Below are 91,600 nucleotides of genomic sequence, written 5' to 3' on the forward strand. Positions count from 1 at the left end.
GGATGGCGCCGCTGGCGGCCGCCGACCGGGTGCGCAGCGCGCTGCTGGCCGCCGTCGGGCACGACCTCCGCCGTCCGCTGGCGGCCGCGACCGCCGCGGTGACCGGGCTGCGCCAGCCGGGGGCGGCAGACCTCTCCGCCGCCGACCGGGACGAGTTGCTCGACACCGCCGAGACGGGGCTGCGGTCGCTCGCCGACCTGCTGACCGACCTGCTCGACGTCAGCCGCGTGCAGGCGGGCGCCCTCGCCGTGACCCTCGAGGCGGTCGAGGTCGACGACCTGGTCGCCGGTGCCGTGGACGAGCTCGAACTCGGCCCCGACGACGTGGTGCTCGAGATCCCGGTCGCGATCCCGCCGCTGCAGGCCGACCGGGTGCTGTTGCAGAGGGTGCTGGTGAACCTGCTGTCGAACGCACTGCGCTACGCGCCGGTCGGTGAACCCGTGGTGATCGCCGCATCCGATTTCGCCGGGTCGGTGCAGCTGCGGGTGATCGACCGCGGGACCGGTGTGCCCGAGGAGCGGCGGGACGACATCTTCGTGCCGTTCCAGCGGCTGGGCGACACCGACAACTCCACCGGTCTCGGCCTCGGGCTCGCACTCGCCAAGGGCTTCGCGGAGGGCATGGGCGGCACGCTCGAGTTCGAGGACACCCCGGGTGGCGGGTCGACCATGGTCGTGACGCTCAGGGCGTCCGCCGGATGAGAGACTCGGCACGATGAAGATCCTGATCGCCGACGACGACCCGCAGATCCTGCGGGCGCTCCGGGTGACCCTCGGCGCCCAGGGGCACGAGGTGCGCACCGCCGCCGACGGACGCGAGACGATCGTGGCCGCGGCCGAGCATCCGCCCGACCTGCTCATCCTCGACCTCGGGATGCCGGCGCTCGACGGCCTCGAGGTCATCCGGGCGGTGCGCGGCTGGTCGCAGCTGCCCATCCTCGTGGTGTCGGGCCGCACCGATTCCTACGACAAGGTCGACGCCTTGGACGCCGGCGCCGACGACTACGTCACCAAGCCCTTCGCCATCGACGAACTGCTGGCGCGGGTGCGCGCGCTCACCCGGCGATCGGTGTCGGTATCCGGCGGAGGCTCCGGCTCCGCCTCCGACGACAAGCCCGTGGTGCGTTTCGGCGACGTGACCGTCGACCTGGCCGCGCACCTGGTGACGCGCGACGGCGAGCGCGGCGCCATCCGGCTCACGCCGACGGAGTGGAAGATCCTCGAGCTGCTGGTGCGGCATCCGCACCGCCTGATCACGCACGCGGAGCTGTTCACCGAGATCTGGGGTACCCCGGCGGTGAAGGAGACGGGCTACCTGCGCCTGTATCTGCGCCAGCTGCGCAAGAAGCTCGAGCCCGAGCCGGCCGAGCCGCGCTACCTGCTCACCGAGGCGGGAATGGGCTACCGCTTCGAGCCCGATGCCGCGGGTCAGGCCTCGGGGGAGTAGAAGGCCGTGATCGCCGCGGCGAGAGCCGTGAGGTCGTCGACGTGCGCGAGTTCGCGGGCCGAGTGCATCGAGAGCAGGGGCGCGCCGACGTCGACGGTGCGGATGCCCAGCCGGGTCGCCGTGAGAGGGCCGATGGTCGAGCCGCAGGGCACCGTGTTGTTCGACACGAACTCCTGGTAGGGCACGCCCGCCTGCGCGCACGCCCGGGCCCAGAGCGCGGCGCCGTGCGCATCCGTCGCATAGCGCTGGTTGGCGTTGATCTTCAGCAGCGGCCCGCCGCCGGCGACCGGGTGGTTGGCCGGATCGTGCTTCTCGGGGTAGTTCGGATGCACGGCGTGGCCGGCGTCGGACGACAGGCACCACGAGGCGGCGAGCGACCGCGCGCGCTCGTCGGCGGTCGCGCCGAGCGCGGAGGCGATGCGGCCGAGCACCTCGGCCAGAAACGGTCCGCTCGCACCCGACCGCGACTCGGAGCCGAGCTCTTCGTGGTCGAAGGCGGCGAGCACGCTGATGTGCCCCTCGGCCGGCGGGGCGGCGAGGAACGCGGTGAGACCGGCGTGCACCGAGCTGAGGTTGTCCATCCGGCCGGCGGCGAAGAGCGTGTCGTCCAGGCCGAAGCGCGCGGGCGGCTGCGTGTCGGCGGTGAGCAGGTCGTATCCGGCGACCTCGCCGCCGTCGGCGAGCCCGGCCAGACCGGCGAGGAGGCCGACCAGATCGGCGTCACCGGCCGAGCCGACCCCGAACACCGGTGTCGTGTGGCGCTGCCGGTCGAGCGTCAAGCCGTTGTTGGCGTCGCGATCGAGGTGGATGGCCAGTTGCGGGATGCGCAGGAACGGCCCGGTGCGCACCAGGTGTTCGGTGCCGTCGTGCGCGACCAGCCGGCCGGCGAGCTCGAGCTCGCGGTCGAGCCAGGAGTTCAGCAGGGGGCCGCCGTACACCTCCACGCCGGCCTGCAGCCAGCCCTGCGAGGCGAGGGTGGGCTTCGGCTTGAGCTTGAACCCGGGGGAGTCGGTGTGCGCGCCGAGGATGCGGAACGGGGTCGTCGGGCCGGCCGTCCCCGGCATGCTCCAGGCGATGATCGCGCCGTCGCGCAACACGTGGAAGCGGCCGCGGCCCGCCGCCGTATCCGTCCACTCCTCGGTCTCGTGCAGGCGCGTCGACCCCGCCGCCTCCAGTCGCCGGGCCGTCTCGGCGGCCGCGTGATACGACGAGGGCGAGGCGCGGATGAAGTCGGCGAAGTCGTCGAGATGCGTCGAGGTGTCGGCCATCCCCCCATCCAACCACTCCGGATGCCCCGGGCCGATCCGGGTTCCACCGTCCCTTCGGGCACGCACGCGGCTCCGAGCGGACGGTCGGTTTCGTGCCCTATCGTCGGATCCGGGATCGCCGTCCGACAGGCGGTCCGTGCGAAAGGGGAGCCGGATGTCTGCGCGCAAGACTCCCTCATCCTCCGGCGGGCGATCGATCGTCACGACCGCCGGAGTCAGAACCGCTGGAGCTGTGGCCCTGGTCGGTGCCGCGCTGCTCGTGCTGGCCGGCTGCTCGGCCAACCCCACGGCCGCGCTGTCCAAGCTCGCGCACCTCGACTCCGGAACGCTGCTCGCCTCGGGCGAGCTCCCGCCCACGATCGATGGCGTCGACTCCGACATCGTGCCCTCCTCGTACCGCCTGCTCACCGAGCACGACGGCACCGAGTTCTGGGTCGGGGTCACCGGTGAGAACGACGTCTGCTTCGTCGCCGAGGCGGCCGAGACCCAGGCGCGCTGCGTCTCGGCGCAGCAGTTCGGGCTGCACGGTGCGACGCTCCGGCTGGAGTCCGACGACGAGCTGTACTGGCTGCACACCGAGTACATGACCGTGGATCCGGTCTGGACGCCGATCTCGCCGAACGTCGCCATCCGCGACTGAGGTCGCTCGCGGCCGCAAGGCCGCGCATCCGGGACTGGCTTCTTGAACGGGCCGGGATGTCATCGCAGAATCGGACGATGAGCACAGAGACACCCCTGCCCACCGAGATCCCGGTCGACGTCGTCAACGTCTTCACGAACGAGGAGGGCGGCTTCGGCAACCCGCTCGGCCTGATCCGCAGCACGCCTGCGACGCGAGGCCGCGAGCAGGAACTCGCCACGGAACTCGGCTTCAGCGAGACCGTTTTCGTCGACGAGTTGATCGAGTCGGATGCCGTGGGCCGGGTCGCGACGATCCGCATCTTCACGCCGGTGCACGAGCTGCCCTTCGCCGGGCATCCGTGCGTCGGAACAGCGTGGTGGCTGGCGCAGCAGGGCCTGCCGGTGGTCTCCCTGCGCGTGCCGGCTGGCGATGTGGCGGTGCGCTATGACGGCGGCCTCAGCTGGATCACCGGACGAGCGGAGTGGGCGCCGGAGTTTGAGTGGCACGAGCTGGCGACTGCCGGTGAGGTGGAGGCACTGGACCCTGTGGCCTTCGCCACCGGGAAGCACTACGTCTGGGCTTGGGTCGACGAGACCGCCGGGCATCTGCGGTCGCGCATGTTCGCGCCCGAGTTCGGCATCGCGGAGGACGAGGCCACCGGGGCCGCTGCGGTGCGGATCACTGCGATGTTGGGGCGGGATCTGGTGATCGACCAGGGGGCTGGGTCGCGGTTGGTGACACGGGTGGAGGGGGAAGGTCGGGTTTCGGTGGGCGGGGGGAGTGTGTCTGCGGAGGCTGTCGTGCTGTGTTAGTTGCCGGGGGCGCCGGGCTTCGCTCGTCGCTCCCGGGCGGCGCCGGTCCCTGCCCGGCGTCGCGCGACATGTGAGTGCGCGGTCGAAGTACCCGGCCTTCGGTCGGGCACTTCGGCCACACGCTCACCTTGGGTCGTCGAGTACGGCCTGAGACTTTGCACCCAGGCCTGAGGGTCAGTGGGCTATTACGGGGGCCTCGTCTACTGCTGCGGTGGGGGCGGGGGTGGTGTGGGTGAGGGAGGCGCCGTGGCCGCGGCGGCGGAAGAGGAGGGCCGCCAGGAGGGCGCCGAAGGCGAAGAAGCCGGCACCCCACCAGTAGACGACCGCGTAGCTGGCCACCGCGGCGTCACCCAGCACCTCGGGGGAGGCGGGCAGGTGCGAGGCGACGTAGTCGGCGGCCGCGGTCGCCGCGAGCGTGTTGAGCAGCGCCGTACCGATCGATCCGCCCACCTGCTGGCTGGTGTTCACCATGGCCGAGGCCACGCCGGCGAACTGCCGGTCGACTCCGAGCGTGGCGGTCTGGATCGACGCCGGCATGATCGAGCCCATGCCGAAGCCGAGCACCATCAGCGCCGGCAGCAGGTCGGCCGCGTAGGTGCTGTCGAGGTTCAGGCGGGTGAGCAGGATCATGCCGGTCGCCGCCAGCGCCATGCCCACCGGAACCATGATCTTCGGCCCGAACCGCGGCACGAAGATGTTGGTCGAGAGCTGGGCGGCCAGCACGAGCATGCCGATCATCGGCAGGAACGAGACCCCAGTCTGGATCGGCGAGTAGCCGAGCGACACCTGCAGGTAGTAGGTCACGAACAGGAAGATGCCGAACATCCCGGCCCCCGCGATCAGCACCGAGCTGTACGCGGCGCCGCGGTTGCGGTCGAGCACGATGGCGAGCGGCAGCAGCGGATGCGCCGCCTTGCGCTGCCAGAGCACGAAGGCGACCAGCAGGATGCCGGCGGCGGTCAGCATGCCCCAGCTGAGCGGCGAGTCCCAGCCATCCGTCTCCGCGTTCGAGAAGCCGTAGACGAGGGCGAACAGGGCGCCGGAGACGAGGATGGTGCCGGGTACGTCGAGCTTCGGCCGCGGCCCGCTGCGCGCCACGGTGGTGACGAACAGGACGGCGCCGATCACCGCGATGATCGCGATGAAGACGTTGATGTAGAGGTTCCAGCGCCAGTTGAAGTTCTCGGTGAGCACGCCGCCGAGCAGCAGGCCCACGGCTCCACCGGCTCCGGCGATGGCACCGAACACGCCGAACGCGCGGGCGCGCTCCTTGGGGATCGTGAAGGTGGTCGTCAGCACGGCCAGGGCGGTGGGCGCGAGCAGGGCGCCGAACGCACCCTGCAGGGCGCGGGCGGCCACCAGCAGGCCGAAGCTGTCGGCGGCGCCGCCCAGGGCGGAGGCGGCGGCGAAGCCGATCAGGCCGATGATGAAGGTGCGCTTGCGGCCGATGAGGTCGGAGAGGCGGCCACCGAGCAGCAGCAGGCTGCCGAAGGCGAGGGAATAGGCGGTGATGATCCACTGGCGGTCGCCGTCGGAGAACCCGAGGTCGGCCTGGGCGGCGGGAAGGGCGATGTTCACGACGGTGGAGTCGAGCACCACCATGAGTTGCGCGAGCGCGACGGTGGTGAGGGTCCACCAGCGGCGTGAGGAGGCCGCGATCGGGATGGCTGAGGTCGAAGACATGACGGCCACTATATACGGAACTTTACGGTTTCGGATAGCGACAGTTTCGGATATGATGAGTTCAGGTGATGTCCACGCATACACTCGAAGGAGCGATCCGGTCGCCCCCTGTTCCACCGCTCCACGATCCGAAAGGGATGCCCGCCGCGATGACGCAGCTCGATGTCTCCGAAGCCCCCGCGCCCAAGCTCGGCCGCAAGCGCGACCACTCGCGCGATCCCGAGATCCTCGACGCCGCCCTCGAGGTGCTCGCCGAGGAGGGCTACGACGGCATGACGATCGACATGGTCGCCGCGCGGGCCAAGGCGGGCAAGGCGACGCTCTACCGGCGCTGGGCCTCGAAGGGCGAGCTGGTGGTAGATGCCGTGGCCTGCATGAAGAAGAATGACCTCGACCCCGCGCGCCTGCCCGACACCGGTACCCTCCGTGGTGACCTCATCGCGATGATCAAGCCGCGCTCGATCGAGGACGCCGAGAAGAAGATGCAGGTGATGGCCGGTCTGATGTCGGTGCTGACGCGTTCGCCCGAACTGGCCGAGGCGATCAGCCAGGCCATCGTGCAACCTCGCGCCGAGGTGAACCGCATCCTGTTCCGCCGGGCGATCGAGCGCGGCGAGATCCCCTCCGACTGCGACATCGATGCGCTCTCGATGGTCTCGCCCTCGATGGCCGCCTACCGCACGATGGTGCTGCAGAAGCCGGTCGACCGCGAGTTCCTGCTCGATCTGATCGACGGCGTCATCCTGCCGGCCGTCGGCATCCGCCCGCCCTACTGAGCTGCCCCGGCCTCAGCGGGGTCCCGGTGTCGGCGGCGGCGGATAGCCTGGCAGCACCAGGAGGTGAGGCCGGATGATCGTCATCGGCGCTGATGGCCGCGAGGCCGGTACCGTGCTCTACAGCGCCACCGATCTCACCGCCGCCGCGAGTTGCGAGTTCGCGCTCGTGCGGCGGCTGGATGCCAAGCTCGGGCGGATCGATCCGGTCGTCGACCCGGTCGACGAGATGCTCGAGCGCACGGCCCGCCTCGGCGATGCCCACGAGCTGCGGGCGCTGGAGCGGTTCCGGGCCGAATTCGGCGCGTTCGACGGGGTCTCCGCCCGGGGAGTGGCCGAGATCGACCGGCCCGAGCGCACGGATCCCGCGGGCCTGCTGGCCCAGCAAGAGGTCACCCTGCAGGCCCTGCGAGCCGGGGCCGACGTCGTCTTCCAGGGCACCTTCTTCGACGGCCGGTTCCTCGGTTTCGCCGACTTCCTGGTCAAAGTTCCGGCGGCGTCGGTTCTGCCGGTGCCGGTTCCGGATGGCGCCTCCGCGGCCGTGGCGAGGTACGAGGTCTACGACACCAAGCTCGCCCGGCACGCCAAGATCACCGCCCTGCTGCAGCTCGCCGCGTACGCCGAGCAGCTGGAGCGACTCGGCGTGCCGCTCGGCGACGAGGTGCACCTGCTGCTCGGCGACGGTTCCCGGTCGACCCATCGGCTCGCCGACATCCTGCCGGTCTACCGGGACCGCCGCGAGCGCCTGGAGTCGCTGCTCGACGAGCGGCTGCACGCGCCGGCCGTGGAATGGGGCGACCCGAGGTACACCATCTGCGGCCGCTGCGCGGTCTGCACGCCCGAGGTGAAGCGGCACGACGACGTGCTGCAGGTCGCCGGAATCCGGGTCACGCAGCGCGCTCGCCTGCAGGCCGCCGGCATTGCCACGATGCACGAGCTGGCCTCCTCGACGGGGCTGGTCGACGGCCTCGCTCCCGCCACGCTGGACACGCTGCGCGACCAGGCCAGGATGCAGAGCGAAGGCCGCGACGGCCTGGCCTTCCGCGTGTACGACCCGCTGCCGCTCGCGGCCCTGCCCGAGCCCGATCCGGGCGACGTCTTCTTCGACTTCGAGGGCGACCCGCTCTACACGGAGCCAGGCGATTCCGGCGGCGCCGGTGCCGACTGGGGTCTCGACTACCTCTTCGGCCTGGTCGAGCACGATCCCGACAGGCCGGGCGAGACCGTCTTCCGGCCGTTCTGGGCGCACGACCACGCCCAGGAACGCGAGGCGCTCCGGGCGTTCCTCGACCACGTCACCGAGCGGCTTCGGGCGCACCCCGGCATGCACATCTACCACTACGCCAACTACGAACGTGCGCACCTGCAGTCCCTCTGCGCGCGCCACGGCGTGGGCGAGGCGCAGCTCGACGAACTGCTGCGCCGCAACGTGCTGGTCGATCTCTATCCGGTGGTCAAGAAGAGCATCCGTGTCAGCTCCTCGTCGTACAGCCTCAAGAAGCTCGAGCCGCTCTACATGGGCGATCTCTACCGCGACAGCGAGGTCACCAACGCGGCCGACTCCATCACGGCCTACGTGCGCTACACCGAGCTGCGCGACGCGGGCCGGGCGGATGCGGGGCCGGCGGGTGCGGCGGCGGCACGCGCCGCCGAGCGCCAGTTGCGTGAGATCGCCGACTACAACGAGTACGACTGCGTGTCGACCATGCGTCTGCGCGACTGGTTGCGCAAGCGTGCCGTCGAGAACGGAGTCGTCCCTGCCGACGACGGCGCCGAGCAACCGTCCCTGGCGGGCGACACCGATGCCGCCGACGGGCTCGTCTTCGAGGAGAGCGCCTTGCACCGCGCCCTCGGCGAGCGCCTGGCCCGAGAGCCCGGCACCGAGGGAGCGGTCGATGACCCGGCCGACCGCACGGCGGTAGCCCTGGCCGCAGCGGCCATCGACTACCACCGGCGCGAAGACAAGTCGTTCTGGTGGGAGCACTTCAACCGCCTCGAGCAGCCGATCGAGGAGTGGGCCGACACGCGAGACGTGCTGGTGGTCACCGCCGGCGTCGTCGAAGCCGACTGGTACCGCAATCCGGGTCAGCGGGCCGACCGGCGGATGCTGCGCCTGCGCGGTGAGCTGGCCCCCGGCAGCAGGCTCGACGAGGGCATGCGCGGGCGGTTCCTCGTGTACGACCCGCCGCATCCGTGGCCCGCTCCCCGGTCGCGCGGCACCGATCGGGTCGCGCACGAGCGCAGCACGGTGCGCGGCGCCGGCGTTCTGCCGGGCGGCGCTACCGGGTACCTGATCGAGGAGGCGCTGCCGATGAACGGCGAGCCCTACTCGGCGATGCCCGTGGCCATCACGCCGGCCGCGCCGCCGAAGACGGCCTCGCTGCAGTCCGCGATCGCCGAATGGGGTCAGCAGCTGGCCGACGCCCTCCCGGAGTTCCCCGCCGACGCGGCGCTCGACATCCTGCGCCGGGGCACGCCCCGCCGGCACGACGGCGGCACCCTCGAGCCCGTCCGCGAGGGTGCGCGGGGCACGATCGACGCCATCCGTGACTCCCTCGTGGCGCTCGATCACTCCTACCTGGCCGTGCAGGGCCCGCCCGGAACCGGCAAGACCTACACGGGCGCTCGTGTCGTCGCCGACCTCGTGCGCCGGCACGGCTGGAGCGTGGGCGTGGTGGCGCAGTCGCACGCGGTGGTCGAGAACATGCTCGACGCGATCGTGGCCGCCGGCGTCGACTCCGAGCGGGTGGGCAAGGCCAGCGAGTCCGAGACCGCACGCTTCACGGCGCTGCGCGGAAAAGACGCTCTCGGGCGGTTCCTCGCGTCGGCCCGCGCCCGCGGCCACGGCGTGGTGGTGGGCGGCACCGCCTGGGACTTCTCGAACGTCACAAGGGTCGGCCGCCGCGAACTCGATCTGCTCGTGGTCGACGAAGCCGGCCAGTACTCGCTGGCGAACACGATCGCCGTGAGCGTGGCCGCCCGCAACCTGCTGCTGCTCGGCGACCCTCAGCAGCTTCCCCAGGTGACGCAGGGCACGCATCCGGAGCCCGTCGACGACTCCGCGCTGGGCTGGCTGACGGCCGGCCACGACGTGCTCCCGCCGGCCCTGGGCTACTTCCTCGACGTGAGCTGGCGGATGCACCCCGAGGTCTGCGAGCCGGTCAGCGTGCTCTCCTACGAGGGCGAGCTGCACGCGCAGCGGCCGGCCACCACCGATCGCTCGCTCGACGGCGTCGAACCCGGTCTGCACCTGCACCCGGTGCGGCACAGCGGCAACGCCACCGAGTCGGCCGAAGAAGCCGAGCGGGTGGTCGAACTGGTGCGGCACAGCGTCGGCCGGCGATGGAGCGACCCCGGCGAGCACGGCGACGGCGGCGGCGACGGCGGGGGAGACGGCGGCGCCGCATCCGGTCGCGCGCTCGAGCCCTCCGACATCATCGTCGTCGCCCCCTACAACGCCCAGGTGGAGCTGCTGCGCGCCCGATTGGCCGAAGCGGGCTTCGACGGCGTCTCGGTCGGCACGGTCGACAAGTTCCAGGGCCGGGAGGCCCCGGTGGCGATCGTGTCGCTGGCGGCCTCGTCAGCGCTGGAGGTGCCCCGCGGCATCGGGTTCCTGCTGATGAAGAACCGCCTGAACGTGGCGATCTCCCGCGCGAAGTGGGTGGCGCACCTGGTCTACTCGCCCGCGCTCACCGATCACCTTCCGGTGAACGAGTCCGACCTGTCGACGCTGTCGGCGTTCCTGCGGCTCACGCGAGCTGCTCCCACCGTCCGTGCACCTGGCGGGTGACCTGCCAGGCGATCGGCTCGGCCGACACCCGGGCGCCGTCGATTCCCTGCTCGGCGATCAGGAAGGCCGCCTCGTCGGTGTCGGCCGTGTAGCGCACCGTCACGCGCGGAGCGCCGTTGACGATCGCGATGTCGGAGGCTTCCACGGTGGTGAAGTCGGCGATCGCCTGGGTGAGCGTCGGCAGCACGGTCTCGGGCTTGACGCCGAGCTCGAGGGTTCCGACGATCATGGTCACGCGGTAAGAGGGCATGGTCATCGCTCCGATTCGGTCTGCATGCTCCCAGCGTAGGGGAGCGCACCGCCCGGCAGCCCGCTACGGTGTGCAGATGGAGCTCGTCGAATTCGAAGCCACCGCCGACGCCGCGGCCTCGGCGGCCCAGGCCTTCGAACGCGTCGTTCCGCGGGACGACGCCACGCTCTTCACCGGGTATCTCGTGCTGCCCGCCGTGGTGAACGTCTCCGAGCAGACCGGGCCGTGGGACAGGCCGGGGGAGGCCCGCACCGTGCACCTGTCCGACGGCAGCCGCTTCCGCGAGCACCTTCAGCGCTTCGAGCCGCCGGCGGATTCCGCCGCGACGGGCGTCTTCGACTACACCGTGACCGACTACACCAAGATCCTCGGCCGGCTCGTCTCCGATGCCCAGGCGCGCTGGCGGTTCGAACCCGTTCCGGGCGGCGGATCGCGCATCCGCTGGTCGTACGGCTTCCGCCCGCGCCCGCGCTGCCGATTCGTCGTCAGGCGCCTCATCGGCCCGATCTGGTCGGTCTACATGCGGCGCAGTCTCGCGGTGTGCGTGCGGGTGGCCGAGGGGCGTGAGTGACCGCGGAACCCCTCGGATGACGGCCGTTCTGCTCACCGGTTCGCGAGCGCCGGCCACCCTCGAGCTCGCCCGGCGCTTCGCCGACGAGGGTGCGTTCGTGGTGGTGGCCGACTCGCAGCCCGCTCTCACCTCGCGCTCCTCGGCGGTCGGTGCCGCCTACCGGGTGCCCTCGGCGCGGTTCCGGCCGCGGGAGTTCGCCGTCGCGATCGAGGGGATCGCCCGCCGTCACGACGTCGATCTGGTGGTGCCCTGCTGCGAAGAGATCTTCTGGCTCGCCGGGTCGTCCGAGCGCCTCGGTGGGCGTCTGTTCGCGCCCCCGCTGCCCGTCTTGCGCCGGCTGCACGACAAGGCCGAGTTCGCCGCGCTGCTCACAGAGCTGGACATCGCGCATCCGGAGACCGAGGTGGTCGCGTCGCCGTTCGCCTGGCGCCGTCGGAGCGCGGTGCGGCGACGCAGCCCGGATGGGCCGCTGATCGCGAAACCCGCGTTCTCGCGCTTCGGCGGCGAGACCATCACGATCCCCGCCGGCTCCGGTCTGCCCTCCCTGCCGAGGGTCGACGCCGAGCAGCGCTGGCTGCTGCAGGAGTTCGTGACCGGTGAGGAGTTCTGCACCTACGCCGTGGCGGTGGCCGGGAGCCTCACGGCGTTCGTCACCTATCGGCCGGTCGCCCGGGCGGGGCGAGGAGCCGGCGTCGCGTTCGCCCGGCTCGACGACGCCGATCCGCTCTCGGTGCAGGCACGGGGGATCGCCGCAACGCTCGCCTCGGCGCTGTCCCTGACCGGACACTTCGGGCTCGATCTGATGCACTCCGCCGCAGGCCTCCAGGTGCTGGAGTGCAATCCCCGGGCCACCAGCGGGGTGCACCTGTTCGCCCCGGGCGACGGGCTCGCAGGGGCGTTCTCGGGCCGACCGGCCGGCAGCCCGAGCCGCGCCGGCGCTCGGCTCGGCCTGCCGCACCTGATGTATGCCCCGAGGAGCATCCGTTCTTTCGGCCAGCTCGGTGAGGCCGCCCGCCAGATGCGCTCGCCCGACGTGTTGAGCCAGCCCGGCGATCGCATCCCGTTCCCCGTGCTGCTGCGCTCGCTCGCCGTGCAGAGCTCGGTGGCCGCGAGGAACGGCGTGTCCCTGCTCGCCGCCTCCACGCTCGACATCGAGTGGAACGGCGAGCCGATGCCCCCGGTCGCAGCGACCGGTGTGCTGCACCCGCCGCCCGAGGCTGCGGAGGGGCGGCTTCTCGAGGAGCAAGACCGCTCGGACTGGCCCCGCCGGCTGGCAGCCGAGATCGACGACGCCGGTGGCCTGTCCGCGCTGGTCGAGAACCTCGGATGCGACTTCGGCACGGTCCGCATCGGTGGTCTCGACCTGCCGATGACCCGGCCGGCCTCCGCGCCCGGCCCGCAGCCGACGGTCGGGCAGGTCCGGGGCGGCACCCCGGAATTCTCCCCGATGCGCGACCTGAAGCAGGCGAGCGCGCACGCTTCGGAGCCTGACAGCTACGTCTCCTCGCCCATCTCGCACTACGTGCACTACGCCCGTGAAGAGCTGGCCGTACTCGAATCGCCCGTGTGGCGGGCCGTCGGCGCCGCGGTGGTCGGCCTGCTCGGCCGGGTGTTGCGTGCCGGCCGGGCCGACGACATCCTCCTGCTCGGCAACGCCCCTGTCTCGACCAATCTGCTGCCCGACCTGCCGGAGCGGGCGATCGCTGCGGCGACGGCGCGGATGAACCGCGATCATCCCGCGCTGGCCGTCGGCTGGCGCAGCGTCCACGCGCGAGGAGGCATCCGTCCCGAGGTGCTGAGGCGGTGCGGGTACCGCCTCATCCCCTCCCGCAGCGTGCTCTTCACCGAGACGCGCGGCTCCGAGTGGGAACGCCCCCGGGACACGGCCCGAGATGCCGCGATCCTGCGCTCCTCGGGCTACCGGGTGCGGGAGGCGCCCGTCGACCCCGCCACCGGAGTCTCGCCGTATGCCGTGCGGGTGCGTCTCGCCGAGCTGTACTCGATGCTCTACGTGCAGAAGTACTCGCGGCTGAACCCCCGCTACACCGAGCGGTTCGTCGAGGCGGCCCAGCGCAGTGGCCTTCTCCGGTTCACCGTGCTCGAACGGGACGGCCGGATCGACGGGGTCGTCGGCACGATCGTCGCGCACAGCTTTCTGGCCGCTCCGTTCGTCGGCTACGACACCGCGCTGCCGCAGGAGACGGGCCTCTACCGCATGCTCAGCTACCTGGTCGCCCGTCAGGCGCACGAGGCCGGGGTGCGCCTGCACGGCTCCAGCGGTGTCGCCGACTTCAAGCGCAACCGCGGGGCCGAGCCCGAGACCGAGTTCCTCGCCGTCTACGCGAAGCATCTAACGCCCGGGCGGCGGTTCACCTGGTGGCTGCTCGAGCAGATCGTCCGCCGTATCGCCTTGCCCCTGGTGCGCCGTCAAGGCCTCTGAATCACCCGCAGATCTGTGCCTGCTGAGAAGGGTACAAACGCATGAGTGTCAAGCGCTCTGGTACTCAGAACATACGGCAGGTAGGCATGAGGTGTGAGTTCGATCAATTCCGAAGCGGCCCGAGTGCTCGGCGCCCGCATCCGGGATGAACGTCAGCGATTCGCCATCAACCAGATGGAACTGGCCGATCTGGCCGGCCTGCATTTCACGAACCTCGGCAAGATCGAGCGCGGCCAGGCCAATCCCTCGCTGCACACGATTCTGCGGATCGCCGGTGCGCTGAACCTCAACCCGGCCGTGCTGGTCGACGGGATCACGGCCGACATGCTTCCCGACCGCCCGCACAAGATCACGGTGGCCGATCTCATCCGTGCCCGCGAACAGGGCGAGAGCCGCTAGAACTGAGCCTCCTCAGAAGCTCACCCGCCAGAGGTACTCGTCGTCGTTGGGCCGGAACCACCGGATGATCAGCACCGCCGACAAGGGCAGGGTGGAACCCCGGATGCGCAGCCGCACAGCCTGCCCGGGCGCGAGCAGCAACGGCGGGCTCGCCCGCATCATGCCGGTACCGATGAGGCTGAAGGAGAGCCCGCGCAGGGGCTCGTCGCCGACGTTCTGCAGCAGGTAGCTGCGCGGTGCGTCACGCCGGTCGAGCCGGAGCGGCACCGGATAGGCGAGAGGTTCGGGACGGTGAAGGAGATCGGTTCTGCGTGCCATACCCCCATGCAAACCCCGACCACCGACGATCAGGCCGATCTCGGGCCCTCACCCGCCCCCTGTGGATAACTCCGCTGAATTCACAACCCCGTTGCGGAGGCATATCGGTCCAGAGCCTCGTCGATCGGACCGTCGAAGACCAGGCGGCCCTTCTCGAGGTAGAGCCCTCGCGTGCAGAACCGGCGCAGGTCGCGCTCGTTGTGCGACACGAAGAACAGCGTGCGCCCGCCCGCCAGGAGCTCCTCGATCCGTCGGTAGCACTTCTCCCGGAATCCCTTGTCGCCCACGGCCAATACCTCGTCGACGAGGATGATCGGCTCCTCCAACTGGGCGATCACCGAGAAGGCGATCCGCACCCGCATCCCGCTGGAGAGGTGCTTGTACGGGGTGTCGAGGAAGTCGCCGATCTCGGCGAACTCGATGATCGAGTCGAACCGCTCGTCCACCTCGTGCCGGCTCATGCCGTGCAGTCCGGCCGTGAGATAGACGTTGTCGCGCACCGAGAGGTCGTCGACGAACCCGCCGGTGATCTCGATCAGCGGCGCGACGCCCTCGAGCACGCGCACCTGCCCCTCATCCGGAAGCACCACCTCGGCCACCAGCTTCAAGAGGGTCGACTTGCCCTGGCCGTTGCGGCCGATGACGCCGATCGCCTCGCCGGCGGTCACCGTGAAGTCGACCTCGCGCAGCGCCCAGAACTCGTCGGGGCGAGCGCGCCGGCCGCGCCCGGCGAACAGGTCTTTGAAGCTGCGCCGAGCGCGCCGATTGCGCTTGAACCGGATGCCCAGACCCTTCGCCTCGATCACGATCCGCTTCGGCTTCTCCACGGTCCCCGGCATCTCAGATCTCCTTCAGCACGGCGCGCTCGGAGCGCCGGAAGACCAGAACGCCGACGGCGAGCAGCAGCACCGACATCCCGGCGCCGATCCCCACCTGGAACCAGTCGAGCTGATCGGCGAAAAAGCCGGTGCGGTACAGCGCGAAGATGCCGCTCAGCGGGTTGAACGCCGCCCAGGGCTGCAGGTTCTCGGGCAGATCGTGCGTACCGTAGATGATGGGGGAGGCGTAGAACAGGAAGCGCAGTGCGAGCTTCACGGCCCGCTCGAGATCGCGGAAGAACACCACCAGCGGTGCCACGATCAGCGCCACGCCCATGGTCAGCACCGCCTGCAGCAGGATGGCCAGCGGAAAGAGCAGCAGCCCGGGATTGACGGCCGCGCCCGCGAGGATCGCGAACACGGCGAGCACGGGGAGGCTCGCGATGAACTCGATGCCCTTCGACAGCACCAGGCGGTTCACCCAGATGGTGCGCGGGATCTTGGTGGAGCGGATGAGCTTCGCCTCGCGCAGAAAGGCCCGCGTGGCATCCGACACCGTGCCGTTGAACCACATCCAGGGCAGCAGAGCCGTGAGCAGGAACACGATGTAGGGCTGCGTGCCGACCTCGCGGTCGAACACCTGGGTGAACACGAACCAGTAGATCCCGGCCATCACCAGCGGATCGAGGATCGACCACAGGTAGCCGAGCGCCGACGTCGAGTAGCGCACCCGCAGATCGCGCCGCGTCAGCAGCCACAACGACCGTCGGTACCGCGCCCAGCCGCCGTACGCCCGCCCGCCCGGAGCGCGAGGCACCGTCACTGGTGTCGCTGCGCTCACGTGGTCAGGCCCCTTCGGAATGGATCGAGGCCGATTCTAGCCCGACCGACCAGGTCGGGCCGGTTCAGACGAACAGGTTGGCGCGCTCGAGGTCTTCGGCGAAGTCGACCTCGACCGCGTACAGGTCGGAGATGTCGATCGGCTCGACGAGCACGCCGTCCTTCTCGATGGCCAGCTCGAGGCCGCGCTCGAAGTAGTCCTGGTCGTTCACACGCTGCAGGTGACGGATGAACGCCGCCTTGTCGCGCGCCGAGATGTAGTTGATGCCCACGGCCTCGCCGAGGCCGCCGACGACCGTCTTGGAGAGTTCGTCGATGTATCCCTCGGCGGTGGTGGTGTACTTCACCTCTTCGTCGGAGACCTTCGCGGTGTTCACCGTGACGAACGACTGGTCGCGCGCGATCATGGCGATCGTGCGGTCGAGCACGGCCGGGTCGAACACGACGTCGCCGTTCATCCAGAGCACTCCGCCCGAGGCCGACGCCTGGAGGGCGCGCAGCAGGCTCTTCGAGGTGTTGGTCTGGTCGTACTCCTCGTTGTACACGAAGGACGCCTCGGGGAACGCCTCGATGATGTGCTCGAGCTTGTACCCCACGACGACGGTGACCTTGGCGGCGGAGCCGAAGGTGTGCCGGATGTTCTCGAACTGCTGCCCCATGATGGTGCGGCCGTCGCTGAGTTCGGTGAGCGGCTTCGGGAGGGAGCGGCCGAGCCGGCTCCCCATTCCTGCGGCAAGTATGACTACCTGGGTGGTCACGATCGTCTCCTTCGGTCTGCGCTGAGAGGGGGAGGAATGTGCGCGACACGGGCCGAGGGGCCCGGAGAATTCGAGGGGGACCGGCGCTACCGTCTGGACGGCGTTCGGGCCCGGTTAACCTCACGGACACATTCCAGACACCTCGTCATGCCTTCTTGCAGTGTACTGTGAACCCTTTCAGGGGCAACGGATACGACGTGTATCGTTTCTGTTTCGTGATGCGGCTCAGGGTGAGGCCGCGCGGGGTGCGACGTGTCAGACTGAGTGCTTCGTGCACGAGCGACGTCGGCCTGTGCGGGGCCGAAGAGGGATTGATAGGTTAGTGCGGTGAGCTCAGAGTCGGACACTCCCAACATCTCAGGAGCGCCCTCTGGGAGCGCGCGCGCCCCCCGTCGGGCGCCGGCGAAGACGGCTTCGGCCACCACCGCGGCCCGGCAGCCCGCGAAGCGAACCACCTCTGCCGCGGCGAAACCCGCCGCCCGCAAACCCACCGACGCGGTCACCGCGACCGAACCCGCCGAGGTCGCCGCCAAGACTCCTGCCAAGCGCCCCGCCACCCCGCGGAAGCCGGTGCAGCGCAAGCCCGCCGCAGCGGCGCCCGAGGCTGCGGCCCCGCGCACCCCGGCCAAGCCGCGCACCCCGCGAACCCCGGCCCGACCGCGCACGGCGGCCAGCATCCCGCCCTCCGTGGTGCGTGACCTCGACCCCACGAACATCGTGCTGTCGATCGCCGGCCTGGTGAAGAAGTTCGGCAGCACCACCGCCGTCGCCGGCATCGACATCGACGTGCCGCTCGGCTCGTTCTACGGCATCGTCGGCCCGAACGGCGCCGGCAAGACGACGACCCTCTCGATGGTCACCGGGCTGCTGCGCCCCGACGGCGGATCGATCACCGTGCTCGACCAAGACGTCTGGCGCGACCCGGCAGCCGCCAAGCGCCTGATCGGCGTTCTGCCCGATCGCCTGCGCCTGTTCGACCGTCTCACCGGTCGCCAGCTGCTCTACTACTCCGGCACGCTCCGCGGCCTCGATGCGGCCACGGTCGCCCAGCGCAGCGACGACCTCGCCGCCGCGTTCGGCCTCGAAGACGCCCTGGGCCGCCTGGTGGCCGACTACTCCGCCGGTATGACCAAAAAGATCGCCCTGGCCTGCTCGATGATCCATTCGCCGCGCCTGCTGGTGCTCGACGAGCCGTTCGAGTCGGTCGACCCGGTGTCGGCGGCGAACGTGGTCGAGATCCTCGAGAAGTACGTCGCCGGCGGCGGCACCGTCGTGCTCTCCAGCCACAGCATGGACATGATCCAGCGGGTCTGCGACCGCGTGGCGATCATCGTCGAGGGCGAGGTGCTCGCCAAGGGAACGGTCGACGAGGTGCGCCTGGGCGGCACGCTCGAGCAGCGGTTCGTCGAACTCGCGGGCGGCCGCAAGAGCGCGGAAGGCATGGAATGGTTGCTGAGTTCCTCCGACTGAAGCTCCGGCTTCTCGGCAACACCTTCAAGCGGAGCACTCCTCAGCTGGTCGGCATCATCATCGCGGTGGCCTACGGCGTCATCATGACCGCCGTCTTGGTGGCGCTGCTGTTCTCGCTCCGCGACGCCACCCCCGCGACCGCGCGCAACGCCGTCGTGATCGGTGGTTCCCTGGTTGTGGCCGGGTTCTTGCTCGTCCCCTTGGTGTTCTCGGTGCGCGACCGGATGGATCCGCGGTCCTTCGCCCTGCTCGGTGTCCCCGAGGGGCGGATCGCCTTCGGCCTTCTTGCCGCCGCCTTCCTCAGCGTTCCCGCCGTGTTCGTGACCGTGCTGAGCCTCGCCACCATCGCCACCTGGTCGGTGTCGCCTGGCCCGGCGCTGCTGGCCGTGCTGTCGGCCGTGCTCGGCGCCGTCACCTGCGTGCTCGGCGCGCGCCTCACGGTCTCGCTGGCCGCCTTCGCCTTCTCCACCAAGCGCGCCCGCGAGGTGGGTGCCGTCGTCGGCGTGCTCGCGATCGTGGTGATCGTCCCCGGCGTGCTGCTGCTGATGATCACGAGCTGGGGCGCCGACGGTGGCACCTTCTTCGGCTCGCTCGAGCAGATCCTCGGCTGGACGCCGCTCGGCGCCGTCTGGGCGGTCCCCGCGGATGCGGCGAACGGCCAGTGGGTGTTCGCGGTGCTGAAGCTGCTCATCGCCCTCGCCACGGCCGCCCTGCTCTGGCTCGCCTGGAAGGGCCTGGTGGCGCTCATGGTCGTCACGCCCGGCCGCGAGGTGCCCGAGCGCGAGCACGCTGGCCTCGGCTGGTTCGGTGGCACCCCGGCCACACCCACCGGTGCCGTCGCCGCCCGCTCCCTCACCTACTGGGCGCGCGACTCGCGCTACTACGCCCAGCTCGTGATCGTGCCGGTCGTGCCGCTGGTGGCCGTGATCGTCTTCGTGTTCGTCGGCGTGCCGATCGAGTACACCGCACTGCTGCCCGTGCCGCTGATGTGCGTGTTCCTCGGCTGGGTCGTGCACAACGACGTCGCCTTCGACAACACGGCCATCTGGTCGCACATCGCCGCCGGCCGGCTCGGCGTGGCCGATCGTCTCGGCCGGATGCTGCCGGCCGTGTTGATCGCGATCCCGCTGATCGGCGTGGGCTCGTTCCTCAGTGTGATCTTCGCCAATGAACTGGATGCCCTGCCCGCGGTGCTCGGCACGAGCACCTGCCTGGTGCTGGTGGGCCTGGGGCTCGGCAGCATCTTCTCGGCACGTTTCCCGTACGCGGCCACACGGCCGGGAGACGGGGCCTTCACCCAGCCGCAGTCGACCGGCGCCGTCTCGGTGCTCGCGCCGATGTTCTCGTTCGTGGGCACCGTGCTGTTGTCCCTTCCCACCATCGTCTACGGCGTGCTGGGGGTGTTCGTCGATCCCGCGTACTACTGGCTCTCGCTCTGGACCGGTCTCGGTGTGGGCGTCGTCGTCCTCATCGTCGGAGTCGCCTGGGGCGCCTTCCTGTTCGACCGCCGAGGCCCCGAGATCCTCGCGGCCGCCCAGCGCAACTGACTGTGGGTCGCGCAGACGATCTAGAATCGTCTGCATGGACCATCCTGCACGCGCTCGCGTCTCCGAACCGGGCGGCCTGCCCGACGGCGGCGGCGGAACCACGACCCTCGACCGCGAGCTCGAAGAGCTGCTCAACACCGAGAACATCGATCCCGGCGACCACGAGCGGTTCTCGCACTACGTCGAGAAAGACAAGATCCTCGAGTCGGCGATGACCGGCAAGCCCGTCAAGGCACTCTGCGGCAAGAAGTGGACCCCGGGTCGGGACCCGGAGAAGTTCCCGATCTGCCCCACCTGCAAAGAGATCTACGAGCGCCTGCTCGACGAGTAGCGGCACGGGTCCAGCGCACGCCGCCCCGAGGTCCGCTCAGACGGCGACGTACGCCGTCGGCAGCGCCGGATCGCCGGCCGCCAGGCGGAACGCCTGATCCGGCAGCTCCTTCAGCGCGGCTTCGCGATGCGCCCGCGCGGCGCGTACCCCCGCTTCGCCGAGGAATGCCGCCTCGGCCACCCCGTCGACCATCAGCGGCACGTGCAAGGCCCGGCCGGCAGCATCCGCCGGCGCGGAATCGCCCACGTAGATCGTCTCCGACGTAGCCACACCCCGGGCGTCGAGCAGGCGCACCGGATGCTTCCGGCCGCCGTGACTGGCCTTGTCCGCCGATTTCTTGGCCACCGACACCCACTGGCCGTCCTCGCCCTGGCGGGCGACGAGCTTGTAGACCATGCCGGCGGCCGGATGCCCCGACCCGGTGACCACGGACGTGCCGACCCCGAACGAGTCGACCGGCGTCGCGGCCAGTGCCGCGATCGCGTACTCGTCGAGGTCGTTGGTGACGGTGATCTTCGTGCCGGTGTTGCCGAGGTCGTCTAGCTGCCGGCGTACGGCGCCGACGAGGGTGAGCAGATCGCCCGAGTCCAGCCGCACGGCGCCGAGCGAGGGCCCGGCCACGCGCACGGCGGTGTCGATGCCGGTGGGCACGTCGTAGGTGTCGACGAGAAGCGTGGTGCCCGATCCGAGGGCGTCCACCTGGGCGCGGAACGCCGCCTCCTCCGAGTCGTGCAGCATGGTGAACGCGTGCGCGGCGGTGCCCATGGTGGGCACGCCCCAGCTGCGGCCGGCCTCGAGGTTGGAGGTGGCGCCGAAGCCCGCGATGTAGGCGGCCCGGGCGGCGGCGACCGCCGACCACTCACCGGTGCGCCGCGATCCCATCTCGGCGATCGGCCGGCCACCGGCGGCCGAGACCATCCGCGAGGCCGCTCCGGCCACGGAGGAGTCGTAGTTGAGCACGCTGAGGATGAGGGTCTCGAGGATGACGCCCTCGGCGAAGCTGGATTCCACCACGATCACGGGGGAGTTCGGGAAGTAGGCCTCGCCCTCGCGGTAGCCGCGGATCGTGCCCGAGAAGCGGTAGTCGGCGAGCCAGTCGAGCGTCGCCGGCGCCACCACGTGCTCCCGCCGCAGGAACTCGAGTTCGTCGTCGCCGAAGCGGAACCGGCCGATCAGCTCGAGCAGCCGCCCGGTGCCCGCCACGATCCCGTAGCGCCGGCGCCCCGGCAGCGAGCGCCCGTAGGCCTCGAAGACGCTGGGGCGCGCGTGCGTGCCGGCGCGGATGGCCGCATCGATCATGGTGATCTCGTAGCGGTCGGTGAGCAGGGCGGTTGACGCGGTCACCCTCCGAGCTTAGGCCGTGCCGGATGCGCCGCGCAGGGTCGGCCCAGGAGCGCGGGCTAGGCTGTTGTTCCGTGAGTGATGCACCGATCGGGATCTTCGACTCCGGGGTGGGCGGCCTGACCGTGGCGCGGTCGGTGCGGGATCAGCTGCCGAACGAGTCCATCCTGTACGTGGGCGACACGGCCCATTCACCGTACGGGCCCCGTCCGCTGGCCGAGGTGCGGCGCTTCGCGCTCGACGTGCTCGACGACCTCGTGGCGCAAGACGTGAAGATGCTCGTCATCGCGTGCAACACCGCGTCGGCCGCCATGCTGCGGGATGCCCGTGAGCGGTACGACGTGCCGGTGATCGAGGTCATCCAGCCGGCGGTCCGCACGGCGGTCAGCACCACGCGCAACAACAAGGTCGGCGTGATCGGCACGGCCGGCACCATCGCCTCGCGCGCGTACGACGACGCCTTCGCGGCCGCCCCGCACCTCGAGTTGTTCAGTCAGGCGTGCCCCGAGTTCGTCGAGCACGTCGAGGCCGGCGACACCACCAGCCGCGAACTCGTCGCCCTGGCCGAGGGCTACCTGCGCCCCCTGGTCGATCAGGGCATCGACACCCTCGTGCTCGGCTGCACGCACTACCCGCTGCTGAAGGGCGCCATCTCCTACGTCGTGGGCGAGGGCGTGCGCCTGGTCTCCAGCGACACCGAGACCGCCAACGACGTCTACCGCACGCTCGTGCGCACCGGCATCGAGCGCACCTCGCCCGCGCGCCCCACCTACCGCTACGAAGCCACGGGCGGCAGCGCCCAGGAGTTCATCCGCCTGGCCGAGCACTTCCTCGGCCCCGAAGTCTCATCCGTCGAACTCGTCGAGACCGGCGTCATCCCCATCCCCCCGACTCTCAGGAGAAACCCGTGACCGACAGCACCGCATCCGCCGCACCGAGCAAACCCCGTAAGGACGGCCGTACGAACGACCAGCTGCGCACGGTCACGATCGAGCGCGGCTGGAGCGACCAGGCCGAGGGCTCGGCGCTGGTCTCGTTCGGCAAGACCAAGGTGCTGTGCACCGCCAGCTTCACCAACGGGGTGCCGCGCTGGAAGTCGGGCTCGGGCAAGGGCTGGGTCACGGCCGAGTACGCGATGCTGCCCCGCTCCACGAACGACCGGATGGACCGCGAGGCCGTGAAGGGCCGCATCGGCGGCCGCACCCACGAGATCTCGCGCCTGATCGGCCGCTCGCTGCGTGCCGTGGTGGACATGAAGGCGCTGGGGGAGAACACCATCGTGATCGACTGCGACGTGCTGCAGGCCGACGGGGGCACCCGCACCGCGGCGATCACCGGCGCCTACGTGGCCCTCGTCGATGCCATCGAGTGGGCGCGCACCAAGAAGTTCATCGGCCAGAAGTCGCAGCCGCTGCTCGACTCGGTGTCGGCCGTCTCGGTGGGCATCATCGACGGCACCCCGATGCTCGACCTGGCCTACACCGAAGACGTGCGCGCCGAGACCGACATGAACGTGGTCGTCACCGGCCGCGGCCTCTTCGTGGAGGTGCAGGGCACCGCCGAAGGTGCGCCTTTCGACCGCAGCGAGCTGAACGAACTGCTCGACCTGGCGCTGATCGGCACGACCGAGCTCGCCGAGCTGCAGACCGCCGTGCTCGCGGCGCCGGCCGAGTAGGGGGCATTCGGATGCGCGTGGTGCTGGCCACCCACAACGCCAACAAGGTGCGGGAGTTCCAGGGCATCCTGGGGCGGATGCTGCCCGAGCTCGAGATCGTGGCGTACGACGGCCCCGAGCCGGTGGAAGACGGCACGAGCTTCGACGAGAACGCGCTGATCAAAGCGCGCGCGGCCGCAGCCCACACCGGGCTGCCGGCGCTGGCCGACGACTCGGGCATCTGCGTCGACGTGCTCGGTGGGGCGCCCGGCATCTTCTCGGCGCGCTGGGCCGGTCACGGCCGCGGCGCCCAGGCCAACCTCGAGCTGCTGCTCGATCAGCTCGCCGACATCGCGCCCGAGCACCGTGCGGCGCGCTTCGCCTGCCACATCGCGCTGGTCGTGCCGGAGACGGGATTCGAGCAGGTCGTCTCGGGCTCCTGGCCGGGATCGATCGCCACGGCGGCGCGGGGCGCCGAGGGCCACGGCTACGATCCGATCTTCGTGCCGGAGGGCCTCGAGGTCACCGCCGCCCAGCTCACGGCCGAGCAGAAGAACGCCGTCAGCCACCGTGCCCGGGCGTTCGATGCCGCCGTCCCGATGCTGAGAATGAGCCTCATTACTGACTAGGGCGAATGGTGGCCCCGCGGTGTTCCGGGCGGCTAGCGTTGTGGTGATGACGAACCAGACCGAGCCCCACGAGCATCCGGATGCCGGCGGCTGCGGCCCTGCCACGGAGCACGTGACCGGCGCTCCCGAGCGCAGCCACGGCGGCCACAGCGGGCACGGGCACAACCACGGCGCCGGGGCGAACCGCCGGCGGCTCTCGATCGCCATCGCGATCGTCGCCACCGTGCTCGTGGTCGAGGGCGTCGGGGCGTTCTTCACCGGCTCGCTGTCGCTGTTCGCCGACGCCGGCCACATGCTCTCCGACCTGATCGGCCTGATCGTCGCGCTGATCGCCACCATCGTCGCGGCCCGCCCGGCGAACGAGCGGCACAGCTACGGCTACCAGCGTGCCGAGGTGTTCGGCGCGCTGGTCAACAGCCTGATCCTGATCGTGGTGGCCGCCTTCGTGACGTTCGAGGCGGTGAGCCGCCTGATCTCCTCCGAACCCGGAGAGGTCAAGGGGCAGCTGATGCTGATCGTGGCCGGGATCGGCCTGGTCGCGAACTTCGTGTCGCTGATGATCCTGCGCGGCGGTGCGAAGACCTCCATCAACATGCGCGGCGCCTACCTCGAGGTGCTGGGCGACCTGCTCGGGTCGATCGCCGTCATCCTCGCCGCCATCGTCATCCTCACCACCGGCTTCGAGAAGGCGGATGCGATCGCCTCGCTGCTGATCGCCGCCATGATCGTGCCGCGGGCGGTCTCGTTGCTGCGCGACGTGGTCGGGGTGCTGAACCAGTCGACGCCCTCCGACATGGACGTGCAGGCCATCCGCCAGCACATCCTCGACGAGCCGGGCGTGGTGGACGTGCACGACGTGCACATCTGGGCCATCACCTCGGGGCAGTACGTGTTCTCGGCCCACGTGGTGGTGGAGAAGGCCGTCTTCGAGCGCGGCGAGACGGGCCCGCTGCTCGACGCCCTGGGCGGCTGCCTCTCGTCGCACTTCGACGTGGAGCACTCCACCTTCCAGATCGAGCCCGCCGAGCACGCCCGCCACGAAGACCACTCGCACCTCTAGGGTGCGACGGGGCTACTTCTCGGTATCGGTGCCGAAGACCTCGGGCTCGAGCGTGAGGCGCTCGGCCGCGCCGGTGATCTCCACCTCTTCGGAGACGGCGGCATCCGCGTCTTTCTTGGCCTTGCTGCGTTCGCGCAGGTAGTGGAAGACCGTCGGCACGATGGTGAGCACCACCACGCCGATCAGCACGATGTCGAGGTACTTCTCGGTGAACTCGCGCACCGGCTCGATCTGGCCGAGGCCGAAGCCGAGCAGCACGATGCCCGAGCCCCAGATGAGGGCGCCGATGGCGTTGTAGAGCGAGTACTTCTTGTAGTTCATGTGGCCGACGCCAGCGGCGATCGGGGCGAAGGTGCGCACGATCGGCACGAAGCGGGCCATGATGACGGCGAGGGCTCCGAAACGCTCGAAGAAGGCGTTGGTGCGCTCGACGTTGCGCACGCTGAAGAGCCCCGATTCCTTGCGCTCGAACACGCGCGGGCCGAGCTTGTGCCCGATCAGGTAACCCACCTCGCCGCCGAGGAACGCGGCCAGCGAGATCGCGAGGCACACCCACCAGATGTCGATGCCGAACTTGCCGCCCACGGCGAGCACGCCGGTGAAGAACAGCAGGGTGTCGCCCGGCAGCAGGAAGCCGACCAGCAGGCCGGTCTCGGCGAAGACGATGGCGCAGACCACGAGGAGCGCGACCGGACCGAACACGCCGCCCAGCAGGGTGTTGGGGTCGAGCCAGGGGATGAGGGCGGTGGGGACGGCGGAAATCACGTGCGGTTTCTCCAGTCGACAGCGATGCGAGTGCGGGAGAAGGGACTTGAACCCTCACGCTCGAAAGCACAGGAACCTAAATCCTGCGTGTCTGCCAATTTCACCACTCCCGCAAGGGCGAATTCCAGTGTAGGGGGTGCTTGTTCGGCCCATCCTCAGCCGACGCGGCCCGCGCGGCGGGACGGTTCAGCTCGAGGAACGCGGATGCGGCACGTATCGCGGAACGTTCCGCACCAGGATGCCGGCTCCCGCCAGTCCCACCAGGCCCATCAGCGCGGCGGCGACGGGGAGCGAGGCCACCAGCACCACCGCGGAGACGATCAGCGGTGCGGCGGCCGCTCCGGCGTCGGCGGTGAAGCGGAAGGCGCCGAGGAACGGCGCCGGGTTCGCGCGCGGCGCCAGGTCTGCGCTCAGCGTCATGATGATGCCGCTGCCCACGCCGTTGGCTACGCCCAGCAGGATCGAGATCGCCACGAACCACTGCACCGCGGCGCCGAGATCGTGCGTGAAGGCGAGCCCGATGAGGGCGAGTCCCATGCCCACCATCGAGGGGATGACACTCCAGAGGCGGCCGAAGCGATCCATGATCTGGCCGCTGGTGTAGAACAGGGCGAAGTCGGCGGCCGCGCCGATTCCGATCACGAGCGCGGTGGTCTGTGCCTCCAGCCCGATGCTCACGGCCCAGAGCGGCAGGATGGCCATCCGGCTGGCGCGGAGTGCCCCGACCACGGCGGCGCCGCTGCCCACCCGCACCAACGCTCCCCGGTTCTGCCAGATGGTGCGGAACAGGCCCGGGTTCGCCGCGAGGGGCACCCCGCCGGTGGCGGTCGGCACCGGGCGGGCGGCCCGCTCCCGCACGGCCATCGGGTCGTGCATCACCACCAGCAGCACGATCACGGCCAGCGCGGCCACGATCTGCACACCGAAGGCCGTCTCCACCGAGCCGGTGAGCGCGATCAGGCCGGCGCCGAGAAAGGGCCCCACCAGCATCCCGCCCCGGAACGATCCGCCGAGCGTCGAGAGCGCGCGGGCCCGGATGCGCGCGGGAACGAACGTGGTCATGAACGCCTGGCGGGCCAGCGCGAACGTCGAGGCCGCGAGGCCGAGCGCGAACACCGCGACGCCCAGCTGCACGATGCCGGGCGCGAGCAGCGCCAGCACCATCGCGGCCATCGACAGCACGGCGGCGGCGATCATCGCCGCCCGTTCGCCGATGCGGGCCACCAGTGCGCCGCTCGGGATGTCGCCCACGAGCTGCCCCACCACGAGCATGGCCACCACGAAACCGGCACCGGCCAGGTCGGCGCCGAGCCCGGAGGCCACCGCCGGGATGACCGGGATCACCGCGCCCTCGCCGATACCGAACAGGAACGAGGGGATGAGGGCGGGCACGGCGATCGACCGGAACCGGAATCCGTCATCCGCCGCAGTGGTCATTGCAACTACTTTACGCCTGCTAAGCACCGACCCGGGCCGCCGCCCAGCCCCTCTCACTAGACTGTTCCTCATAATGCTTGACCTTGACCTCAGCGAACAGATCGCCCACCTCCGCTCCACCTTCTCCGACATCCGCTCGGTCGTCGACGTCGACGCCCTCACGGCCGAGATCGCGCGCCTCAGTGAGGAGGCCGGCGCCCCCGACCTCTGGGACGACACCGAGAAGGCCCAGAAGGTCACCAGTGCCCTCAGCCACCGGCAGGGCGAGCTGGCGAAGATCGACAGCATCCAGAGCCGGCTCGACGACCTCGAGGTGCTTATCGAGCTCGCCAACGAGGCCGGCGACGAGGAGTCGGCCGAGGAGGCCAAGGTCGAGCTCGCCTCGATCCAGAAGGTGCTCGGCGAGCTCGAGGTGCAGACCCTGCTGAACGGCGAGTTCGACGCCCGGCCCGCGGTCATCACCATCCGTTCGGGCGCCGGGGGAGTGGATGCCGCCGACTTCGCCGAGATGCTGATGCGCATGTATCTGCGCTGGGCCGAGCAGCACAAGTACTCCACCACGGTGATGGACACCAGCTACGCCGAGGAGGCGGGCATCAAGTCGGCCACCTTCGAGATCGATGCTCCCTACGCCTTCGGCACCCTGAGCGTCGAGGCGGGCACGCACCGCCTGGTGCGGATGAGCCCGTTCGGCGCCGCCGGCAAACGCCAGACCAGCTTCGCCGCGGTCGAGGTCATCCCGCTGATCGAAGAAGCCGGCGTGATCGAAATCCCGGAGAGCGACATCCGGGTCGACGTCTTCCGTTCCAGCGGCCCCGGCGGCCAGTCGGTGAACACCACCGACTCCGCCGTGCGCATCACGCACCTCCCCACCGGCACGGTGGTCTCGATGCAGAACGAGAAGAGCCAGATCCAGAACCGGGCCGCCGCGCTGCGCGTGCTGCAGTCGCGGCTCATGCTCATCCAGCGCGAGCAGGAGGCGGCGCAGAAGAAGGAGCTGGCGGGCACCATCACGGCCAGCTGGGGCGACCAGATGCGCAGCTACGTGCTCGCGCCCTACCAGATGGTGAAAGACCTGCGCACCGATTTCGAGGTCAACAACCCTTCGGCCGTGTTCGACGGCGACCTCGACGGCTTCATCAACGCCGGCATCAAGTGGCGTAAGCAAAAGCACGACTGAGTCGCGCATCCGCGGGCCGGCGCCGCCGCCGAACATGTGAATTCTATGAATCCGGGTGTCCAGCGCGTCGTGCCGGGGATTCCGGATGACCCTGCTTAGAGTCATCACGTCATGATTCGGTTTGATCGCGTAACCAAGACCTACCGGGGCACCAAGCGGCCAGCCCTGGACTCGATCGACCTCGAGATCCTGCGCGGGGAGTTCGTCTTCCTGGTGGGCGCCTCGGGGTCGGGCAAGTCGAGCTTCCTCCGGCTCGTCCTCAAGGAGGACCGGCCCACCTCGGGCAGCATCCATGTTCTCGGTCAAGACCTGAACACCATCTCCAACCGCAAGGTGCCATATTTCCGGCGCAACCTCGGCGTGGTGTTCCAGGACTTCCGGCTCCTGCCCGGCAAGAACGTGTTCGACAACGTCGCCTTCACCCTGCAGGTGATCGGCAAGTCGCGCGGCTTCATCCAGGAGGCGGTTCCGGATGTGCTGCAGATGGTCGGTCTCGCCGAGAAGGCGAACCGCCTGCCGCACGAGCTCTCCGGCGGAGAGCAGCAGCGCGTGGCGATCGCCCGCGCCGTGGTGAACAAGCCCGCCATCCTGCTGGCCGACGAGCCGACCGGTAACCTCGACCCCTCGACATCGGCCGGCATCATGACGGTGCTCGAGCGGATCAACGCCGGTGGCACCACCGTCGTCATGGCCACCCACGACAACGCGATCGTCGACCACATGAAGCGCCGCGTGATCGAGCTGGTCACCGGCCAGATCGTGCGCGACGAAGACCAGGGCGGCTACGGCATGACCGCCGAGATCGCCCTGCAAGACAGCGGACTGACCGCCGAGATCGCCCTGGGCGATGGCCTGGTGCGCCCGGTCGGCCCGGCGCGCCCGCACACCCCGGGTGGCAACACCAGCCCCGTGCAGCCGCTGCCGCCGCAGGTTCCCGCGCCCGAGCAGCCGGCCGTGCGCGAGCCGGTGACGGTACCGGCACAGGCGGCGCAGGCCCAGCCGGTGCATTCCCAGCCCGTGCCCGTGCAGGCGCAACCCGCGCAGCCGGCGTACGCCCCGCCGCCCATGCCTCCCCAGCACCTCCCCGAGCAGCAGCATCCGGATCCCGCCGACCCGGCGACCGAATCGCTCACCCTCGCCGAGAAGCTCGGCCTGCGCGCCCCCGGCGCCCCGGCCGACCCGGCGAACGACCAGAACGTGGGGCCGACGACGTGAGATTCGCACTGATCCTGGGTGAGGTCGGTACCGGCCTCCGCCGCAACGTCTCGATGGTCATCTCCGTCGTGCTCGTCACCTTCATCTCGCTCACCTTCGTGGGCGCGGCCATCCTGCTGCAGATGCAGATCGGCCAGATGAAGAACTTCTGGTACGACAAGGCCCAGGTGGCCGTCTACATGTGCACCGCCACCTCCGGCGGCGAGAACTGCGCCGGCGGCGAGGCCGGGCAAGACCAGATCGCGGCCGTGCAGGCGCAGCTCGACTCGCCCACGCTGGCGCCGTTCATCGACAAGTACTACTTCGAAGACCACGAGCAGGCCTTCGAGAACTTCCAGAAGCAGTTCGCCGGCAACCCGGTGACCGAGTACGTGACGGCCGACCTGCTCAGCCAGACCTTCTGGGTGAACCTCAAAGACCCCTCGCAGTCCGACGTGCTGGTCGAGAGCCTGTCCGGCCTCGCCGGTGTCGACAGCGTCACGGACCAGCGCAGCTACCTCGAGCAGATCTTCTCCATCCTCAGTGCGGCCAGTTACACGGCCATCGGCATCGCCGGTCTGATGCTCGTGGCCGCCGTGCTGTTGATCGCCACCACGATCCGGCTCTCGGCCTTCTCGAGACGGCGAGAACTCGGGATCATGCGCTTGGTCGGCGCCTCGAACAGGTTCATCCAGACGCCGTTCATCCTCGAGGGCATCATCGCGTCGCTGATCGGCTCGGTGCTCGCCGGCGTCGCCATCTGGGCGATCGTGCGCTTCTTCGTGCAGGGCTATCTGAGCGTGCAACTGCCGTTCACCTCGTTCGTGAGCGATACGGATGCGTTCCTGGTGATCCCGATTTTGATCGTCGGCGGTGCGGTGCTCGCGGCCCTCTCGGCGAAGTTCGCGATCACCCGGTACCTGCGGGTCTAGAATGGTGGGCTGCCGTATTTCGGCAGCAGCATCCGTCAGATCCGTCCTAAGGAGTACCCGTGCCACGCGAACGCGGACAGAAGGTCGTCGCGACCAACCGCAAGGCGCGACACGACTACACCATCGAGACCACCTACGAAGCGGGACTCGTGCTCACCGGCACCGAGGTGAAGTCCCTGCGCGAGGGGCGTGCCTCGCTCGTCGACGGCTATGCCTACATCGACGGGGGAGAGGCGTGGCTGGATGCCGTGCACATCCCCGAATACAACGAAGGCACGTGGAACAACCACCCGCCCCGTCGCAAGCGCAAGCTGCTGCTGCACAAAGAGCAGATCCTCAAGATCCACAACAAGACCAAAGAGGGCGGCTACACGCTCGTCCCGCTGCAGCTGTACTTCAGCGACGGGCGCGCGAAGGTGGAGATCGCGGTGGCCAAGGGCAAGCGCGAGTACGACAAGCGCCAGGCGCTGCGCGAGCGTCAAGACAAGCGTGAGGCCGCCCGCGCCATGTCCAGCCGCCGCAACCTGGGCGACTGAGGCTCTCGGGCGTGTCGGCGCTCGGCCCTGGGCCTCAGGCCGGGAGGTCGTGTGAGACGCCCGTGAGCTCCTCGACGCGGGCGAACAGCGTGCGGCCCATGGTGCGGTCGCGGGCGTAGGCCTTCGCGCCCACCACCGCGGGATCGCCCTTCAACTGCCGCCAGCCATCCGGGCCCCAGTACTGGCCACCGGCAGCCGCAGCGTCCGTCGCGGCGGCGACGATCGGCCTGGCGCCCGCGTCTTTGCCCTGCCCGATCAGCCGGTACGCCGCGCGCGACACCGGGTTGCCGGTCTTGGGAGCCGGCAGGATGTCGCGGGGCGGGCTCAGCTCATCGACCGAGAACCCCGGATGCGCCACCAGGCTGGCCACGGTCGAGCCGTTCGCGCGCAGGCGCCGGTCCAGTTCGAAGGCGTAGGTCATCACCGCGAGCTTGGATCGGCCGTAGCTGCGGAACTGGCGGAACGGGGTGCGGTTGCTCTGCAGGTCGTCGAGATCGAGCCGGAAGAACTCGTGGCTGATGCTGCCGAGGTGCACGATCCGGGCGGTATCCTGGGCCCGCAGAGACGGCAGCAGGCGCGCGATCAGGGCTGCGTGCCCGAGCAGGTTGGTGCCGATCATGGTCTCGAAGCGATCGGCCGTGGTGCTGCGTCCACCGCCGGTCGACAGGATGCCGGCGTTGGCGATCAGGGTGTCGATTCGGGGCAACGCGGCCAGCTCGGCTGCCCCGTCGGCGATCGAGGCGAGGTCGGCGAGGTCCAGGCGCACGAAGCTCGCACGGGCGCCCGCCGAGGGAACGTGCCGGCGCAGTGAGGCGAGTGCGGCCTCGCCCTTCTCGGGCGTGCGGGCGGCGATCACCACGGTCGCGCCGGCGGAGGCCAGCTGCTCGCTCTCCCAGTAGCCGAGGCCACCGGTCCCGCCGGTCACGACGAAGGTCTTGCCGCTCAGGTCGGGCAGCGTAGGTGCTGGCCCGCTCACGAGCGCGCGACCGGAGAAGCTGCCGAGAAGCGTGCGTGAACGGTGGCCTCGATGACCAGGGCGCTCGGGCGCAACTCCATCCCGCCCCCACCCGCCGGTGCCGCCGAGCGGGCCATCGCCGCCAGAGGCAGGCCGTGGGCCACCGCGCCGGGGTTCTCCAACAGTCCCGGATCGGAGATGGAGAGCGGCGTCACCTCGCCGAGTCCGAGGGCACGGGCGTATTCGCCGGCCTTGGTGAGGGCGTCGGAGATCGCACCCTGGCGGGCCTCGCTCTCCAGCCCGGCCTTGGTCTCCTCCGAGAGCAGCCACTCGATCCCGTCGACGGCGATGCCCTCGCGGATGGAGACGACGTCGATCCACTCGGAGAGCGCCTCGAAGTCGTCGAACTCGGCATCCAGGAACACGGCGCTGTGGAACTCCACGGGCAGTCGCGTGCCGTCCTGGCTCCAGGGCCTCTGCCCCCACACCCGGATCTCCTCCGAGTGCCAGGTGATCACCGGGCCGGCCTCTTCGTCGAGGAGGGTCTCCAGCGAACCGGTGAGCGATTCGTGGGCGGCCCGCGTGGCAGCCAGAACACTGTCGCGCTTGGAGCCTTCGAAGCCGATGCCGATGCGCACCCGCGCCCGCTCCGGATTGTGGCGGAGCTGATGGCTCCCGGCCACGGTGATGATCGTCTCAGGCATGGTCTCCACGATATTCCATGCGGCTGCATGGCTCATGCGATCACGAAATGTCGTAGTATGGAGGGCTGCTCCGGGTTCGCCCGGCAGCGTTTGAAAACTCAACAGCGTGCGACAGCGACCCGGCAGGGGGATGATCGGTTTCGACATTGCCTGCGAAACTGCGAGAAGCGGGTCGAGGATGCAGGGTTATCTCGTAAACGATCTCTGCAAAATATAAGTGCCAATTCAAACAGCACTGTTGCGGCCAAGAAGGCCACCTTCGCTCTCGCAGCGTAGGTCTTCCTTCTAGCTAAATAGCAACTGTCGGTCCGGGAATGCTCTCTACCCGGGTTCCGGCATTATCTAGAGAGATTGCTGCGTGATCGTGTCTCAGGGTCACGCGGGACTTGCACTGTGGCTGGGCTCGTCGACCTAGGTGCCTGTAGCAAAGGTCGGAGCCGAGTAGAACGTCTGTACAGGCTACGCCCGTAGAAGGCGCAGAATCACAGCAGTGGACGGGGGTTCAATTCCCCCCATCTCCACCATTCGGCCGCTGTCGCACGTTGTTCGAGTCACTACCGCGGTGCCAGCTGCGCCGGGAGCTCGTAGGGCGGCTCGCGCAGCCCCGAGTCGGCCGAACGGATGCGGCGCAGGAAGTCCGCCACCGCCGGCAGCTCAGTCTCGCCGAGTTTCGCCGCGAACTCGGCCCCCACCACCTCGAGCACCTGTGACGTGGCCGTCTCCGCGGTCTCGCGGCCGAGGCCGGTCAGTGCGACGACCGACACCCGGCGGTCGTGCGTCGACACCGAGCGCTCCACCAGGCCGGCCGTCACCATGCTGCGGATCAGATTGCTCGCCGATCCGCTGGAGTACAGGAGCGATTTCGACAGCTCGCCCACGCTCATCCGGCCCTCCACGTGGGAATGCAGGTTGTACAGCACGTCGTACTGCGCCCAGGTGAGGCGGACGCTGCTTCGCAGGCGCCCCTCCACCAGGCGCATGGTGCGCGTGTATGCCAGCACGAAGTCCGCCCACACGGCGAACTGCGCGGCAGTCAGTGGCGGGGTCGCGCTCACCGTGCGGTCGCCTCGCCGGTGGGATCGGGTGCCGAGGCGTCTTCCAGGGCGACACCGCCGAGCGGGGTGCCCTGCCAATGGGTGGCGACCCAGCCCTCGGCCGGCGAGCCTTCGAGCGTCACGATGCCGGTGTTCTCCAGGGTGCGGCCGCGGCTGAAGTCGGCGTCGATGTTGCGCGCCGACCACGATGCCCAGGTGCGGATCGCCGCGCCGTGGCTGAACACGGCCACGGTGCCGTTCGGATGCGCGTCGTACAGCGACGAGATGGCCCGGTCGTAGCGGGTATGGAATTCGGTGCCGTTCTCGCCGCCGGGGATGCGGGCATCGAAGTCGGTCCACCAGGAGAAGATCGTGCGCATGTAGGTCTGCACGGCATCCTGATCGGAGCGGCCCTCGAGCTCGCCCGCCGTGATCTCGAACAGGCCCTCGACGATCTGCGGCTCGATCCCGGTGGTCTCGGCCAGGGGAGCGGCCGTCAGGTGGGTGCGGCGCATGGTCGAGACCGCGATGGCGTCGATGCGCTCGTCGGCGAGCGCCCCGGGCACGGCGGCGGCCTGCCGGAGTCCGAGCTCGGTGAGGCCGGGGCCGGGGACGACCGTGCCGATCGCACCGTTGACGTTGTCGATGGTCTGGCCGTGTCGGATCAGGAGAAGTCGCATCCGTTCCAGCTTAAGTGGTGAGAACGCGGTCGCGAAAACCGGGTGGTGAAGAAATGTCATTTCCGTCTACAATCGAGTCACTGAGCATCCCTCATGACAATCGACCGGAAGAGACCACCATGCGCCCACCCTTGGCCACCCGAATTGCGGCCCTCGTTCCCCTCGTGCTCCTCGGCGGCACCCTGGCCGCCTGCAGCGCCGGTGGTGGTGCCGCCTCGGGCGCGAGCGACTTCTCGGGCGTGCAGTCCGCCACGATCCAGATCGAGTCGGAGGGAACGTTCGCGAACCCCGACAACGGTCAGACCGAAGAGCAGGCGGGCCTCGGCTCGGGCTTCTTCATCTCCTCCGACGGCCTGGCCGTCACCAACAACCACGTGGTGGTGGGGGCGGGCACGATGAAGGTGCACGTCGGCGGTGGCGACACGGAGTACAACGCCGAGATCCTCGGTTCGTCCGAGTGCCTCGATCTCGCAGTGATCAAGGTCGAGGGAGAGGGCTTCCCCTTCCTCGGCTGGCAGAAGGGCGACATCACCACCGGCGAAGAGGTCTACGCCGCCGGATTCCCGCTGGGCGACCCCGAGTTCACGCTCACCAAGGGGATCGTCTCCAAGAACGACACCGCTGGTCAGACCGCCTGGGCGTCGATCGATCACACCATCGAGCACGATGCCAAGATCCGCCCCGGCAACTCCGGCGGCCCTCTGGTCAATGCCCAGGGCGAGGTCGTGGGCGTCAACTACGCCAGCGTGGCCGAGCTCGACTCCAACTTCGCCATCCACCGCGACCAGGCCGAGTCGGTGGTGCAGAAGCTGATCGACGGCGACGACGTGCAGAGCCTCGGCGTGAACGCGCAGGCGCTGCCGCTGGACGACCAGGGCGAGTCGCTCGGGGTGTGGGTCAGCTCGGTGAAGGCCGGCTCGCCGGCGGATGCCGCGGGCCTGCTTCCCGGCGACGTGCTGCTGCGCATGGCGGGCAAGACCCTGGCGGCCGAGGGAACGCTCCAGGAGTACTGCGATGTCATCCGCACCCAGGGATCCGACGGGACCATCGACGTCGACGTCTACCGGCCCGACGACGACGCCCTCTATCGCGGTCAGTTCAACGGCAAGCCGCTCGAGCAGGTCACGATCCCGGGGGTCGGATCGACCTCGACGGGTGAAGACGACGGGCGCAGCTACACCACCATCACCGATGACACGGGTGTGCTGAGCGTGGAGGTTCCCACCGACTGGACCGACATCGACGGGGCGCCTGTCACCACCGAAGCGGGGCGCGAGTTCCTCGATGTGCGGGCCAGCACGAATCTGCAGCAGTTCGAGGAGAGCTGGGGCACCTCAGGCGTGACGCTGCAGGCTTCACCCACGACGGATGCCGCCTCGCTCGACCCGCAGGTGATCTTCGACTCCTACTCGAACCTCACCGCTCAGTGCGCGAGCGGCACGACCGACGACTACTCCGACGGTGTGTACGAGGGCAAGTACCAGTACTACTCCGGCTGCGGCGGCCAGAGCGACTACGTGATCGTGGTCGCCTACCCCGAAGACACCAGCTATGTTCTGGTGGTCACGGTCGCGATCGCGAGCGAGGCCGATCTGCCGGCCATCGAGCACGTGATGGGCAGCTTCACGGCCACGTTCTGACCATGCTCCGACGACGAAGGGCCGGTCCCCGTGGGGGCCGGCCCTTCGTTCGAGCGGATGGCGCTACTGAGCCGCACCGGCGAGGCTGCCGGTGACCTTTCCGTTCGGGTCGCCGATCAGGCACGAGACGAGACGGTCGTTGCCGTTGGTCCACGAGCCCTCGGTCGGGGTGAAGTAGGTGAAGCCGTAGATCGAGTCGTCGTACGAGACCTTCACGAAGTCCTCGAAGCCGGCCTGGCACTCGGTCTCCGCCTGAGCATTGATGGCGTCGTCACCCGGGAAATCGCCGTCGGCGATCGAGAAGTCGTAGTAGACCTCGAAGTCGTGCTCCACGCTGCAATCGACGATCGGCACCTCGCTGACCTCGGTGCCCTCGGTGTCGTTGAGGCAGTCGCCCACCGACAGCGCGAACACGTCGGTGTCGGTCTGCTCGATCTCCTCACCGGTCTGCGAGTCGGTCGCCGGCGGGGCGGAGCTCGGGAAGAGCGCCGTGCAGCCGGACAGCGTGAGTCCGAGAGCCAGAACGGCGCCGGCCGCTGCGAGCAGTCGCGAAGATGTGCGGGGGGAAGAGGTGATCGCCATGATGGCCTCCGGTCCTAGGGAAGAAGATGCCTGAGAGGAGCCTGTGAGCGCCTCCGCGTGACCATTATGGGGGTGATCCGTTCGATGGGTCAATTCGACGCCGCACGACCCCCGAGCAGCGCGACGACCTCGTCGTGCACGAGCCCGTTCGTGGCCAGAGCGCTGCCCGACCACGGGCCGTCCACACCGCCCACCGAACTGAAGCGCCCACCGGCCTCCTCGACCACGGGCACCAGGGCGGCCATGTCGTAAGGCTGCAGGTCGAACTCGCCCGCGATCTCGAGCTGGCCCTCGGCCACCATCATGTACGACCACATCTCGCCGTACGCCCGGGTGCGCCAGACGGCACGGCTCAAACGGGTCAGGTCGTCGAGCCGGCCCTCCTCGTCCCATCCCTTGAGGCTGTTGTAGCTGAGTGACGCATCGGCGAGGGTGCTGATGCCCGAGACGCGGATCGGGCGCGCGACATCCGGAGTGGCGTCCAGAGCATCCGTCGTGAAAGCCCCGAGGCCCCGCGCGCCCCACCAGCGGCGGCCGAGCGCCGGGGAGCTCACGACTCCCACCACCGGAACGCCGTCGATGGCCAGGGAGATGAGCGTGGCCCACACCGGGATCCCGCGCATGAAGTTGGCGGTGCCGTCGATCGGGTCGATGATCCACTGCCGGACGCTGCCGGCCGCGCCGCCGCCGGTGCCGAACTCCTCGCCACGCACCGAATCGTCGGGGCGCGCTGCGCCGAGCTCGCCGCGGATGGCCTGCTCGACGGCGCGGTCGGCATCCGTCACCGGCGTGCGATCGGGCTTGGTGGTCACGTGCAGATCGGTGGCCCGGAAGCGGGATCGGGACACGGCATCCGCCCGGTCGGCCAGTCGGAGGGCGAGCGCCAGGTCGTCGGCGAGGTCGGTCGAGGAAGACTGTGGGGCGGCGGGCGCGTTCTGGTTCACGCGTCCAGGCTAGCGGGAGCGGTGACCGGCTCAGCCGCACCGGCGAGCGCCACCGAAGGCGAGTGCCAGGAGCGGGGCTCCGTCAGCCGCGCGTGTCGAGCAGCTTGCGCAGCGACTCCATCCGCGCCTTGCCGCTCTCGCCCAGTTCACCGGCCTCGACCCGGTCGATGATCTCCCAGTCGTGCGCCTCGCTCAGCGGGATGCCGTCGGGCGGGTCGCCCGCCGGCACGTGCGCGGTCGCCGCGAAGGAGCGCAGGATGTTCGCCGGGTCGACGTGGCCCAGGCCGAACGATCGAACGCCCGGGGTGTCGATGATCCAGCCGGACCGGCCGTCGGGGGCCTGCAATCGCAGGCACACCGTCGACGAGGACGTGTGGCGTCCGCGCCCGGTCACGGTGTTCACCACGCCGGTGGCGCGCAGCGCACTCGGTACCAGGGCGTTGACGAGGGTCGACTTGCCCACACCGGAGTGGCCCACGGTCACGGTGGTGTGGCCGACGAGCAGATCGGTCAGCTCCTCCATCGGCACCGCATCGCGGGAGAGCGTGACCACCCGGATGTCGAGGCAGTCGAACTGGGCGAGCAGCGGAGCCGGGTCGGCCAGGTCGGTCTTGGTGATGCAGAGGATGGGAGCGACGCCCGCGTCGAAGGCCGCTACGAGATACCGGTCGATCAGGCGGGCGCGAGGCTCCGGATCGGCGGCCGCCACCACGATCAGCATCTGATCGGCATTCGCTACGATCACCCGTTCCACCTCGTCGGTGTCGTCGGCGCTGCGGCGCAGCAGCGTGCTGCGCTCGTGCACGCGAACCACGCGGGCCAGCGTTCCCGGGTCGCCCGAGGTGTCGCCGACGAGGTCGACCCAGTCGCCGGTCACGATGGTGTTGCGGCCGAGCTCGCGGGCGCGGGAGGCCGTGATCTCGCGCTCCTCGGGGGTGTCCTGATCGACGCGCACCGAAAATCGGCCGCGGTCCACCGTCATGATCCGGCCGGCCAGCGCGTCCTTGTGCTCGGGCCGGGTCTTCGTGCGCGGCCGGTTGCCCTTGGGATTCGGGCGCACCCGGATCGTCGACTCGTCGAACTCCGGCTCGTCGTCATCCTCGTCGTCGTCGGACCACCAGCTCATGCGCCACCCGGGAGCATGCCCCGCCAGAGTTCGGGGAACTGCGGCAGCGTCTTCGCGGTGGTGGCGATGTCTTCGATCAGCACGCCGTCGACCGCGAGGCCGATGATGGCGCCGGCCGTCGCCATCCGGTGGTCGGCATAGCTCTGCCAGAGGCCGCCGTGCAGGGGAGCGGGCGTGATGGCGAGACCGTCGGGGAGTTCGGTGACCTGACCGCCGAGGCCGTTGATCTCGGTCGCCAGCGCGGCGAGCCGGTCGGTCTCATGGTGCCGGATGTGGCCGATCCCGGTGATCTCGCTGGGCTCGGTGGCCAGCGCCGCCAGAGCGACGATCGCGGGTGCGAGTTCGCCCCCGGTGCTGAGGTCGATCGAGATGCCCTTGATGCTGTCGCCGCCGGTGACGGTGAGGCGGTCGCCGTCACGGCTCACCGTGGCGCCGAACAGCGGCAGGATGTCGGCGAGATCGGCACCGACCTGCGTGGTTGAGGCCGGCCAGCCGGTGATCGTGACACTGCCTCCGGCCACGAGGGCCGCCGCCAGGAACGGAGCGGCGTTGGAGAGGTCGGGCTCGATGGCCACATCGGCTCCGGCTATGCGGCCCGGGCGCACGCTCCAGCGACCGTCGCCACTGCTCTCGACCTCGACGCCGCGGGCGCGGAGGGCGGCGATGGTCATGTCGATGTGCGGCTGCGAGGGGAGACGGGAGCCCTCGTGCCGAAGCTCGAGGCCCTCCTCGAAGCGTGCCGCCGCGAGCAGCAGGCCGCTCACGAACTGGCTCGAGCTCGAGGCGTCGATGGTGAGTTCGCCCCCGGCGACCCGGCCGCTGCCGTGCACGGTGAACGGGAGCGCGGCGCGGCCGTCGTCACCGATGTCGACGCCGAGTTCGCGCAGCGAGGTGATGGTGGTGGCCATCGGGCGGCGCCGGGCCCCCTCGTCGCCGTCGAAGGTGGTGGGGCCGAGGGCCAGAGCGGCGACGGGTGGGAGGAACCGCATCACGGTGCCCGCGAGACCGCAGTCGATGGTGGTGCTGCCGAACAGTTCATCCGCCGGGGTGATCGCCAGGTCGGGGCCGTAGCCGCCGTCACCCTCCACCGGCACGATCGTGGTGCCGAGGGCCCGAAGCGCCTCGACCATGAGGTCGCTGTCGCGCGAATGCAGCGGCGCCCGCAGCACCGACGGCGAATCGGCCAGGGCCGAGAGTACGAGCTCGCGGTTCGTGAGCGACTTCGAGCCGGGCAGTGCGAGTGTGGCGCGAAGAGGGGAGTGGGCGCGGGGCGCGGCCCAGTGCTCCTCGGCGGTCTGTGGTGCGTCATCGCCGTAGGGGTTGAACTGCGGGATGGAATTTCTCGAGACAGGCATCGGTTATCAGAATAGTCGGCTGACGAATTGCGTGGAGGCCGGCGGAACCACGGAACACCCTTGGAGGTCAGGCGTTTGACGACAACTGCAGTGCTGGAGGCTCCGGTCGTAGACTGGGCCACGATGAGCACTCCCACCCCTGATCCCCGCGCCCTTTTCGAAGAGCAGGCCATCCCGTTCCTCGATCAGCTCTACGGCGCGGCCTTGCGGATGACCCGCAACCCGGCGGATGCGCAAGACCTCGTGCAGGAGACCTTCGTGAAGGCCTATTCCGCGTTCGGTCAGTTCGAGCAGGGCACGAACCTCAAGGCGTGGCTCTACCGCATCCTCACCAACACGTTCATCAACACCTACCGCAAGAAGCAGCGCGATCCCTACCAGGGCTCCACCAGCGACATGGAGGACTGGCAGCTCGGATCGGCCGAATCGGTCACGGCGGCGCTCTCGAGCCGCTCGGCCGAGGCCGAAGCGATCGACCACCTGCCCGACAGCGACGTCAAAGAGGCGTTGCAGTCGATTCCCGAAGACTTCCGCCTGGCCGTATACCTGGCCGACGTGGAGGGTTTCTCCTACCAGGAGATCGCCGACATCATGAAGACCCCTGTCGGCACCGTCATGAGCCGTCTGCATCGTGGCCGACGACTTCTCCGGGGGCTTCTGACCGACTACGCACGCGAACGCGGACTGGCCGTCGCCTCCGTGAAAGGGAGCAAGAAATGACTGACTGCGGCTGCAACAAAGCCCGTGCCGAACTCGAAGAGTATCTGCGAAACGAGATCTGCAAGACGGATGCGGCTGATATCCGCGACCACCTGGAGACCTGCGAAGGCTGCCAGTCGGAGCTCCACATCGGCATCGTGCTCACGCAGACCGTGCAGCGTGCCTGCAAGGAGACCGCCCCCGAAGAGCTGCGCGACCAGCTGCTGACCCGTCTGCGCACGCTCCAGGCCCACTGAGGTCTATTGAGCCGCGTTCTCGAGCGATCCGGTTGTCTGACCGTCGGGATCGAAGACGACACAGCTGATCTCGCGCCCGTGGTCTTCATACCAGCTGGAGAGTAAGGGCGTGTAGCTGGCGTAGTTCAGCCGGGATTCGCTGATGTCGACTCCGACGAAACCGGCGAAGGCCTCGGCGCACCCCTCATCGGCCTGCGAGGCGAGGTCGTCGTCGTCGGGATACATCTCATCGGCGCCCTTGCCCACCGCGTCGAACACGTGGTAGACCTCCGAGTCGTGCGGCTCGGAGCAGTCGACGCGGGGTACGTCGCGAACCTCGCCCGTGAGGTCCGAGTCGTTCAGGCACTCACCCACGGAGAACGACAGGGGTGTGCCTCCGCCGCCTCCTGTCGAGCATGCGCTCAGCAGGCCGAGGCCGGCCAGAGCCAGTACGGCGGCGCCCAGAGGACGCACTGTAGGGGAATGAAGTCGCATGGTTGCCTCCTGAAAATACTGAATGATGCTCATTGCTGAGCATCATTCAGTATAGCCAGAAGGCGACCGTGCGGCGCGAGGTTTCAGCTCAGCGCGCGCGTCAGGAGCTCGGCCTGCTCCACCGCGTGGCGCTTCGCGCTGCCGGCGGCGGGAGACGCCGCTGCCGGACGCGAGACCACCGAGATGGTGCGGCCGTTCAGGCGGCTGGCCAGCTCGGTGCAGATGAACGGCCAGGCACCCTGGTTCTGCGGCTCGTCCTGCACCCACACCAGCTCGGCGTTCGGGTACTGGGCGGCGACCGCGTTGATCTCCTCCAGCGGCAGCGGGTAGAACTGCTCCACGCGCACGAGGGCGATGGCCTCGTTCGGGTTCTTCTGCAGCTCGTTGGCGAGGTCGTAGTGGATCTTGCCGGAGTGCAGCAGCACCTTCGTGACCGCAGCCTTGTCGGTGATCCGTACATCGTCGATCACCGGTTCGAAGCGACCCGAGGTCAAGTCCTCCACCGAGCTCGTCGCCCCACGCAGTCGCAGCATCGCCTTCGGCGTGAAGACGATCAGCGGTTTGCGCGGACGGGCGTACGCCTGGCGGCGCAGCAGGTGGAAGTAGGACGCCGGCGTGGAGGGCCGCGCCACGGTCATGTTGTTCTCGGCGCAGAGCTGCAGGAACCGCTCGATGCGCGCCGAGGAGTGGTCGGGACCCTGGCCCTCGTAGCCGTGCGGCAGCAGCAGAACGAGCGACGAGCGCTGGCCCCACTTCTGCTCGGCCGACGAGATGAACTCGTCGATGATGGTCTGGGCGCCGTTGGCGAAGTCGCCGAACTGAGCCTCCCAGAGCACCAGAGCATCCGGTCGCTCCACCGAGTAGCCGTACTCGAAGCCCATCGCCGCGTATTCGCTCAGCAGGGAGTCGTAGATCCAGAAACGGGCCTGGCTCTCGGTGAGGTTCGCGAGCGGAAGCCACTCCTGGCCGTTCTCGCGGTCGTGCAGCACGGCGTGCCGCTGCACGAACGTGCCCCGACGGGAATCCTGACCCGCGAGGCGCACCGGGGTCCCCTCCACGAGCAGCGAGCCGAGCGCGAGGAGCTCGCCGAAGGCCCAGTCGATGTTGCCGTTGCGGCTCATCTCGACGCGCTTGGTGAGCAGCTGCTGCAGCTTCGGGTGCACCGTGAAGCCGGCGGGCTTGTTGTCGAAGGCGTCGCCGATCAGGTGGATCGCGGATGTCGCCACCGCGGTCTCGAACGGAGCGGTGGTGCTGTCGTCTCGCTGCGACTCGGGGCGCTCGAGGTCGGAGACCGCCTGCGTGTCTTCGGTGATCACCGGGATCGAGGAGGTCTGCGCCGCATGCGTCTCGGCGAAGGCGCGTTCGAGGCGGTCCTGGAAGTCGGCGTGGACCGCCTCGTACTCCTCCTCGGTGATGTCGCCGCGACCGAGCAGCGCCTCGGTGTAGAGCTTGCGCACCGAGCGCTTGGCCTCGATCAGGTTGTACATCAGCGGCTGGGTCATCGAGGGGTCGTCGCCCTCGTTGTGACCGCGGCGGCGGTAGCAGATCAGGTCGATGAACACGTCGCGGTGGAACTGCTGACGGAATTCGAACGCCAGCTGCGCCACCCGCACGACCGACTCGGGGTCGTCGCCGTTCACGTGGAAGATCGGTGCCTGGATGGTCTTGGCCACATCGGTGGAGTACACCGAGGAGCGCGACTCCGACGGGGGAGTCGTGAAGCCCACCTGGTTGTTGATGTTGATGTGGATGGTTCCGCCCGTGCGGTAGCCGCGCAGCTGCGACATCTGCAGGGTCTCCACGACGATGCCCTGGCCCGCGAGCGCGGCGTCACCGTGGATGAGGATCGGCAGCGTGGAGAAGGTGCCGATGGGCTTGCGGTCCTGCTTGGCTCGCACGATGCCCTCGAGCACGCCGTCGGCGGCCTCAAGGTGCGAGGGGTTCGCGGCCAGGTAGACCGGGATCTCCTTGCCGTCGGTGGCGGTGAAGGTGCCCTCGGTGCCGAGGTGGTATTTCACGTCGCCCGAGCCCTGCACGGTGCGGGGGTCTTGCGTGCCCTCGAACTCGCGGAAGATCTGGCCGTAGGTCTTGCCCGCGATGTTGGTGAGCACGTTCAGGCGGCCGCGGTGCGCCATGCCGATCGCGACCTCGTCGAGGCCCTCTTCGGCCGCACCCTGGATGATCCGGTCCAGCAGGGCGATTGTCGACTCGCCGCCCTCGAGCGAGAAGCGCTTCTGGCCGACGTACTTGGTCTGCAGGAAGGTCTCGAAGGCCTCGGCCTCGTTGAGCTTCTCGAGGATGCGCATCTGCTCGTCGTGGCCGGGCTTGGCGTAGGGCCGCTCGACCTTCTCCTGGATCCAGCGACGCTGCGCCGGGTCCTGGATGTGCATGTACTCGATGCCGATCTTGCGGCAGTAGGAGTCGCGCAGCACGCCCAGGATGTCGCGCAGGTAGGACTGACGGGTGAGGCCGAACTCGCCCGTCACGAACTCGCGGTCGAGATCCCAGAACGTCAAGCCGTGGGTCGCGATGTCGAGGTCGGGGTGGATGCGCTGGCGGTACTCGAGCGGGTCGATGTCGGCCATCAGGTGGCCGCGCACGCGGAACGCGTTGATCAGCTCCTGCACGCGGGCGGTCTTGTCGATGGCCGAGGCGAGGTCGACCTCGATGTCGGCGGCCCAGCGGATGGGCTCATAGGGGATGCGCAGCTCGGCGAAGATGTTCTCGTAGAAGTCGCGCTGGCCGAGCAGCAGCTCGTGCACCTTCTTCAGGAACTCGCCCGATCCGGCGCCCTGGATGACCCGGTGGTCGTAGGTGCTGGTGAGGGTGATGACCTTGCCGATGCCGAGGTTCGACAGCACCTTCTGGGAGGAACCCTGGAACTCGGCGGGGTACTCGAGGGCACCGGCGCCGATGATGGCACCCTGCCCCTTCATCAGGCGGGGAACGGAGTGCACCGTTCCGATGCCGCCCGGGTTGGTGAGCGAGATCGTGGTGCCCTGGAAGTCGGCCGCGGTGAGCTTGTTGGCCCGGGCGCGCTTCACCAGGTCTTCGTAGGCGGAGAGGAACTCGTTGAAGCCCATGGTGTCGGCGCGCTTGATGCCGGGCACCATGAGGGCGCGCGTACCGTCGGGCTTGGGCAGGTCGATCGCGATGCCGAGGCCCACGTGGGCCGGGGCCACGACCGAGGGCTTGCCGTCGACCTCGTCGTAGTAGACGTTCTGGCTCGGGAACTCTTTGAGCGCCTGCACGAGCGCCCAGCCGATGAGGTGGGTGAACGACACCTTGCCGCCGCGCGAGCGACGCAGGTGGTTGTTGATGACGATGCGGTTGTCGATCATCAGCTTGGCCGGGATGGAGCGCACGCTCGTCGCCGTCGGAACGGTGAGGCTGGCATCCATGTTGCTGGCGAGCGTCTTCGACATGCCGCGCAACGGCGTGACGGCGTCTTTCTCGGCGGCTTCGGCCTCGGCCGCCGTGGCCGGAGCCGGCGCCTCGGCTGGAATCGGCTGGGGCTTGGCCTGCACGCTCGTGGTCTTGGCGATCGGCTGGGTGGCGGGGCGGGCATCCGCACCGGAGGCCTGCGCGATCTGCTCCGACTCGGTCTGGGCCGGCGGGCTCGAGGTCTGCGCCGAGGCGACCGGAGCGGGGGATGCGGCCTGCGGGCCGGCGGGAGCGGCGGGCTCTGAGGCATCAGCGGGAGCCGGGGCCGTGCCCTGAGTCTCGGCCGTGCCCTGGGCCGCAGCCTTCGACGAGACGTGGGAGCGGTAGCTCTCCAGAACCGGCCACCAGGACTGGTCGACCGAATTCTTGTCGGTCAGATACTGCTCGTAGAGTTCATCGACGAGCCATTCGTTGGCCCCGAATTCTCCCGATGCTCCGTCGTCTGTGCTCGTACCCGTCAACTGGCTGGTCAAAGCCGATCGCCCACTTTCCGTTGCCTCACGTCCGTGGCACGTGCCGGTGTCTGCTGCGCTGCGTCTTCACGCGTGACACGTGCGTATACAAGCCTAAACCTTCCTGGCACCTGTTCGGGCCACAGGCGTGCGGGCTAGCGTGGTTCGTATGGAGTTTTCAGGCGATCCGGGCCGCAACGATCTGACCTATTCCGACGTGTTCCTCATTCCCTCCCGATCGGCGGTGACGAGCCGCCTCGACGTGTCGCTCGCGCCGACGGACGGCACGGGCGCGACGATCCCGATCGTCTCGGCCAACATGAACTCCGTCACCGGTCCGCGCCTGGCGGCGTCGCTCGCCCGGCGGGGTGGTCTCGGAGTGCTCCCGCAAGACATGCCGCTGCAGGATCTGGCCGCCGCCATCCGCTGGGTGAAAGACCAGCCCGTGGAGTTCGACACGCCCTTCGCCTTCCATCCGGCGCAGACCGTGGAGGAGGCGTTGCGCCTGGTGCCCGCCGTACCCGGACACGGGCTCGTGCTGCACGAGAGCGACGGCGCCTTCGTGGGCTGCATCGCGGCGTCCCGTCTGGCGACGGCGCTTCCGGATGCCCAACTCGGCGACCTGCTGCACGGTGCGCTGACCGCCATCTCGGCCGACGACATCGACGGGCCGCGCGAGGCCTTCGACGCCATGGTGGCCGCCGACATCGACTTCGCGCCGATCCTGCGCCACGGAGCGCTGGTGGGAACGCTGAGCCGCACGAGCGCCCTGCGCGCGACGATCTACCGGCCGGCCGTCGACGGCGACGGGCGCCTGCGGGTGGCCGCCGCCGTGGGCATCAACGGAGATGTGGTCGAGAAGGCCCGCGCGTTGGTCGCCGCCGGCGTCGACGTGCTCGTGGTCGACACCGCCCACGGGCACCAGGAGGGGATGCTTCGCGCCCTCCGTGCGCTGCGCGCTGCGCACCTGGGGGTGCCGATCGCCGCCGGGAACGTGGTGACGGCGCGGGCCGTGGCCGATCTGGTCGACGCAGGGGCCGACATCCTGAAGGTCGGAGTGGGACCGGGGGCGATGTGCACGACCCGCATGATGACCGCGGTCGGGCGCCCACAGTTCTCTGCCGTGCTCGAGACCGCCGAGGCCGCGCGCGAGCTCGGCGCCCACGTCTGGGCCGACGGCGGAGTGCGGTACCCCCGCGACGTGGCGCTCGCCCTGGCCGCGGGCGCAGCATCCGTGATGATCGGCTCGTGGTTCGCCGGCACCATCGAGGCGCCCGGCACGCTGGCTGCGGATGCCGACGGCCGGCTCTACAAGGAGAGCTGGGGGATGGCCTCGACCAAGGCCGTGCAGGAGCGCTTCGGGCGCCTCGACGCCTACGAGCTGGCGCGCAAGACCCTCTTCGCCGAAGGGATCTCGTCGAGCCGCATCTACCTCGATCCGCTGCGGCCCTCGATCGAAGACTTGCTCGACATGATCACCTCGGGGGTGCGCAGCTCGTTCACCTATGCGGGCGCGGCCACGATGGCCGAGTTCCACGATCGCGCCGTGGTGGGCACGCAGTCGGCTGCGGGTTACGAGGAGGGCAAGGCGCTGCCGGTCAGTTGGTGACTGTATAATCGGCGGGACAATGGACGACCCTCCTTCTGCCCATCATCCGTTCTTCCTCTCCTCGCCGGTGGTAGCACCCTCCGGCCGCCTCCTAACGGGAGGCTCCCGTGGCCTTTGAGCTGATCATGCTCGGCGTGGGGCTCCTGCTCACCGTCGGCACCGGTTTCTTCGTCGCCTCCGAGTTCTCCCTCGTCAACCTCGACCGCTCCGATCTCGAAGCGCGCGCCGAGCGGGGTGAGAAGGGGATGCAGCCGACGATCAACGCGCTGAAGCACACCTCCACGCACCTCTCCAGCGCGCAGCTCGGCATCACACTCACGACACTGCTCACCGGTTACACGATGGAGCCGGCCATCTCCAGTCTTCTGCGCGACCCGCTGCTGGGGCTCGGCATCCCCGAGACCGTGGTTCCGATCATCAGCGCGACCGTGGGCATCGTGTTCGCCACGCTGCTGTCGATGATCATCGGCGAGCTCGTACCGAAGAACTTCGCGCTGGCCCTGCCCTTGAAGACGGCGCGCATCGTGGTGCCGTTCCAGCTGGTGTTCACGGCCGTGTTCCGCCCCGCCGTGTCACTGCTCAACAACAGTGCCAACGGCATCCTTCGTGCCTTCGGCATCGAGCCGAAAGAAGAGCTGTCGGGTGCCCGTACGGCCGAAGAGCTGTCGTCGCTGCTGCGCCGTTCGGCGATGCAGGGCAGCCTCGACCTCGATACCGCGACTCTGCTGAACCGCACTCTGCTGTTCTCCTCGCACGACGCCTCCGACGTGATGACCCCGCGGCCGCGCATCGCGAGCGTCAAGCGCGACGACACCGCGGCGACCGTGCTGGCGCTCGCCCGCTCCAACGGGCACTCACGGTTCCCGGTGATCGACGAGGGCATCGACGACATCGTCGGGCTCGTGCACGTGAAGCAGGCGGTGGCCATCCCGCGCGAACGCCGTGCGGAGGTGCCCGTCACGGCCATCATGACCGAGACGGTGCGCGTGCCCGAGACCATGAAGCTCGACGTTCTGCTCGGCGAGCTGCGCGGGCGGGGTTATCAGATGGCCGTGGTGATGGACGAGTACGGCGGAACCGCCGGCGTCGTCACCCTCGAAGACCTCGTGGAGGAGATCGTCGGCGAACTGGTCGACGAGCACGACCGTAGCCGGGCCGGAGTCGTGCAATCGCGGGGAGCCACCACGTTCCCCGGTTCGCTTCGGCCGGACGAGCTGGCCGATCAGGCCGGCATCCAGGTGCCGGAGGACGGGCCGTACGAGACCGTGGCCGGCTTCGTGATGAGCGAGTTGGGCCGGCTTCCTGTGGTGGGTGACACGGTGGTGCTTCCCGACGGGGCGCTGCGGGTGGAGCGCCTGGACGGGCGGCGGATCGATCGCATCCGGTTCATGCCCGCTCCCGCCGAGGAGGTTCCGGATGCCGACGGCAGCCGGTCGGGCCTGGCCAAGAACCGGGCCGACTTCGACAGGGCCGTGACGAAAGACGCAGCGACCAAAGAAGCAGTGACCAAGAAGGGGGTGGACCATGTCTGATTGGCTCGGAATTCTCTGGCTCGTCCTCCTGCTGATCGGCAACGCCTTCTTCGTGGGCGCGGAGTTCGCCGTCATCTCGGCCCGTCGCTCGCAGATCGAGCCGCTCGCCGAGCAGGGCAAGGCCAGCGCCAAGACCGCCCTCTGGGCGATGGAGCACGCCACCCTCATGCTGGCGACCAGCCAGCTGGGCATCACCGTGTGCTCGCTGCTCATCCTGAACGTGTCCGAACCCGCCATCCATCACCTGCTCGAGGTTCCGCTGCATCTCACCGGTCTGCCCGAAGAGGTGATCGGCACGGTCGCGTTCATCATCACGCTCGTGCTGGTGTCGTTCCTGCACGTGGTGTTCGGCGAGATGGTGCCGAAGAACCTGTCGTTCTCGGTGCCCGACCGCGCTGTGCTGCTGCTGGCGCCCCCGCTGGTGGGCATCGCGCGCATCTTCCGCTTCATCATCGTGGCGCTGAACTCCACGGCGAACGGCGTGTTGCGCCTGTTCAAGGTGGAGCCCAAGAGCGAGGCCGCGAGTGCGTTCACGCTCGACGAGGTGTCGACCATCGTGGCGCAGTCCACGAAGGAGGGCGTGCTCTCCGATAACACCGGCACGCTGTCGGCGGCGTTCGAGTTCACCACCAAGACCGTGGCCGAGGTGGCGGTGCCGCTCTCGTCGCTGGTCAGCCTGCCCGATTCGGCCACGCCGGCCGACGTCGAACGTGCCGTCGCCAAGTACGGCTTCTCGCGCTATGTGCTCGTCGACGCGGAGGGGCTGCCTTCGGGGTACGTGCATCTGAAAGACGTGATCGATCTCGACGACGACGAGTTCGACGACCCGATCCCGGCCAAGCGCATCCGTCAGCTGCCCTCGCTGTTCGAGAAGACCGATCTGGAGGATGCCCTGGCCTCGATGCGCAAGTCGGGGGCGCATCTGGCGCGGTCGTTCACGGAGTCGGGCTCGACGACGGGCGTGCTGTTCCTCGAGGACATCATCGAGGAGCTGGTGGGCGAGGTTCAGGACGCTACTCGGCGGTAGGTTCCGCGGGGTGGCGCGGCAGTCGTACGGGGCTGAATGTCGGTGGTCACTGATTGAATTAATCTCATGATAGAGATGAAGGAATCGGATGCCGGCACACGGCGACGATTCCTCGCGCGTGAAGCGTTCGATGATGATCTCTACCTGCTGGAAGACATTCGGCGTCGGAAGTCGGCGTTGGAGGGGGACGAGAGCGTCGTGGTGGCGCGGTTGTCGCGGCGTGCCAGGGGGATGACATTGGGGCTCGACGCGGACGAGTCAGCGCTGTGTGGGTTTGCTCGAACCGACGAGGAGAAGCGGCTGCTGGTCGCCGAGGTCGGGGCGGCGGTGCGGGTGCCGGAGGGCACGGTCGGTGTGATGGTGTCGGATGCGGAGACACTCGCCACGTCCTTGCCGTTGACGTTGGCTGCTCTGCAGGCGGGGGAGATCACCGGCCGACACGCCCACGTCATGGTCGCCCAGTGCTCCACAATCCCCCTGGAAGCGCACGCGCAGTTCGAGGAGGCGTTGCTGCCGGTGGCGGGACGGTTGACGGTGGCGCAGTTCACCCAGCGCGCCCGCGTCTTCCGGGAGCGAGTGCATCCTGACTCTCCCCGTAAGCGGCACGTGGAGGCGTTGGATCGTCGGGGTGTGTGGGTGGATCCGGCGGCGGACGGGATGGCTCAGTTGAGCGTGTTGCTGCCGGCCGCGGATGCGATCGCGATCGATGACAAGCTCGATCAGATCGCCCGCTCCCAGCGCGGCCCCGACGAGCCCCGCACCCACGCCCAACGCCGCTGCGACGCAGCAATCGCCCTACTGCTCGATCCCGAGGGTGACCTTGCCCGGGTGGCGCAGCGGATCCGCCCGCAGGTCATCCTCACCGTTCCCGCCCTGTCGCTCCTGGGCCACACGGAGGAGCCCGCCGAACTGCACGGGTATGGCCCGATCGACCCCGTGACGGCCCGCCGCCTGACCGCAGACGCACCGAGCGTGACCCGGTGGCTGACCGACCCGGTCACCGGTCGGGTGCTGGATGTGGGGCGGGAGAACTACCGCATCCCGACCGAACTGCGCCTGGCGCTCACGATCGAAGACGAGACCTGCCGGTTCCCCGGCTGCCGACGCCGCGCGCAACGGTGTGAACTCGACCACGTCCACGCCTGGGCCCACGGCGGTGAAACCTCCCACGCGAACCTCGCGAGCCTGTGCTCGAAGCATCACCACTTGAAGCACGAATCCGACTGGACCGTCGAAGCACTCTCCGACCGGGAGTTGCGGTGGACATCCCCGATCGGCAGGGTTCACATCACCGAACCCGCCAACCCGGCACACCCACCCTGGCCCGAACGACCACCGACCCCGGGGGTGGAACCATCACCGAAACGACCCACCTTCAAACCGGTCGGCGACAGCCCCACCATGCCTGACAACGCGCCCTTCTGATCACCACCGCAACGGCCAGCTATCGGCCGAGGGACTTAGTGGCGGGGGCGTGCTCGCAGGTACGGGGCGGGCCAGTAGTCGATGTCCACACCGAGCTCGGTGGCGGCACGCAGGGCGAAGTGCGGGTCGCGGAGCAGTTCGCGCGCCAGCAGAACCACGTCGGCACGACCCGAGGCCACGATCTCTTCTGCCTCCTGAGGCGTCGTGATCAGACCCACGGCCCCGACCGGTGCGTCGGCGTTCTGCTTCACATACTCGGCGAACGGAACCTGGTAGAGCGGACCGACCGGGATGCGCACGCCCAGCACGTTGCCACCGGTCGAGATGTCGAAGAGGTCGGCGCCGGCATCCTGAGCCCACGCCGCGACCAGGGCGGTCTGCTCCTGGTTCCAGGGCGGCGCGGTCGCCGCCTCGCCGCGCTCATCGATCGCATCCTCGCCCTCGCCCGGCTCGTCGAGCCAGTCGGTGGCCGACAGACGCACGAACAGAGGCACGCCCTCACCCACCTCGGCACGGATGGCGCGCACGATCTCCAGCAGCAGCCGGGCGCGGTTCTCCAGCGAGCCGCCGTATTCGTCCGTGCGGTCGTTGGACGCGGGGGACAGGAACTGATGCACCAGGTAACCGTGCGCTCCGTGGATCTCGATGACCTCGAAACCGGCCTCGACGGCCCGACGGGCGGCCACCCGGAAATCGTCGACCACACCGGCGATCTGTTCCACCGTGAGTGCGATCGGCACGGCGTATCCGGTGAATGCTAGGGCGGAGGGCCCGACCGTCTGCCAGCCACCTTCTTCGACCGGGACTGTGCCCTGCGCGGGGCTCCAGGTGCGGTACGTCGACGCCTTTCGGCCGGCATGGGCGAGCTGGATGCCGGGAATCGCGCCTTGAGCGCGCACGAAGGCGGTGATCCGAGTGAACGCATCGCGCTGCGAGTCGTTCCAGATACCCAGGTCTTCCGGTGAGATGCGGCCCTCGGGCGACACGGCCGTGGCTTCGGTCAGAATCAGCCCCGCACCGCCGATGGCGAACGAGGCGAGGTGTGCGAAGTGCCAGTCACCGGGCATCCCGTCACGCCGCTCCACCGAGTACTGGCACATCGGTGCCACCCAGATGCGGTTGCGCGTCGTGACCGAGCGGAGAGTGAGAGGGGCGAAGAGAGCGGAGTCGGGCACGCGCGTCCTTTCGGAAGGCCATCGGGGGTGTCCTTCGATTATCGTCCTTCGCGGGCGAGCCCCTGTCGGTCGCCCGTCCTATCGTGGAGTCATGAGCGATCAGGCATCCGCGACCGACTGGCGTGACTGGACCGAACTGGCGGCGGCCGAGTGCATCGCGGCACCGGGAGCCGACGACGACAAGTACTCCCGGGGCGTGCTGGGAGTGGTGACGGGGTCGGACGAGTTCCCGGGCGCCGCGGTGCTCGGCGTCGAGGCGGCCGCCCGGACGGGCCTCGGTATGGTGCGGTACCTCGGCCCCGACACGGCCAGCCGGTTCGTGCTGCAGGCGCGACCCGAGGTCGTCACCGCATCCGGCCGCGTGCAGGCCTGGCTCGTGGGCTCCGGGATGAGCGCCGCCACCCGCAGCGACGACGACCAGCGCCGGCTCACCGCGGCCTTCGCCGACGGCACCCCGATCGTGGTCGATGCGGGTGCCCTAGACCTGCTGGGCTCGGTCACCGGGCCCGCAGTCATCACTCCGCACGCGGGCGAACTCGTCGGAGTTCTCGACGCCCACGGCATCACGGCCGACCGCGCCGCCGTGCAGGCCGACCCAGCGCGCTGGGCCGAACGGGCGGCCGACGCCACCGGCCTGGTGGTGCTGCTCAAGGGCCGCGTCACCCACGTCTGCTCGCCCCTGCTCGACGGCGAACGGATCGGCGCACGCATCGAAGCACCCTCCAGCTGGGCCGCGACGGCGGGCTCGGGTGACGTGCTCGGCGGCATCGTCGGCGCCGTCATCGCCACCCACGCCGAGCAGGCGGCCGATCCGGAGCGCCTGGTGGCCCTGGCCGCGACAGGCGCCTATGTGCACGCCTGGGCGGCCGAACGAGCTTCACGCGGCGGGCCGATCGTCGCCTCCGACATCGCAGCGTCGGTGCCGCGGCTGATCGCGCGGCTGGTCAGCGGCATCGACGACTGAACGAGCCCGTCGACTGAAAGAGCCTGCCGTCATCGGCCGAAGTGCCGACTAGGTGTCGGTCAGTCGGTCGGGACGGCGGTGAGCGAGACCTCGATGGTCGAACGGCCCGACGCGGTGCCCGGCACGGTGATGCCGTAATCCGCCAGATCGACCGGGATGCTGCCCGAGAGCGTCACCGTCTCGCCGTCCGTCTCGAGCAGTGCATCGAGCGACACGGTGTTGCTCACACCGCGAACGGTCAGGATCCCCGAAACCGGTACCGTCTCGTCGTCACCGTCCTCGGTCTCCAGAGGAATGGCCTGGGTGAGCACGAACGTGGCGGTCGAGTTGCCGCCGGTCGCCGCGATCAGCCCTCGCAGCACCAGATCCTGCGCCGGATCCGAGCCGGCCAAGGTCGAGAGGTCGACCATGAACTCCGCCTCGGTGACGGCCTCATCCGTGCGACCGATCATGCCCGAGATGTCGGAGGTCCGCCCGCCGACGAGCTGCTCGCCCGCGGCACTCAGGCGGTACTCCACCCACGACGAGGGGTCGATCTGCCAGCTGCTGGTCGCGCCCGACGCTCCGGCCACCTCGTCGGCCGGGGTGTCGACCACGGTGGGGACGATCTGCTGCATCGTGGCCGTGGAGTCCAGCGCCATGCTGCGCCCGAGGATGGGCATCGCCACCGCGGCTACGGCACCGACAGCGGCCGCGCCCGCGATGAGGGCGACGACGTACTTGACGGAGTTCTTCACGGGACGCTTTCGGATCGGGAACGATGACCAGTCAAGCAAGCGAAGGTGGTCGATCGCTGGGAACCGCCGGAGTACGCCCTGCATCTTCGGTCACAGCTCGCCCCCCCCACCACGACGACTGCGCCGGTCACCGTGCATTCAGAGTGCGCCCACTATGCTGACCCACGTGCTGACACGTGTGCGACGACTCGCTACCCGGCCCGTCGTCCTCTGGTCGGCGTTCGCCCTGACCCACCTGTGGCTGGGCTGGGTGGGTCTGAACCACCCGAACCTCCCGTTCGGCGACGTCACGAACGTGTACCTGCCGTGGGTGCAGCAGTCCCTCGACGGCTATCGTCTCGGCGTCGACGGCCCGTGGGTGTACCCCATTCTGGCGTTCCTGCCGATGCTCGCCTCCCTCGTTCTCGGGCCGGGCCTCTACGGCATCGGCTGGATGCTGATGGTCAGCATCGCGGATGCCGCGATCTTCGCCTACCTGATCACCCGTCGTTCCCGCACCGAGGTTCCCGCCGCCGGGCACGGCCTGCGCATCCTCGCCGCCTGGTGGTGGCTGGCGTTCCTCCTGCTGATCGGCCCGGTTTCTGTCGGGCGCATCGACATCTTCACCGTCGACCTCGTGATCGCCGGGCTGCTGGTCATCCGCAACCGGCCGGCCCTCGCCGGCGTGCTGCTGGGCCTGGCCACCTGGGTGAAGGTCTGGCCCGCCGCTCTGATCGCGGCCGGAGTGATCGCGATGCGCCGGCGCCTGCGCGTGGCCGTCGGCGCCCTGATCACCCTCGTGGGTGTCGCGGCCGGTGCTCTGGCGTTCGGCGCCGGGCTCAACGCCTTCAGCTTCGTGTCCGAGCAGACCGGCCGCGGAATGCAGGTGGAGGCGCCCATCTCGTCGCTCTGGATGTGGCTGGCGTTCTTCGGCGACCGCACGCGGGTGTACTACGACCACGAGATCCTGACCTTCCAGGTCACCGGCCCCGGCAGTGATCTCGCGGCCATGCTCATGACTCCTCTGCTCGTCGTCGCGGTCGCCGCCATCCTCGTGCTCGCCGTGTTCGTCGTGCGCACCGGCGCCGCCTCGACAGTGGTGCTGCCCCCGCTCGCCCTGGCGCTCGTCGCCGCGCTGATCGTGTTCAACAAGGTGGGGTCGCCCCAGTTCATGGTGTGGCTGTCGGCCCCGATCATCCTGGGTATCGTCACCCAGGGCCGCCGCTTCTTCCTCCCGGCGATGATGGCCTTCGTGATGGGCGCGCTCACCCAGGTGATCTACCCGATCGCCTACGACTGGGTGCTGGGGCTCGACCCGGTGATGCTCGGTGTGCTGACCGTGCGCAACCTGCTCTCGATCGCCATGCTCGGGGTCGGTGTGGCCATGCTGTGGCAGAGTAGGAAGTCCTCACGACCCGTGGGCCCGAGAGAGGTGGATGAGCATGCTGGTGGCCTTTTCCGTGGCACCTTCCGGCGGGCCGTCGCAGAGCGGTGACCCCGACGGCGCGAGCCTGCACGACGCCGTCGCCGCGGCGGTCGAGGTGGTGCGCTCCTCCGGCCTGCCGAACTCCACCGACGCGATGTTCACCACGATCGAGGGATCGTGGGATGAGGTCTTCGACGTGGTACGGCGTGCCACCGAGGCCATCCAGGCGTACGGCCCGCGCGTCTCGCTCGTGTTGAAAGCCGACATCCGTGGCGATCGCACCGGCGAGCTCGAGGGCAAGGTCGAGCGGCTGGAAGCGGCCCTCGCGCGTCGCGACGACCAGCCGGGCGCCTAGCCTCACAACCGGCCGAGCGCCGCCAGCGTGGCCGCCGAGACGGAGTTCTCTCCGCCGAGCACGGTGATCTCGGAGGGTTTCATCCTCACCAGTTCTGCGGCGACGCTCGGCGGGATGGAGTCTCTCTCGACCAGCAGCAGCGGTCCGTCGGCGCTGATCGCGGCGGGACCGCCCGACAGGGCGTCGGCGAAGCCGGCACCCGAGGCGATGTAGACGTGCGGCCCGCTCTGGTCGGGCACCGTCGTGGACGAGATGCCCACAGAGACCTCGTAGCGATCGGAGCCCGCGATGCGGACGACCGGCGCGATGGCGTTCAGCTGGCTGAATACCGCATCCGACACGCTGTTCACCCCGCCCAGCAAGACGATCGTCCGGGGCTGGTTCCGGGCCAGGTACGCCAGAACGTCTGACGGAACGGCGCCACGCTGCGTCAGCAGCACGGGCCCGCGACCGTGGCCGGCTGCCGCGCCACCGGAGAGCGCATCGGGGAAGGTCTCGCCGGATGCGACGTAGGCCACCGGAACCCGGCGCGTGAAGGCTGCATCGGCGACCGCGGCCGACACCGCGTAGCGATCGGCCCCGGCGATGCGGCGCACGACGGGGGCAAAGGCCCCGAGCGCGGTCTCGACCTCGGGGGAGATCGTCGCGGTGCCTCCCACGATCACGATCGCCGCCGGCTGCAGCCTCCGGAGTTCCGCCGCGATAACCGGGGGGATGCTGTCGCGCGTGACGAGCAGCACACCGCCTCCCTCCACGCCCACGGCCGCCGACGCGGACAGGGCGTCGCTGAACACCGCTCCCGACACGATGTCGACCACCGGTACGCCCGGAGAGAAGGTGTTCGCCGACAGCGCGGCCGACACCTCGTAGCGGTCTGCGCCGCCGATCCGCTCGATGCTGACGCGTCGTTCGGCCGGCGGAGCGGTGTCGGCCCGGGCCGTGGATCCCAGGAAGACCGTGGCGGCCACGGTGGCTGCCACGACCAGGGCGGAGACGATCGACCGGGAGCGTGGACGTGATGATACGAGCATGAGATGAGGATATGTCATCTCATGTCGAAGTGGAGCCATTCGGCTCGGGAGTCGTCAGTTGACGGGGAGCGGCTGGTCGTCGTCGGGCTGGGGGTTGGTGAGGTATTCGTCGCGGGGGAGCAGGCCGTCTTGGATGGCACGCTTGCGCAGCGCGACCTTGGTGCCTACGTCGATGCCCACCACGCGGTACTTCTCGCGGATGCGCTTGAGGTAGGACTTCGCGGTCTCCTCGGAGATGTCGAGGGCCTTCGCCACCTGCTTCACGGGCTCGCCACCGCCGTAGAGGGCCATCACGCGACGCTCCTGGGCGCTGAGCCGGGGCGAGGCGTCGAGGTCGTCGGCCGCGAGAGCCAGGTCGAGCTCGGTGGAGATGAAGCTGTCGCCCACCGCGGCGGCGCGGATGGCCTCGACGATCATGTCGGCCTCCTCGCTCTTCACCAGATAGCCCAGGGCCCCCGCGGCGATCGCCTCGCGCACCACGACGGGCTCGGAGTAGGTGCTCATCAGCACGGTCTTGACGCCGGCCGACTTGAGCGCGCGCAGTTTCACCGAGACGGGAAGCTGGTCTTTGAGGTCGAGGTCGAGCAGCACCACGTCGACCGGGAACTCCGGATGCGTCAGCAGGTCCGGCCAGGTCGTGACGGCGGCCACCATGCTGATGTCGTCGGCGGCTCCGCGGATCCACTCGGTCAGAGCACCGAGCAGCATGCGGTGGTCGTCGACGATGGCCAAACGGATAGGGTCCCGCTCGATCGTCACTGGAGCTCCTTCTTCACACTATGGGTCGGGCACTTCATAGGTCGGACCGCGAGGCATCAGGCACGACGACGTGGGCGTCGACGCTGACTCGCAACCTGCCGGTACGGGTCTCGAAGGAGTACCGGCCGACGCGGGACAGTGCCGACCAGACAGCGGGATCGATACGGCGGCGGGGTATGCCCTCGATCGAGATGACTATCGGAAGCACCATCCTATCGGCAGGCACACCACCGTTCGAGGAACTCGGCCGCCCCATCGACACCTCGATGCGAGGGGCGAAGCGCCCGGATTCGTCGACGATCAACCAGAGCGCCGAGAGCAGGCCGTCCCGCTGCGGTGGTTCGAGGTAGCCCGCCAACCCGTCGGCGTCGTGCAGCACCACGGCGTCGCCGAGCACCGCCGACTCCGTGGTGGCGTGCTTCAGCCAGGTCTCCCGGCGGCCCGCCACCAGCAGCCGGCGCAGGTCGGTGGCCAGCATCGACGCCGTCGAGGAGAGCGACTTGTCCAGCGGCAGCGCGACCCGGCCGGTCGCGACGTCTTGCAGCAGCTCCTCGGCGGCGAGGTCGAGCAGGGCGAGCTCTTCGGATGCCAGCAGCCCGAGGCCGTAGCGGGGAGCGCTGATGGTGCTCTCGGCCACGGTGCGATCCAGTTCCCGCTGCACCAGGTCGCCGAACGAGCGCACGATGATGATGCCGGCGAACGTCGGAACGACGGTGAGCACCACCGAGGAGATGCCGAGGGCGGCGGTTCCCGGCGAGGAGACCTCGAGCACTGCGAGCATCACCAGCTGCACGACGGTGAGAGCGCAGACGGCCACGAGCACGTTCATCGTGGGGCGGAAGGTGACGCAGGCCAGCATGGTGGCACCGATGCCGATGGTCACCGTCACGTAGCTCGCAGTGGGCTCGCTGTGCACCAGCGCGATGTAGTCCAGCGCGAGCGCGATGGAGTCGGCGGCGAGCACTCCCGCGAACGCCCAGAGCGGCAGCACGCCGCGGCGGCGGCGGGCGATCAGAACGGCCGCCGCGAAGGCGAGCACGACCACGGTCCAGCCGATCAGCGAGCCGGGCAGCCAGTCGTTCACCTCCCAGGTCCAGCCGAACGAGACCAGGCCGCGAACGATCAGGATGAGCCCCACGATCACCGCCCCGATGCCGAGGTAGCCGATCCCGAGCCGGGAGTCGCGCTCGATGTTCTGGCGGAGCTCGTCGACGGCCCGGGGGCCCGCGCGCCGGGCCCGGATCATCTCGGTCAGCACGCCGCCGTCTCCCGGCCGGGGCCGACGGCCCTCGGGCGCGGCGCTCACTTGGGCACCTCGAGCACGACGGTGGTGCCGGATCCGGGGGAGGAGAACAGGCGCACCTTGCCGCCCACGTCGTTGATGCGGGCGATCACGGATTCGGCGAGTCCCAGCCGGCCCACGTCGACCGACTGCAGATCGAAGCCGACCCCCGAATCGGTCACCATCGCCCGCACCGTCTGGTCGTCTTCGGTGATGGTCACGTCGGCGGATCCGACTTCGGCGTGCCGGCGCACGTTCTCCAGGCACTCGGAGAGCGAGAGCAGGAAGGCGTCGAGCACGTGGCTCGGCAACAGGATCTGTCCGGAGCCGTGCCAGGCGACCTCCAGGCCCATCCGGCCGAAGCGCTGCTTGACCGATTCCAGGGTATGACCGAGATCGCTGGTCTCGACCGGTTCGAGGGTGTAGCCCCCGGAGGAGCGCGGCATCGGCGTACCGCCGAGTCGCAACTGGCGCAGCAGCCGGGCATCCTCACCCGCCTGATTGCGCAGGGCATCCGGACTGACGCCGATACCGGAGTGCGCGAGCAGGGTGAGGGTGGCCAGGACGGTGTCGTGCAGCAGGCGGGCGCCGTGGCGGCGCTGCGCCTCGATCTCGCTCGCCTGCCGCTCGACCGCGTGCGCCCGCCCGAGCCGGGCCATGCCGGTGAAGGCGCGGCGCAGGCTCGCCGACAGCCAGGTGGCGGCCACGAACAGGGCCACCCAGCCCACCACGATCGAGGCGATCACGAACGCGGCCCGCTCGGTCTGCCAGGTGGCGAGGGTGGCCAGGGCCAGCACCGGAACGTACGCGGGCAGTACCAGCCAGAGCAGCCGGGGTGATGCCGAGATGGTGGCGATCAGCGAGGGGATCGCGGTGGAGGCGAAGAAGGTGAGGCCGCTGGTGGTCGGGATGTCGTCGATGGCGACGCCGGGCAGCAGGAAGCTCGCGAGGGTGGCCACCCCCAGCAGGTAGGTCACGCCCGGCCAGAGCAGCGAACGGCTGTTGCCGACGAGCGAGAAGCCGAACGCGGTGAGCGCCATCAGGGCCAGGTTGAGGCCGTAATCGCCGAGGTGGCCGAGGTTGGGCACCAGGATGCTCACGAACGAGGCGCTGGAGAACAAGAGCCCGAGATTGCGCGAGGTGCGGTTCAGCAGCTTGCGGCGTTCGCGATCCGTTCTGGGCATCAGTTCACTGCTCTGGGCATTTCTGCATGATAGCGCGACCGCGCGGAACCGGCCGCGGACCGGATGTGCCTCGCCGCGCCTTACACAGAAGTTCTGTTAGCGCTGCCCCCTGAAGTGGGGGTTGGAACATCGACAGGTGTCGGTAAACTCGAACGAGATCCGGGGGGAATTGGCCGGGGAGCGAGCTCAGCGCCGCTCCCCGGCCGCTTTTTTGCGTCAGCGTCGTCTCATCAGAGCGCGAGCAGCCGCGAGATCTCCCGGCCCACCTCGTCGAACTCGATCAAGAAGCCGTCGTGGCCGAATTTCGACTCGATCACGATCGGGCGGGTGCCGTCGATGTTCCCCGGGATGTGGGCCGCGATCAGCTCCTGGTCTTCGACGGGGAAGAGCCGGTCGCTGTCGATGCCGACGATCAGCGTCTTGGCGCGCACCGACTCGAGCGCGGCGACCACCCCGGCCCGGCCACGGCCGATGTCGTGCGAGTTCATCGCCTCGACCAGCGTGATGTAGGTGTTCGCGTCGAAACGGCGGGTGAACTTGTTGCCATGGAAGTCGAGGTACGACTCCACGGCGAAGCGCCCGCCGCCGCCCAGCGGACTGATGCCGCTCTGCCAGCTGCGCTGGAAGCGGGCGTTCAGCTCGCTCGGGCTGCGGTAGTTCAGCAGCGCCATCCGCCTGGCCAGCGCCAGCCCTTGGTGCGGGCCCTCGCCGTCGGGGGAGTCGTAGTACTGGCCGTCCTGGAACAGCGGATCGGCGCGGATCGCCTGCACCTGCACCGAGTTCAGCGCGATCTGGTCGGCCGAGCTCATGGCGGGGGCGGCGATGATCGCCACGCGGTCCATCTCGTCGGGGTACCGCACGGCCCACTCGAGCACCTGCATCCCGCCCATCGAGCCGCCGACCACGGCGAACCAGTGCTCGATGCCGATCGTGTGAGCGAGGGCGTGCTGGGCCACGACCTGGTCGGCGATGGTGGTGAACGGGAAGCGGGCACCCCACTCCACGGCGTCGGGCGCGATCGAGGAGGGGCCCGTGCTGCCCTGGCAGCCGCCCAGCATGTTGGGGGCGACGATGAACCAGCGGTCGGTGTCGAGGGGGAGGCCCGGCCCGACGAGCCCCGGCCACCAGCCGTCGGTCGGATGCCCGGGCTCGGCGGGGTGGTTGAGGTTGCTGTCGCCGGTGAGGGCGTGCAGCACCAGGATGGCGTTGTCGCGCTCCGGCGACAGGGTGCCGTAGGTCTGGTAGGCGATGCGGGCCCGCGGAACCACCGCCCCGCTCTCGAACGTGAAGTCGCCGATCTCGGCGAACCTCCGCCGCCCCACGGGGTCGCCCACCCGCCAGGCTCCGGATGCCGGCGGCTTCCCGAGCACCGACCGGATCTCCGCATCGCTGATGAAGCCGCTGGGAACCGTGTCCTCGTTCGTCTGCCAATCCATAACACGTCAATTCTGTCGTGCCCCGGGAGCCCCGATGACATTGTTACGTGCGGTGCTGGCGAAAGAGCCCCCTCGCACGGCGGCGAGAGGGCTCTTTCGGTGCGAGAACCGTCAGACGACGTTGGCGCGGACGGTTTCGCGGGCTGCGGCGAGACCGGTCTCGAGGTCGGCCTTCAGGTCGTCGATGTTCTCCAGGCCCACCGAGAGGCGCACGAGGCCAGGAGTGACACCCGCGGTGAGCTGCTGCTCCGGGGTCAGCTGGGAGTGCGTGGTCGACGCCGGGTGGATGACCAGCGAGCGCACGTCGCCGATGTTGGCCAGGTGGCTGAAGAGCTCGAGGCTGTCGACGAAGGTGCGTCCGGCATCCACCCCGCCCTTCAGCTCGAACGAGAGCACGGCGCCGACGCCCTTGGGAGCGTACTTGTTGGCGGCCGCGTACCAGGGGCTGGAGGGCAGGCCGGCGTAGTACACGGTGGCGATGTCGTCGTGGTTGTCGAGCCACTCGGCGATCTCCTGCGCGTTCTGCACGTGGCGCTCGATGCGCAGCGACAGGGTCTCGATGCCCTGGATGAGCTGCCAGGCGCTGGCCGGGGCGATCGCGGCACCGAGGTCGCGCAGCAGCTGCACGCGTGCCTTGATGATGTAGGCGATCGGGTCGCCGAGGGCACCCGTGTAGCTCACGCCGTGGTACGAGGGGTCGGGCTCGGTGAGTCCCGGGAACTTCTCGACGTTCTTGCTCCACTCGAACGTTCCGCCGTCGACGATGATGCCGCCGATGACGGTGCCGTGGCCGCCGAGGAACTTGGTGGCCGAGTGCACCACGATGTCGGCGCCGTGCTCGAAGGGACGGATCAGGTACGGCGTCGCGATGGTGTTGTCGACGATCAGCGGCACGCCGCTCTCGTGCGCGACACCCGACACCAGGGCGATGTCGAGGATGTTGATCTTGGGGTTGCCGATGGTCTCGGCGAAGAAGAGCTTCGTGTTCGGGCGCACCGCGCGGCGCCACTCCTCGGCGTCGTCCTGGTTCTCCACGAAGGTCGTCTCGATGCCGAGCTTGGCCAGCGTGTACTTGAACAGGTTGTACGTTCCGCCGTAGATCGACGACGACGACACGATGTGGTCGCCGGCCTCGGCGATGTTCAGCACGGCGAAGGTCTCGGCGGCCTGGCCCGAGGCGACCAGCAACGCTGCCGTACCGCCCTCGAGGGCCGCGACGCGCTGCTCGACGACATCCTGCGTGGGGTTGTGGATGCGCGTGTAGATGTTGCCGAACTCGGCCAGCGCGAACAGGTTCTGCGCGTGCTGGGCGTTGTCGAAGACGTAGGAGGTGGTCTGGTAGATCGGCGTGGCGCGGGCGTTCGTGGTGGGGTCGGGCTGGGCGCCGGTGTGGATCTGCTTGGTCTCGAACTTCCAGTTCGCAGCGTTGTCGCTCATGGACTTCTTCCTCAAAGTCGTGGGATAGGACTGAGGGAAGAGTAGGGGCGCGGCCGGAGGAGGGTCAATCGGCCCCGACTCGGGGCGTAACGCGGCTCGGCCCACCCTTAAGGGCGTCGCGCGAACAGCCACTCCGCGCGCGGCTCCACCAGCGGCCGGAACACGCGCCGCACGAGCGTCGTCGAGAGCGCGAGGGTGAGCAGGATGCTGAACAGGATCATCCCGACGTGCAGCAGGTCGGACTGCGGGCCGTCGAGCATCCCGCTCTGCCGGATGGGGTAGAGCACGAAGGTGTGCAGCAGATACACATACAGCGTCGCCTGTCCGAGCGGCGAGAACCAGGTGGCGCGACGGGGCATCAGCGTGAGGAAGGCCAGCACGAGCAGCCCGGCCAGCACGATCGCGCCGAGCCGCAGCGCCCCTGCCCACCACTGGTCGTAGCCGAACTCGGGATAGGCCTCCTGGAAGAGCAGCACCCGCCGCAGTTTCACCTCGCGCCACAGCGGCACGTTCGTGGCGATCACGAGGGCGAGGGCGGCGAACAGCGCGATCGACGCCGCGCGGATCAGCCACACCGTGCGCTGCGAGGCCGCCAGCCAGATGGCCGTCCAGGGGAGCTGCCGCAGCTTCCAGCCGAGCACGAAGAAGGGCAGCAGCGCGAGCGTGCGGTCCAGCGCGAACACGCCGCCGATGCCGGGCAGGTAGCCCGCGGCCACCGAGATCACCACGGAGATCAGCAGCGGATACCGCAGCAGCGCGAGGTAGGGCAGGGCCACCCGCCACACGATCAGCGCGAGCAGGAACCACAGGGTCCACGAGGGGTTGGCGAAGTCGACGCGGGGCCGCCCGTCGAGGAGGGACTGGATGACGCTCCAGATCGCCTCGAAGATCAGGTAGGGGAGCACGAGATCGGTGACGATCCGCTTCAGCTGCTTGGGCCCCGGCGCATCCGCCTTCGCGAAGTATCCGGCGACTGCTACGAAGACCGGCACGTGGAAGGCGTAGATGAACAGGTAGACGCCGTAGGCCGTGTCCGACTCGGCGATGAGCTTCAGGATGGCGTGCCCGATCACCACCAGGGTGATCGCCACGAAGCGCGCGTTGTCCCAGAGCGGCACGCGCTTGGGGCGTGCGAGCGGGGCGGACATCATTCCAGACTACCTTTGACGGTACGGAAGGGACCGGGGAGGTCCCGGTCTCGCTTGAGCGAATGGACCGGGATGACGCCCGGTCCGGCGAAGGGACGCGGATGAAGCGCGCGGTTGTGACAGGGGCGAGTTCGGGTATCGGGGCGGCGACGGTGAGACTGCTGCGCGCTCACGACTGGGAGGTCGTGGCGGTCGCCCGCCGGGAGGATCGCCTCCGGGCCCTCGCCGACGAGACCGGCGCCTCGTATTTCGTGGCCGACCTGACGAACGAGGCCGACGTCGAGGCCCTGCGGGCCAACCTCGAGGCCACCGGCGGTGTCAGCACCCTGGTGAACAACGCCGGCGGAGCCTTCGGGCTCGACCCGGTCGAGGGCGGCTCGATCGACGACTGGCGCCGGATGTTCGAGATCAACGTGCTCGCCGTGAAGAGCGTCACCGGTGCCCTGCTGCCGCTGCTGCGGGCGTCGGTGCAGCCCGGCGGATGCGCCGACATCATGACGGTCACCTCGATCGCCGGCCACATCTCCTACGAGGGAGGCGGCGGCTACAACGCCGCGAAGTTCGCCGAGCACGCGATGCTCGACGTGCTGCGCCTCGAGCTGAGCGGCGAGCCGATCCGGGTGCTCGAGATCGCCCCCGGCATGGTGCACACGGAGGAGTTCTCGCTCAACCGCTTCGGCGGCGACCAGGGCCGCGCCGACTCGGTGTACGCGAACGTGCCCGATCCGCTCTCCGCCGACGACGTTGCCGCGACGATCGTGTCGACCCTCGAACTGCCACCGCACGTGAGCCTGGACCTCGTGGTGATCAAGCCCGTCGCCCAGTCGGCCGCCTACAAGGTGGCGCGCGGCGAGTTGAAGGTCAAGACGCCCGACGCTCGCTAGCCGTACCGCCGGCCGCACCGGTGGTCGCCGGCGCCTCCTCCAGCGGTACGGTGGCGTCGGCGAACGCCAGCTTGGGCACGAAGAACAGCAGCACGGCGGCCACCACCGCGCCGCCCGCGCAGATCGCCCACACGGTCATGTACCCCGAGAGGCTCGACGCCGTCGCGGTGACCGCCGTCGACGCCCCCTGGAACAGCACCAGGGCGAACACCGCCGAGGCGAACGACCCGCCGATCGTCTTGGTGGTGTTCGTCAGCCCCGCGGCGATGCCGGTCTGGCCGATGGGAGCGGCGGCTGCGGCGGCCGCAGGCAGCGCGCCCACGAGGGCGCCGGAGCCGAGCCCGGCGATGAACATGTTCGTGAAGACCTGCCAGGTCTCCTGATGGAACGGCAGGAACAATCCGTAGCCGACGGCCACCAAGACGGTCGCGCCGATCAGCGCGATCCGCGGGCTCGCCCGCCGGGAGGCGATCGGGAAGATCACCGCGCCGATGATCATCGACAGCAGGTACACGCCGATCAGGATCGAGCGGCTCGACGAGCCGAGACCAAGGCCGTAGCCGTTCACCGGGTCGGTGCCGGCGAAGGTGCTGAGCGGAGCCTGGGCGCCGAGGAGGCTGATGCCGATCAGGCCCGCGGTGAGCTGTACCGGCCACATCGACGGCTGGCGGAGCACCCGCAGGTCGATCGCCGGATCCTTCTGCCGCAGCTCGTAGCGCCCGAACGGGATGAACACGAGCACGCCGAGGGCGATCAGCAGCCACACCCACCAGGTGGCGGGACCGTTGATGCGCAAGAAGGTCAGGCCGCTGGTGATCAGCAGCAGTCCGAAGGTGAGCATCGTGAAGCCGACGATGTCGAGGGAGCGGCCCGGTTGCGGGGTCGACTCGGGAACGCCGAACAGGATGGCGAAGAAGACGAGCGTCACCGCGACGGCCGGGATCGTGAGGGTCAGGGCGACGTTCTCGTTCAGGGCGCCGAAGAGCACGCCGCTCGCGAGGGCGCCGATGATGGCGCCCGCCTCGAGGGCGACGACGAGCAGGCCGGCCGCGCGCCGGGTCTGCGAGGCGGCCCGTCCGGTGCGCCGGCCGCGGTCGAAGATCAGCGCGATCTCCAGCGGCAGCCACACCACGTAGAAGCCCTGCAGCGCCCAGGCGATCAGGAAGCTGGTGAAGTCGCCGGCGGCCACCAGCCACCAGCTGGCGCCCGCCGTCAGCACGGTCGCCAGCAGCAGCATCCGCTTGTGCCCCACCATGTCGCCGAGCTTGGCCAGGATGGGCACGACGATCGCCGAGAGCAGCAACTGCGCCGCCTCGAACCAGTTGAAGTCGGCGTCGTTGATGCCGAGGTGCTGCACCAAGTCCGGGATGAGCGGCACGTAGAAGCCCTGCAGGATGCCGCTGGTGATCTCGACCAGGAACAGGAAGCCGATCAGGGAGGCCGTGACGCCGACGACTCCCGCGCGAAGGCCCCGGGCGGCGGGCAGCGGCGATGTCATGAACGGATGCTAGCCGCTCAGCGGGCCGGGTGATCGGCATTCTCTGCGACACGCGGATTCCGGTAGCGTTGCCTGCATGAATTCCGCCGCTCCTGACGCCGAGACCACCACCGAGACGGCGCCTGCGCCCGAGAGAGAAGTGCTGGGCTGGCTCGAGTTCGGCGACGCCTCGCGCACTCTCGCCCGCGACATCGTGGAGAGCGGCTTCGAGCCCGACTTCGTGATCGCCATCGCCCGCGGCGGGCTCATCCCGGGCGGCGCCCTCGCCTACGCGCTCGGCGTCAAGAGCTGCGGCAGCCTCAACGTGGAGTTCTACTCCGACATCGAAGAGACGCTTCCGGAGCCCATCATCCTGCCCCCGCTGCTGGACAACGAGCCGCTGATCGGCAAGAACGTGCTGCTGGTCGACGACGTGGCCGATTCCGGGCGCACGCTCGCGCTCGTGGTCGACCTGCTCGAGAAGCTCGACATCACCGTCAAGTCGGCCACCCTGTTCATCAAGCCGCGTTCGGTGATCAAGCCCGACTTCCACTGGAAGTCGACCGACCGCTGGATCGTCTTCCCCTGGTCGGCCCACCCGCCCGTGAGCGCCGAATGAGCATCCATCTGGTCGGCGGAGGTTGGCCGATCGAAGACGACGCCGCGGTCTACCGGCCCTTCTTCGAGGAGGTCGCCGCGCAGGCCGAAGCCGCCGGCAAGCTCGAAGGCGCCCACGTGGCCCTCGTGCTCGTGCGCGACGGCGACGCCCCCGAGAAGTACGCCGAGCTGGTGACCGCGTTCGAGCAGGTCGCCAAGTTCGTGCCCGTGCCGGTGCTCGCGCCCGAGAACGCGCCGATCCAGCCGGCGGCCTTCGCCGAGGTCGACGGCATCGTGGTGTGGGGCGGGCTCACGCCGGCGTATCGCACGTCCCTCGAGCCCTCGTTCGGCGAGATCCGCCGGCTCGTCGCCTCCGGCATCCCGTACCTCGGCTTCTCGGCCGGCGCGGCCATCGCGGCCGAGCACGCGGTGGTGGGCGGCTGGAAGATCGACACCGTCGAGATCGGTACCGAAGAGGCCTCCGAAGACCTCGAGCAGCTCACCGTGGCCGAGGGGATCGGCCTGATCGATCTCGCGGTCGACGTGCACGCGGCCCAGTGGGGCTCGGTCTCGCGCCTGATCGCGGCCACCGAGGCCGGCGTGGTCGACGGGGGAGTCGCGATCGACGAGCACACGGCACTGGTGGTCGGCGAAGGCCCGTTGCGTGTTCTCGGCCGCGGAAGCGTGTGGAAGGTCACCCCCGACTCCGGCAGCGTGCGGGTCTCCACCGCCGGTGCCGCGTGACGCGGGCGTTCTGACCGTGCCCGGACTCTCCCTCGCCGAGCTGGCCTCGAGCGGGCAGATCGATGCGGGGTGGGCATCCGCTCTCGAGCCGGTCGGCGATCGGATCGCGGCGATGGGCGAGTTCCTGCGCGCCGAGAACGCGGCAGGGCGGGGCTACCTGCCGGCCGGACCGAACGTGCTGCGGGCCTTCCGTGCGCCGCTCGCCTCGGTTCGGGTGCTCATCGTGGGGCAGGATCCGTATCCGACCCCGGGGCATCCGATCGGGCTGTCGTTCGCCGTGGAGAAGGACGTGCGGCCCGTGCCGCGCTCGCTCGGCAACATCTACAAGGAGCTGGCCTCCGACCTCGGCATCCCGCCCGCCGCGCACGGCGACCTCTCGGCCTGGAGCTCGCACGGTGTCATGCTGCTGAACCGCGTGCTCACGGTGCAGCCCGGGCTCGCGGGCTCGCACCGCGGCAAGGGCTGGGAGGCGGTCACCGAACACGCCATCCGCGTGCTGGCCGCGCGCGACGAGCCGCTCGTGGCCATCCTCTGGGGAAAGGATGCCGCCGGCCTGATCCCGATGCTGGGCGCCGTGCCGCACATCACCTCCCCGCACCCGAGCCCGCTCTCGGCCAGCCGCGGCTTCTTCGGCTCGAAGCCGTTCAGCCGGGCCAACGCCCTCCTCGAGGCCCAGGGAGCCCCGCCCGTCGACTGGCGCGTGGAATAGGCTGAACACCGTGTTGGAAGAGGAGTATCAGCCGCGTCGTGAACTTCCGCGATCGCTGCGGCCGAAGAGCTCGGAGAAGCCCCCGCTCGAGGTGCCGTTCGAGTACTCGCTCCGGGACGCGGTGGAGACCGACCTTCCCTACATCCGCGAGATCTACAACCACTACGTGGCCAACACGGTGGTGACCTTCGACGAAGACGCGATGACGCTCAAGGAGTGGCGGCACAAGTTCGCCTGGACCAAGAAGCTCAACTACCCCTTCCTGGTCGCCGTGTCGCCGGGCGGCACGCTGCTCGGCTTCGCCTACGTCTCGGCGTGGAAGCAGAAGGCCGCCTACCGCCGCACCGTCGAGAACTCCATCTACCTCGGCCCGGCTGCGACAGGCAAGGGCCTCGGCAAGGCGCTGCTCGGCGAACTGATCGTGCGCTCGAAGGCGGCGGGCATCAAGGAGATCCTGGCGGTCATCGCCGATCAGGGAGCGGATGCCTCGATCAGACTGCACGAGGGCTTCGGCTTCAAAGAGGTCGGGCGGCTCGGCCGGGTCGGCTTCAAGTTCGGGCACTGGCTCGGCACGGTGCTGCTGCAGAAGTCGCTCAAGTAGAGCGGCTGAGGGCTTCGGCCGCAGCATCCGTCGCGTCCCGATGGTCGCCGCCCGCCTCGATCAGCACGACGCCTCCCACCACCAGAGCCATCCCGAGCAGCTGTTGCCAGGTGAGCAGTTCGCCGAAGGCGATCCAGCTGACCAGGGCCACCAGCACCACCCCGACGCCGGCCCAGACGGCGTACGCGATGCCGAGCGGCACCCCGTTCGAGAGCGTGAAGCTCAGCATCACGAAGGCCAGCAGATAGCCGGCGCCCACGATCAGGTACGCCCACCAGCGTGAGCCCTCCACCGAGGCCACCCGCAGAAAGCTCGTGGCGACCACCTCGGCCACGATGGCCACGGCCAGGTACAGATATCCCATCAGGTCTCCTCGGTCGGGGTCGCACGGGTCGTACGGTCGGGCGCGGGCGCTGCCCACTGCTCAGGATGGCGGCGGGGGCAGGGTGCCGTCCAGGCTGCGGTCGAGTTCCGCGGCCTGGGCATCGAGCTGCTCGAGCTGGGCCTGCAGGTCGTCGTAGCGCGTGTACTGCGGCTCGAGGGCGTCGTACCGCGCGTCGAGCTCGTCCGATCGCGGCTGCAGCTCGTCGCGGCGCTCGGTGAGCTCGGAGTAGCCGCCGATGCCGGCCTCCGCATCCGCGTTGTAGGCATCGATGTCGGCCGACAGCGCCTCGGAATCGGCCCGGTAGGCCGCGGACTGCGCATCCAGCGAGTCTCCCAGCGCGGTCAGCTCGGCGGCCAGGCGGTCGACCTCGCCGTTCACCTGGGCCAGCACGCCCTCGTAGGCCGCGTTCAGGCCCACCACCACGGAGCGGTCGGTGAAATAGCGGGAGTAGTACGTCTCGAGCGCCGGGTCGAGATCGGCGACCTCGGTGGCGAAGATCGAGTGCAGTTCGGTCAGCAGCGATCGGCCCTCGAGGTCGCCGTAGCTGCCCATCCGCTCCAGGAACACCGGATCCGCCTGCTTCTTCTCCCACTCGGCCTGCAGGGAACTGCCGTCGTAACAACCGAGCACATGCCCGCCGAGCTCGGGCAGCTCGCAATTCCGCTGGAACTCCTCCTGGCCCTGGATGGCGGGGGAGGAGGCGAGGTACAGGAGGCGCCCCTCATCGCTGAGGGCGGTGGCATCGGCGAGGGATGAGGCCTCCACGGTGGCGGGGCGGGTCCAGATCGAGATCTGGTCGTCGACCCATACCCTGTGGCCCGAGTACCAGGTGAGCCCGGTGAGCAGGATCGCGGCGGCGACGAGGCCGATCACGACCTGCACGATCATCCGGCGGCGACGGGAGGACCGGCGGCGGAAGGGGGTGATCGACATCACCCTCGAATCGTAACGGAGCCGAGCATGCCTCGGTGCGGGCGTATCGTCGAAGCATGGTGCAGATCCATGAACTGAGCGCTGTGGAGCAGTACCGCCTGATCCAGCGCCGCGAGCTCGGCGTGCTCGAGGCCGTCGACCACTATCTCGACCGCATCGAACGGCTCGACCCCGAACTCGGAGCCTTCCACACAGTGACCCCCGGGGCGGCGCGGGAACGGGCGCGGATGCTCGACGCGGCCGACGATCGCACGGCACCGCTCTGGGGCCTCGCCTCGGCGGACAAAGACCTCGCGCGCCGGGCGGGCGTGCGCACCACGTTCGGGTCGCGGCTGTTCGAGCAGTTCGTGCCGGAGAGCACGGATGCGCTGCCCACCCAGCTGGACGCCGCCGGCACGGTGAGCCTGGGCAAGACGGCGACGCCCGAGTTCGGGCTGGCGAGCTACACCGAGAACCACGTCGCGCCACCGACGCGCGACCCCTACGACCTCGCGCTCGGTCCCGGCGGCTCCAGCGGTGGCGCTGCGGTGGCGGTCGCGGCCGGGCTGCTGCCGTTCGCCACGGGAACCGACGGCGGCGGCTCGATCCGCATCCCGGCCGCAGCCTGCGGGCTGGTGGGCCTGAAGCCGTCACGCGGTCTCGTCCCGGCCGGATCCGGCGTCGACTCCCTGGCCGGGCTCCCGGTGGCCGGGCCGCTGGCCCGCTCCGTGCCCGACGCGGCGATGCTGCTCGACGGCATGATCGCGCGTCACGGCGACCGCATCCAGCATCCGTTCACGCTGCGGGCACCCGTCGACGACGACGGCGCCTTTCTCGGAGCCGCGCTCCGCGGTGAAGGGCGCTTCCAGATCGGACTCACCACGTGGTCGCCCTGGGACACCGCCTACGACATCCGCATCGAACCCGAGGCGCAGGATGCGCTGGCCGTCGCCCGCGACGCCCTGGTGGAACTCGGTCACGGCCTCGAAGAGTTCACGCCGGAGGCGGCACCGCAGTACCCTGACGCCTTCCGCGTGATCTGGCAGGTCGGAGCCGGGACTCTGCCGGCGGACGACACGAACGAGCACCTGCTCGAGCCACTGACCCGCTGGCTGATGCACCGGGGGCGGGCGCTCCCGGCCACGGATCTGGCGGCCGCGCTCGGTACCCTCTCGGCCTTCGAGCGCTCGATCATCCGTCAGTTCGATCGCTACGACGCCGTGCTGACGCCCGCCCTCGCGCAGACCCCGCGCCCGATCGGCTGGTACGACGCCGAAGACGGCGAGCGCAATTTCGAGCAGCAGTGCCAGTACACCCCCTTCACTTCGTTCGTGAACGTGAGCGGCCTGCCCGCCATCTCCCTCCCCGTGCACGTCACGGCCTCCGGCCTCCCCATGGGAGCCCAGCTGATCGGCCGCCCGGGCGGAGAATCGACCCTCCTCTCGCTGGCCCGCCAGCTCGAGCGCCGCCTCCGCTGGGACACCCGCCACCCACCCCAGTACTGAAAGTTCCCGCCCCGCGCCCCGCCCGTCCGGCCCGTCCCGGCCCGCCCGACCCGTCCCGCCCAGTGGATGAGGTGTCTTAGGGCTCACCCACTCGACCCAAGGTGAGGGCGTGGCCGCGACAGCGACCGCACCCGAACATGTCCCCTCGCGCCGGGCGGGGACCGGCGCGACCGCCAGAGGCCCCTCGCCGAAGGTGAGAGGTCTCTGGCGCAACAGAAAAGGTATGGCAATCCTTAGTTAGGCATGCCTATACTTAGGGCAAATGTATGTGATCGCTTCCGACTCCACCGTCGTGTCCCAGGCCGCCGGCCGTGTGCTGCTCGCCGGCACCGAGGCGAACCTCGATGAGATCCGTGCCATCGTCGCCACGCTCGGCGAGAAGGCGATGGGCCAGGTCTTCGTGGAGGTGCCGACGGCATCCGACATCGACCCGATCGCCACGCCCGAGCGCGTGACCGTCACCTGGCTCACCCGCGACACCCGCAGCGGTGTGATGGGCAGCGGTCTCGCTTGCGCCCCCGGCCAGGCCGTGGGTCGCGCGGTTCGCGCCTGGATCGGCGAGATGTCGACCGGCGTGGCCGAGATCGACGGCGACGACCTCTGCGTGTGGATCGGCCGCGACGTAGTCCAGGGCTGACTCAGCGCGCCAGGTAGTTGCCGTCTTGCAGGCCCGCCTCGATCTCGAAATGGTTGTGCAGCGGATCCTGACCCGCGAGGGCGTAGAGCAACGGGAACATCATCCCGTAGGTCTTCCACTGCTGCCGGTGCACGCCTTCGTGGCGCAGCACCCGCGCATCCGCGTTCCGGTCGGTGAGGTACACCCCGCCCACGCAGGTGCCCCCGCGCCGGAACGCCCAGGTCGGCATGCCGGTGCACACGAAGAGCCCGTCGACCCGGCGGATGCGGCCGGTGCCGAGCACCGCGCCGAGCGTCAGCCCCACCGCCGTCGCGTACAGGTACCCGGCACGCGCCAGCGGGGGAGCGTAGAGGATGCGCCGCACGCGCTCCATGCGGTCCGGCCCGGCCGGGCTGCCCGACCCGCTCAAGCGGAGTCGTCCCGCCCGTAGGTCTCCAGCAGCCGCAGCCAGACCTCGCTGATGGTCGGGTAGGAGGGAACGGCGTGCCACAGCCGCGACAGCGGTACCTCGCCCACCACGGCGACCGTCGCCGAGTGCACGAGCTCCTGCACGTCCGGCCCCACGAAGGTGACGCCGAGCACCACCTTGCGGTCTTCGTCGACCACCATCCGGGCCGTGCCCTTGTAGCCGTCGGTGTGCACGCTGGCGCCCGCCACGTTGCCGATCTCGTAGTCGACCACGCGGATGCGGTAGCCCGCCTTCTCCGCCGCAGCGGCGGTGAGCCCCACCGAGGCCACCTGCGGGTCGGTGAACGTGACCTGCGGAACCGCCTCGTGATCGGCGGTGGCCGCGTGCCGGCCCCACGGCGCGGTGGCCAGCGGCTTGCCGGTCGCGCGCGCGGCGACGACGTCGCCCGCAGCGCGTGCCTGGTACTTGCCCTGGTGAGTGAGCAGCGCGCGGTGGTTCACGTCGCCGGTGGCGTAGAGCCACTCGCCGTCGAGCGGCCGGCCGTCGTCGCCGAGCACGAGCAGCGTGTCGTCGGTCGTGAGCCAGTCGCCGGGCGTCAGCCCGATCGTCTCGAGGCCGAGGTCACCGGTGCGGGGGAGACGGCCGGTGGCCACCAGGATCTCCTCCGACTCGATCACCTCGCCGCCCTGCAGCGTGGTGCGCACGATGCCGGCGTCGTCGCGACGCACCTCGGACGGCGAGGCGCCGAGCTTGAGCGTCACACCGAGGTCCCGGAGCGCATCCGCCACCAGTTCACCGGCGAACGGCTCCTGGTTGGCCAGCAGGCCTCCGCGCGACACGAGCACGACCGTCGTGCCGAGCGAGGCGTAGGCCGTGGCGAGTTCGCAGGCCACGACCCCACCGCCGACGACCGTGAGCCGGGCCGGGGCGCTCTTGGCGCTGGTGGCCTCGCGACTGGTCCACGGCTTCGCCTCGGCGAGCCCGGGGATGTCGGGCAGCAGCGCCACCGAACCGGTCGACACGACGATGCCGTGGCGAGCACGCAGCTCGGTCACGGTGCCGTCGGAGGCGGTGACGGTGAGCTGTTTCACACCCGTGAAGACGGCGTGGCCGCGCACCAGGTCGATGCCCGCGCCCTTCACCCAGTCGGCCTGTCCCGAGTCGTCCCAATTGCTCGTGAAGGAGTCTCGACGGGCGAACACGGCCGCAGGATCGATCGAGCCCGTCACGGCCTGCTTCGCACCGTCGACGTTCTGCGCGGCTCGCACCACCTCGCCGGCCCGCAGCAGCGCCTTCGACGGCATGCAGGCCCAGTAGGAGCACTCGCCGCCGACGAGTTCGGCCTCCACGATCGCGGTCGAGAGTCCGCCCTGCACGGCCCGGTCGGCGACGTTCTCGCCCACTGCTCCCGCGCCGATGACGATGACGTCGTATTCGGTGGTCATTGCTGCTCCTTCATCCTTCATGAGTGATACGCGGGTTCAGCGCACGAGTGCCGACACGATCCGCAGGATCGCGGGCAGGTCGTCGACCGAGGCCTCGGGTGCCGAGGGCGCGAACTCGGTGATGCCGGCGCCGGCCAGCGGGAACTGCTCGCGCAGTGCCCGGATGGCGGCGGTCAACTGGGCGGTCGTGACCCCGAACGGCTCGGGAAAGGCCACGCCGTCGATCTCGCTCGGGTCGAGCACGTCGAGATCGACGTGCAGGTAGACGGAGGTCGCACCGGTGGCGCGCACCGCGTCGACCAGGCCCTGCGGATCGGCCAGCTCGGCAGGGGAGAGCACTGCGAGGCCGCCGGCCTCCAGGTACTCGGCCTCGGCGTCGTCGAGCGCGCGCGTGCCCGCGAAGACCACCCGTGAGGGATCGATCACAGGGGCCGGCGCGAGCCCGGGGGGACCGTCGCCGAGGAGGGTGCGCACCACCATCCCGTGGAACGCTCCGGATGGCGAACTCTCGGGCGTGTTCAGGTCGCCGTGCGCGTCGAACCACACGAGCGCTGTCTGAGGTGCGGAGGCGAGCGCGTGACGCACCGCCGCGAACTCCACGCCGCAGTCGCCGCCGATCACGATCGGCACGTTTCCCGAGGGTCCGTCGACGGAGCCGCCGATGCCGGCGCTCACCTCGCGGAGCGCGGCATCCGTCGCCTCCACGATCACGGCGATCGACGAGAACCGGTGAACCCCCGTCTCCAGGGACTCACCGGCTCCCGCCGGAATCTCCACCACGGTGGTCGCCGCCGCCGGCAGGTCGCCGCGGATCGCCTCGGCCCCGTCGATCAGCCGCATCGCGCGGCTGGATCCCGAGCCCTGCCAGGCGGGCACGACGACGAAGCGCGCGGCCATGCGACGGGCCCTACTCGCCGCTCGTGACGGCCTGCGGGGCCGATCCCGAACCCGAGCCGGCCTTGAGGGCGGCCAGGCGGGCCTCGACCTCGGTGAGCTCACCCAGGTCGTCCAGGCTCTCGAACTGCGAGTCGAGGTTGGAGGCGTTCAGCTCCTCCTGGCCGCGCACGCGGGCCTCCTCGCGCCGGATCTTGTCCTCGAAGCGGCCGAGGTCGCTCGAGGGGTCGAGCACGTTGATGTTCTTCAGCGCATCCTGAACCTGGCCCTGGGCCTCGGCCGTCTTGGCACGGGCCACGAGGTTGTCACGCTTGGACTTCAGCTGGCTCAGCTTCTCCTTCATGGAGGCCAGGCCCGACTTCAGCTTCTCGACCGACTCGGTCTGCGAGGCGATCGAGGGCTCGGCGTCCTTCGCCTCCTTCTCGGCCTGCAGCTGGCGGGTGAGCGCCACCTTGGCGAGGGCGTCGAACTTGTCGGCGTCGACGGTGTTGCCGGCGGCGCGGAACTCGTCGCCCTTGGTGCTCGCCGCGAGGGCCTTGCGACCCCAGTCCGCAGCCGCGGCCACGTCTTCGCGGTGGTCGTCTTCGAGCAGGCGCAGGTTGCCGATGGTCTGGGCGATGGCGCTCTCGGCGTCGGCGATGTTCGAGGTGAAGTCGCGCACCAGCTGATCGATCATCAGCTGGGGGTCTTCGGCCTGATCGATGAGGGCGTTGATGTTGGCCTTGGCGAGCTGGGCGATGCGCCCGAAGATCGACTGCTTGTTGGACATCGTGGTCTCCTTTTGTTGCGTGGTCTGGTGTGTGATGCGAGTGGGGGTGCTGAGAATGCGGGGGCGCCGGATGATTCCGGGGAGGTCTCAGGGCGACCCGTGATGCGGATGCGTGCTCAGAATCGGCCTCCGCCTCCGCGACGGCCGCCTCCGCTGGAGCGGCTGCCGCCACTGGAACGCCGGCTGCTGGAACTGCTGCTGCGGCTGCTGCCTCCGCGGCTCCCGCCGCCCCAGCCGCCGCCCCAGGAGGAGCCGCCGCCGCTGTAGCCGCCGCCTCCGCCGCCTCCGCCGAGGAGGTTGCCGAGCAGGCCGCCGAGCAGCGCGCCGTTGAAGTCGCTGCCGCCGCCGGAGCTCGATCCGCCGTAGCCGCCCTCCGACGACTGCGCCCACGACACGTCCTGCTGGGCCGAGGCCGAGGCGCGGGAGGCGAGCTGCGAGGCCGTGGTGGCTTCGCGCAGCGAGCCCTCGGGATCGGCGATCGCGATCGCGACGGCCTGGTCGAGATGCCGCTGGGCTTCGGAGAGCCGGGTGCGGGCATCCGGGCCGACCGCCCCGCGACGGGTCTGCAGGTAGGCGGCCGCCTGCGCGACCTCGCTCTGCGCTCCGGCGATGGCGCGGTCCCGCTGGGCGGTGACCCGGGCGATCCGCTCCTGCTCGCCGCGCACGGCGGCGAGGGCCTGATCCAGGGGCACATCGGCCTTCTCCAGCGCCAGGCGGGCGTTGAGCGGATCGCGGGCGCCCATCGAGCGGGCGCGCTGCAGTTCGACTCCGACCGCGCTCGAGAGCGAGGCGAAGGCGGGGTCGGTCGCGCTGCCGGGGGAGGCGGATGCTGTGGCCTGCAGGCGGGCGACGTCGGCGAGATCCTGCTCGGCGTCAGCGATCGCCGCGCTGAGGGCGCTGCCGGCGGCGGTCAGGTCGGTCTCGAGTGCGGTCACCGCCGTGGCGAGGGTCTGCGCCTGGGCGATGGCCTGGCGGGCGGTGCGGATCTTGAGGGCGGCCGAGGCGCCATCGCCCGCCGTCACCGCAGCGGCGGCCTCGGCGATCTGCGACTCGGCGAACACGCGCAGCTGGTCGATCTGCTCGGCACTGCCGCCGACGCTGGTGAGGGCGGGCGCGTCATAGGCCTGGCTCAGTCGCAGCAGCCGCTCGCGCGCCGCTGCACCGCCGGTGGCGATGGCGGCCAGTTCCGCTCGGGCCGTCTCCAGGGCGGGTGCCGGATCGCGCTCCACGTCCCGTAGCGCGGTGAACGCGGCGAGCTGCTCGTCGAGGGCGTCGGAGGCCTGGTCGCAGATCGCGATGATCTGCTCCGACCAGCTGCGGCGTTCCTCCGCGGTGTCGGGCACGGCGTCGTCGAGTTTCTGCTTGAGGGTGAAGGCCTGCGAGAGCGAGGCCTTCACCGTGGCCAGGGTCTCCGAGAAGCCCTTGGTGGCCTCGGCGCCGAACTGCGCGACGGCGAATCCCAGCTCTTCGTCGCTCGAGGTGACGGCGTCGTCGAGGTCGACCAGCACGGCGCCGACCTGCTGGTCGAGCTCCTTCTGGGTGGGGCCGGCCGCGACGGCCGCCGCCGTGTCGCGGGCGTCGAGCTTCTTGCGCCGGCGCACCAGGAAGAAGATCAGGCCGCCGAGCACGAGCAGGATGATGACGATCGCGATCACCCACGACGAGACGCCGAAGCCGCTCCCGCCGGCATCCGAGGAGGATGACGAGCCGCCGCCGAGTTCGTCGCCGAACCCTTCGGCGGCCGCGACGGCCGCGCCCGCCCAGTCGCTGTCGCGCAGCTGCGGCACGATGTCGTCGTTCTCGATGCTGCTCAACTGGGCGTCCGAGAGCGCGAAGTCGGCGTCGACCGAGAGCTGGTAGACCCGGTCGTCGACGGCAACCGCGAGCAGCACGTCGTTGGTGCCGAACTGGTTCTGGTTCGCGACATCCGTGGCCCATTGCTGGCGGTCGGAGGGGTTCGTGAACGAATCGGTGTAGACCACGAAGAGGTTCACACCGTGCTCGGTAGCGAGGGTGTCGATCGCATCCTGCACCGTGCTCTGGTCCGAGCCCAGAACGCCGGCCTCGTCGACGATGTAGCGGCCGTTCAGATCGACCGGATCCCCGGCGAAGGCGGGCGCGGCCGGGGCCAGCAGGGCGAAGCCGACCAGGGCGACGGCAGTGGCGACGAGGGTTCGGAGGGGCGCCGCTCGGCGCGTCCGGTGCGGGGGTCTCATTCCGATGAAGTCTAGGAGGGTCTCGCCGAAAACGTCTACGAAACTGGGTGTTCTCCCCACGATTCCCGGGAGCCTCGGATGTTGCGGGCCGCAGTGCGCCGTGAGGGTCGGCCGGGCGCCCTCGGGCCGCACCGCCCCTGGCGCACCGTCCGTATGTTGCACCGGGTTACGGGCGCGCGTGCATCCGGATGCGGCACTCGGCAGGATGGGGGGATGCCAGCCGCCCGCCTCAGCGTCGTCGTCGTGACGACCTCGCGCCCGCACGCGCCGGAGTACCAGCGGTACTCCGCTCTGCTGCTGCAGCGCGCGGTCGCGGCATCGCGGGCCGAGGGCTGGCAGGTCGACGTGATCGCCGCCCAGGAGGCGGGTCTGACCGGGTCGCTCCGGGCCGCCGACGGGTCGTCGGCGCTGCTGGTGCTGGGTGGCGAAGACATCGCCCCCGAGTTCTACGGCGGCGCCCGCGGGTACGCCGGTGAAGGCGCGCACGCCGAGCGAGCCGACGAGGCGCAGATCGCGCTGGTGCAGCGCGCCGTCGAGCGCGGTACCCCCGTGCTCGGGGTGTGCCGCGGCCATCAGGTCATCAACGTGGCGCTCGGCGGCACCCTGATCCAGGATCTCGGCGAACGCTCCTCGCACCGGCACGAAGACGTGCCGATCGAGTTCGTGATGGCCGACCATCTGGTGCGGATCGAGAACGGCAGCCGGCTGCACGCCCAGCTCGGCGACACCGCCACCACGCGCAGTGCCCACCACCAGGCCGTCGACCGGCTCGGGGCGTCTCTGCGCGGTGTGGCTACGGCATCCGACGGCCTCGTCGAGGCGATCGAGCACCGCGACGCCCCCGTGCTCGGCGTGCAGTGGCACCCCGAAGACCCGGGTGCGGTCTCGGGTCAGCTCGAGAGCCTTCTCGGCACCCTCGCGCAGGCGCGCGCCCTCGCGGCCTGACGCGCTTTCCACCCGCACCGCTCCTTCGGATCCCGTCTCGGCGACCGTCTTATACGCCTGCCTGCGCGAAAAAGTGTGTAAGAAACGCCGGGGAGTTGCTACTGTGGTCGATGTTGTTGCTGTTACGTGTGTTACTGATGTGATTCAGGGCCGCGTCACTCGATCGTTCGGGGGAGTCATGCGGGCCACCGCTCCAGTCGTGCCGGCCAGGAGGCGCTTCGCCGCGGCCGTGGCCTTCGTGGGCGCCGTCGCGCTCGGGTCGACCCTCTTTCTCACCACCCCCGCCTCGGCCACGAACTACCCCTCGTGGGACGACGTGGTGGCTGCGAAGGCCAGCACCGATGCCACGGCCTCGAAGATCAGCGACATCCAGGGCCTCATCTCGGGCCTCGCCGCCGAGGTGGATGCGGCGCAGGCCGTGGCCGACCAGGCCTGGGCCGCCGACCAGGCCGCGCAGAACGCGCTGGCCGAGGGCACCCGCAGGTCCGACGAGCTCGCCGCACAGTCGGCCGAGGCGGCCACGCAGTCCGAAGCCTCCAACAAGCGCGCTGCCGCCCTGGCCGCGCAGTTCGCCCGCAGCGCCGGCAACGACCTCACCTCGCATCTGATGGTCTCCGGCAGCGACAGCGACGACCTGCTCTACCAGCTCGGCACCATGTCCAAGCTGAGCGAGACCAGTCAGGACGTGTTCGCGAAGGCCGAGCAGGACGCGAACACCGCCGACCTGCTCAGCCAGCAGGCCGCGGTCGCGAAGAGCAGCCTCGAGTCGCTCGCCACCGCTGCCGCCGCTTCGCTGCAGTCGGCCATCGACGCGCAGAAGGTCGTGCAGTCGGCCCTGATCGAGCAGCAGAACCACGAGGCGGAGCTCACCGTGCAGCTCGCCGCCCTGCAGCAGAACAGCATCACCACCGAGGCCCAGTACAACGCCGGCGTCGAGGCCGAGCGGCAGCGTCAGCTCGCCGAGGAGAAGGCGCGTGCCGACGCCGCTGCGGCCGCTGCTGCTGCGGCGGAAGCGGCCGAGGAGGCGAGCGGCGGCTCCGGCGGTTCCGACTCGGGTTCCTCCGATTCCGGGTCCGGCTCGGGCTCGTCCGGCGGTGGCGGCGGCGGTGGGGGCATCAACGTCTCGCCGCCCGCGCAGACCTACAGCGGAGAGGCCGTGGTCGCCTACGCCGAGCAGTTCGTCGGCGTGGTGCCCTACGGCTGGGGCGCCGATCCCAGCGACAGTTTCGGCTGCGACGGCCTCACCCAGTACGTCTACGGCCAGTTCGGCATCTCGCTGCCCCGCCTGGTGAGCGCTCAGGCGCGGATGGGCGTGCAGGTCTCGCCGCAGAACGCCCAGGCCGGCGACCTCGTCGTCTGGCCGGGAGCGCACATCGGCATCTACGACGGCCAGGGCGGCGTCATCCATTCGCCCGACTGGGGTCGCTACGTGACGCACGCCACCAACCTCTGGGGCTCGTACTACTTCGTCCGGCTGGTGTAGCCGCTCACACCTCGGTGGGCGCCGAGGCGTAGCTGGTCACCGATTCCACGGTGCCGTCCGCGTTCTTCACGATGTGGTCGCAGTGCCGGGTTCTCGCCCAGGTGCGCCCTTCGGCGATCGCCTGGCTGCGGATGACGTGGGTGGAGAGGTCGCTCTCCTCGCCCTGCATCCGGTTGTGCCACATGTTGTGGCTGCGGTAGGTCTCGACGGCGTCCATGCTCTCGGATCCTTCTTCATCGACGGATGACGCGGATGGGTCGTCCGCGCCCGACGCGGATGGGTGGTCCGCGTGGCGGCATCCTACCGCCGATGCGGCCCGAAAAGACCTGAGACGGCCGAATGGCCCTCGCGCCGCAGGAGCGGCGGCGCGATGTAGGCACATGGCGGCGGCGCGATATGAATACGTGTGCCCCCAGTAGGATTTGAACCTACGGCCTTCTGCTCCGGAGGCAGACGCTCTATCCCCTGAGCTATGGGGGCTCGGGGTGCTCGTCAAGGTTAGCAGGCCGCCGGGGCCGTTTCGGTCATCGGATGCGGCCCGAGCGTGTCAGGATTTGACCATGCAGCGATCCGTCTCCGTCCGCATCGACGCCACCGTCGATCTCGGCACCACCGTCGTGTTCTCCATCGCCGCCGCGCAGAGCGTGCCGCTGCTGCGCGAGCGGATCGAGTACGCCGTCGACGGCGAGCCGATCGAACCCACCGAGCTGCTGGATCAGCACGGCACCCGCCTGCACCGGTTCGCCGTGCCGGCCGGCAGCTTCACGGCCAACTACGAGGCCGTGGTCGACGGGCAGGCCGAGCCGGCCCCGGTCGAGCCGGTCGACCTCATCCGCTACCTGCGCCCGAGCCGCTACTGCGAGTCCGACACCCTGATGCCCACGGCGCTGGGGGAGTTCCGGGGCCTGACCGGACGCACCCTGCTCGAGGCGGTCAGCTCGTGGGTGGGTTCCGAGCTGCGGTACGTTCCCGGGTCGAGCCTGCCGACGGATGGCGCCGTGCAGACCCTGCTGCTGCGTCAGGGCGTCTGCCGTGATTACGCGCACCTCGTGATCGCGCTGCTGCGGGCGCTGGACGTACCGGCCCGTCTGGTGTCGGTGTACGCACCCGGCCTGTATCCGATGGACTTCCACGCCGTGGCCGAGGCCTACGTCGACGGCGCCTGGAACGTGGTCGACGCCACCACGCTGGCGCCCCGCAGCACCCTGGTGCGGATCGCCACGGGCCGCGATGCCGCCGACACCGCCTTCCTCACCAACCACGGCGGCAACCTGGTGCTCGATCACTTCGAGGTCACCGCGGTCGCCGACATCCTGCCCACCGATGACCTCATGCAGCTGGTTGCCCTGCGCTGACGCGCGCACGAGAGGGCCTGGCCCGCGCGGGAGCGGTAGGATCGTACGCCGTGACTCCTGAAGCCCTCTCCGCTCATCTGTTCGCCATCGTGAGCGAGCGCCTGTCCGCCGTCGACGGCGTCTCCATCACCGAATCGGATGCGGCACTCGAGCGCCCGCGCAACCGCGACCACGGCGACTGGGCCTCCAACATCGCCATGAAGCTGGCCAAGAGGCTCGGCACCAACCCGCGTGAGTTCGCGCTCGAGCTGGTGCCGGCGATCCAGGCGATCGACGGCGTGGCCGCGGTCGACGTGGCGGGCCCGGGCTTCATCAACATCACCCTCGACACGGCGGCGGCGGGCGAGATCGCGCGCACCGTCCTCGAGGCGGGGGAGTCGTACGGCCACAACGCCGTGCTCGCCGGTCACACCATCAACATGGAGTTCGTCTCGGCCAACCCCACCGGCCCGCTGCACATCGGCCACACCCGCTGGGCGGCGCTCGGCGACTCGATCGCCCGGGTGCTGAAGGCATCCGGAGCCGAGGTCTCGACCGAGTACTACATCAACGACGCCGGCAGCCAGATGGACATGTTCGGTCTCTCGGTGCTCGCGGCCGCCAAGGGCGAGCCGACCCCCGAGAAGGGCTACCCCGGGCCCTACATCGGCGAGCTCGCCAAGCAGGTGCTGGCCGCCGTGCCCGACCTGCTCGACAAGCCGCACGACGAGGCCGTGGCCATCGCCCGCGACACCGCCTACGAGCTGCAGATGGCCGAGATCAAGCACTCGCTCGAGACCTTCCACGTGCACTTCGACGTGTTCTTCTCCGAGCGCACCCTGCATGCTCCGGATGCCGTCACCGGCAAGACGGCGATCGACGACGCGGAGGAGCGGCTGCGCGCCCAGGGCCACGTGTTCGAGGCCGACGACGCCGTGTGGGTGCGCACCACCGACTTCGGCGACGACAAAGACCGCGTGCTCACCCGCGGCAACGGCATCGTCACCTACTTCGCCGCGGACGCCGCGTATTACCTCTCCAAGAAAGACCGCGGCTTCCCCGAGAAGATCTACCTGCTCGGCGCCGACCACCATGGCTACGTGGGGCGCCTCAAGGCGCTGGCCGCGGCGGCCGGAGACGATCCCGATACCGGCCTCTCGGTGCTGATCGGCCAGCTGGTGAACCTGAACGGCGCGAAGCTCTCCAAGCGCGCCGGCAACATCATCGAGCTCGACGACCTGCTCAGCTGGATCGGCGCCGACGCCCTGCGCTTCTGGCTGGCCCGGTATCCGGCCGACTCGCCGCTCGCGCTCGACGGCGAGAAGCTGCGTTCGCGCACCAACGACAACCCGGTCTTCTACGTACAGTACGCGCACGCCCGCACCCGCTCGGTGGCGCGCAACGCCGCCGCGGCAGGGGTCACGCGGGACGACTTCGAGCCTTCGCTGCTGGTGCACCCCACCGAGACCGCACTGCTCGGTGCGCTGCAGGAGTTCCCGCGGATCGTGGCGCACTCCGCCGAGCTGCGGGAGCCCCACCGCGTGGCCCGCTACCTCGAGGAGCTCGCCGGCTACTACCACCGCTGGTACGACGCCTGCCGCGTGCTGCCGCTCGGCGAGGAGCCCATCACCCCCGTGCACGGCACCCGCCTCTGGCTGAACGACGCCACCGGCCAGGTCATCCGCAACGGCCTCGACCTGATCGGCGTCTCCGCTCCCGACCGCATGTAGCCTTCCGTCCCGTTGCGCCAGAGATGGAGCGCGCGCCCTCCTTCGGGCTGAGACTCCGTCGTCCGGCCTCTGCGGCGGGATCCTCCGTCGTTACGGACGGGGGTCGGGGCCGGGGGTGCTGCCCGGGTCGTCGGGGAAGCCCGTGCCAGGATGGGGGCATGAGCGCCGAGTACCCCACCGTGCCCCTGCCCGACGCGCAGCCGGCGGCGGCCGCGGCGCCGCCGAGGCGCCGCAAGCGCTGGGTGTGGTGGCTGATCGGTGCGGTCGTGCTGCTCGCGGTGCTCGTCGTCGTGGCCGACATCGGCTTCCGGGCCTACGCGCAGGGGCAGGCGGAGGCCGAGATCCAGACGCAGCTTCCCGACTCGGTCGACGGCGACGTGCACATCGCGATCGGCGGCTTCTCCTTCCTGGCCCAGCTGGCCGCCGGCACGTTCGACGAGGTGACGGTGGATGCCCCGTCCCTCACGGTCGACGGCGTCCCCGTCGAGGCGCACGTCGTCGCCACCGGCGTGCCCACCGACTTCGCGAAGCCGGTCGGCGACATCCAGGCCACCCTCACGCTCGACCAGGCGGCCGTGAACGACGTCGTCCAGCTTCCGGACGGCGCCACCCTCGAGCTCGGCGACGGCGACGTCTCCTACGACGGCGAGGCCTCGGTCTTCGGCCTGCCCATCGGCTTCCGCGTCACCGGTGCGGTGCAGGCGGGCGGTGACACCGTCACGATCGAGCCGACCGGCATCGCGGTCACCCAGGGCAGCACCTCGCTCGACCTCTCGAAACTGCTCCCGGGTGTCGCGAAGTCGCCCATCACGGTCTGCGTCGCGCAGTACCTCCCGCAGGGCGCCTCCGTCGATACCCTCACGGTCACGCCCGGCACGGTCACCGCCGAACTCAGCGCCCAGCAGTTCGTGCTCGGAGAGGAGAGCCTGCGCACGCTCGGCACCTGCGGCTAGCGCGAGTTGCCGAAGGTGAGGCGCTCCTGGAGCCCGTATCTCACCGTCGGCCATTCCCCGTCGATGATGGAGTAGACCACCGTGTCGCGAACGGTTCCGTTCTCGAAGACCGTGTGATTGCGCAGCACGCCGTCCTGCTTCGCGCCGAGCTTCTCGATAGCCGCCCGTGACTGCCGGTTGTGCCAGTGCGCCCGGAACTCCACCGCCCCGCAGCCCAGCTCGTCGAAGGCCCGACTCAGAAGCAGAAGTTTGGCTGCGGTGTTGATGCCCGTGCGTTGCGCACCGACGCCGAGCCACGTGGAGCCGATCTCCAGGCGCCGATTCGCCGGTTCGATCGCGAGATACCCCGTCATCCCCACGGCGCGGCCGGAAACCGCATCGATCACGGCCCAGGGAACCATCGACCCTTCCGCGTGGGCGGAGCGGCGCTTCCGGATCGTCGCGGACATGGTGTCCGGAGAGGGGATGTGGGTGTACCACGCCCGCCAGAGGTCGTCCACGCGCACGGCGTCCACCAGGTCGTCGTGGTGCGCATCGCTCAGCGGCTCCAGCTGCACGAACTCGTTGCGGAGGACGGGGGCGGCGAGGAAGTCCACCGTCCGATCCTACGAGCTCGACGCGCCGCGACGAAGAAACCGTCACCGTTCGGCGCACGCCCCGGGTGCGCCCGCGGCCGGAGGGCCCGGCCGTCACATGACGGCTGCGGCATCCGTCGCCCGCTAAGATCGTCGGTACGTCCGGGTGATCATCCCCCGGAGCCGGCTTCAGGGACCAAGCCAGGTCCGCTCGCCCCTTGTGCCGCCGCGGCACGCGCCCGAGACCCCGCCGAGGGTCGACGACACAGCAAAGGGATCCGTCCATGACCTCCAGCCCGCTCGCGCCCGAGTGGCTCGACCACCCGGCCGACGCGAACGACCTCCCGGCCGCCATCTGGCCGCGCTCCGCGGCCCGCACCGCGACCGGCGAGATCGAGATCGGCGGCCTCGCCGCGCCCGCTCTCGCCGAGCGCTTCGGCACGCCCCTCTACGTGATCGACGAGCAGGATGCCCGCTCCCGCGCCCGCGAGGTGCGCGAGGCCTTCCAGGCCGAGGCCGCGAACGCCGGCACCACCGCGACGGTCTACTACGCGGGCAAGGCGTTCCTCAGCATCGAGGTCGTGCGCTGGATGGTGCAGGAGGGCCTCTCGATCGACGTCTGCAGCGGCGGTGAGCTCGCGGTCGCCCTGGCCGCGGGAGCGGATCCGGCGCACATCGGGCTGCACGGCAACAACAAGTCGCTCGACGAGATCGACCGCGCGGTCGCCGCGGGCGTCGGCGCCATCGTGATCGACAGTGCCATCGAGATCGAGCGCGTGGCCGAGGCCGCCGCCCGGCACGGTCGCGTGCAGGGGGTGCGGCTGCGCGTGAACAGCGGTGTGCACGCGCACACGCACGACTTCCTGGCCACCGCCCACGAAGACCAGAAGTTCGGCGTGCGCCTGGAGCAGGCCGCCGAGTACGTCGCCGCGATCCGCTCGCACGAGTCGCTGCGCTTTCGGGGCCTGCACTGCCACATCGGCTCGCAGATCTTCGGGGCCGCCGGCTTCGCCGAGTCGGCCGCGCGCCTCCTCGCCGTGCACGCCGAGCTGCTGGCGGGCGGCGAGGTGCCCGAGCTCAACCTCGGCGGCGGGTACGGCATCGCCTACACCGGAGCCGACGACCCGACCCCCATCGCCGAACTGGCCGCCGGCATCGTGGCCGCGGTCGCCGGGGAATGCGGCCGCCTCGGCATCGCGGTGCCCGGTCTGGCCTTCGAACCCGGCCGTGTCATCATCGGCAACGCCGGCGTCACGCTCTACACCGTCGGCACCGTGAAAGACGTGCTCGTGGGTCAGCACGACGGCACGGATGCGGTGCGCCGCTACGTGAGCGTCGACGGCGGGATGAGCGACAACCTGCGCCCCGCCCTCTACGGCGCCGACTACACGGTGCGCCTGGCGAGCCGCGAATCGGATGCCGACCCGGCCCTCGTGCGCCTCGCCGGCAAGCACTGCGAGAGCGGCGACATCGTCGTCTACGCCGACTACCTCCCGGGCGACGTGCAGCCGGGCGACCTGGTGAGCGTGCCGGCCACCGGCGCCTACTGCTGGTCGATGGCGAGCAACTACAACTACCTGGGGCGGCCCGCGGTCGTCGCGGTGTCGGAGGGCGAGGCCCGGGTGCTGATCCGGCGCGAGACCGAGCACGACCTGCTGTCCCGAGACGCGTCCTACCTACCCACCACCGCAGCAGAGGCAGTGAAGCCATGATCGAATACCGCAACCTCCGGATCGCCTTGCTCGGCGCCGGATCCGTCGGCTCGCAGGTCGCCCGCCTGCTGCTCGAGCACGGCGACGAGCTGGCGGCCCGTGTGGGCGCCGGGCTCGAGCTGATCGGGGTCGCCGTGCGCGACGTCGACGCCCCGCGCGACACCAGCATCCCCCGCCACCTGCTCACCACGGATGCCGCCACGCTCATCCAGTCCGCCGATGTGGTGATCGAGCTGATGGGCGGCATCGAGCCGGCCCGTGAGTACATCCTGCTCGCCATCAACTCCGGCGCCGACGTCGTCACCGGCAACAAGGCGCTGCTGGCCACCCACGGCCCCGAGCTGTTCGACGCCGCCGAGCAGGTGGGCGCCCAGCTCTACTACGAGGCCGCCGCCGGCGGGGCGATCCCGATCATCCGGCCGCTGCGCGACAGCCTGGCGGGCGACCGCGTGAACCGCGTGATGGGCATCGTGAACGGCACCACGAACTTCATCCTCGATCGGATGGACGTGGAGGGCGACACCTTCGAGAACGCCCTGGCCATCGCGACGGAGCTGGGCTACGCCGAGGCCGATCCGACCGCCGACGTGGAGGGCTACGACGCCGCGCAGAAGGCGGCCATCCTGGCCAGCCTCGCGTTCCATACCGCGGTTCCGGTCGAGGCCGTGCACCGCGAGGGGATGACCTCGGTCACCGCCGCGCAGGTCGTCGCCGCCCAGAAGGCCGGCTACGTGGTGAAGCTGCTCGCGATCTGCGAGCGGCTGACCGATCCGGAGACCGGCGTCGAGGGGGTCGTCGCACGCGTGCATCCAGCCCTGATCAGCCGGCGGCATCCGCTGGCCGCCGTGCACGACGCCAAGAACGCCGTGTTCGTGCAGGCCGAGGCCGCCGGAGACCTCATGTTCTACGGCGCGGGCGCGGGCGGGGTGGAGACGGCCTCGGCCGTGCTCGGCGACCTCGTGTCGGCGGCGCGCCGCCACGTCGCGGGCGGCCCGGGTGTGGGGGAGTCCACGCACGCGAACCTGCCGATCCTCGGCATCGGTGCGGTCAGCACGCGCTACCAGCTCACCCTGATCGTGGCCGACCAGCCCGGTGTGCTGGCCCAGATCGCCGGCGTGTTCAGCGAGCACGGCGTCTCGGTCGAGGCGTTGCAGCAGACGGTGCAGCCGGCCGCACCGTCGGTCCTGGCCGCCGCCGGGGCGCCGGGTCAGGCATCCGAGCCGCTCACCGCTACCCTTGTCATTGTCACGCACGAAGCCAGCGACGCCGCCCTGTCGGCGACGGTGGCGGCTGTTTCCTCCCACGACGCCGTCGTGCGGGTGGAATCGGTTCTACGAGTTGAAGGAGACACGCCCTAGTGGCCGACAGCACCCCCCGCATCCCTTCGCGCCAGTGGCGCGGCGTCCTCCACGAGTACGCCGACCGCCTGGGCATCACCGACGCCACCCCCGTGGTGACCCTGGGCGAGGGCGGCACGCCGCTCATCCCGGCGCCGGCGCTCTCCGCGCGCACCGGAGCGAAGGTCTTCGTCAAGTACGAGGGCATGAACCCCACGGGCTCCTTCAAAGACCGCGGCATGACCATGGCCATCTCCAAGGCCGTCGAGCACGGCGCCAAGGCCGTCATCTGCGCCTCCACCGGCAACACCTCGGCCTCGGCCGCCGCCTACGCCACCCACGCCGGCATCACCGCCGCCGTGCTGGTGCCCGAGGGCAAGATCGCGATGGGCAAGCTCAGCCAGGCCATCGCGCACAACGCGCAGCTGATCCAGGTGCAGGGCAATTTCGACGACTGCCTCGACCTCGCCCGCGAGCTCTCGGCGAACTACCCCGTGCACCTGGTGAACTCGGTCAACCCCGACCGCATCGCCGGCCAGAAGACCGCCGCCTACGAGGTGGTCGAGGTGCTGCAGGATGCGCCCGACTTCCACCTGCTGCCGGTCGGCAACGCGGGCAACTACACCGCGTACTCGCGCGGCTACACCGAAGAGCTCGAGCGCGGTGTCACCACCAAGCTGCCCCGCATGTTCGGCTTCCAGGCCGCCGGCTCCGCGCCGATCGTGCTCGGCCACGTCGTGAAGAACCCCGACACCATCGCCAGCGCGATCCGGATCGGCAACCCCGCCTCGTGGGAGCTGGCCCTGGCCGCCCGCGAGGCTACCGACGGCTACTTCGGCGCGATCTCCGACGAGCACATCCTCGAGGCGTACCGCATCCTCTCCGCCGAGGTCGGCATCTTCGTCGAGCCCGCCTCCGCGATCAGCGTCGCCGGCCTGCTCGAGCGCTCCGAAGCGGGCGTCATCCCGGCCGGCGCCACCGTGGTTCTCACGGTCACCGGCCACGGTCTGAAAGACCCGCAGTGGGCGCTGCGCACGGCCGACGGTTCCGACGTGACCCCCACGATCGTTCCCGTCGACGCCGCCGAGATCGCCGGTGTGCTCGGCCTGCAGCCCGCTGCTCCCGCCACGGCGGCGCAGGGCGACGCCTCGTGACCCTGCTCGGCCGTTCGGTCACGGTGCGGGTTCCGGCCACCACCGCGAATCTCGGTCCCGGTTTCGACACGCTGGGCCTCGCACTCGCGCTCTACGACGAACTGACCGTCACGGTGCGCGAGGAGCCCGGCGCGTTCGTCGACGTGCACGGCGTCGGCGCGGGCGAAGTGCCCACCGACTCCTCCAATCTCGTCGTGCAGGCCATCGCCCACACCTTCGCCGCCTACGGCCAGGAGCTGCCGGGCCTCCACCTCGACGCGAACAACGTCATCCCGCACGGCCGGGGCCTCGGCTCATCCGGCGCGGCGATCGTCTCGGGCATCATGGCGGCCAAGGGCCTGCTCACCGGCATCGTCGACATCGACCCGCTGGGTCTCCTGGCCCGGGCGACCGAGCTCGAGGGCCACCCCGACAACGTGGCCCCCGCGCTGTTCGGCGGTCTCACCATCGCCTGGACCACGCCCGAGGGCCCGCAGTTCAAGAAGCTCAACGTGCACCGCGGCGTGTCGCCGCTCGTGCTCGTGCCGCACGAGACCATGTCGACGGCGCTGGCCCGCAGCCTGCAGCCCGAATCGGTGCCGCACGCCGACGCCATCTTCAACGTCTCGCGCTCCACGCTCTTGATCGCCGCCCTCATCCAGAGCCCCGAGCTGCTGCTCGCGGCCACGGAGGACAAGCTGCACCAGAGCTACCGCGCGAGTGCGATGCCCGAGACGGATCGGCTGATCCAGGCGCTGCGGGCCGAGGGCTTCCCCGCCGTCGTCTCGGGAGCCGGCCCGAGCATCCTGGTGCTCTGCAGCGATCCCGGACAGCGACTGGAGGCGGCCGCGCTGGTCGAGGCCAAGGCCGCGACACCCTGGCAGTCCCTGGTTCTGGCCGTGGACTTCAAAGGTGCTACAGTGGTGCTGCACCCGGACGAAGTCAAGTAGACCTCAGTTTGCGGGCATCCCGATCCCTGAAGATCGAGTGCACGACAGCCTGAAGCAGCTTCGAATCCCGTCCCGGTCGTATTCCTCTTAAATCATCCTGCCGTGGCCCGGTGAACGGCCTCGTGTGAATCCTCCCGATTTCCACAGCCTTCGCGTACCGGCGCACGGTCAGTTCTCTGCCTGGCTTTTCGTAGCCGACAGGGGAAGGACACCATCTCCGTGACTGACGTCAACACCCGCGCCGACCTGTCGACCTTGAAGGTCTCCGAGCTCCAGGCGATCGCCGCCTCGCTCGGCATGTCCGGCGCCTCCAAGCTCCGCAAGGGCGAGCTCGTCGAGGCCATCCGCCTCGTGCAGGAGGGGGCCACCGAGCTCCCCGCCGGCTCGCCCGTGACCCTCGAGTTCCCCGTGGATGCTCCGGCCGAGGCCGTCGCCCCCACCATCGAGGAGTCCACTCCCGCCGAGGCCGCTCCGGCTGAGGCCGCTGCTGCCGAGCAGGCTCCGGATGCCGCTGCGGCACCCGCTGCCGACGAGGCTTCCGTGCCCGCTCCCGCCGTCGACGGGCCGATCGTGCCCGACGAACTGCTGCTGCCGGCTCCGGCCACCAGCTCCGCACCCAAGGAGCAGATCGTCATCGAACTGCCCGAGGGCCCGGTCTCGCCCAAGCGCCGCCCGTCTCGCCGGGTCACCACCGACCGCGTCTCCGCGGCCGGCCACGCCAACACCGACGGCGCCACCGAGGCCCCGATCCTGCCCGCCGCCGATGCACCGGCCCCGGTCTCCGGTTCTGACACCGCCGAGGGCGACGCCGCCGCCGGCGAAGGCCAGAACGAGCAGTCCGAGCGCCGTGAGGGCCGCGGACGCAACCGCAACCGTCGTGGCCGCGGCAACAACGACAACGCCGAGAACGGCAACGGCCAGAACAACGGTGGCCAGAACGGTGCCGCCCAGAACAACGGTGGCCAGAACGGCAACGCCCAGAACGCGCCCGCCCAGAACGGCAACGGCCAGAACGGCAACGCCGGCTCCGAGCAGGCCGACCGCAACCAGAACCAGCGCGGTGCGCAGAACGGCCGCAGCCAGGCCGCCGAGCGCGAGGCGCAGAAGCAGGACGCCGACGCCCAGCGCAGCCAGGGCCAGCAGAACCAGAACCAGGATCGCGGTCCGCAGCTGGACGGCGACGACCGCAACGACCGCGGAGCGCGCAACCGCTACCGCGACCGCAAGCGCCGCGGCCAGACCGGGGGCGACGAGATCGAGCCCGAGATCAGCGAAGACGACGTGCTGATCCCGGTCGCCGGCATCCTCGACATCCTCGACAACTACGCTTTCGTGCGCACCAGCGGCTACCTGCCGGGCAACAGCGACGTCTACGTCTCGCTCGGCCAGGTCAAGAAGTACAACCTGCGCAAGGGCGACGCGGTGGTCGGCAGCATCCGTCAGCCGCGTGAGGGCGACTCCAGCGGCCGCCAGAAGTACAACGCCATCGTGCGCATCGAGTCCATCAACGGCCTGCCCGTCGACGAGGCGCAGAACCGCGTCGGGTTC

At 69.8% G+C, this 91,600-nt stretch carries 86 protein-coding genes, 2 tRNA genes and 1 other RNA gene; 48 read left to right on the plus strand and 41 right to left on the minus strand.

What is annotated here, in order from left to right; genetic code table 11:
* Nucleotides 1–701 (plus strand): ATP-binding protein (locus Q0D75_RS07645; RefSeq protein WP_291051309.1); only part of this gene is annotated, 701 nt, incomplete at its 5' end.
* Nucleotides 702–714: 13 nt separating this feature from the next.
* Nucleotides 715–1,446 (plus strand): response regulator transcription factor, encoded by a 732-nt coding sequence (locus Q0D75_RS07650; RefSeq protein WP_291051312.1) that lies wholly within the window; start codon nt 715–717, stop codon nt 1,444–1,446.
* On the opposite strand, the gene Q0D75_RS07655 is transcribed toward Q0D75_RS07650, so the two are convergent.
* A complete protein-coding gene (locus tag Q0D75_RS07655) occupies nt 1,428–2,714 on the minus strand; it encodes a M18 family aminopeptidase (protein WP_291051313.1) in 1,287 nt (428 codons plus the stop codon). The two genes, Q0D75_RS07650 and Q0D75_RS07655, sit on opposite strands and share 19 nt — an antisense overlap.
* A 154-nt stretch (nt 2,715–2,868) precedes the next feature.
* On the opposite strand from Q0D75_RS07655, the gene Q0D75_RS07660 reads away from it, so the two are divergent.
* Both Q0D75_RS07660 and Q0D75_RS07665 read left to right on the plus strand, forming a co-directional pair.
* Entirely contained in the window at nt 2,869–3,354 is a 486-nt protein-coding gene (locus tag Q0D75_RS07660; protein WP_291051315.1) for a hypothetical protein, read from the plus strand.
* Between the two features lie 77 nt (nt 3,355–3,431).
* Nucleotides 3,432–4,148, plus strand: coding sequence for a PhzF family phenazine biosynthesis protein (locus tag Q0D75_RS07665; RefSeq protein ID WP_291051318.1), 717 nt, complete (start codon nt 3,432–3,434; stop codon nt 4,146–4,148).
* Between the two features lie 174 nt (nt 4,149–4,322).
* Here Q0D75_RS07665 and Q0D75_RS07670 read toward each other — a convergent pair whose 3' ends face one another.
* Entirely contained in the window at nt 4,323–5,831 is a 1,509-nt protein-coding gene (locus Q0D75_RS07670; protein ID WP_291051320.1) for an MFS transporter, read from the minus strand.
* 149 nt (nt 5,832–5,980) lie between these two features.
* On the opposite strand from Q0D75_RS07670, the gene Q0D75_RS07675 reads away from it, so the two are divergent.
* Nucleotides 5,981–6,607: a TetR/AcrR family transcriptional regulator gene (locus tag Q0D75_RS07675; protein ID WP_291051323.1), complete on the plus strand. Its 627-nt coding sequence runs from the start codon at nt 5,981–5,983 to the stop codon at nt 6,605–6,607.
* A 73-nt stretch (nt 6,608–6,680) separates the two neighbouring features.
* Nucleotides 6,681–10,394, plus strand: coding sequence for a TM0106 family RecB-like putative nuclease (locus Q0D75_RS07680; protein WP_291051326.1), 3,714 nt, complete (start codon nt 6,681–6,683; stop codon nt 10,392–10,394).
* Here Q0D75_RS07680 and Q0D75_RS07685 read toward each other — a convergent pair.
* Nucleotides 10,354–10,650, minus strand: coding sequence for a hypothetical protein (locus tag Q0D75_RS07685; protein ID WP_291051329.1), 297 nt, complete (start codon nt 10,648–10,650; stop codon nt 10,354–10,356). The genes Q0D75_RS07680 and Q0D75_RS07685 overlap by 41 nt on opposite strands.
* 70 nt (nt 10,651–10,720) lie before the next feature.
* Between Q0D75_RS07685 and Q0D75_RS07690 the strand changes: the two genes are divergently transcribed.
* From Q0D75_RS07690 to Q0D75_RS07700, 3 genes are all read left to right on the plus strand, one after another.
* Nucleotides 10,721–11,215: an SRPBCC family protein gene (locus tag Q0D75_RS07690; RefSeq protein WP_291051332.1), complete on the plus strand. Its 495-nt coding sequence runs from the start codon at nt 10,721–10,723 to the stop codon at nt 11,213–11,215.
* A gap of 16 nt (nt 11,216–11,231) precedes the next feature.
* Nucleotides 11,232–13,655, plus strand: coding sequence for a GNAT family N-acetyltransferase (locus tag Q0D75_RS07695; RefSeq protein ID WP_291051335.1), 2,424 nt, complete (start codon nt 11,232–11,234; stop codon nt 13,653–13,655).
* Between the two features lie 93 nt (nt 13,656–13,748).
* Nucleotides 13,749–14,054 (plus strand): helix-turn-helix transcriptional regulator, encoded by a 306-nt coding sequence (locus Q0D75_RS07700; protein ID WP_291051337.1) that lies wholly within the window; start codon nt 13,749–13,751, stop codon nt 14,052–14,054.
* A 12-nt stretch (nt 14,055–14,066) separates the two neighbouring features.
* Here the strand turns inward: Q0D75_RS07700 and Q0D75_RS07705 are convergent, their stop codons facing one another.
* From Q0D75_RS07705 to Q0D75_RS07720, 4 genes are all read right to left on the minus strand, one after another.
* Nucleotides 14,067–14,372 carry a hypothetical protein gene (locus tag Q0D75_RS07705; protein ID WP_291051340.1) on the minus strand — a complete coding sequence of 102 codons (306 nt, stop codon included), beginning with the start codon at nt 14,370–14,372 and terminating at the stop codon, nt 14,067–14,069.
* Nucleotides 14,373–14,452: 80 nt separating this feature from the next.
* Nucleotides 14,453–15,211 (minus strand): ABC transporter ATP-binding protein, encoded by a 759-nt coding sequence (locus tag Q0D75_RS07710; protein WP_291051342.1) that lies wholly within the window; start codon nt 15,209–15,211, stop codon nt 14,453–14,455.
* Between the two features lies 1 nt (nt 15,212).
* Nucleotides 15,213–16,013: an ABC transporter permease gene (locus tag Q0D75_RS07715; protein ID WP_291051556.1), complete on the minus strand. Its 801-nt coding sequence runs from the start codon at nt 16,011–16,013 to the stop codon at nt 15,213–15,215.
* Between the two features lie 82 nt (nt 16,014–16,095).
* Nucleotides 16,096–16,788: a phosphocholine cytidylyltransferase family protein gene (locus Q0D75_RS07720; RefSeq protein ID WP_291051345.1), complete on the minus strand. Its 693-nt coding sequence runs from the start codon at nt 16,786–16,788 to the stop codon at nt 16,096–16,098.
* 327 nt (nt 16,789–17,115) lie between these two features.
* Here Q0D75_RS07720 and Q0D75_RS07725 point away from each other — a divergent pair, with 327 nt between their 5' ends.
* From Q0D75_RS07725 to Q0D75_RS07735, 3 genes are read left to right on the plus strand one after another with little or no spacing between them, the layout of a single operon-like run.
* Nucleotides 17,116–18,258 (plus strand): ABC transporter ATP-binding protein, encoded by a 1,143-nt coding sequence (locus Q0D75_RS07725; RefSeq protein WP_366513421.1) that lies wholly within the window; start codon nt 17,116–17,118, stop codon nt 18,256–18,258.
* Nucleotides 18,234–19,805, plus strand: coding sequence for a hypothetical protein (locus tag Q0D75_RS07730; protein WP_291051347.1), 1,572 nt, complete (start codon nt 18,234–18,236; stop codon nt 19,803–19,805). Before Q0D75_RS07725 ends, Q0D75_RS07730 begins: the two co-directional genes overlap by 25 nt.
* Nucleotides 19,806–19,839: 34 nt before the next feature.
* On the plus strand, nt 19,840–20,136 hold the full coding sequence (locus Q0D75_RS07735; protein WP_291051350.1) for a DUF3039 domain-containing protein: 297 nt from the start codon (nt 19,840–19,842) through the stop codon (nt 20,134–20,136).
* 36 nt (nt 20,137–20,172) lie between these two features.
* Here the strand turns inward: Q0D75_RS07735 and Q0D75_RS07740 are convergent, their stop codons facing one another.
* Nucleotides 20,173–21,480 carry a nicotinate phosphoribosyltransferase gene (locus tag Q0D75_RS07740; protein WP_291051353.1) on the minus strand — a complete coding sequence of 436 codons (1,308 nt, stop codon included), beginning with the start codon at nt 21,478–21,480 and terminating at the stop codon, nt 20,173–20,175.
* 71 nt (nt 21,481–21,551) lie between these two features.
* On the opposite strand from Q0D75_RS07740, the gene murI reads away from it, so the two are divergent.
* Genes murI through Q0D75_RS07760 form a run of 4 tightly spaced genes read left to right on the plus strand, consistent with a single transcriptional unit; the run spans nt 21,552 to nt 24,820 of the window.
* Nucleotides 21,552–22,388: a glutamate racemase gene (gene murI / locus Q0D75_RS07745; RefSeq protein WP_291051356.1), complete on the plus strand. Its 837-nt coding sequence runs from the start codon at nt 21,552–21,554 to the stop codon at nt 22,386–22,388.
* Entirely contained in the window at nt 22,385–23,152 is a 768-nt protein-coding gene (gene rph, locus Q0D75_RS07750) for a ribonuclease PH (protein ID WP_291051359.1), read from the plus strand. Before murI ends, rph begins: the two co-directional genes overlap by 4 nt.
* A gap of 11 nt (nt 23,153–23,163) precedes the next feature.
* A complete protein-coding gene (gene rdgB, locus Q0D75_RS07755) occupies nt 23,164–23,760 on the plus strand; it encodes an RdgB/HAM1 family non-canonical purine NTP pyrophosphatase (RefSeq protein ID WP_291051362.1) in 597 nt (198 codons plus the stop codon).
* A 46-nt stretch (nt 23,761–23,806) separates the two neighbouring features.
* The gene (locus Q0D75_RS07760; RefSeq protein ID WP_291051365.1) at nt 23,807–24,820 is read left to right on the plus strand and encodes a cation diffusion facilitator family transporter; all 1,014 of its coding nucleotides are present in this window, start codon (nt 23,807–23,809) and stop codon (nt 24,818–24,820) included.
* A gap of 12 nt (nt 24,821–24,832) precedes the next feature.
* Here Q0D75_RS07760 and Q0D75_RS07765 read toward each other — a convergent pair whose 3' ends face one another.
* From Q0D75_RS07765 to Q0D75_RS07775, 3 genes are all read right to left on the minus strand, one after another.
* On the minus strand, nt 24,833–25,582 hold the full coding sequence (locus Q0D75_RS07765) for a DedA family protein (protein WP_291051561.1): 750 nt from the start codon (nt 25,580–25,582) through the stop codon (nt 24,833–24,835).
* Nucleotides 25,583–25,616: 34 nt separating this feature from the next.
* A tRNA-Leu gene (locus tag Q0D75_RS07770) sits at nt 25,617–25,698 on the minus strand.
* A 73-nt stretch (nt 25,699–25,771) separates the two neighbouring features.
* Complete coding sequence (locus tag Q0D75_RS07775) at nt 25,772–27,022, minus strand: MFS transporter (RefSeq protein ID WP_291051369.1); 1,251 nt, start codon at nt 27,020–27,022, stop codon at nt 25,772–25,774.
* 73 nt (nt 27,023–27,095) lie between these two features.
* On the opposite strand from Q0D75_RS07775, the gene prfB reads away from it, so the two are divergent.
* From prfB to smpB, 4 genes are all read left to right on the plus strand, one after another.
* Nucleotides 27,096–28,202: a peptide chain release factor 2 gene (gene prfB, locus Q0D75_RS07780; protein WP_291051372.1), complete on the plus strand. Its 1,107-nt coding sequence runs from the start codon at nt 27,096–27,098 to the stop codon at nt 28,200–28,202.
* A 111-nt stretch (nt 28,203–28,313) separates the two neighbouring features.
* Nucleotides 28,314–29,417 (plus strand): cell division ATP-binding protein FtsE, encoded by a 1,104-nt coding sequence (gene ftsE / locus Q0D75_RS07785; RefSeq protein ID WP_291051375.1) that lies wholly within the window; start codon nt 28,314–28,316, stop codon nt 29,415–29,417.
* Entirely contained in the window at nt 29,414–30,328 is a 915-nt protein-coding gene (ftsX, locus tag Q0D75_RS07790; RefSeq protein ID WP_291051378.1) for a permease-like cell division protein FtsX, read from the plus strand. Before ftsE ends, ftsX begins: the two co-directional genes overlap by 4 nt.
* A 59-nt stretch (nt 30,329–30,387) precedes the next feature.
* Nucleotides 30,388–30,864, plus strand: coding sequence for an SsrA-binding protein SmpB (gene smpB, locus Q0D75_RS07795; RefSeq protein WP_291051381.1), 477 nt, complete (start codon nt 30,388–30,390; stop codon nt 30,862–30,864).
* A gap of 34 nt (nt 30,865–30,898) precedes the next feature.
* Here smpB and Q0D75_RS07800 read toward each other — a convergent pair whose 3' ends face one another.
* Both Q0D75_RS07800 and Q0D75_RS07805 read right to left on the minus strand, forming a co-directional pair.
* Nucleotides 30,899–31,840: an SDR family NAD(P)-dependent oxidoreductase gene (locus Q0D75_RS07800; RefSeq protein WP_291051384.1), complete on the minus strand. Its 942-nt coding sequence runs from the start codon at nt 31,838–31,840 to the stop codon at nt 30,899–30,901.
* Nucleotides 31,837–32,523 carry an SIMPL domain-containing protein gene (locus Q0D75_RS07805; protein WP_291051387.1) on the minus strand — a complete coding sequence of 229 codons (687 nt, stop codon included), beginning with the start codon at nt 32,521–32,523 and terminating at the stop codon, nt 31,837–31,839. Before Q0D75_RS07805 ends, Q0D75_RS07800 begins: the two co-directional genes overlap by 4 nt.
* 126 nt (nt 32,524–32,649) lie before the next feature.
* Between Q0D75_RS07805 and ssrA the strand changes: the two genes are divergently transcribed.
* Nucleotides 32,650–33,047: a transfer-messenger RNA gene (gene ssrA, locus Q0D75_RS07810) on the plus strand.
* A gap of 30 nt (nt 33,048–33,077) precedes the next feature.
* Here ssrA and Q0D75_RS07815 read toward each other — a convergent pair.
* Nucleotides 33,078–33,578: a MarR family transcriptional regulator gene (locus Q0D75_RS07815; RefSeq protein ID WP_291051389.1), complete on the minus strand. Its 501-nt coding sequence runs from the start codon at nt 33,576–33,578 to the stop codon at nt 33,078–33,080.
* Nucleotides 33,575–34,237, minus strand: a complete 663-nt coding sequence (locus tag Q0D75_RS07820) for a histidine phosphatase family protein (protein ID WP_291051392.1) — start codon at nt 34,235–34,237, stop codon at nt 33,575–33,577. Before Q0D75_RS07820 ends, Q0D75_RS07815 begins: the two co-directional genes overlap by 4 nt.
* Before the next feature lie 131 nt (nt 34,238–34,368).
* Between Q0D75_RS07820 and Q0D75_RS07825 the strand changes: the two genes are divergently transcribed.
* The gene (locus Q0D75_RS07825) at nt 34,369–35,877 is read left to right on the plus strand and encodes a trypsin-like peptidase domain-containing protein (RefSeq protein WP_291051395.1); all 1,509 of its coding nucleotides are present in this window, start codon (nt 34,369–34,371) and stop codon (nt 35,875–35,877) included.
* A gap of 63 nt (nt 35,878–35,940) precedes the next feature.
* Here the strand turns inward: Q0D75_RS07825 and Q0D75_RS07830 are convergent, their stop codons facing one another.
* The 4 genes from Q0D75_RS07830 to aroA all read right to left on the minus strand — a co-directional run bounded on the left by Q0D75_RS07830 (nt 35,941) and on the right by aroA (nt 39,884).
* Nucleotides 35,941–36,459, minus strand: coding sequence for a septum formation family protein (locus Q0D75_RS07830; protein ID WP_291051398.1), 519 nt, complete (start codon nt 36,457–36,459; stop codon nt 35,941–35,943).
* Nucleotides 36,460–36,548: 89 nt separating this feature from the next.
* Nucleotides 36,549–37,403 carry an inositol monophosphatase family protein gene (locus Q0D75_RS07835; RefSeq protein ID WP_291051400.1) on the minus strand — a complete coding sequence of 285 codons (855 nt, stop codon included), beginning with the start codon at nt 37,401–37,403 and terminating at the stop codon, nt 36,549–36,551.
* Between the two features lie 82 nt (nt 37,404–37,485).
* A complete protein-coding gene (gene rsgA, locus Q0D75_RS07840; protein ID WP_291051403.1) occupies nt 37,486–38,529 on the minus strand; it encodes a ribosome small subunit-dependent GTPase A in 1,044 nt (347 codons plus the stop codon).
* Nucleotides 38,526–39,884: a 3-phosphoshikimate 1-carboxyvinyltransferase gene (aroA, locus tag Q0D75_RS07845; RefSeq protein ID WP_291051406.1), complete on the minus strand. Its 1,359-nt coding sequence runs from the start codon at nt 39,882–39,884 to the stop codon at nt 38,526–38,528. Before aroA ends, rsgA begins: the two co-directional genes overlap by 4 nt.
* A 93-nt stretch (nt 39,885–39,977) precedes the next feature.
* Here aroA and Q0D75_RS07850 point away from each other — a divergent pair, with 93 nt between their 5' ends.
* Complete coding sequence (locus tag Q0D75_RS07850) at nt 39,978–40,604, plus strand: sigma-70 family RNA polymerase sigma factor (protein WP_291051564.1); 627 nt, start codon at nt 39,978–39,980, stop codon at nt 40,602–40,604.
* Nucleotides 40,601–40,840 carry a zf-HC2 domain-containing protein gene (locus Q0D75_RS07855; protein ID WP_291051409.1) on the plus strand — a complete coding sequence of 80 codons (240 nt, stop codon included), beginning with the start codon at nt 40,601–40,603 and terminating at the stop codon, nt 40,838–40,840. The genes Q0D75_RS07850 and Q0D75_RS07855 overlap by 4 nt, the downstream gene beginning before the upstream one ends.
* A 3-nt stretch (nt 40,841–40,843) precedes the next feature.
* Here the strand turns inward: Q0D75_RS07855 and Q0D75_RS07860 are convergent, their stop codons facing one another.
* Nucleotides 40,844–41,314, minus strand: a complete 471-nt coding sequence (locus tag Q0D75_RS07860) for a septum formation family protein (RefSeq protein WP_291051412.1) — start codon at nt 41,312–41,314, stop codon at nt 40,844–40,846.
* 83 nt (nt 41,315–41,397) lie between these two features.
* Nucleotides 41,398–45,231 (minus strand): multifunctional oxoglutarate decarboxylase/oxoglutarate dehydrogenase thiamine pyrophosphate-binding subunit/dihydrolipoyllysine-residue succinyltransferase subunit, encoded by a 3,834-nt coding sequence (locus Q0D75_RS07865; protein WP_291051416.1) that lies wholly within the window; start codon nt 45,229–45,231, stop codon nt 41,398–41,400.
* A 148-nt stretch (nt 45,232–45,379) separates the two neighbouring features.
* Here Q0D75_RS07865 and Q0D75_RS07870 point away from each other — a divergent pair, with 148 nt between their 5' ends.
* The 4 genes from Q0D75_RS07870 (at nt 45,380) to Q0D75_RS07885 (ending at nt 50,803) form a co-directional block, all read left to right on the plus strand.
* The gene (locus tag Q0D75_RS07870) at nt 45,380–46,819 is read left to right on the plus strand and encodes a GuaB1 family IMP dehydrogenase-related protein (protein WP_291051418.1); all 1,440 of its coding nucleotides are present in this window, start codon (nt 45,380–45,382) and stop codon (nt 46,817–46,819) included.
* Between the two features lie 125 nt (nt 46,820–46,944).
* Nucleotides 46,945–48,351, plus strand: coding sequence for a hemolysin family protein (locus Q0D75_RS07875; protein WP_291051566.1), 1,407 nt, complete (start codon nt 46,945–46,947; stop codon nt 48,349–48,351).
* Nucleotides 48,344–49,378, plus strand: coding sequence for a hemolysin family protein (locus Q0D75_RS07880; RefSeq protein WP_291051421.1), 1,035 nt, complete (start codon nt 48,344–48,346; stop codon nt 49,376–49,378). Before Q0D75_RS07875 ends, Q0D75_RS07880 begins: the two co-directional genes overlap by 8 nt.
* A 66-nt stretch (nt 49,379–49,444) precedes the next feature.
* Nucleotides 49,445–50,803, plus strand: coding sequence for an HNH endonuclease signature motif containing protein (locus Q0D75_RS07885; RefSeq protein WP_291051424.1), 1,359 nt, complete (start codon nt 49,445–49,447; stop codon nt 50,801–50,803).
* 35 nt (nt 50,804–50,838) lie between these two features.
* On the opposite strand, the gene Q0D75_RS07890 is transcribed toward Q0D75_RS07885, so the two are convergent.
* A complete protein-coding gene (locus Q0D75_RS07890; RefSeq protein WP_291051427.1) occupies nt 50,839–51,978 on the minus strand; it encodes an NADH:flavin oxidoreductase/NADH oxidase in 1,140 nt (379 codons plus the stop codon).
* Between the two features lie 91 nt (nt 51,979–52,069).
* On the opposite strand from Q0D75_RS07890, the gene Q0D75_RS07895 reads away from it, so the two are divergent.
* Entirely contained in the window at nt 52,070–52,942 is an 873-nt protein-coding gene (locus tag Q0D75_RS07895; RefSeq protein WP_291051430.1) for an NAD(P)H-hydrate dehydratase, read from the plus strand.
* A 59-nt stretch (nt 52,943–53,001) separates the two neighbouring features.
* Here Q0D75_RS07895 and Q0D75_RS07900 read toward each other — a convergent pair whose 3' ends face one another.
* Nucleotides 53,002–53,679, minus strand: coding sequence for a YceI family protein (locus tag Q0D75_RS07900; protein WP_291051433.1), 678 nt, complete (start codon nt 53,677–53,679; stop codon nt 53,002–53,004).
* Between the two features lie 166 nt (nt 53,680–53,845).
* Here Q0D75_RS07900 and Q0D75_RS07905 point away from each other — a divergent pair, with 166 nt between their 5' ends.
* Nucleotides 53,846–55,153: a glycosyltransferase family 87 protein gene (locus Q0D75_RS07905; protein ID WP_291051437.1), complete on the plus strand. Its 1,308-nt coding sequence runs from the start codon at nt 53,846–53,848 to the stop codon at nt 55,151–55,153.
* Complete coding sequence (locus Q0D75_RS07910; RefSeq protein ID WP_291051440.1) at nt 55,101–55,439, plus strand: thiamine-binding protein; 339 nt, start codon at nt 55,101–55,103, stop codon at nt 55,437–55,439. Before Q0D75_RS07905 ends, Q0D75_RS07910 begins: the two co-directional genes overlap by 53 nt.
* 2 nt (nt 55,440–55,441) lie before the next feature.
* Here the strand turns inward: Q0D75_RS07910 and Q0D75_RS07915 are convergent, their stop codons facing one another.
* From Q0D75_RS07915 to Q0D75_RS07945, 7 genes are all read right to left on the minus strand, one after another.
* A complete protein-coding gene (locus Q0D75_RS07915) occupies nt 55,442–56,470 on the minus strand; it encodes a cell wall-binding repeat-containing protein (RefSeq protein WP_291051443.1) in 1,029 nt (342 codons plus the stop codon).
* 54 nt (nt 56,471–56,524) lie between these two features.
* Nucleotides 56,525–57,229, minus strand: coding sequence for a response regulator transcription factor (locus Q0D75_RS07920; protein ID WP_291051446.1), 705 nt, complete (start codon nt 57,227–57,229; stop codon nt 56,525–56,527).
* Nucleotides 57,230–57,263: 34 nt separating this feature from the next.
* Complete coding sequence (locus tag Q0D75_RS07925) at nt 57,264–58,535, minus strand: hypothetical protein (RefSeq protein ID WP_291051449.1); 1,272 nt, start codon at nt 58,533–58,535, stop codon at nt 57,264–57,266.
* Complete coding sequence (locus Q0D75_RS07930) at nt 58,532–59,695, minus strand: ATP-binding protein (protein WP_291051452.1); 1,164 nt, start codon at nt 59,693–59,695, stop codon at nt 58,532–58,534. The genes Q0D75_RS07925 and Q0D75_RS07930 overlap by 4 nt, the downstream gene beginning before the upstream one ends.
* Before the next feature lie 230 nt (nt 59,696–59,925).
* Nucleotides 59,926–61,131: a homoserine O-acetyltransferase gene (locus Q0D75_RS07935; RefSeq protein WP_291051455.1), complete on the minus strand. Its 1,206-nt coding sequence runs from the start codon at nt 61,129–61,131 to the stop codon at nt 59,926–59,928.
* Between the two features lie 111 nt (nt 61,132–61,242).
* Complete coding sequence (locus tag Q0D75_RS07940) at nt 61,243–62,568, minus strand: bifunctional o-acetylhomoserine/o-acetylserine sulfhydrylase (RefSeq protein ID WP_291051458.1); 1,326 nt, start codon at nt 62,566–62,568, stop codon at nt 61,243–61,245.
* Between the two features lie 107 nt (nt 62,569–62,675).
* Entirely contained in the window at nt 62,676–63,716 is a 1,041-nt protein-coding gene (locus Q0D75_RS07945; protein WP_291051460.1) for an acyltransferase family protein, read from the minus strand.
* 101 nt (nt 63,717–63,817) lie between these two features.
* Between Q0D75_RS07945 and Q0D75_RS07950 the strand changes: the two genes are divergently transcribed.
* On the plus strand, nt 63,818–64,600 hold the full coding sequence (locus Q0D75_RS07950) for an SDR family oxidoreductase (RefSeq protein ID WP_291051463.1): 783 nt from the start codon (nt 63,818–63,820) through the stop codon (nt 64,598–64,600).
* Here Q0D75_RS07950 and Q0D75_RS07955 read toward each other — a convergent pair.
* A complete protein-coding gene (locus Q0D75_RS07955) occupies nt 64,578–66,098 on the minus strand; it encodes an MFS transporter (protein WP_291051465.1) in 1,521 nt (506 codons plus the stop codon). The two genes, Q0D75_RS07950 and Q0D75_RS07955, sit on opposite strands and share 23 nt — an antisense overlap.
* A gap of 76 nt (nt 66,099–66,174) precedes the next feature.
* Here Q0D75_RS07955 and Q0D75_RS07960 point away from each other — a divergent pair, with 76 nt between their 5' ends.
* From Q0D75_RS07960 to Q0D75_RS07975, 4 genes are read left to right on the plus strand one after another with little or no spacing between them, the layout of a single operon-like run.
* Nucleotides 66,175–66,696: a phosphoribosyltransferase gene (locus Q0D75_RS07960; RefSeq protein ID WP_291051468.1), complete on the plus strand. Its 522-nt coding sequence runs from the start codon at nt 66,175–66,177 to the stop codon at nt 66,694–66,696.
* Entirely contained in the window at nt 66,693–67,418 is a 726-nt protein-coding gene (locus tag Q0D75_RS07965) for a peptidase S51 (protein WP_291051471.1), read from the plus strand. The genes Q0D75_RS07960 and Q0D75_RS07965 overlap by 4 nt, the downstream gene beginning before the upstream one ends.
* Before the next feature lie 16 nt (nt 67,419–67,434).
* Nucleotides 67,435–68,127 (plus strand): uracil-DNA glycosylase, encoded by a 693-nt coding sequence (locus Q0D75_RS07970; protein ID WP_291051569.1) that lies wholly within the window; start codon nt 67,435–67,437, stop codon nt 68,125–68,127.
* Between the two features lie 10 nt (nt 68,128–68,137).
* Nucleotides 68,138–68,728 carry an N-acetyltransferase family protein gene (locus tag Q0D75_RS07975; protein WP_291051474.1) on the plus strand — a complete coding sequence of 197 codons (591 nt, stop codon included), beginning with the start codon at nt 68,138–68,140 and terminating at the stop codon, nt 68,726–68,728.
* Here Q0D75_RS07975 and Q0D75_RS07980 read toward each other — a convergent pair.
* Together Q0D75_RS07980 and Q0D75_RS07985 are read right to left on the minus strand one after the other, a co-directional pair.
* On the minus strand, nt 68,721–69,092 hold the full coding sequence (locus Q0D75_RS07980) for an SMR family transporter (RefSeq protein WP_291051477.1): 372 nt from the start codon (nt 69,090–69,092) through the stop codon (nt 68,721–68,723). The two genes, Q0D75_RS07975 and Q0D75_RS07980, sit on opposite strands and share 8 nt — an antisense overlap.
* 60 nt (nt 69,093–69,152) lie before the next feature.
* Nucleotides 69,153–70,046 carry a hypothetical protein gene (locus Q0D75_RS07985; RefSeq protein ID WP_291051480.1) on the minus strand — a complete coding sequence of 298 codons (894 nt, stop codon included), beginning with the start codon at nt 70,044–70,046 and terminating at the stop codon, nt 69,153–69,155.
* Between the two features lie 56 nt (nt 70,047–70,102).
* On the opposite strand from Q0D75_RS07985, the gene Q0D75_RS07990 reads away from it, so the two are divergent.
* Both Q0D75_RS07990 and Q0D75_RS07995 read left to right on the plus strand, forming a co-directional pair.
* Entirely contained in the window at nt 70,103–71,530 is a 1,428-nt protein-coding gene (locus tag Q0D75_RS07990) for an amidase (protein ID WP_291051483.1), read from the plus strand.
* A 262-nt stretch (nt 71,531–71,792) separates the two neighbouring features.
* Nucleotides 71,793–72,167, plus strand: coding sequence for an SIP domain-containing protein (locus Q0D75_RS07995; protein WP_291051486.1), 375 nt, complete (start codon nt 71,793–71,795; stop codon nt 72,165–72,167).
* 1 nt (nt 72,168) lies between these two features.
* Here Q0D75_RS07995 and Q0D75_RS08000 read toward each other — a convergent pair whose 3' ends face one another.
* The 5 genes from Q0D75_RS08000 to Q0D75_RS08020 all read right to left on the minus strand — a co-directional run bounded on the left by Q0D75_RS08000 (nt 72,169) and on the right by Q0D75_RS08020 (nt 77,900).
* Nucleotides 72,169–72,540 carry a Fe-S oxidoreductase gene (locus Q0D75_RS08000; protein WP_291051489.1) on the minus strand — a complete coding sequence of 124 codons (372 nt, stop codon included), beginning with the start codon at nt 72,538–72,540 and terminating at the stop codon, nt 72,169–72,171.
* Nucleotides 72,541–72,572: 32 nt separating this feature from the next.
* Entirely contained in the window at nt 72,573–74,021 is a 1,449-nt protein-coding gene (locus Q0D75_RS08005) for an NAD(P)/FAD-dependent oxidoreductase (RefSeq protein WP_291051492.1), read from the minus strand.
* A gap of 36 nt (nt 74,022–74,057) precedes the next feature.
* A complete protein-coding gene (locus tag Q0D75_RS08010; RefSeq protein ID WP_291051494.1) occupies nt 74,058–74,918 on the minus strand; it encodes an arginase family protein in 861 nt (286 codons plus the stop codon).
* Nucleotides 74,919–74,928: 10 nt separating this feature from the next.
* Nucleotides 74,929–75,684, minus strand: a complete 756-nt coding sequence (locus Q0D75_RS08015) for a PspA/IM30 family protein (RefSeq protein ID WP_291051496.1) — start codon at nt 75,682–75,684, stop codon at nt 74,929–74,931.
* Nucleotides 75,685–75,800: 116 nt separating this feature from the next.
* Entirely contained in the window at nt 75,801–77,900 is a 2,100-nt protein-coding gene (locus Q0D75_RS08020) for a TPM domain-containing protein (RefSeq protein ID WP_291051518.1), read from the minus strand.
* Between the two features lie 213 nt (nt 77,901–78,113).
* Between Q0D75_RS08020 and Q0D75_RS08025 the strand changes: the two genes are divergently transcribed.
* Nucleotides 78,114–78,845 (plus strand): gamma-glutamyl-gamma-aminobutyrate hydrolase family protein, encoded by a 732-nt coding sequence (locus Q0D75_RS08025; protein WP_291051521.1) that lies wholly within the window; start codon nt 78,114–78,116, stop codon nt 78,843–78,845.
* Between the two features lie 178 nt (nt 78,846–79,023).
* On the plus strand, nt 79,024–80,328 hold the full coding sequence (locus Q0D75_RS08030; protein WP_291051524.1) for a C40 family peptidase: 1,305 nt from the start codon (nt 79,024–79,026) through the stop codon (nt 80,326–80,328).
* 4 nt (nt 80,329–80,332) lie between these two features.
* Here the strand turns inward: Q0D75_RS08030 and Q0D75_RS08035 are convergent, their stop codons facing one another.
* Nucleotides 80,333–80,545 carry a DUF2188 domain-containing protein gene (locus tag Q0D75_RS08035; protein WP_291051526.1) on the minus strand — a complete coding sequence of 71 codons (213 nt, stop codon included), beginning with the start codon at nt 80,543–80,545 and terminating at the stop codon, nt 80,333–80,335.
* Nucleotides 80,546–80,735: 190 nt separating this feature from the next.
* Nucleotides 80,736–80,808: transfer RNA gene (locus Q0D75_RS08040), tRNA-Arg, on the minus strand.
* A gap of 80 nt (nt 80,809–80,888) precedes the next feature.
* On the opposite strand from Q0D75_RS08040, the gene Q0D75_RS08045 reads away from it, so the two are divergent.
* From Q0D75_RS08045 to Q0D75_RS08055, 3 genes are all read left to right on the plus strand, one after another.
* Nucleotides 80,889–81,683 (plus strand): transglutaminase family protein, encoded by a 795-nt coding sequence (locus Q0D75_RS08045; RefSeq protein ID WP_291051529.1) that lies wholly within the window; start codon nt 80,889–80,891, stop codon nt 81,681–81,683.
* A gap of 50 nt (nt 81,684–81,733) precedes the next feature.
* Nucleotides 81,734–83,392, plus strand: a complete 1,659-nt coding sequence (gene argS, locus Q0D75_RS08050; protein WP_291051532.1) for an arginine--tRNA ligase — start codon at nt 81,734–81,736, stop codon at nt 83,390–83,392.
* A gap of 158 nt (nt 83,393–83,550) precedes the next feature.
* Entirely contained in the window at nt 83,551–84,345 is a 795-nt protein-coding gene (locus Q0D75_RS08055) for a DUF2993 domain-containing protein (protein ID WP_291051535.1), read from the plus strand.
* Here Q0D75_RS08055 and Q0D75_RS08060 read toward each other — a convergent pair.
* Complete coding sequence (locus tag Q0D75_RS08060) at nt 84,342–84,941, minus strand: GNAT family protein (protein WP_291051538.1); 600 nt, start codon at nt 84,939–84,941, stop codon at nt 84,342–84,344. The genes Q0D75_RS08055 and Q0D75_RS08060 overlap by 4 nt on opposite strands.
* Before the next feature lie 263 nt (nt 84,942–85,204).
* Between Q0D75_RS08060 and lysA the strand changes: the two genes are divergently transcribed.
* The 5 genes from lysA to Q0D75_RS08085 form a co-directional block, all read left to right on the plus strand.
* Nucleotides 85,205–86,632 carry a diaminopimelate decarboxylase gene (gene lysA, locus Q0D75_RS08065; RefSeq protein ID WP_291051541.1) on the plus strand — a complete coding sequence of 476 codons (1,428 nt, stop codon included), beginning with the start codon at nt 85,205–85,207 and terminating at the stop codon, nt 86,630–86,632.
* Nucleotides 86,629–87,990, plus strand: a complete 1,362-nt coding sequence (locus tag Q0D75_RS08070) for a homoserine dehydrogenase (RefSeq protein ID WP_291051544.1) — start codon at nt 86,629–86,631, stop codon at nt 87,988–87,990. Before lysA ends, Q0D75_RS08070 begins: the two co-directional genes overlap by 4 nt.
* Nucleotides 87,990–89,123 (plus strand): threonine synthase, encoded by a 1,134-nt coding sequence (gene thrC, locus Q0D75_RS08075; protein WP_291051547.1) that lies wholly within the window; start codon nt 87,990–87,992, stop codon nt 89,121–89,123. Before Q0D75_RS08070 ends, thrC begins: the two co-directional genes overlap by 1 nt.
* A complete protein-coding gene (gene thrB, locus Q0D75_RS08080) occupies nt 89,120–90,052 on the plus strand; it encodes a homoserine kinase (protein WP_291051551.1) in 933 nt (310 codons plus the stop codon). Before thrC ends, thrB begins: the two co-directional genes overlap by 4 nt.
* Nucleotides 90,053–90,271: 219 nt before the next feature.
* Nucleotides 90,272–91,600, plus strand: a 1,329-nt coding sequence (locus tag Q0D75_RS08085; RefSeq protein ID WP_291051553.1) for a Rho termination factor N-terminal domain-containing protein, incomplete at its 3' end; no start/stop codon positions are given.

Source organism: Herbiconiux sp. (assembly GCF_023264855.1).
Classification (GTDB): domain Bacteria; phylum Actinomycetota; class Actinomycetes; order Actinomycetales; family Microbacteriaceae; genus Herbiconiux.

What these genes read in the sequence shown, in the direction of transcription:
- Q0D75_RS07650 (WP_291051312.1), top strand. Translation starts at nt 715, where the DNA reads ATGAAGATCCTGATCGCCGACGACGACCCGCAGATCCTGCGGGCGCTC.
- Q0D75_RS07655 (WP_291051313.1), bottom strand. Translation starts at nt 2,714, where the DNA reads ATGGCCGACACCTCGACGCATCTCGACGACTTCGCCGACTTCATCCGC.
- Q0D75_RS07660 (WP_291051315.1), top strand. Translation starts at nt 2,869, where the DNA reads ATGTCTGCGCGCAAGACTCCCTCATCCTCCGGCGGGCGATCGATCGTC.
- Q0D75_RS07665 (WP_291051318.1), top strand. Translation starts at nt 3,432, where the DNA reads ATGAGCACAGAGACACCCCTGCCCACCGAGATCCCGGTCGACGTCGTC.
- Q0D75_RS07670 (WP_291051320.1), bottom strand. Translation starts at nt 5,831, where the DNA reads ATGTCTTCGACCTCAGCCATCCCGATCGCGGCCTCCTCACGCCGCTGG.
- Q0D75_RS07675 (WP_291051323.1), top strand. Translation starts at nt 5,981, where the DNA reads ATGACGCAGCTCGATGTCTCCGAAGCCCCCGCGCCCAAGCTCGGCCGC.
- Q0D75_RS07680 (WP_291051326.1), top strand. Translation starts at nt 6,681, where the DNA reads ATGATCGTCATCGGCGCTGATGGCCGCGAGGCCGGTACCGTGCTCTAC.
- Q0D75_RS07685 (WP_291051329.1), bottom strand. Translation starts at nt 10,650, where the DNA reads ATGACCATGCCCTCTTACCGCGTGACCATGATCGTCGGAACCCTCGAG.
- Q0D75_RS07690 (WP_291051332.1), top strand. Translation starts at nt 10,721, where the DNA reads ATGGAGCTCGTCGAATTCGAAGCCACCGCCGACGCCGCGGCCTCGGCG.
- Q0D75_RS07695 (WP_291051335.1), top strand. Translation starts at nt 11,232, where the DNA reads ATGACGGCCGTTCTGCTCACCGGTTCGCGAGCGCCGGCCACCCTCGAG.
- Q0D75_RS07705 (WP_291051340.1), bottom strand. Translation starts at nt 14,372, where the DNA reads ATGGCACGCAGAACCGATCTCCTTCACCGTCCCGAACCTCTCGCCTAT.
- Q0D75_RS07710 (WP_291051342.1), bottom strand. Translation starts at nt 15,211, where the DNA reads ATGCCGGGGACCGTGGAGAAGCCGAAGCGGATCGTGATCGAGGCGAAG.
- Q0D75_RS07730 (WP_291051347.1), top strand. Translation starts at nt 18,234, where the DNA reads ATGGTTGCTGAGTTCCTCCGACTGAAGCTCCGGCTTCTCGGCAACACC.
- Q0D75_RS07735 (WP_291051350.1), top strand. Translation starts at nt 19,840, where the DNA reads ATGGACCATCCTGCACGCGCTCGCGTCTCCGAACCGGGCGGCCTGCCC.
- rdgB (WP_291051362.1), top strand. Translation starts at nt 23,164, where the DNA reads ATGCGCGTGGTGCTGGCCACCCACAACGCCAACAAGGTGCGGGAGTTC.
- Q0D75_RS07760 (WP_291051365.1), top strand. Translation starts at nt 23,807, where the DNA reads ATGACGAACCAGACCGAGCCCCACGAGCATCCGGATGCCGGCGGCTGC.
- Q0D75_RS07775 (WP_291051369.1), bottom strand. Translation starts at nt 27,022, where the DNA reads ATGACCACTGCGGCGGATGACGGATTCCGGTTCCGGTCGATCGCCGTG.
- prfB (WP_291051372.1), top strand. Translation starts at nt 27,096, where the DNA reads ATGCTTGACCTTGACCTCAGCGAACAGATCGCCCACCTCCGCTCCACC.
- ftsE (WP_291051375.1), top strand. Translation starts at nt 28,314, where the DNA reads ATGATTCGGTTTGATCGCGTAACCAAGACCTACCGGGGCACCAAGCGG.
- Q0D75_RS07805 (WP_291051387.1), bottom strand. Translation starts at nt 32,523, where the DNA reads ATGCCTGAGACGATCATCACCGTGGCCGGGAGCCATCAGCTCCGCCAC.
- Q0D75_RS07820 (WP_291051392.1), bottom strand. Translation starts at nt 34,237, where the DNA reads ATGCGACTTCTCCTGATCCGACACGGCCAGACCATCGACAACGTCAAC.
- Q0D75_RS07830 (WP_291051398.1), bottom strand. Translation starts at nt 36,459, where the DNA reads ATGGCGATCACCTCTTCCCCCCGCACATCTTCGCGACTGCTCGCAGCG.
- rsgA (WP_291051403.1), bottom strand. Translation starts at nt 38,529, where the DNA reads ATGAGCTGGTGGTCCGACGACGACGAGGATGACGACGAGCCGGAGTTC.
- aroA (WP_291051406.1), bottom strand. Translation starts at nt 39,884, where the DNA reads ATGCCTGTCTCGAGAAATTCCATCCCGCAGTTCAACCCCTACGGCGAT.
- Q0D75_RS07855 (WP_291051409.1), top strand. Translation starts at nt 40,601, where the DNA reads ATGACTGACTGCGGCTGCAACAAAGCCCGTGCCGAACTCGAAGAGTAT.
- Q0D75_RS07860 (WP_291051412.1), bottom strand. Translation starts at nt 41,314, where the DNA reads ATGCGACTTCATTCCCCTACAGTGCGTCCTCTGGGCGCCGCCGTACTG.
- Q0D75_RS07870 (WP_291051418.1), top strand. Translation starts at nt 45,380, where the DNA reads ATGGAGTTTTCAGGCGATCCGGGCCGCAACGATCTGACCTATTCCGAC.
- Q0D75_RS07875 (WP_291051566.1), top strand. Translation starts at nt 46,945, where the DNA reads ATGCTCGGCGTGGGGCTCCTGCTCACCGTCGGCACCGGTTTCTTCGTC.
- Q0D75_RS07880 (WP_291051421.1), top strand. Translation starts at nt 48,344, where the DNA reads ATGTCTGATTGGCTCGGAATTCTCTGGCTCGTCCTCCTGCTGATCGGC.
- Q0D75_RS07885 (WP_291051424.1), top strand. Translation starts at nt 49,445, where the DNA reads ATGATAGAGATGAAGGAATCGGATGCCGGCACACGGCGACGATTCCTC.
- Q0D75_RS07895 (WP_291051430.1), top strand. Translation starts at nt 52,070, where the DNA reads ATGAGCGATCAGGCATCCGCGACCGACTGGCGTGACTGGACCGAACTG.
- Q0D75_RS07910 (WP_291051440.1), top strand. Translation starts at nt 55,101, where the DNA reads ATGCTGGTGGCCTTTTCCGTGGCACCTTCCGGCGGGCCGTCGCAGAGC.
- Q0D75_RS07915 (WP_291051443.1), bottom strand. Translation starts at nt 56,470, where the DNA reads ATGCTCGTATCATCACGTCCACGCTCCCGGTCGATCGTCTCCGCCCTG.
- Q0D75_RS07930 (WP_291051452.1), bottom strand. Translation starts at nt 59,695, where the DNA reads ATGCCCAGAACGGATCGCGAACGCCGCAAGCTGCTGAACCGCACCTCG.
- Q0D75_RS07935 (WP_291051455.1), bottom strand. Translation starts at nt 61,131, where the DNA reads ATGGATTGGCAGACGAACGAGGACACGGTTCCCAGCGGCTTCATCAGC.
- Q0D75_RS07940 (WP_291051458.1), bottom strand. Translation starts at nt 62,568, where the DNA reads ATGAGCGACAACGCTGCGAACTGGAAGTTCGAGACCAAGCAGATCCAC.
- Q0D75_RS07945 (WP_291051460.1), bottom strand. Translation starts at nt 63,716, where the DNA reads ATGTCCGCCCCGCTCGCACGCCCCAAGCGCGTGCCGCTCTGGGACAAC.
- Q0D75_RS07950 (WP_291051463.1), top strand. Translation starts at nt 63,818, where the DNA reads ATGAAGCGCGCGGTTGTGACAGGGGCGAGTTCGGGTATCGGGGCGGCG.
- Q0D75_RS07955 (WP_291051465.1), bottom strand. Translation starts at nt 66,098, where the DNA reads ATGACATCGCCGCTGCCCGCCGCCCGGGGCCTTCGCGCGGGAGTCGTC.
- Q0D75_RS07960 (WP_291051468.1), top strand. Translation starts at nt 66,175, where the DNA reads ATGAATTCCGCCGCTCCTGACGCCGAGACCACCACCGAGACGGCGCCT.
- Q0D75_RS07965 (WP_291051471.1), top strand. Translation starts at nt 66,693, where the DNA reads ATGAGCATCCATCTGGTCGGCGGAGGTTGGCCGATCGAAGACGACGCC.
- Q0D75_RS07980 (WP_291051477.1), bottom strand. Translation starts at nt 69,092, where the DNA reads ATGGGATATCTGTACCTGGCCGTGGCCATCGTGGCCGAGGTGGTCGCC.
- Q0D75_RS07985 (WP_291051480.1), bottom strand. Translation starts at nt 70,046, where the DNA reads ATGTCGATCACCCCCTTCCGCCGCCGGTCCTCCCGTCGCCGCCGGATG.
- Q0D75_RS07990 (WP_291051483.1), top strand. Translation starts at nt 70,103, where the DNA reads ATGGTGCAGATCCATGAACTGAGCGCTGTGGAGCAGTACCGCCTGATC.
- Q0D75_RS07995 (WP_291051486.1), top strand. Translation starts at nt 71,793, where the DNA reads ATGTATGTGATCGCTTCCGACTCCACCGTCGTGTCCCAGGCCGCCGGC.
- Q0D75_RS08000 (WP_291051489.1), bottom strand. Translation starts at nt 72,540, where the DNA reads ATGGAGCGCGTGCGGCGCATCCTCTACGCTCCCCCGCTGGCGCGTGCC.
- Q0D75_RS08005 (WP_291051492.1), bottom strand. Translation starts at nt 74,021, where the DNA reads ATGACCACCGAATACGACGTCATCGTCATCGGCGCGGGAGCAGTGGGC.
- Q0D75_RS08010 (WP_291051494.1), bottom strand. Translation starts at nt 74,918, where the DNA reads ATGGCCGCGCGCTTCGTCGTCGTGCCCGCCTGGCAGGGCTCGGGATCC.
- Q0D75_RS08015 (WP_291051496.1), bottom strand. Translation starts at nt 75,684, where the DNA reads ATGTCCAACAAGCAGTCGATCTTCGGGCGCATCGCCCAGCTCGCCAAG.
- Q0D75_RS08020 (WP_291051518.1), bottom strand. Translation starts at nt 77,900, where the DNA reads ATGAGACCCCCGCACCGGACGCGCCGAGCGGCGCCCCTCCGAACCCTC.
- Q0D75_RS08025 (WP_291051521.1), top strand. Translation starts at nt 78,114, where the DNA reads ATGCCAGCCGCCCGCCTCAGCGTCGTCGTCGTGACGACCTCGCGCCCG.
- Q0D75_RS08030 (WP_291051524.1), top strand. Translation starts at nt 79,024, where the DNA reads ATGCGGGCCACCGCTCCAGTCGTGCCGGCCAGGAGGCGCTTCGCCGCG.
- Q0D75_RS08035 (WP_291051526.1), bottom strand. Translation starts at nt 80,545, where the DNA reads ATGGACGCCGTCGAGACCTACCGCAGCCACAACATGTGGCACAACCGG.
- Q0D75_RS08045 (WP_291051529.1), top strand. Translation starts at nt 80,889, where the DNA reads ATGCAGCGATCCGTCTCCGTCCGCATCGACGCCACCGTCGATCTCGGC.
- Q0D75_RS08055 (WP_291051535.1), top strand. Translation starts at nt 83,551, where the DNA reads ATGAGCGCCGAGTACCCCACCGTGCCCCTGCCCGACGCGCAGCCGGCG.
- lysA (WP_291051541.1), top strand. Translation starts at nt 85,205, where the DNA reads ATGACCTCCAGCCCGCTCGCGCCCGAGTGGCTCGACCACCCGGCCGAC.
- Q0D75_RS08070 (WP_291051544.1), top strand. Translation starts at nt 86,629, where the DNA reads ATGATCGAATACCGCAACCTCCGGATCGCCTTGCTCGGCGCCGGATCC.